Origin of the sequence: Parasutterella secunda, assembly GCF_024733725.1 — a bacterium.
GTDB classification, from domain to species: domain Bacteria; phylum Pseudomonadota; class Gammaproteobacteria; order Burkholderiales; family Burkholderiaceae_F; genus Aphodousia; species Aphodousia faecalis.
This window is the reverse complement of record NZ_JANRHP010000001.1, coordinates 287,471-402,813: the sequence shown is the minus strand read 5'-3', so window position 1 is coordinate 402,813 and position 115,343 is coordinate 287,471. Positions and strand designations below refer to the sequence as shown.

The following is a 115,343-nucleotide window of genomic DNA, read 5'->3' as shown; positions in this document are numbered from 1 at the left end:
TCTGTCGGCAGACCCCTACGATAGGCGATCAGATTTTTCGCCAGAACGTACACTGAAGCCAAAGCAACGGCAACGGGAATGATTTTGCTCGATTTGTATAAAACGGTATTAAAGAAAAAATTATTTTTCAACGGCCACCCTTGTCCGTCAAAAAATAAACCACTGATGGCTATATCCAAAGACTGGGGTGGGAATAAAATCAAAAGACTCAGGCACCACAGAGGTAAAAAAATCCCGATCCAGAGAGAAAAACTGTTTCTGTTTTCGCTTTGCAAAATATTCATCTCCAAGCAACATTTCTGATGCTTGCAGTATCCATTCCGGATAGCTAAAAGCGCGTCAAAGCGACGTGAAAGAAGTGTCAAAATACTTGATGGGTATCAAGATTGAGCGGTTTGAAATTGAAAGTCGTACGTCTAACGTGCAGACTGCACTGAAAATCGAAATCGTATGGAAGGGGTTGAGATGAACCCGATTGTTTTAGTAGTTGATGACAATACGGATATCCTTTGTAATGTTCGTGACTACCTTGAGATGAACGACATGTCGGTCGAAACGGCGGTCAATGGTAGGCAGGCTTTGGATAGGATGAGCCAAAAATCCTACGCCGTCTGTGTTCTTGATATTGGGTTGCCGGACATAGACGGCTTGTCTGTTTGTAAAACGTTGCGTGCGAACGGTGATAAAACACCGATCTTGATGTTAACGGCGCGTGACAGTATTGATGATCGGGTAAATGGTCTTGGAGTCGGAGCCGATGATTACCTGATTAAGCCTTTTTCGTTGCGTGAATTGAATGCCCGGGTTCAGGCGCTTATTCGCCGTGCCTATGGTGATAACACGATGAAACTTAAAGTCGGAGATCTGGTTTTTGATCTCTCAACAACACAAGTCTGCCGTGGTGGTAAACCGATTAAATTGAATCCGACCGGTTTAACCATCTTGAAAGAACTGATGCTAAGAAGCCCGGCTATCGTGAGCCGAAACCGCCTTGAAGCTCAAGTTTGGGGTGGGGGCGCGCCGGACTCAGATAGCTTGAGAGCCAACATCTATCTCCTACGCCAAGCAATTGACAAAGCCTATGATAAAAAATTGATTCACACGCATCCGGGCTTAGGTTGGTCCATTAATGAATGAGGCGCAAAATGCATAAATCGTTCGGGTTGGCACAGCGAATTTTCTTGGGATTTGCCCTTCAGCTTTTATTAATTGTGGGAATCTATTCGGTGGCGATGATGCAGTCGACCGAATTCATGGAAAATAATCTCGTGAGTGAAATGCTTCGCGAAGAGCTTGAAATGAGTGTGCAGGAGCTCAATTCCCACGAAGAGTTGCAATTGCCGCCGTCGATGAAAATATTCAGCGATGACCCACGGCTTGATCCCATCCCGGCAGCCTTCGCCCATGTCCCGGAAGGTTTTACGGAATTTGTCAATGACGAGTCTTCATTCGTTTATAGGCTGCAGCTCGGTCAGTATTCTTACATACTGATGCGAGATCAGTATGACTTCGAACGAAGTGAACAGATTTATAACGTTGTCATTTTAATATGCAGTACGTTGGTTTTAACCTTAGGGTCGTTTTTCGCTTGGTGGTGGGTGAGCCGTCGTGTGATCAAACCGGTACATGATCTGTCCGCGCAAGTGCGAACAATTGCGGCAACTCGTACATATCACCCGCTGCAAGCGGATTTTGCCGATGACGAAGTCGGGGAACTTGCCCGAATTTGTGATAATGCTTTAAAACGATTTCACGAAGCGCTGTTACGGGAACGACTTTTTACCGCAGATATCAGTCACGAGCTTCGCACACCGCTGACGATTATCCAAACCAGTGCAGAATTACTGCATATGAAGGGCGCCAACGTCGGTGAAGCAAAGCGCGATGAGTTATTAAAAAGAATTTTGGGATCTTGCCAGTCGCTTCAAGATCTCTTGAATATTTTCTTAAATCTTGCCCGTAACACCTCTTTCGAGATTCAGGAAAGTGATACGGTTCACGATACGTTAAATTCGATAGTCGAGTACTACCGCCCTAATGCAAAAGCCAAAGGGTTGGAATTGACTTTTGAAGTCAACGACAATTGCCCGGGATTTTATTCGCCGGTTGTGATCGGTGCCCTAGCCGGCAATTTAATTAAGAACGCCATTTTGTATACCTCAGAAGGGTGCGTGAAGGTGACGGAAACGGCCACAGGGTTTGAGGTGCAGGATACGGGCCCCGGCATCGATTCTGAAAATAAAGATCGTATCTTCAGTCCGCATACACGGGCAACCGATCAGCAGCAAGGTAGCGGCATGGGCTTATCCATTGTTAAGCGGTTGTGTGACCGCTTTGGCTGGACGGTTGAGTTAATGTCCCTTAGGTCACAAGGGTCGTGCTTCAAAATCGTGCTCTTGACCGGAAAGCAGGTGGAACGAGTCGATCAGGGTCGTTAACCGATGAGATGCCTGCGCATTAAAACGGTCAGTAGCAGAAGTGAAAGAAGCGCGAAAATGGCTCCGGCGGCAAAAGTGTAAGCCGGGCTATACAGTTCCCAAAGAAAGCCCGCAAGAAGTCCGGCCATTAAAGTCGCCAAGCCGGACAGAAAGTTAAAAACACCGAAGGCGGTCGCTTTGAATGCGTCCGGAGCAAGCTTAGCGACCATCATGGAGAAAATACCTTGTGATGCGCCCAAGTGTAATCCAAAAAGCGCGACGCCGACGGCAACCGCATAAGGTGTTTGCCACAGCGCGAAGACACAGTCTGAGGCGATCAGAAAGAGAAGACCTAAAGCCAGAAGTTTTGACGACGGGATGCGATCGGCCAGTTTGCCCAATGGATAGCTCGAGGCGGCAAACACAAGATTGCTTCCGACCAATATGAGCGGAACGAGAGCCGCGGGTACACCACTGTCAGCCGCTCTTAAAATCATAAAAGCGTTTGAAAAGCGAGCCAGGGAAAAAACGACTCCTATGACTAATAAGCACTTAAAAGCTAAGGAAGTCTGTAGAAAAAAGGCTTTAAATTTGAGTGGTTCTTTAACGTATTGCTTTTCTGTTTCAACGTTTTCTACACCGAACAGAATGAGCGCTAGGCAACAGAGTCCCGGAATTAAGGCAAGCCAGAAAACGGTTCGGTAATTTTCCGTGAAAAACATCAAAAGGATTGTAGCCAGAGCGGGACCGATAAAAGCACCGGCAGCATCCAAGGATTGACGTAGCCCGTAAGCTGCGCCTCTGACAGATTCCGCAGTGACTTCGGCCACTATAGCGTCTCGCGGCGCACCACGTATGCCTTTGCCGATTCGGTCAAAAAATCGTGCCGCAAATACGACTGGCATACAAGTCGCCAGTGCGAAGAAAGGCTTTGAGAGAACTCCCAAGGCGTAACCGGTAAATACCAACCATTTTTTCTTACCAAACGTGTCAGCAATGACACCGGAAAAAACTTTACTGATCAACGCCGCAGATTCACCGACCCCCTCGGTCAGACCGATCCATACGGCACTGGCTCCCAGTGTCGTGGACATAAAAAGCGGCAAAAGCGCATGGATCATTTCAGAAGAAATATCCATAAGCAGACTGACAAAGCCCAAAACCCAAACGGTTCGAGGAATGCCAGAGTCGGACTGTTTATTCAAACGGAAACGATGAAAAATAAACATTTTGATAACGCACTCCTTCTTGGATTGTAGCGCTGATCAACATATTGATTTAGTTGAAAAATGCGTCGAAATAATGAAGGCAAGGTTTCTGAAAATGGCGTAGCTGATGGAAGCGATGAGCCACATGAATAACCAGTCCTCGGTGGCGATGAACCAAAGATGGCTTTGAAGCATGTCACCATTAATAAGTAGGCTCAACACGACAAGAACGAGACTTGCAATGAAGTATTGAATAGACTTCTTTGGCCGTGTATCCCAAAAGAAAAAGAATAAAACAATCGGGAGGTAGACGGCATTGATGCCAAAACCGATCCATTTTGCCAATAATCCAACACTCATGGCAAGTAGCGCATAAATGGATCGAAATGTATCCGTGCAATTAACCTGAACAAAAGGAATGTCGCGTTCAGCATTGACAGAACACCAACAGGAAGCGCAGATATCAGCAAAAGCCAAAAGAAAGCCTGCCCACAAAATAACGCTGTCAATGCTTTCCGAAAAGAGGAAAATATTGTCGCAGTCGTCTATCCAATAACAGGCCATCCACAAAAAAAACGGGATCACCGTGAAACGCCAAAAAGGCCAATTTCCCCGGAAAAAAATAGGGAAGTTTTGAATAACAAAAGACATTAGGGATTGTTGCATCTTCTGACCTCTAGCCATCATTTTTATGCAAGCCATTATTTAACGGGTCAGGTAAAAATCGCGTTAAAAAGTCAGGAAATAATTGTTACGCAATGTTCTTCAAGGCTAGACCTCTTAATAGAAAATATAGTGAGGCGCTTTCAATAAGAGATCTAAAAGAACATGTCAACTAATTGAATTTAAGTGTTTTTTATCGTAAAAACCGGCGAGAAAGTTTCAGGTCCTTTTTGTTGCTCGGTACAGTTACTAGGGCTATTAACTTTGACACTAATGCTGTTTCTTAATCTTCAGTAAAAGCCTCTTGTCTTGTTTTTTGCCACTTTGGCAAAAGCGTGACGGCCAACAGAGCAAAAGCCATGATGAGTAAGAGAGCGGAAATGGGACTCGTGAAAAATACTGTCGCGTCTCCTCTGGAAAGAAGCATTGCGCGGCGTAAATTCTCTTCCATCATTGGTCCCAAAACAAAACCCAGGATCAACGGCGCGGGTTCACAGCGAAGCTGATAGAAGATGTATCCCAATAGGGCAAAAGCGGCCATGAGCACGATGTCGTAGTTGTTGTAGTTGATGGAATAGACGCCCACCGCGCAGATAGCCAAAATGGCAGGGAAAAGGAAGCGGTAGGGGACTTTTAAAATTTGTACCCAAAGGCCGGCAAGAGGCAGATTCAAAACCACTAAAAAGAGGTTGCCGATCCACATGGAAACGATCAGTCCCCAGAAGAGGTCGGGATTGGTGTGGATGACTTGGGGGCCCGGGGTGATGTTTTGAATGATAAGAGCTCCCATCAAGAGCGCCATCACAGCGTTGGATGGAATGCCCAAGGTGAGCATCGGAATGAAACTAGTCTGAGCGCCCGCGTTGTTGGCGGCCTCAGGTCCCGCAACGGCTCGGATATTGCCTTCGCCGACCGGTGTTTCGTTTTCAATTTTTATTCGTTTTTCTAGTGTGTAGGAGGCAAACGAAGAGAGCATGGCTCCGCCCCCCGGGAGCAATCCCATGATGCTGCCTAAAAAGGTGCCTCGCGCAATGGCTCCTTGACTTTGAGTAAAGTCCTTTTTCTGCGGCCACGGAGACTTAACCGCAATGGTGCTGTAAGAGCCAGATCCGACAATCGCCTGGAGGTTTTTAAGAATTTCCGCCACGCCGTAAAAGCCCATGGAAATGACGGCAAAATCGATGCCGTCTTGAAGCGTGAGGGTCTCGAGCGTAAAACGCAATTCACCCGTATTGATGTCCGTGCCGACCAATCCGAGCAACAGTCCGACAATGACCATGGCGATTGCTTTTAAAATGTCGCCGTTTGAAAGGGCAACGGCTCCGACAAGCCCCAAGACCATCAGACTGAAATACTCAGTGGCGCCGAAGTAAAGAGCCACTTCAGATAAAACGGGGCTGGCAAGAGCGATTAAAAGGGTGGCCACGGTGCCTGCGATGAAACTGGCGATGGCGGCTATTCCTAAAGCACTGCCGGCGCGACCTTTACGGGCGAGTTTATAACCGTCAATGCAGGTGACAAGCGATGCTGCCTCACCCGGTATGTTCATCAAAATAGCCGTGGTGGAGCCTCCATATTGGCTGCCGTAGTAGATGCCGGCAAGCATGATGACGGCCGCGGTCGGATCAAGCGCATAAGTTAGCGGAAGTAAAAGCGCGAGTGTGGCAACCGGTCCTAATCCCGGCAATACTCCTACGAGTGTGCCGATCAATACGCCCACGAAACAATAGCCGATATTGGCAATGGTGAGAGCGCTTTGAAAGCCTAAGGCAAGATTGGTAAAGAGATCGGTCATGATCACTCCCACGCTGGCAATAGGTTGATTTCAAGACCGATTGCACCAACAAAAACAGCCGTTACCAGAAGGTCAACAACGACAGTCAGAATCAGCGCCTCACGAATGCTTCTTTGCTCGGAAGCAAATGAAGAAATAAAAACCAAAACGGATAGGGCAATCCAAAGCCCCGCGGGTTCAAGCAAAAAGGCAAAAGCTAGAAGAGCTGTGCCAATTAAAAGAACTTTTTTCAGAGCAAAGCGATAAATGATTTCATGAGACTTTTTTTCAGAAAAAGTTCCTCGGATACTGATCACTAAGCCGATAAAAATGAGGCAATAACCTAAAAGGCGGGGGAAGTAACCGGACGCCATGCGGGCGGCCTCTCCCATGGGTAAATAGTTTGAACCCAATACGAAAGCCAGGCCAATAGCGGCAAAAAAAAGTCCACCCACTGTGTCGCGGGCCAATCGAGCATGAAGCATGAATAGTTAGATTTTCAACGCACTGAGAAACGAGCGATATTTTACCTGTTCGTTTTGAATCCATTCGTTAAATTCTTGCGGCCCCAAAAGCTTCGCTCCCCCCGATAGTCTTTCAAACGTATGCATAGTTTCGTTTGACTCAAGAGTTAAACAAATTTCTTTAAATAGGTTTTCTCGGATTTCGGTTGGCGTCCCTTTCGGAGCCATTAGGCCAAACCAAGTGGATATATCGCAGTCAATACCTAAAGAAGAAAGCGTGGGGGCTGGAATCCGTTTATCCGCCGTGCGGCTTGTTTGCGCAAGCACCCTGACTCGACCGTCTTCAATAGCGGGGCGAGCGCTTGCGAAATTATCAAACATGATGTCTGTTTCTGCCGACAGCAATGAAAGCTGCGCGGCCATGGCGCCGGCATAGGGCACATGAACGGTCTTAAGACCTCTGGTGTTTAATAGGGCATTGGCAATATGACCCGCCGATCCTGTACCGCCGGATGCGCAATTGAGCTGATTGGGGTGCTTTTTGACAAAATCGATAAAGTCTTCGGCTGAATTAATCCCCCGCTTTTTCATGGTTGCCGGGGTCATGATCAGGACATTGGGGGTATCGCTTAAAAGGCAAACCGTCTCAAAATCTTGAGGCCTATAGGGCAAGTCATTAAACATCAGCGGATTAACCACCAGTGTGGCCAGTGCCCCGACAACAAGCGACTGTCCGTTGGGTTGGGCATTTTTAACTTCCAACATGCCACGGGCGCCGGCGGCTCCCGGACGGTTTTCAACAATGATCCGACCTAATTTTGTTTTGAGTTTATCGGCTAGGAGCCTAGAGCAGGCGTCAAGAGGGCCTCCCGCAGGATAAGGTACAACAATCCTCATCTGCTTAGGTTTGGGCCAAGCAGGTAAGGCGGCAGCAGCTAGTGTCAGAGCAAATGAACGTCGACTGAGCATCTTTAAAAAGGATTTAATTAACGAAGTTTATCCCATTTGAAAACGAAGTTTTTCAATTATGGACTGTTAATGCTCGAAACTTTGTGTTTTAATTCTTTGTGTGATTAACGAGCTTATAAGCGATGTCGTCTTTTGCTGAATTTTTCTCCACTTCTGCCGGTATGTTACTCAGGCGCTGGGAATTAGCCCAGATGGATGCTCTTTTGGCAGAGTGCGCGGGCGAGACGGCACTTCAGCTCGGGGCACCCTACGGCAGCTTATTGAGAAATGCTTCCCATGACAGCAGGCTTTTAGGAGCGAGAAACTTTATGCAAACTTCGCAAGCCTGTGCCAATGTTCGTTTGGATTTTGACTCGTTGCCTTTTAGAGAGTCCACTTTTGACTTAGTGGTTAGCGTTCACGCGTTGGAGTGGTCTAAAAATCCCTCGCAATTTTTTAGCGAAGTTTTCCGCGTGCTTGCGCCGGAAGGCCGATTGATTGTGCTTTGCATAAATCCATGGGGCCCCTGGTGGGTGAGAAAGAAAGGAAAACTTTTTGAGTGTCCGACCGAGACATCGTTTTCTCCTTTAAGCGTTACCCAGGTTAAATCATTTTGTGAGCGCTACGGCGTTGTGGATCGAGGCCGTTTTGGTGTTTATTGCCCATCGTTAAGTGACAATCCTCAGCATTTGGCACGGTGGGGGTGGTGTGAGAAAGCTGGAGATCGTTGGTGGCCTGCGCTAGCCAATGCCTTCATGTTAAGTTGTGTGAAAAAAGTCGAGAAACCTGGTTTGATTGGAAAATTGATCCCGGAAGGTGGTCTTTTGAAAAAGAATTGGGCTGGTCAAACCATCGCAACGCGAAACCAGACCAAAAATTTTTAATGCCATTGATTTTTTCACGTAAAATTACGTGAAAAAATCAATCTATGTAATCATGCTCATTAATCGTAATCTTTATCTTCAGCGTTTGGTTTCTCGAATGCATAACGGCATGGTGAAAGTCATCACCGGTATTCGTCGGAGCGGAAAGTCATTTTTGCTTTTTGAAATTTTTAGACAATACCTTTTAGATCATGGTGTTAGTGCCGATCATATTTTAGGTCTTCAACTGGATCGTTTTGAAAATCGTCGTTACCGAGATCCGGAAGAATTGCTTGCTTTTATGAATGCTCAAATTGTTGATGATGGTCGGTATTACATTCTGCTTGATGAAGTTCAGATGTTGGATCATTTCTCGGAAGTTTTGAATTCATTCTTGTATAGAAAAAACGTTGATTTATACGTGACGGGAAGCAATTCAAAATTTCTATCTACCGATGTTTTAACGGAATTTAGGGGGAGGGGAGACGAAGTTCATATTTTCCCACTCTCATTTTCTGAGTTTATGCAGGTTTACCGTGGTGAGTCCGCTGATGCTTGGTTGGAATACGCGACTTATGGAGGATTGCCTCAAGTCGTTTTGATGTCTGAATATGAACAAAAATCGGGATTTCTCAAGCGACTTTTTGAAGAAACTTATATTAAAGACATTATTGAACGCAATGGAATTTTAAAGACTCAGGAAATAGAGGATGTGGTTAACATCGTGGCTTCATCTATAGGATCGCTCACCAATCCTACAAAAATAGCGGACACTTTTAAAAGCAAACTTAAATCATCGATTAGCCCAAACACGGTTCGTTCTTATATTAACTGCCTTAAAGAGGCTTTTTTAATTAGCGAGGCTCAGCGTTTTGATGTCAAGGGCAGAAGGTATATTGGCTCGCCGACGAAGTTGTACTTTGAGGATGTTGGCCTTAGAAATGCTCGGTTGAATTTCCGACAAATGGAAGAAACGCATTTGATGGAAAACATCATCTATAACGAGCTGAGAATGTGGGGATATTCTGTGGATGTTGGTTCAGTAAATAAAAGACAAATGCTCGAAGGGAGGAACTTAAGTCATCAGCTTGAGGTTGATTTCGTTGCGAATTTGGGCAATCGTCGGTGTTACATCCAATCGGCATTGAGTTTGCCCGATCAGCGCAAACGTGACCAGGAAAAGGCTTCGTTATTGGCTATTAAGGATGCGTTTAGAAAAATTATCATCATCAAGGACGGACTTGAACAAGGCTATGATGAGGACGGTATTCTGTACATCAATTTAAAAAAGTTTTTGTTGAATCCTGAAGCTCTTTTAGAATAGAGATTGATTTATTTGCGTAAATTTACGCAAATAAATCAAAGTGCTAAAAATGAATAAAAATCGAAAATTACAAATTTGGACCGACGGCGCTTGTAAAGGCAACCCGGGCCCCGGTGGTTGGGGAGCCTACCTCGTATGGGGAGAAAAAGCGTTGGAACTTTGCGGCGGAGAAGTTGAGACAACCAACAATCAAATGGAATTGACAGCGGTTATTGAAGCTCTTTCGGCCATTAAGCGTCCTGTGCCCATGGTGGTGAGTCTGGATAGCCAATACGTGAAAAACGGAATTTTGGAATGGATGCCCCAATGGAAAAAGCGTGGTTGGAAAACGGCGGCCGGTAAACCGGTGAAAAATATTGAGCTGTGGCAAAAGCTTGATCAATTGGTGAGCACTCACGACATTGAGTGGAAATGGGTCAAGGGACACGCGGGAGAACCCGGCAATGAAAAGGCCGATGAACTCGCCAATCGCGGTGTTCCTAAAAAAGCGTGAAGGATAGAAAACAAATGGCAAAAACTTACAACCGTCAGGTTGCGTTGGATACCGAAACGACCGGTATGGAAATTGAAGCGGGAAACCGTTTGATTTCTATTGGCTGCGTGGAGATTGTGGGGCGCTCGATCACAAAGCGCACGTTCTACAAACTCATTAATCCAGAGCGTGAAGTTGAGGAAGGCGCCGCAAAGGTTCACGGCTATACGTGGGACAAGTTAAAGGGCAAGCCGCTTTTTGTCGACATCGTGGACGATTTCCTTGCTTTCATCAAAGGCAGTCAGCTGATCATTCACAATGCGGCTTTTGACGTGGCGTATCTCAACATGGAATTGGAACGTCTGGGTAAAGGGCGGGTGACGGATTACTGCGAAAGCGTTCTCGATACTTTGCCGTTGGCCAAGTCGCTTCGTCCGGGGCAGCGCGTGAGTTTGGATGCTCTGTGTTCAGCCTATGGCATCAATAACACAGATCGTACGTTGCACGGCGCCTTAATTGACGCGAAACTGTTGGCTCAGGTGTATTTGGCCATGACTCGCGGTCAGGAGTCACTTGATATCACATCGGTGGATATGAAAAGTCTTCCGCCGATGCCGGATGTGACTAAGCTTCGGGTGGTCAAAGCCAGCGCTGAGGAGGAAGCTCTTCACGCGGAAACGCTTAAAGCGATTGAAAAGGAAAGTAAGGGTAATTTGGTTTGGAAGACCGAAGAGACTCCTGTTGCTTGACTTCCGACATATCTATTAGAGAGTTACAAAATGTCACTTTAGGGCCGTAGTGGCCCTAATGTGCTTTCAGGTTGCATTCGGTAACATTAATTTGTTAAATCATTGAGAGTTTTGCGGATAATGCAGTTAAAAACCGTTTTTGTTATTTCAGTTATAGCTGCCGCAGTGCTTGCCGGTTGCGGTGATAAAAAAGCATCGGTTGAGCGAGCCCCCATTGAAGTGGCGACCATGACGGCAACGCCCACGACGGCATTTCGTTGGGTGGATACTTTCGGGCAAACGGAAGGTGCAGAAGAAGTTGAGGTGCGTGCTCAGGTTTCCGGAGTCTTGCGTAAGCTCAATTTCAGAGAAGGCGAACGAGTCAAGGCCGGGCAAACGCTTTTTGAAATTGAAAAAGATCCCTATGAGGCCCAATTAAGACAGGCTCGAGCTCAAACACAACAAGCAAAAACGCAATTGATTAAAGCTCGTCGAGATGCCAAACGAGCTTCAGAACTCATCAAAGTCAACGCCGTGAGCCGTCAGGAGTATGACGATGCGCAAAGTACACTCGCGGTGGCTAAAAGCGCCTTAGCCTTAGCCCAGGCTCAGGAGCAGAATGCGGAAATTGATCTTTCCCATGCAATGGTTCCCGCGCCGGTTGACGGCATTGCCGGTAAAAGTGAAGTCAATATCGGTTCATTGATTTCAGCCGGTACAACACTTTTAACGTCTATCACACAACCCGATACGCTACGCGTTTCGTTTGCAATCGGTGATAAGTCGCTTGCCGGAGCAACACTGACCAAAGATAATCTGGTTCGAGTCTTTTTGCCCGACTCCAAAGAATTTTTACCGGCTAAGTTGGATTTCATCAGTCAACAAGTCGATGCAAATCGCGGCACGCTGAGACTGCGTGCGGTTTTGCCTCCCACGGATAAATTCCTTCCCGGCCAGTATGTTCAAGTTCGGCTTATGATGGGTGAGTATCAAAATGCCTATCTTGTGCCGCAGGGTATTGTGCGTCAGAAATCCGACGGCACTTATTCGGTCTACGTGATGGAAGAAGGCGTGGCGCGCGAGCGGGGTGTTTTACTTGGAAACTGGGAAGGCAAAGACTGGATTGTCACTGGTGGCTTAAAGCCGGGCGATAAAGTGATTACCAATCAGATTCTGCGGCTTAGAGAAGGAATCAAAGTGAAGGAGAAAAACGCTTCCGAGCCTCAGAACGCCGCCACCGGGGACACCAAGCAGTAGCCGGAGGACGAGATGCTGTCGCAATTTTGTATCCGCCGTCCGATTTTTGCATCCGTGATGTCCATATTGATTGTGCTCGCGGGCTTGGTCTGCGCGCGCATTTTACCTCTGTCTCAATATCCGGACATTTCTCCTCCAAGTGTATCCATTTCAACAAGCTACGAAGGGGCAGACGCTCAGACGCTTGCTCGCACCATTGCCGCTCCGATCGAAGATCAGCTCTCAGGTATTGAGGGGCTGCAGTATTACACCACTTCCTTGCGCTCTAACGGTGATGTACGCATTTCCTGTACGTTTGAAGTCGGAATCGATCCGAATGACGCCATGCTTGAAATCAATAACCGTGTGCGTACAGCCGAAAGACGGCTGCCCGAGACGGTTCGTCAAAACGGCGTGACGGTGAGAAAGCGCTCCGAAGAAACCCTTTTGATGATGGCGTTAACATCGCCCGACGGGTCGATGAATCCCACGCAAATGGCCGATTATGCGACGCTTAACATTGTCGATGACTTAAAGCGTATTCCGGGCGTGGGCGACGTAAGTATCTTCGGTAACGTTCAAGGGGCCATGCGTATTTGGCTCAATCCCGACAAAATGGCTCTGTTGGGTGTGACGGTGGGTGACGTTGAAAATGCCGTTGATATTCAAAACCAACAGTATGCGGCCGGCCGCGTGGGCGCAGCGCCGACGGCTCCCGATCAGCAGCTTTTTTACACGGTGACCACCGAAGGTCAGCTTTTAACTGAAGAGGAATTCGGAAACATTACGATTCGCTCCGATGGTCCCGATGGCATTATTCGCTTAAAGGATATCGCTCGGGTTGAAGTCGGTAAACGCAGCTACGATTCCTACAACCTTTTAAACAGTGCGCCGGCTATTACCGTGGCTGTGTACCTGCAAACGGGTGCCAACGCCATGAGTACGGCTGAGCTTGTGAAAGAGCGCGTGGCAGAACTGGCTCAGCACTATCCAAAAGGCCGCATTACCCACACCATCACGGACGATACGACGATCTTTGTGTCTGCCTCATTGCACGAGGTGGCAAAGACATTGGTTGAAGCCGGTCTTTTGGTGCTCCTTGTCGTTTACCTTTTCTTGCAAAGCTGGCGCGCAACCCTCATTCCGATGATCGCGGTCCCTGTCTCTTTGATTGGGACGATGGTGGGATTGTGGGCGTTTGATTTTTCACTCAATACGCTCACGCTTTTTGCCATGACGCTAGCCATTGGTATTGTGGTCGACGATGCCATTGTGGTGCTTGAAAACGTCGAGCGCATCATGGTCTCTGAGGGGGTCTCAGCGCGGGTGGCTGCCAAACGGGCTATGAAGGAAGTGGCCGCTGCCCTGGTGGCTATTGTGTTAGTGCTCTCGGCAGTGTTTGTGCCGGTTGCGTTTTTGGGCGGCATGGCCGGTGAACTTTATCGTCAGTTTGCAGTGACTATTACGATTTCCGTCGCCCTTTCAGGCTTTGTGGCCTTGACGCTCACACCTGCGCTTTGTGCCATTTTGCTTAAACCCCGAACCAAAGATCCGGCGAAATTCTTCCAACGCTTTAATTTGGGCTTGGGACGCTTTACGAAGTTATTCCAGCGCCTAGTGGGCTTGGCTCTTCATCATCGAGTGGCAAGCGGCGTGTTGCTTTTAGCGGTCATGGCAGCCTGCTGGCAGATGGTTCAGATTACACCGACCTCTTTTGTGCCTAGGGAAGACCAAGGGGTTGTTCGTTTGAGTCTTTCGTTACCGGAAGGTGCTTCACAAACCCGTACCGAGCGGGTTTCCGATGAACTGCAAAAGAAAATGGGGCAAATTGAGGGGGTGGAATCCGTTCTGACCTTGACGGGCTTTGATACGGTTGCCAATGACACACGACAAAACGCCGCCACTTTTGTGCTGAAGCTTAAGCTTTGGGATGAGCGTAAGAATACGGCCAATGACGTTGTTCAAATTCTCACGAAGATGGCCGAAGACATTACCGAGGGCAGAGCCACGGCTTCAACCCCGGCGCCAATCAGAGGTCTGGGGTCTTCGGGCGGTTTCTCAGGATTTTTGCAATCTCGAGAAAGCGATGATCCGGTTCAGTTGCAGCAAGTGGCCGATAACTTTATTGATGAGTTGAGCCGTTCGCCCCTTTTAACCGGTGTTCGTCACACGGCCATGGCCGAATCGCCCATGTTATTGGTCAATGTTGACGAAGCAAAGGCCTTGGCCATGGGCGTATCTATTTCAGACATCTACGATACGCTCTCAGCCTTTATGGGCAGTACCTATATCAATGACTTCACGCGTAACGGCAAAATTAATCGTGTAATTATGCAAGCGGACACCGACTACCGTATGAAGCCTGAGGATTTGGGGCGCTCATGGGTAAGAAACAACGTCGGTGAAATGATTCCGATGTCTACATTGGTGTCTTGGGAGAGAACATCAGGTGCTGAGACCATGTCGCGCATGAATGGCTATCTTGCCGCGCGCTTTATGGGTGAGGCGGTTCACGGGGTGAGTTCCGGTGAGGCCATCGCGGAAGTGGAACGCATCGGGGATGAGATGCTCCCGGAAGGTTACGCTATCGGTTGGACCGGTCAAGCCTTCCAAGAAAAGCGTTTAGGAGCTTCAGCTTCCACAGCTTTCATTTTCGGCATTATTGTGGTGTTTCTCATTTTGGCTGCCCAGTATGAGCGTTGGTCGTTGCCGATCGCCGTTGTGCTCGCGGTGCCATTTGCCGCGTTGGGGGCGTTGCTCGCAACATATTGCAGGGGACTCTCGAACGATATTTATTTCCAAATCGGTTTATTGGTATTGGTGGGCCTATCGGCCAAGAATGCCATTTTGATTGTGGAATTTGCCGCGCAGAAGTTAGAGCAGGGTAAGAGTGTCTTTGATGCGGCTCTTGAGGCAGCCTCTTTACGGTTGCGTCCGATTTTGATGACCTCTTTTGCTTTCATTCTTGGTGTGGTGCCTCTGGCTTTGGCTACCGGTCCCGGTGCGGCTGCTCGCCAATCCATGGGTACCGGTGTGTTAGGCGGAATGTTGGTTGCCACATTTATCGCCATTATCTTTGTGCCGGTCTACTTTACTTGGTTCGTCTCTAAGAATCCGGTACGGCGAGATGAAGACGATGAGGATGAACGTGCTTCACCTTTCTTGAGTCATCCGGAAAAGCCGGAAGAACCAAGCGACGGCAAATAAAGAGAGTAAGAGGCCCGTGCGAGTGTACGGGCCTTCTCTTGGGAAAATTCTATTTCAGAGGCTTCTCGGTCGACAGACTTGTTTTTTTCAGAAATTAACAAAGCTTCAAAACTATAACCAAATGGTTGGCAAAAAAACGCCAAGTAGTGCGTTAAAAAATTGCCAAATGGTTCGGAGAAAAATCGTCAAATAGTTCGTTGATTCTGAATGAATTGCAATAATGTTATTCCAATATGTATTAAATCATGTATTAGATCATGTATTAGACCATTTATTTTTTAATACATGTTGGAGTAAATAATAGACGTATAAACATAAGTTAAATTGCAAAATAAACGTTTAAAAACAAGTTGTTGGAACTTTCAATTAACATGTATTGTCCTGTATTGTTTGATGTATCAAATCATGTATTATTTCATAAAGGCTATAAAATGATACAAGTGGGTGTTGTTAAAGTCGGCTGTTGCCAGTGTGATCTCGATAAGAAATATCCTTCCAAGAGCGTTCATTAAACATTGAGCCTTCAACTTTCCGGTTTAGGCTATAAATTTGAATGTGAAATAACATGAAAAAAGGTCAAATGGTTTGTTAAAAAATTGCCAAATAGTTTGATTACTAAAATTATGAAATAAGAATATCGTCAAAGAGTTGTGGATAAACTCTTAAAAAGGAAACTCCAAGCAATGGGGGCTGTTTTAATAGAAGGACCTAAACTGTGCGGAAAATCAACAACGGCCGTACAGCAGGCAGAAAGTGTTTTAAATATGGAACCGGGTCCCACCTTGAGTCTAGCGGCAATTAACCCAAAATTATTGCTTCAGGGAACGACTCCTCGACTTATTGATGAGTGGCAACTTGCTCCGCAGCTTTGGGACGTCATTCGTAGGGAAATTGATTTACGAGGAGGAGAACCAGGGCAATTTATTCTTACGGAGTCAGCTGTTCCCGTTGATTGGAAGTCTTTTCCATTTTCGGGATAGAAATGGCCTTGAGTGTGATGCTGTTTTGCATCGTAGAAATGGAACCTATGGACTAATTGAGATTAAATTAGGTAGTGAGAAGGGAATTGAAGATGGAGTTGATACTTTAAAGACCTTGGCTTCAAAAATCGATACAACGAAAATGCAACCTCCGTCTTTTTTGATGGTTTTAATAGCAAGTGGAGAGTACGCCTATCGACGAGAAGATGGTGTATTGGTTGTCCCCATTGGATGCCTGAAAGATTAAAAAATCGTCGGTTTTGTCAAAGTACGTTATCTCTTTTGTTTTCAGTATTAAACCGTTAATCAAAAAGCCGCCGACAATGCTTTGAATTTTGTTTGTCGGCGGCATTACTTGTCAATGGGAAATATCCTTCCAAGAGCGCTCATCAAACATTGAGCCTTCAACTTTCCAGAACTTCTCCTCGCGGTACTGATTGGCGGTCAGCCCATCAGGGACAAACGTGTAACGAGTCGCTTTGTTGACGCGAATGTTTTGGTTATTGAGCGATGCAAAGATAAATTTCATCGTATCCACAATCCCGACGTAATCATCACTAATTTGCAGCGGAGCATTGGCGTTTGCTTTTTGCGGTTTAATCAGTAAAAGCGAGCTCGGACGTCCCACGGAACCTTTTTGGTTAACGGCGGCTAATTCCGGTACAACACCGGAGCTGTGGTCCGATACCACCACAATCGTAGTGTTATCAAAGATTTTTTCTTTTCTCATCCAATCAAACCAATCACCCAAGGCTTGAAGGGAACAGGTTTCAGCGGCCATTTGGCCTATCGGAATTCCATCCGGACGCGCCCCAGGTGTTTCGTAAGGCAAGAGTTTGCAGGTACCCGGTTCAGAAAACCATGGGTAGTGGCTTAATTCCGAGTCAATGAATTTGAACGTATTTTTTTGCGCGCGAGTATTGGATACCGTGGGCAGGAGCTTGAATAACGCCAGATCACGGTAGGTGTTGTAAACCAAAGCGGCAGTACTTTCACCCATCAGACGTTCAATCCAACGGCCGTCCTTGTAGATCATGTTTTTAAGTCCCCAAGGAACGGCATTAAAGAAACTCACAGCAATCAAGAAACTGTCGCTGTTGCCGCGGTCAATTTTGAGATTGTTTTCGGCCGCATAACGGCGAATGTAGCTGTCGCCGATGTTGCGGATTAATAATGGCTGATGGCTTGTGTATTTGGCCAAGCGGTTTCTTTCCGTCCAGTTTCTTTCGTAAAGCGAAACATCAAAAGACGGTCCGAAACGATTAAGCGTATTGGCAAAGCCACGATTGACCTTTTCAGCCAGTGTCAGGTTTTCGTCCTTATTTAATTCCCAAGGGGTACAAGCTTCTTCACAAATAATGGACGGAAGGCTTGAAATAGTGGAAGGACCGGTTGCCAACGCCTCGCGATACCAAGTAAAGCCTTTGTATTGGTTTTTTAATGCTGGCGTTTCTTGCATGATGCGATCTAAGTGACGTCCCGCGAAAGCATCAAGCATCACGACAACCACATTTTGCCCTTCTTTGCTAAAACCGAACAGTCGGTCGTTATAGTCCGGTAAATCGACTGTTTGCGTGTTTTCGGCGTCTCGAGACCAGGCTTCCTGTGTGGACCAGAGAATAAAGACAGAATTAAAGAGACTGCCCGCAATGCAGAGTATCAAAATATTTTTAATCCAGACGACTTTATTGCTGCGGATAAGCCAAACGAAAACAATGGAAAATAAAGTGATCACCGCGACATCAACCACAACATTGACATTGCGGAAAAGGGGCTCTGGGTTGGCGATGATAAACGCATTGATCGTTCCGACGTTCAAAGGCAGCAGGAACGCATAGACGGTCATTAAAAGCGAAATGAACGCAAAGGTGTAGCCAGCGAAATCCGCGTAACGGGTCAATTCAAAAAGCTTAGTCAGGCACCAGAAAATGACGCCTGCGACGCACACACAGGCTAAAAGCATGGCGAGCACTTCTTCAATACGCGAGAAGCCTTCCGGAGCCGTGCTGAAAGCTTGAATCGGCAGATAAAACGCTAAAAGAATAACAAGCCAGATAGCACCCGGTGTTAAGAGCGCAGCGGGCTTGGACTCACTCGGATAGAGCAGATTCTTTAAGCCGAACTTGAAATTCGTGAGCGTAAGCGAAATGATCAGGAAAGCAAAAGAGGCGCTCAGGGCGAAATAACGTCGATTGAGGCCAAGGAAGCTCCATTTGTACCAAGTGTTTAGCTCATAGTACAAAAGTAGGGCAATGAGAATCAGGGCAATGGGGTGCTTCCACATGCGCAGTCTGACGCACTCGATAACGGCGCATGCTGCGAGCAAAAGAAAAGCGTAGTCAGAATAGGCACTTAAAGAAAGCTTGAGACCATCGCTAAACCAAGTGATCTGATTACTGCTTAAAACGGCCAGAGCGACAGCTAAGCCCCAGAGGTAGACAAGATAACCGTTTACGATAGAGGGGCTGCTTTGAAAGGTTGTGACGCTATCGGTGAAGGCAAAAATCTTAAGCCAAGTGCTTTTAATAAGAAGACCCAACCCACGAAGTTTGTTGGCAAAGTGGCGCACCAGGTCATAAACAATATTCTTGCCAAGCGAGAAGATATTGTTGAAGGTCCAGTAAAGCACCAGGCCTGAGGCGGCGTTATATAAAAGCACCAAAAAGAGCGCGGCCATGCCGTAGAGCTGGTACTTGTCACGCTTGGAGAGATTTTTGGTGTAAATCAGGGCACTGGCGATATTGATGACCGTCATCAGTATCGGCATGAAGTTGATCGCAAAGTCTCCGATTTTGAAAAGTTCGTCAGGCTTTGAAAGATCGGTCAATCCTAAAAACGAAATGCCTTGTAACGGTTCAAAATGGCTTAGGAAATGGTAAGCCGCAAAGAAAAACGGAATCTGAAGGAAAAAGCCGATGCTCGATCGCAGGGTCAATAGCGGCGAGTAACCGGCCTGACGATGCATCGTCGTGATCATGGCAAAGCGCTCTTGGCCCTTATAGGCGCGCTTAATCATTTGCTCCTTAGCTTCAAAGCTTTTGCGAAGAGCTCTTTCTTCTTCCTGCCAGGCTTCTGCCTTCATGTAGATGGGCAGAATCACAAAGTTGACGATAAGACTCATCACGATGATGGCCCATCCCCACTGTTGGGTGATATCGAATCCCCAAAGCAGGGCCTTGTGCATCCAATATTCAAGCGGAGCGATGAAAAGGGTATATAAAAAGTCAATCATTTTTGTGAGTCTTCTGAGTGTGAACGGAGTTAGCCATATCAATCAAGGCTTGGGCGATCGGTTCTCCCGCGTGCCCGAAATTGACAACGTTTTCACGTCGAATGGCTTCAATGCGGCTTGCCATGTCTTCGTGACGCATCAAGAGATCTTTAACCAAAGCGGGAATATTCTCTTCATTTCCCGGCAAAACGCGTTTGCCGAGACTATCGAGCGCTTGCATTTCCCAGGCTTCGTGAGGAATTTCCCAGGCTTCAAAGCCATCCTTTAAGGGACCGTTGCCAACGGAGATAACCGGACGCAGGAAGATGAAAGCAAAATCAAAAATAACGCCCGAGACGTCAGAAATCATCAGTTGGGCGCGGCTCAAACTCTTAAAGCCATCGGGATTTCTATCCCACTCGATGTTGTCAAACGCTTTTAATTCCGACTGAAGTTTTTCCATAAGCTCTTTATCGGAAATAAAGCTTTGCGGGTGGGGACGCAAAATGACGTGATAGCCCGATTGAGCTAAAAGTTTTGGAATCATGGATCCTGTTCTGGTCAGTAAACCATTTTTGCCCCACGTCGGTGCAATAAGAATGGTATTGTCATCGGGCTTTAAATCGGCTGTTTTTCGGCTAAGCATTCCGTCAAAATAGGGGCAGCCCAAAAGGGGCAATTCTTTGGGTTTTGTATGCCTTAAGAATTCCAGCGCACGAAGGCTTTTGGCCTGTGCGGGGCCTGCGCAGAAAAAGGCATCATAGTAGTCGAAGCTATAGAACTTATAGGTGTGGATGTCGCCTGCGGCATGGACAATGTGGACGTACTTTTTAACGCCTGCTGAACGTCTGATTTGAAGAACGTCAACGCCCGGGGTTGTCAGAGCAAACACATCGGCTTCTAAAAAGCCCAAAGCGGTGTAGGCGGTTTGCCCTTTACCGATAAATTTCGCGTGAACCCATTTATCCAAGCCGCTTTTAAAAACGGGATCGTTTTCATCGCTGGTGAGATAGGTGCAGCGAACATTTTTAGCGGCAAGCGCTTCCAAAACCGGTTTAAAGGTTGACCAGTAGGCAGCCGACTCGGCGTAAAACACGATGGAATTATTCTTCAGATCGTCTTTTTTACCCGTGAATTTAAAAAAGACTGAACGCACCATACTCGGCAGTTTTCTCACCAGAAAGTAAGCGCTCGAAGTCAATCCGATCAATACAGACAAAAGCATGCTGCCCGTGCCAGGATCAAGATAGGCATAGGCATTAATCGGTAAGTAAACGAGCAAACCGATGGAGGCGAATTGAAGTGCTTTATCCAAATACATCATTTTGTTTGAGAGATTTGCAAAACAATTATTCTGACTGCCAGTGCGGAGACAAAAATCAAAGTTGACATGGCGGCTCCTTCGGAAATAAAACCGCTGTCAATCATTTGAATCGCTGCCACGGCAGCGGGCATTGTCTCCGGCGTATACAAAAACACCACCGCAGAAATCGTTGTCAGGGCGGAGGCGAAAAGATAACAGAATACCTCACCAAGCCCAGTTTTGCATAACGGCAAAATAACTAGCCTGATAGTCGAAAGGGGACTCACTCCTAAACTTTCTCCCACGGTTTCGTAACGGGGATCAATTTGGCTGAAAGTATTGCCGGCTGTGATATGGGCGACGGTGTAAAGGTGAATGAGGGTATTAAACACCAATAAAGTCATGGCACCTGTGGCACTTGCGAAAATCGAGCAGCCGGAAAAAGCTAAAGCGAACGCTAGGCCCAACACCGTACCCGGAATACAAAGGGGAAGAAGAGCGGTGGCCGAAAAAAGTTTTGTGAGGGCGGGCGGGATGTTTTTGACGCGTCGAGTCAAGTAAGCGCCGACAAAACTCACAATGGTGCCGATGGTCGCGACGCTGGTTGCCAATATGAAACTATTTATCCAGGGATCAATGCCATAGGTGGAATTTTTAAAGCTGTAATTGGCGAGAGTCATCTCGGGGACATAAGGCCAGAATGTCACAAACGAGCCATAGATGACAACAAGCACACACGAGGCTTCGAATATAAGAAAGAGCCAGGCAGTGATACTCCAGCCGATGGGATGCTCAGAGAAGGGACGGGCGGGGATATCACCCGGTTGAGCAACAGTCATCGGATACTTGGATGTGAAATAAAAAGCCAGGATGCAAGGCAGCATCAGCCATAAACTCAGAAAGCCCGCGGCGGCCCAGTCTTGATTGCCGATGGCTTGGTTATAAATTTCGGTGGCAAGCATGCTGAAGCTGCCGCCTAAGAGCTTTGGGACACCGAAGTCAGTGACCGTCAAAACAAAGGCAATTAAAAAGGCGTTAATGAGTCCTGCGCGGCAATGAGGAAGAATAATGGTTAAGAAGCCCTTTAGCGGCGAGGCTCCCAGTGAGCGGGCGGCCAATATCAGGCCGGCATCTAACCTTTCAAGACTTAAGAGCAATTGCAAAGTGGCATGAGGAAGTGTGAAAACAAGCGCTCCCAAAAAGACCCCGGTAGCACCGTAAAGGGGCGTTTGAATAATCAAGCCGTTGTTGCCGATCAAATAGATAAGACCGATGGCGGGCATGACCGATGGGGCAAAAAGCGCGATGGGGAAAATGGTTCTTGCGGTTTTGGATGCAAAACCTTTGGTGTTTACGATCGTGTAGGCGATTGTAAATCCTGCAACACAGGCTGAAAGGCCAACGGCAAGGCCCATGACCATCGTATTAAAAAAGGCCCTCAGATTAAAACCCGTTATAAATGAAGTCAGTGCCGGTCCATCGGACAAAGTTGAGAAAAGACTTATCGCGGCAGGCAAGAGCCCGGCAAGTAAAAATAAAATGCAAAGAGTCAGAAGGGATGCGGCGTGTTTGAGCATCAGTCCTGCTCCCAGGTGTGCCAACGTTCTTGAGGCAGTCTTATCGCATAAAGTTCGCCGATGGATAACGAGTCGGCTAACGGTGATGTGCGGGGAATACGGGCAGAAATTTTTGTTTTAAAGTCATTTAAAAGGAAATGCGCCAAGACGCTTTCCCCTGAAAATTCTTTGGCTAATAACTCCGCCGTAAAGGTCAATGCTTCACTTAAAGTTCTTTCAGTAGCCTCAAAGACTTCAACATCACTGTGGCGGATGCCGGTGAGTTTACCGTTATTGATTGCGGGTACACGAATGAGATTCATGCCGCCGGCAAAGGTCGCTACAAAAGGCGAGGCCGGATGATCAAATATCGCTTGAGGTGTGCCGGCTTGTTCTACTTTGCCGTTATGAATAATGACGATGAAATCCGAAAGCGAAAGGGCTTCATTTCGGTCATGCGTCACCATCACGGTTGTAATGCCGGCTTTTTGTTGGATTTCACGTAATTCGCGCCCGATGGTTAAGCGGTTTTGAGCGTCAAGCGCAGACAGCGGCTCATCCAAAAGCAAAAAACGAGGATTGATGGCCAAAGCACGTGCAATAGCCACACGTTGCTTTTGACCACCCGATAGCTCATGAGGATAACGGTTTTGAAGTTCTTCCAAATGAGTCAGTGACAAGAGGTGCGTGAGCTTTTCTTCCTTAACCGTTTCATCAACTTTACTGGAGACGCCATAAAGAATATTGTCCCTAACCGTAAGGTTGGGGAAAAGCGCATAGTGTTGAAAAACAATGCCGGCTTTACGGTTGGGCAAGGCAATATTGGTAATGTCTTCATCACCGAAGATGATTCTGCCTTTTGTCGCTTTTTCAATTCCGGCTAAAACCATAAGAAGCGTTGTTTTACCGCTTCCCGACGGTCCCAAAATGCTGGTAAAGGCACCTAATGGAATCGAGAGATTAATCTCGGAGAGCACGTGCGTGGAGCCGAATGATTTGCTTAAGTTTTCAATCAATAATTGGTTATCCATGGGCTCACCTTGATGCGATGCTTTGCCATTGATCGGTTATGGTCTTTTTTTCAATGGCCGCTTGTCTGAAATCCAAAGTCAAAAATCGGGAAACCAGTTTTTTGCCGGTTTCAGTTGAATAGCGGTCAATTGAGGAAATGCCGCTAAACGAAGCGGCAATGTCGGCGACGGGTTTGGATGCACAAAAGTCAAGAAAACGCTTGGCCAAAACCGGATGTGGACTGCCTTTGGGCAAGGCGCAGCCTTCAGCGTCCCAAGCGATGCCTTCTTGTGGCTCAACGGTGATCACCGGTATAGAAAAGCGCATAAAGGGTCTGACAAAAGCCTCTGAGGTAAGCGCAATTGGAATTTCACCTTGAGCGGCCATGGCGGCTGGCCTTGCGCCCGAAGCCGTATAAAAAAGAATATTTTCGTGAAGCTTTTCAATGTAGCGCCAACCGACTTTTTCACCCTTTGCCTGAAGCCACCCCATCAAAAACATAAAGCCAGTGCTTGACGCGACTGGGTTTGGCATGACAATTCGGCCTTTATAGATGGGATTAAGAAGATCGTCCCAAGTCTTTGGTACCGGAAGTTGGTACTTTTCCATTAGTTCAGTGTTAACGCAAATTGATCCGCCCCAAGCGTTAATGCCAAACCATGAAAAATCCCGGGCTCTCATTTTTGAATTGATGGCAGATGCGTTTTGGGGACTGTAGGAATCTAATAGCCCGGCCTGATTGAGCCTTTCCAGAGCAATGGCAGAAAGCCCTAAAATGACATCGGCTTTGGGATTGTCTTTTTCGGCCATAAGCCTAGCCGAAATGGGGCCTGCTGAGTCACGAATGTAGGTAATCTCAATATCGGGGTTTTCTTTTTCAAAGGCCTCTTTATAAAGAGGCAAAAACTCCGGTTCCACTGCTGTGTAGACAAGAAGTCTCTCTTTGGCCGAAACGCAGGATGCGTTTGCCAAAAATAAAAGGACAATGAAAGAAAGGAGAGCTTGAAGTACTCGGCTCATTCGAGTCGGAATTCCTTTTTGATGGACTCAATCAAGAAACGGGCGACTTTATCCGAGGCCTTGGAGGGCTTCGCATCTGTGTTCATTTCAATTAAACTATCCAAAACCCGCTCTCTGAGCGTAGAAGAACTTACGCCTTCTGTGCGTGGGAAAATCACGAGATTTTCCTCAGGAATATGGTTAGAGTTGTCTGCGCCGTGCACCAAAAGGTCGCAGTGGTGTTCTTTCATGTAGTCAAAAGAAATAAGCCAAGGACTGGGAACCACTTCTGAGACGTATTTGATGGACTCTAAAATTTCTTTTCGTTCTTCGAAATTTAATTCCGGGGTATAGCCTTTTTTCTGTTTAATTTCATCATCAGTGGTCAGGGCAACAACCACATCGCCAATTTCAGAGGCCTTCTTTAAAAGACGGATATGACCGTGATGGATGAGTGTGGCGGACATATCGACCATGACGCGCGGGCGTTTTTTCTCAGACATCGCAACTCCTTGGTTTTGTGCTCTTTGAGAATGCTACTCTCACTCGTTTGTTAAAAGAGAATAATTCTCGAAATATAGTCCTAAATTTTATTTTTGGCGTGAAAATAGTGTCAAAACAATTGCTCTACTAGCATCAAAGAAAGAATAAACGCCCTTGTACTATTTGATTCCTATTGTTTCCCATTAAAGCGAAAAACTATTTTTCATCAACATAGAAAAGCGCGTTTAGTTGTAGAAAATCAGTGGGGATGTCTTTGGCGTTTTTAAATCCTGTGATCAATAACAGTCCGCCTTCTTTACAGTACTTTTGCAGGTAAGGATCATTAGGATCGATGCCATCGTCCAAAACAAGAATCTTGATGCCGAGTTCTTCAATAATTTCCTTATCGTAACCATCAAAAGCCACATAGGGGAATCCTGCGGCGCGGGCTGCAATGTAACGGTAAGGTGTAGTTGTTTCAATAATCATTTGCTCAGGGCGAGGACATTCCTGAAGCATTTTTGAATAGTCTTCTCCCTTGTCAATATCAATCATCACATGAGGATATTTATCCAAAATTTCATCAATATCGGCTAGTAAAAGCGGGGTGTAGCGATTGAGAATTTTACGCTCACGAATTTGAGAAACCATTGGGGGAATTAACCATTGGTATGGATGACCGGTATTGTCGTTAAAGTCATCAATGTAGTGTGCACCAAAATAGTGACCGTCCAAAGAAAGTCTTAAATCAAATTCAATGAAACGATAGCCATCGTCAATGGCCTGAATGAAAGCTTCAGATGAGTTGGTATATCGAATGCCATCAATAGCGCCTCCGGCATGCGCGATGTATCTATTTTCACCGATATTCAAAATAGGCGCTGGTTTAAGATCAAGCAGACCTAAATGATAGGCAAGACCGTAGTGCCATTTGTAAGAGTGTGCGGTTGCCCAGAGCAAAATAATGGCAAAAATGACACCAACAAGAACAAAGGGGCGGATGACGAATCGCTTCATATCGGTTAAGGGAATGTTGCTTTAGAAAAATTGTACAGGGGAGGCTAAATTTTTCAGTAAAGCGACAACACTCCAAGCTGTTGAGGTACTGGATTTGGGGTTGGCGGGATCGGGCTTGCTCGCCACTGTCAACTCTGCTCGCATGAGATTATTTTTGAGACGGATACGGTGAATGTTTTCAGTGCTGTCCGGGTCGCCTGTAATTTGAACCGTGGCATCATAAAGAGTTCCGGAAGCCAAAGCGGCGGCAACCGCGACATTGACATTTTTAGGAAAGCCATTGATAGCGTCAGGTACGGACCCGGTAAAAATTACCTCTTTTTTGTCTGAAGCGAGAGTTTCACCGTTTAGATAGGGAGCGCCTTCCAAGCTTTTAGGTGCTTTTGTGTTACTGATCACCACTTCCACATTGCCCATTAAAGCAAACGTTTGCATTAAGTCCAAAGCACCGATTGCTCCATTGGGCAGATAGACCTTGCGGTGGCTTTCTTTTGCTGTTGCTTCAAGGTGTTTTCTAAAAGCATCATCAGCCAATGCTCCAATTGAAGCAATCACAAGATCGGAGCCATGTTCAAGAACACGTTGGGCGTATTCTTTCACGGCTTCCCTGCCGGCAAATTCAACAACAATGTCAGGAAAGCTTGAGAGGAGATCATCAAGCGTAGCACAGGCATCAGCATCCAAAGACTCAGCTAATTCGTTGGCATGCTCTTCATGACGGGCCATTACGGCGACAATGCGATAGTCGTCAGAAAGCAGTCTTTGCGTTTCTCTGCAGAAAATATGAGCCAGCGCCCCAGCGCCGATTACTGCCACTGTTTTCATATGAGAGGACTCCTTAAGAAGAATTAACCGAAATCGTGTTTGAGTTTAATTTTTTTGAGCCAATAACTGTAATAAGACGGTAAAAAAGTCTGGACATCAGTGCCGTAGGCATCGGCCAATACCTGGGCAATTTCAGGAGCGTTCCTGAAGTAATCCTGTGTTTGGGGCATGTCATCGACTGTGAGAATAAAAGATGATAACAGTCGTCCCAAATCTCGGATGATCCATTTTTGAGGTGTTTGACCGGAAAACACCATGGCGGAATCCAGGTCCCAAAAGCCCATGGAGTCACCTTGGACATAAAAATTGGCCAGTTTTATATCACCGTGGGTGATACCGGCATCGTGAAGGCGTCTTAATAAGCGGCCGGCATTTTGCAACAACTCATAGCTATTCGGTTGACTCCGTAAAACTTTATCAGCGGTATAGGCATCCTTAAGAGCTTCGGTAATAATGTAAGAGTCCGAAATAAGTTGTAGTGTTCGTCTCTCTCCCACAGCTAGAACTTTAGGAGTTCCAAGTCCGGCTTCTTCAAGTTTTTTTGCGACTACAGCAGTCCAAAAACTGCGGGAGGGTTGTAAAAAATAACGGAAACGGAGTCCAAAAGCTTTTTGGTGAAAACGAACATGTTTGCCGAACACAAGCGTTTCACCAGCCTTAAATAGACTGGCGGTTGATTTCTTAGAGTGCTTTTGGACATTTCCTTCTTCAATTAAGCTATCAAGCTTGGGGGCTACCTCTAGTAATGCGGCTTGCTCATCAGAAGGCAAAACATGGTACTCAAGATTGCCAATCCTGAGAGACTTCGTTCCGTAAGAAGGCTTAAGAAGCGAGGTTAGTTCTGAACTCCAACGTGTATACATAGCTCTTCCATAAACAGATATCAACTTCAATTATCTGCTTCTTTTAAATTTCAATCCAATAGGGAGTGTGATCACTGGGTTTTGGCCATTTGCGGGGGGCTTTATCAATGTCCGCGGCTTTGACTTTGGACTTTAACGCATTGGAAACCAAAATATGGTCAATTCGCAAGCCATGATTTTTCTGGAAACCCAGCATCCGATAATCCCACCATGTGTAGCGCTTTTCGGGTTGATCGAAAAGTCGGAAAGAATCAGAAAGCCCGAGAGACAGGAGGTTATTGAAAGCTTGACGTTCTTGAGGAGAAACCAAAATATTGCCTTCCCACCCCTTGGGATCCCAGACATCACGGTCATCGGGGGCAATATTAAAGTCGCCCAAAAGCGCCAATTGGGAGTATTCACTCAATTGATTATTTAACCAATGATTAAGAGCGGCCAGCCATGCGAGTTTATAGGTAAATTTGTCCGATCCCACCTCTGAGCCATTGGGGAAATACCCACAGACAATCCGAATGTCTCCTGATTCTGTTTTAAAAGTGCAGGCAATCAGGCGCTTTTGCTCATCAGGAAACGTGGGAATATTTTTTTGAATGGATTCCGGCTCTCCCAATTTATCTTTTCGGTAGACAATCGCCACGCCGTTATACGTTTTTTGTCCTGACCAGACTGCGCCGAATCCGTTATCTTCAAGAGCCTGGATCGGAAAGAGATCGTCGGTCATTTTGAGTTCCTGCAAACATAAAATGTCCGTTTTGGACTGGTCAAGCCAGTCCAAAACATGAGGAAGTCTCATTTTGAGAGAATTGACGTTCCAGGTGGCAATTTTCATACGGCCTCCTTACTTGGCAATAGGTTTAATGCCACTGTGTCGGAGCAGGGCGTCAATTTTAGGAGCGCGTCCTCGGAAAGCAATAAACGAATCCATTGCAGGACGGGAACTGCCCACGGCCAGTACTTCATTTAACCATTTTTTGCCGGTTTCGGGATTTAATACCCCGGTTTCTTCAAATAAGGAGAAAGCATCACTGCTTAACACTTCAGCCCACTTGTAGCTGTAGTAGCCTGCCGCGTAGCCGCCCGCGAAAATGTGGCTGAAAGAATTGGGAAAGCGGTTGTAGTCGGGCTGTTGAGTAACGGCGACTTCCTCACGAACTTGGGCCAAAAGATCAAGAATGTTGTCTTTCTGACTATCAAACTCAGTGTGAAGCAGCATATCGAAGAGCCCAAACTCAAGCTGGCGCACCATGGCCATGGCACTTTGGAAATTCTTGGCGGCAAGCATCTTGTCGTATAGCGACCGTGGAAGCTTCTCACCGGTTTGTACGTGGCTTGTAAGGCTTTCAAGCACAGTCCAATCCCAGGCGAAATTTTCCATAAATTGACTCGGGCACTCCACAGCATCCCATTCCACACCGTTGATACCGCTGGCGGATGGCTCTTCAATGCGGCTTAACATATGGTGTAAGCCGTGTCCAAATTCATGGAAAAGTGTGAGCACATCATCGTGCGTGAGAAGCGCAGGCTTGTCGCCAACAGGTTTGGCAAAGTTGCAGACCAGATATGCAACGGGTGTTTGTAATGATCCGTACAAACGGTTTCTTGTTCGGTCGTTATCCATCCAAGCGCCGCCTCTCTTATTGGGGCGAGCATAGAGGTCGACATAAAACTGCGCAATCTTTTCACCCTGATCGTTTTCAATCCGGAAGAATTGAACATCAGGGTGCCAGACCGGAGCGTTGTCTTTAACAATGCGGATGTTAAAGAGCGTTTGCACCAGCCCAAATAGACCGTTAAAGACAGCGGGAAGTGTGAAGTATTGCTTAACCTCTTGGTCTGAATAGGCGTAACGAGCTTCTCGAAGCTTTTCGCTTGCATAGGGAAGATCCCAACTTTGAGGATCGGCAATACCAAGGTTGTCTTTAGCAAAAGCTTTAACCTCAGCCATGTCCGCCTTGGCTTGAGGCAAGCTTTTTTGAGCAAGATCTCGTAAAAAGGCTACAACTTCTTGTGGCGTTTTCGCCATCTTGGTTGCCAAAGACACTTCGCCGTAATTTTTGTAACCTAAAAGTCTGGCTTCCTGAGCGCGCAATTCTACAATGCGGCGCATCACATCGTTGTTGTTGAATTTGCCATCAAAGTCCAATTCAGAAGCCCGAATGACATAAGCGTGATAAAGCGTTTCGCGCAATTTTCTATTTTGGGCGTACTGTAAAACAGCTAAATAATGGGGGATTTGTAGCGTGATTCGGTAGCCTTCTTGATTGGCCGCTTGAGCTGTTTCTTTAAAGGCAGCAATGTCATCGGCAGGGATGCCGGCCAACTCTTTTTCATCGTCAACCAAAAGACCGTAAGCATTGGTGGCATCCAATAAGTTTTCGGAGAACTTCTGGCTTTCTTGAGCTAACGTTTCTTTAACTGTTTTAAGTTCAGCCTTTCTATCTTCTGGTAAGAAAGCACCGGCTAACTTAAAGTCAATCAATTCTTCATTGATGATGCGTTGGCGAACGGCAGAGAGATTTTTAAAACCGTCACTTTCTTTAATCGCTTTGTATTTTTGAGAAAGCGAACTTTGTGATAAGCCAATCCAAAATTGAGTGACAATCGGTAAAGCTTCGTTATAGGCTTTACGAAGTTCCGATTCATCACACACGCTCATTAGGTGACTGACCGCGCCCCAGGCGCGAGACAGGGCAAGTGTCTTTTTTTCTAATGGGGTGATGACATCATCCCATGTGGCAGGGGTCAAATCCTGAGTAACGATGCTTAAAGTCTCTTGAGCGTCGGCAATCAAAGATTTCATTGCGGGGACGACGTGCTCAGGTTTGATAGCTGGAAAATCAATTAAATCGTTGATGGATAAAAGAGGGTTGTTGCTCATGATGTAAACCTATAAATAAAACAGGTCAATATTACAGTTCCTGATGTGATTTTGTTTTCATTTGAATGGAATTTGTGTTGATTTGTATAACAAACTGGGTAAACTTCGGTTCAGTTTCGTATTAGCTGTATTTTTAGAGATGGTTTTTTCCTCTACAACTTTTCTTTTTTTCTTTTTGCCAGTTTTTCTTCTTGCTGATTTAATCAGTAATAAGTCCTACTTTCGCAATGCGTTATTAATTTTTACGAGTCTGTTGTTTTATGTGTGGGGCGAAGCAACGGGTGTTTTTTTATTGGTCATACTGGCTTTTATTAATCTTCTTTTCGGAAGACGGATTGCAAATGTTTCTTCTGCAAAAATTAAGAAGATTTATCTAGTTGCGGGTATTTTTACTAATCTGACAGTTCTTTTTTATTTCAAATATTTATTTTGGGTTCTTAGTCAATTTTTAGTTTTCTGTGACTTACTTGGTTTAGGTTGGGGGGCAGTACTTCCCAATCTAGACAGCCCACACTTACCTCTAGGGATTAGTTTTTTCGTATTTCATGGGATCAGCTATCTTATTGATTTGTACAATAGAAAGGTCGGCGACTACAAAACAACGGATTTCTTAACTTATTTCTTCATGTTCCCTCACCTTGTCGCTGGTCCCATTGTTCGTTTCGAGTCAGTCAGACAAGATATCCAAAACAGAAAACGCGATTGGGATTTATTCACGTGGGGAGTCTTTCGATTTATTTTAGGAATCAATAAAAAAGTATTAATTGCAAATTCAGTAGCCCCAATTGCAGATATTTGTTTTTATTCTAACGGTCAGTTGACAATGGCCGATGCTTGGTTGGGGGCTCTTGCCTATACGGTTCAAATTTATTTTGATTTTTCTGGATATTCTGACATGGCTATTGGCTTGGCAGCGATGATGGGTATTCGTTTTCAGGAAAACTTTCTCGCACCTTACAGAAGCCAAAGTATTAAAGAATTTTGGAGACGTTGGCACGTTTCGCTTTCTACGTGGTTCAGGGACTACTTGTATTTCCCACTTGGGGGTAGTCGCTGCTCGAAGTTATTGACCTATAGAAATTTAGTCATTGTATTTGTCTTATGCGGACTTTGGCATGGAGCCCAGTGGACGTTTTTAATCTGGGGCCTTTTTCATGGTTGTCTTTTAATATTGGAAAGAACTTCGTTTGCAACTTTTTTAACTTCACTGCCTGTGTTAGCCCAAAGATGCTACTGCATGTTAATGGTTGTGTTCGGATGGGTATTTTTTAGAGCCAATGATTTGTCTCAGGCAACCAGTTATTTCCAATCTATGTTTGGCTTCAATGGATTTGAATATCAAAATTCTTTCGGTACTGTGAACCTTGCTGTTTTATTTGTTGGATTGGCTATTTCATTGTGCTCAAAACAGTTATTTAATAACAGTGAGATTGAGGTTAAATCGTTTAATGCTTGCCTTTTTGGTGTAAATGTCGCTTTAGTATTGTTGTCTATGGCTATCCTCTATACAGGAGCGAGGAATCCGTTTATTTATTTCAATTTCTAAGACATCATGAAAAGAATTCTTGCTATTTTTACTGTCATTCTTTTTGTAGTACCGTTTTTTGGTAGCCTGCTCATTTTTGGAGAACAAAGCGGGGTATTTTTGCCTTCAGAGAATAGACAAGTAGTATCAATGACTGGAATAGATCGTTTTACATCTCATGGACTAAAGCGCTTTTTTGGTAATAAAAATCAATATATAGATGATCGTCTGATGGGCAAGGAAGAGTTAGTTCCCGTGTTAAACGAGCTACTTTTAGATCCTGAAAAGGTCTCTCGATTCGATTTAAGCAAGGGGCTTATCGGCAAGAATGAATGGATCTTTTTGGGAAATGACTATTCAAGAGTGATTGATAAACATTGCCAGGAAAACTTTCCCTTAGATAATTATGAATTCCAATCTTCAATTAATAAAATTGACTTACTAAAAAACACAACAGAGGGGTTGGGAGGCACTTATGTACTATTCATCGCTCCCGATAAGCACAATATCTATTGCGATGAATTGCCTCAGTGGCTTGGTGATACTTGTAAGAATTCAGAAATTTATACAAGAAAATTAATTAGCAAAATTGAAGATGAAACCTCTGTGAATGTCGTATATCCAGCGGTAGAACTAAAGTCGCAGATTTCAAAGGGACAATTGTTTCATAAGTCGGATACGCACTGGAATTTGTTGGGTGGAAAAGTTGGTTTTGTTGCTCTCATGAGAAACATGGAACGTCTCGGACTTATTCGAGATTTTCAAGAAATACCATTAATGGATTTAAAACAGATCCGGAATGAGAAGCTCGGAGATTTGGCACATATACTCGCTTTACCGAGTGGTTACAAGATCTCAAAAGATTTTGATTACCTTTTCCAACGTCCCGATCAGTTATTGGTTAGATGGAAAGAAGTGAATAAGAAAGAGGAACTGAAGCCTTTTACAGTTTCTTCAGGAAGTGCTCCCTCTAAGTTTTATGCTTACATGAAAAATGAATCGGCAATGTACAGAACAAAACTCTTGGTACTTTGTGATTCATTCAATAATGCCATGAGTCCGTATTTCAACCTATATTTTTCTGATGTTATGTACGTATCTAGACGTAGCTCAATGGATGAAAAGATCCGAGCGATTCAGAAATTTAAACCAACGATTGTGATTAATGAAATTGTTGAGAGAGATCTAGATAACTTTTAGGTTTATTTTACTTTTTAACAAAAAAATCATTAGTGGAATTTATTGAAAAATGAGCATTACAACCTCCCCCCAATCCTTTTCTCGTCCCAGGTATCGCCCTGATATAGATGGTATGAGAGCCTTGGCAATTTTGTCAGTTCTTATTTTTCACGCTTATCCAAACACTCTTCTAGGTGGTTTTGTAGGTGTTGATATTTTCTTCGTAATTTCAGGATATTTAATTTCAAACATTATTTTTCGTGGGTTGGCGTTAGGGTCATTTAGTTTTTTTGATTTTTATGCTAGGCGTGTTAGAAGAATTTTTCCTGCCGTAACCATCGTTTTATTAGGTAGCTTTCTACTTGGTTTTTTCTTTTTGAGACCAGAAGAATTTAAGGATTTAATTGCAGAGTCTCCCTATGCTGCTTTTTTTGTTGAAAATTGGCGATTGTATGTTACAACAGGGGGTTATTGGGAAGTCGCAACTGAACTTCAGCCTTTTATGCACTTTTGGTCCTTAGGTGTTGAGGAACAGTATTACATCTTTTACCCATTAATTTGCTTTTTGTTATGGAGAGTTAGTGCTAGAAAATTTTTAGCTAGTTTGGTTTTAATGTTTGTAATCTCTTGGGGGCTATGTCTTTACGATACCTCTTATGAGTCAGTTAGAGCCTTTTATTCTTTACATACGAGATTTTGGGAGTTACTTATTGGGGGAATTCTGGCCTATGTTGAGTTGATATGGCCGGACTATAAAAATTATTTATTGATGCCAACCAATGAAGGGGGCTCATACATAATCGACAATTTTTTGTCTTGTATTGGCTTTAGTCTTATCGTTTTTTCAATTTTTTTTATCGAGGAGGTGGACAGTTTCCCTGGTTGGAAAGCCTGTCTGCCAACCATTGGTGCAGTTCTGATTATTGCAGCAGGTTCAGAAGCTTTTCTTAATAAATATATTTTTGCCAATAAACTAGCTGTTTTTATAGGTTTAATAAGTTATCCACTATATTTGTGGCACTGGCCAATCATTTGTATTTTTAGAAATAATCTTGCAGGAGAAATTCCGAGCGGTTGGCTGATGTGCTTGTTGATTCTGTCTAGTTTTCTCCTAGCATACTTAACATACAATTTCGTCGAACGGCCCATGAGAAGTAAAAAAGCAACATGGAGTTTAGTGTTGGTACTTTTTGTTGTACTTCTTATCGTTTCACTGGGGTCAAAACAATTAATTCGACACAGCCAATCAATTGAAAAGGTTATTGATAACGGTATCCCCGACTCATTGCTTCAATTAAGAGAAGACTTAGATGAAAAGGAAAAGTCGGACGCTGTTTGTAAAGCTAAATTTGGAGAGGGTTTTGATGTTTGCCGTGCCACATCCCATAATCCATCAGTACTAATTTTGGGTGATTCCCACACTCATGTAATGTGGAAATATCTGAAAACGGTGAATGAGTTACCTGACTTTTATCTTCTAGGTAAAGATGCTTTTTTTACGTTTAAGGATGCCTATCTTATTAAAAGACAGGGCAAGAATAATGATTTAGCACGTCATTTTTGGAGTGTAATTGAAAATAGTCCAGAAATCGATAGTATCGTTTTACGTAGCTATTGGGGAAATTATCTGGCTCAATCACTTCATTCTGATCTTAACTCCGCCTGGAATTCTGAAGAGATTTTCCAATATCATTGGCGTGAAACTTTTAAGACATTGAAAGCCTTGAATAAAAAAGTTTTTGTGGTACTAGATAACCCTGTCTTACCGCCTACTTTGTTAAAGCGTTGCATTAGAACACAAAGGGTAAGCTTGTTGCCCGATAATGTGGAATGCAACGTAAACATCAATGAGATGAGATACACCTATAAATTTACACGGGAATTCTTAATTAAAGAAGCTGCCCATTGGGATAACGTTACTTTAATTGATCTGGAGAAAGAACTGTGTCAAAACGGAAAATGCCCAGTCTGGTTAAATGGTGAACTTTTATATGTTGATGATAACCATCTGTCGTTTTATGGCAACAAAAAAATATGGCCCTTAATTCAGAAGGCCGTTTGGGGTAAGTAAATAAAAAACTTCTAGTGGCACAGAGATTTTAAGTATTTGCCATATCTTGTTTTAATCAGCTCACTTGCTAACCGATCAAGCTCGTTTGAGGAAATCCATTGATTTTCAAATGCGATTTCCTCAGGGCTTCCGATTAAGATGCCTTGACGATTTTGAATTGTTGCAATGTAGCCTCCTGCATCCATTAAACTATCGTGTGTCCCGGTATCGAGCCAAGTGAAACCCCTGTGCATAATCTCAACCGTTAATTTTCCTTGTTTTAAGTAAGTTTCATTAACTGTTGTGATTTCAAGTTCTCCTCGGGCACTTGGTTTCACTTCCTTCGCAATATCGCAGACCGTGTTGTCATAAAAATAAAGGCCGGTCACAGCATATTGGGACTTGGGTTTTTGAGGTTTTTCTTCAATGGATATTGCTTTGAAATTCTTATCAAATTCAACAACACCATAGCGCTCAGGATCATTGACTTGATAGGCAAACACCGTTGCTCCGTCTTGTCGTTGATTGGCCCGAGATAGTAATTGATTTAAATACGCTCCGTGGAAAATATTGTCTCCAAGAATAAGAGCAGATGGATCATTTCCGATAAAGTCTTTCCCTAAAATAAAAGCTTGAGCAAGACCATCTGGACTGGGCTGAACGCAATATGAAATATTGATACCCCATTGGGAACCGTCTTTTAATAATTCTTCAAATCGGCCGATATCCCTCGGAGTGCTGATCACTAAAATATCTCGAATCTTGGCTTGCATTAAAGTGCTCAGCGGATAATAGATCATCGGTTTATCATAAATTGGCAACAACTGCTTACTGACCGTCAACGTAACCGGATAAAGTCTCGTTCCCGATCCACCGGCCAAAATAATGCCCTTACGACTCATTGTGTTACTCCTTTAAACTCCCGCTAGTTCTGTCAACACTCGTTTAGCATAAGTATTCCATGAATGAATACTTTGTTTTGGGAAAAGCCCCTTCAGTTTATTGTTATCTAAACGAGAGTTAAGCGGTCTTTTAGCAGGTGTCGGGTATTCTTCGCTAGGAATACCTTTAATATTTTGCACTGACAGAGTCAGTGGATAATTAAGTGCTCTAGCGTTAGAAATAATCCATTTGGCAAAATCGCACCAATTCGTTTCTCCATTGGGGACTAAATGATAGGTTCCCAATAGTGATTTTTCTCCACTTAAAACTCGCATGGCCAAAGCTGTGGAAACGTCAGCAATGAATTCAGCTGAGGTTGGCGTTCCAACCTGATCATTAACAACATTGAGTGATTCTTTTGTTTGACCTAATCTTAAAATGGTCTTTATGAAATTTTTCCCGTGAACCCCGTACACCCAACTTGTCCGAAAAATTAGAGAAGAGCAACCGGAATCCCGAATAACCTTTTCTCCTGCCAGTTTAGAGGCTCCGTAAACATTAACTGGAGATGGTATCGCATCTTCTGTTCGAGGAGTTAGCCCCGATCCATCAAATACGTAATCAGTACTGTAATGAATCAACAGAGCACCGACTTTTTTACAAGCACACGCCACAGGTTGGAGTGCTTGGGCATTAATTAAGTACGCTTCTTCGTTGTCCGTTTCAGCTTTGTCGACAGCCGTATAAGCAGCTGCATTGAAAACAGCATCGGGAGAGAAGTTTGATATAGCGATGGCTACTTTCTCTGGGCATGACAGATCTCCTCCCTCATCATGGCGTCCAAGGCAGAGAACCTCACCGTGAAGAGCGAGCGCTCTTTGCAATTCCCAACCTACTTGTCCGTTTTTTCCTAAGATGAGAAATCTTGCCATCGTATCTCTACCAGTTACCGTATTGTTTAGCTGTCCACTCGCGATATGCACCGCTTTGGACATTTTTGACCCAGTCTTGATGATCCAAGTACCACTGCACCGTTTTGTGAATGCCTGTCTCAAAACACTCTTTAGGTTTCCAACCCAACTGTGTTTGAAGTTTGGTTGAGTCAATTGCATAACGTCTGTCATGCCCCGGGCGGTCTTTCACATAAGTGATCAAGTTTGCGTAAGAACCATCCCGATGCGGTCTCATTTCATCCAAAATAGCGCAAATGGTCTTAACGATCGTGATGTTGTTTCTTTCGTTATGGCCACCTACATTATAGGTTTCGCCTATCTTTCCATTTTCAAGTACACAGCGAATAGCGGAACAATGGTCGCCAACGTATAGCCAGTCTCTAATATTGAGCCCATCTCCGTAGATCGGCAGCGGTTTACGAGCTAAGGCATTTGAAATAACTAAGGGGATTAACTTTTCCGGGAATTGGTATGGTCCGTAATTATTGGAACAATTGGTAGTTAAAACCGGAAAGCCGTAGGTATGAAACCAGGCGCGTACCGCATGATCACTGGAAGCTTTAGACGCAGAGTAAGGAGAATTTGGACGATAGGGAGTCTCTTCAGTAAAGGCCGGCTCGTCAAATGTAAGGCTTCCATAAACTTCGTCCGTACTAACATGTAAAAATCTGAAAGCTGAGCGCTCATTTTCAGAAAGCTCTTGATCGTAATAGGCCTTGGCACATTCTAAAAGGTTTAGCGTCCCCATCACATTCGTTTCAAAGAAAAGATCGGGACCAAAGATTGAGCGATCCACGTGGCTTTCAGCTGCAAAGTGAACGATTGCACGAGGTTTATATTTCGTAAGCAATGACGAAACCAATTCCTTATCACAGATATTGCCTTTCACAAAGATATGACGGGGATCATCTGTTAAGGATTGAAGATTTTCGAGGTTGCCAGCGTAAGTCAAGGCATCTAAATTAACAACAGGTTCATTGCTTTCTTTGAGCCAATCTAATACAAAGTTAGAACCAATAAATCCAGCTCCACCGGTAACAAGAATCATCTTGGTGTCCCCAATTAATCGAAAAGAATAGCATCCTTAAAGAAAGGAGCGGCTGCATCTTTTTCAGAAAGGCAAGGATTAACATCTAATGGCCATTGGATATTGAGCGTCGGATCGTCCCAACGAATAGAACCTTCAGACTCTTTATGCCAGTACTCGTTGGTTTTGTAGAAAACTTCTGCATAATCCGTCAGGGCTACAAAACCATGGGCAAAGCCCTCGGGTATCCAAAGTTGTTTTTTATTTTCTGCGCTTAGTTCAACTCCAACCCATTGACCAAATGTTGGAGAGGAGCGTCGAATGTCAACAGCGACGTCGAAAATGCTACCAACGATACAACGAACGAGTTTTGCTTGTGCATGGGGAGGAAGCTGAAAATGAAGTCCTCTCACCACTCCTTTTTTGCTTCTTGATTGATTGTCTTGAACAAAGATGATATCCGTTATTTGAGAGAAATCTCTTTTATTCCAAGACTCCATGAAAAAACCTCGAGCATCACCAAAGACTTTCGGTTCAATAATTTTTATCTCGTTTAATTTTGTCTCAGAGATTGAAATTGCCATAAAACTAATCCTTTAAACAAGGGCTATATGTAATCTTTTCGATTGTACCCTGATCAACCTTTTCGAAATTATCCCACAAACTGTATTTATCGCTATTTACAATCCGAGGGAGTTCATTCCAAGAGATAATTTGCGTGTATGCTATATTTGGTATAAAGGCTATGCCAGAGCATAGAATAGGATGATCAATATGTTGGCTAAGAAAGTATTTGGATAGCTGCTTCAAATACTCTTTTGAGCACTTTCCGTCAAAATCCACTGTTAGATAAGGTAAATCATTTTGTTTTGCTAGTAGACAAAGAAATTTTGTATTCAACTCGTTTTCTATCCACTTTGAGTGGTGACGCAATGTGCAGAAGGTAAAGTTTTCAGTAAAGTTAATTTGTTTCTCATTTCGTATCGATACATAACCTTCTTTGGGAGGGGGCAGGCATTTGGTTATCCATGTTTTACAGAAAGTATCAAACGAAATATATCCCAATGCGAGAAGCATTCTTGAGAAACCGAACCCAAAACGATCAAATTGTTTTTCTAGTTGGTCCCGGATAAAGATTCTTTGAGTTTTGTAGTTGTCATTGCTCAACCTTTCAGAAATCTTTGACCTTAGTTGGTCGTAATTGTTGGATTTCACAAAATCCACGAAGTCCGATAAATAATCGTATTCATTTTGATCATTCCCGTCCTCAGAAACGATGACAGCTCCAGCAGACAAACATTCAAAAATGCGAGTTGACTCCAACAAGGCGTTGTCGTAATTGTGCAAATTAACAATAACTTTAGAGTTGTGAATAGCCTCAATTGTTTGTTCACCGCAAATACTTTTAGCAATGTGGACATTGAAGTCTTTCCCTAATTTGGACAGAAATTCTTGTCGGTGTTCACTACTTGTAGAACCGTAAAACAAAACATCATGAAGTGGTTCTTGATTAGGCAAATGTTGTACTTTTGAAAAAATCGGAACGTAGAAGCAATTCTTTATTCCATAAGATTGAAGATACTCAAAATTTTTTTGTGAGTATTCCATAACAGCAATGGCATTTTTTAATAGTGATAGATAAGACTCTCTTCTAAAACGGTCACTGATTGCCAGTTGTTCCAGTTGAAAGACAAGGTAATATGGAGGTAACACTTTAAAATGCTGAGGAAAAAGAACAATATAGACTTGGTTATTTGAAAAGCCAGTTTTTGGCTCACTTCCGATGATGTTAGAGAGAATTCCCAATTCAGATAAATGATTTTGAATAAGTTTGCCATGGAACTGGAGGTACCTGGGACAAAGAATAGTAAATCTCTGAACGTAAAAATTGTTTGTTGTCTGGGCTTTTCCTGTTTTAAAAAAAACGTTTATCATGAGCCTGATTAGCTCAGCACTATACTTTCGGCTAAAAATATAATTAGACAAATTTTCAAATGTTGATGAACTGATGAGAGCGCGAGAATGCAAGTTCTTTCTTATGGATTTCATGGAAAAATTATTCATTTTTGTTTCCGATTCATCAGGTAAACTTATTTCCACTCATTTTACAAGTATAGATTTTAACTAATGAACTGATTTATAAAATTGAGGTACTCATGGGATTTCTGAATAAATTTAAAAAAATCTATTTTTGGGTCTTCTTCGTTTGGCCGATCCTTAAATATTTCTTTCCTAAAATTACAGTTTTGAGCTCTATTGATACGCTTGAAAAGATACAGAGGACTCACTGCTCTTGCGTAAGACTAGGAGATGGGGAATTTGGAATCTTGAGAGGAATAGCTGGTCCAGGATTTCAAAAAACATCGGATACCCTTAGGAGAGGTCTATATGACGTGTTAACAAATGGGAATGAGAAAATATTGTTGTGTGTTCCTGAAGCATTTCAATATAACAAGCTTCATTCTTATACCAAAAGGGCTAGATATCACTGGATAGCGATTATGTGTAAATTCTTTCCTTACTTAAGAGATAATCTTAGGAAGGACTATTCATATGGAAATGCATTGGTAACCCGTCCATATGTTGATCAGAAAGATAAGGGCGTCGCTATAGAAGTTTTTCATGGATTTAAAAAAATTTTTAGCGATAGGGATCTAATTATTGTAGAGGGTGAGAAAACTCGTTTTGGCGTAGGCAATGATTTACTTAGTGGAGCCAAGTCTGTTCGTAGGATTATTGCTCCTGCAAAAAATGCTTTTGATAAATATAAGGAGATATATGCTGAAGCAATACGACAACCAAGGGACTCACTAATCTTGGTTGCACTAGGACCTACGGCTAAACTGCTAGCAGCTGATCTAACGCAAGATGGATTCCAAGTTTTAGATGTTGGTCACTTGGACATTGAGTATGAATGGTATTTACAAAAATCAACAAAGAAAATTCCAATCCAGGGGAAATATGTTAATGAGGTAAAGAAAGGTCGAAACGTTAAAGATGATATTGATCTATCTCAATACAATAAGGAAATAATTGTAAAAATAGAATGATTCTATGAGGGAATATAAAGGTGACGTTTCCACAATTCGTACATTTACGCATGCATTCCGAGTATTCCGTCACAGATAGTACGGTAAGAATTGACTCAGCCATTAAGAAAATTAAAGAACAGGGTGTTGGCGCTTTAGGTTTGACAGATCTAAATAATATTTTTGGAGGTCTTATTTTTTACACCCATGCGCGTAAAGGAGGAGTGAAAGCGCTGATGGGTTGCGATTTAGTCATCCAGAATGAGACAGATCGTGACAAGCCGTTTAGGATGGCGGTTTTTTGTCAAAATCATGATGGGTACAAAAATCTCTGTGAAATCCTTACGCACGCTTGGCTAAAAAATCAGTACATGGGGCGTGGAGAAACAAAACTGGAGTGGCTTTTTAAGCATCATGAAGGTCTGATTTTTCTCTCCGGCGGCCCGGAAGGACAAATTGCTCAACTCTGTTTGTCTGGAAAGAAAGCTGAGGCTATTGTTTTAGCAAAGAAAATGAAGTCTCTTTGGGGAGATCGTTTTTTTCTGGAATTGCAAAGAGCTGGGCGTCCTTCTGATGAGGCTGTTGTTCGCTATCACTTAAGTATTGCTGACGAGTGCGACATTCCGGTCGTGGCTACGCATCCTATCCAATTTTTGGAGCCTGAAGATTTTGATGCTCATGATATCCGTGTTTGTATTGCCAGAGGGGACGTTTTAGCCGATAAATCTCGTCCCAAACTCTACTCAAAGGAGCAGTACTTAAAGACACCGGAAGAGATGATCAGCCTTTTCGCTGATGTGCCTTCAGCAATCGCCAATACTGTAGAAATTGCCAAGCGCTGTAACTTAGAAGGGGTTTTAAGTAAACCGCAGCTACCGCTTTTCCCGACACCGGACGGCATGAGTTTGGATGACTACATTGATCAGCTGTCTCATGAGGGCCTTGAACAACGTTTGGAATTCTTGTATCCCGAAAAGGAAAAGCGTGAAAAAGAACGTCCTCGTTATGAAGAACGTTTGCAGTTTGAATTGGGAATCATTAAGAAAATGGGATTCCCAGGCTACTTCCTTATTGTGCAGGACTTCATTAATTGGTCTAAGCAAAATGGGGTGGCAGTAGGCCCGGGCCGTGGATCCGGTGCCGGTTCGCTCGTAGCTTATTCTTTGCGCATCACCGATATGGATCCGTTGCGCTACGACTTGCTCTTTGAACGTTTCTTAAATCCGGAACGTGTGTCGATGCCTGACTTTGACGTGGACTTCTGCCAGTACAATCGTCAACGCACGATTAATTACGTTAAATCTCGCTACGGTGAAGACGCTGTTAGCCAAATCGCCACTTTCGGCACGATGGGTGCTAAGGGTGTGATTCGTGATGTTGGCCGGGTGTTGGGCATTAGTTACAGCCTTTGTGACAAGGTCTCTCGCCTTATTCCGGCTCAACCGGGAAAAAACGTGACGTTGGCAGAAGCCATCAAGACAGTGCCGGATTTAAAAGACCTGATTGAAAAAGATGAATCTGTTGCACAACTTGTTGATAAAGCGCTTCCTTTAGAAGGTTTGGTGCGTAACTTAGGTATGCACGCCGGGGGCGTGCTGATTGCACCGGGAAAACTGACTGATTTCTGCCCGTTATATTCTCAGGATGAAAACCCGGATAACGTAATCAGTCAATTTGACAAAAAAGACGTTGAAAACGTCGGGTTGGTGAAGTTCGACTTTTTAGGTTTAACAACGCTGACGATTTTGGAATTTGCGATGCGTTTTATCCGTCAGTTGGATCCCAATACAACGTTGCGTTTGGAAGCGATCCCAATTGACGATCCGGAAACATACCACCTTTTCCAAGTGGGCAATACCAGTGCCGTGTTTCAATTTGAAAGTGACGGCATGAGAAAGCTTTTGCGCGATGCAAGGCCAGATTGTCTTGAAGATTTGATCGCTTTAAATGCCCTTTATCGTCCGGGTCCGATGGATCTTATTCCTGAGTATATCGCTTGTAAGCACGGCGAAAAAGAAGTTCATTACCCGGATCCACGTTTAGAGCCTGTGCTGAAAGAAACTTACGGCATCATGGTGTACCAGGAACAGGTGATGCGTGTGGCGCAGATTATCGGCGGGTACTCACTGGGCGGCGCAGACCTTTTGCGTCGTGCCATGGGTAAAAAGCAAGTCGATGAAATGAAACGCCAACGCGCGGTGTTTGTAAAGGGTGCGGTTGAGCGTGGAATGGCTGAGGATAAAGCAGGTGACCTTTTCGACTTGATGGAAAAATTTGCGGGATACGGTTTTAATAAATCCCACGCTTGCGCTTACTCTTACGTTGCCTATCAGACTGCTTACCTGAAAGTACACTATCCTGCGCCATTCATGGCTGCAAACATGTGCTTAGTGATGGACTCGGGAGAAAAACTGAAGCATTTGATCGATGATTGCTTTGCTAACGAAATTTCCGTCTTGCCACCCGATATTAATAAGAGTGAATGGGAATTTGTGCCGACATCGATGCACGAAATTCGTTACGGTTTGGGAGGCATTAAAGGGATTCCTAAAGATACGGCAGAAGCAATTGCTAGGGAGCGTGAGCAAAACGGCCCATATAAAGACCTCTTTGATTTGGTGAGCCGTGTTGATCGGACAAATTTCTCTAGGCGAACATTGTTGTCTTTTATTCAGGCCGGTGTATTTGACAGCCTAGAGCCTAATCGAGCAAAGCTTGCGGCCAATATTGATAATGCGATTGCATTGAGCGAAAGTGAATCTTCCAACGCAGGACAGGAAAGTTTGTTCGCCGATGTGATGGATGAGGTGCAGCCTGAATACATTGATGCAAAACCGTGGAGTGCATACAAAGAACTGATGGGAGAGCGCGATGTGATGGGATGCGTTTTCCGAGGGCATTTCTACGGAGCTGTTCAGGAAGAGGCAGCCCAATTGCACCCTACGCCGATCATCAATGTCAAGCCCGCTCAACGAAGTGCTAATCGTCGATCGCCCTCAATACAAGTGGCGGGTATTGCCTCCAACATTAAACAGAGTTTCAACAAAGAAGGACGTTTGATGGGTAGTTTTGTCTTAGATGACGGAACCTCAACGATCTCTGTGACGTGCTTCGGCGATGATTGGATGATTTATCGCAATATTGTTAAAAGCGATGAATTGGTGTTTGTTCGAGGTAATGCCCGAGAAGATAAATTCTCAGCAACAGGAGTCAGTATCACGGCGCGTTCTGTTGAAGTGCCGGCAACGCTTCGAGCAAAAAATAGCACTGTTTTACAAATCGAGTTAAAGGATCCTAATTTTGACTTTGATCTTTTAAAGACATTTTTAGAAGATCACCGCCCCGACGTAGATGATGCGGGTTGCAGAGTTTCCGTCAAGGTAATGGATCATGGAAAAGAAGCTTCTTTCATTTTTTCAAAAGACTGGGAAGTTTATTTAAATCAAACATTGCTCGATGAGTTGGAAGAAATTCCGGGTCTGAATTATCATCTCGCCTCCAAAGGTGAGGCCTAGTTAAAAAAGAGCTAAAAAATGATTGAATTACCTAAAGATCATTCGAATCCATTGGTTGTTGGTGTTGGCAGACATAGAGCATGCTACATCCATCCGGAAGATGCCAGTAAGTGTATTAAAGTTGTTCACAATCCCGGAGAACACGCTTTCCAGGAAATTAAGCGCGAGCTTGCCTATTACAAACATCTTGAAAGTTATCTAAAGGACTGGAGTGGATTACCGAGATTTTACGGTGAAGTTGAAACAAACCTTGGGAGAGGCTTTGTATACGACCGTATCGTTGACTTTGATGGAAGACCCTCACAAAGTATTGAACAACGTTATAACGAGAATAATTTAGATCAATTGCACGATGAACTTTCGGCGCTCATTGATAGACTTCGGCGTTATCTATGGGATAACCGCATTGTAACTATGTCTATCAAACCTTATAACGTGCTCTGTCACCGAATTAGTGAATCAGAAATTAATCCAGTGGTTTGTGACAATATTGGAAGCGCCTCCTTTTTGCCTATTGAGTATTATTGCCCTTGGCTTTGTCATCAAAAACAAAAGCGATTATTTAGTAGATTTATGCAGTTGCCGTTATTAAAACAATTAAGAGAATATAAGAATTAACGATTCAATATTTAATTTGAGTTAAAATAGAGAAAATTATTACAATTAGGAAATCGTTACTTTTGTTGAAAAGTCTCGAATTCACTCAATGATTCATTAAGACGTTAGGATTTTTAAAATGATTCAACTATCAGAAGATCATTCCGATATTTCAGTGATTGGTGTTGGTGCACACAGGGCTTGTTATATTCATCCCGATGATCCTCAGAAATGTATCAAAATTATTTATAACCCTTCAGATATTGCATTAAAAGAAATAAAAAGAGAATTATCTTATTACAGACACCTAAACACGTACTTGAAAGATTGGCGTGGCATATCTAGATTTTATGGTGTCGTACAAACAAATTTAGGTAACGGTTACGTGTATGACCGTATCATGGACTTCGATGGTCAGAGTTCCAAGACTTTAGGGGACTATTATAAAAACGGCGAGTTGAGTGACCAAGAGTTATCGCTCTTGATTGAAAAACTCAAAAAGTATATATGGGATAACCTCATTGTTACTATGGCACTGAAACCCCATAACATACTTTGTCACCGGGTAAGCCAAACAGAAATTTTCCCGGTTGTTTGTGACAACATTGGTTTTGCCCAACGTATTCCTTTGGTTCTTTATTGGCCTTGGTTTTGCCATCAGAAGCAAAAGCGTTTATTTCAACGCTTTGACCGCTATATGGAAAAATATTTGGCTAATTTGAAAAAAACACAGTAACTACGTCCAGGAACGTTTCGTTTGCTCTGTTAGCTCTAATTGCGGCGCTGGATTACCAGACAGTTCTGCGTTTCTATGTATGAGATCATAAGTGTAATCACGGGCTTTTTCCGGCAAGTAATGTCGAAGGGCTTCCAAGACTGTCCCGTTATTCGTTAGCAGTGAGTTATCAGGATTGATAGCTTCATATTCGATAGTTCTGACAGTCACCTTATTGGAAAGCTTAATTTGTTTGCCAATGACTTCGTAGAATGTGTCAAAGGATATGATATCGAGCGCTAATAAGGCTCGATAAAAATACAAGGCGAACCAATCAGGTTGCCTATTAAGACCCTGTTTGATATTTTCGATGTGTTCCTCAAGCCTACCGTTATTGAGTAGGCTATTTAATAGTTGTTTTAATTCAAGATAGTTTCCTGTTGTGAAAAAATCAACAATTCCATTTAAATGTTGGTACGTCACTTGATCCAAAGATTCTTCAGAAACAACAACCTTTCCCATTTCCAAGCATTCAAACAGTCGGGTGGACTCTAGTAATGCGTTTTCATAAAAATGTAAGTTAACAATTACCTTTGCTTTTTTTAATTCTTCAAGTTTTTGTTCACCCCAAACTTTAAAGGCAATTTTCAAATTAAAGTCGTTTTTAAGTTTATTTAATAAATTTTGTCTTCTCTCGCTGTGGATATCACCATAAAACAGGACATCGTAGACAAGATTTTGGTTGAAATTGTCTCGAACCTTAGAAAAGATAGGTAAATAAAAGACTCGTTCTTTAGGGACACCATGTTTGATCATATGTTCGATATTCATTAAAGAATAATCAAACACAGCCAATGCATTGCATAAAATATCTAAGTATCTTTTATTGCGATAGCGGTCAGAAATAGCCAGCTGTTCCATTTGAAAAGCAATATAGTTCCTTGGCAAAGCTCGGAATGCTTGAGGGCAAAGGACAATGTGGACAGCATCACTGAAGCCACCTTCTGGCGGCTTATCAATGACTTCTGAACTGATACCGACAAGTTTTAACTTTTCCTGGATTAAACGTATAACGATAGCCACGTGCTCATGCCCCATAATGACAATATGTCGCTGATGAAGGTTGAGCATCCTTTGAACATATTCCTCATGATTTTGATTCAAAGGCAAGCGATTTTTAGCCTGAAGAGAAAAAAGGACGTTGCAGATAGTTCTGAAAAATGAAGCCCCAAATGCATAACTACGAAGGTAATTCTCCACTTGCTGTGTGGCTTGTGGGTGCTGATAAGACAGGAGCTTTAGTTTTTTTCTTGTTTTCTTAAACATGATGAAAAATATACTGAACGACAATGAAACTAACCGTGTTGTTTTTCATTGTAGTAATAACGACAAAATTTTTTCCACTGTCTTTCAATCTTCTTTTTTCCAAAATAAGGGCAGTAGATTGGTAAAGGGATAAATTCCGGGGATCCGAAACCATCTAAAAAAACAATACGTTTAAGACCCTCATTAGATTTTTCCAGAACCATCATATTGGCAGGACGAATATCCGAAATGATGATGTTTTTTTGAATCATTTCGTTTTTGATTTCTTTTAGTTTTAGCTCAAGTTGAGCAATTTCTGCCTCAGAAGCTTGTTTTACATAATCTCCTAATAGCATCGCACGCGTTGAGTCATCAGAGACAAAAAGCTCTTGTTCAATAATCAAGAATTCATTCGTTTTTTTGAAGCCATAATAGGTAGGTAAGAAATCGGCAGAAATGTTTCTTTTTTTCAGAAAATTAAAATAATGAATCTCTCTTCTGCTTTGAACATCATGCCCTAATCGGCTCACTTTAAAGCAAGTTTTAGGATTATTAGGGTTGGCATAACATATCCGTTCCATACCTCTGCCAATAACTTTCCCAAACGAGAACTCAGACATGTTTATAACCCTTTTCTAACAGAACGCTCTTTAATTTTTTCAGCTCGTTTTTGAGCTTGTGAAATAAGATCAACCTCTTCTTTAAAAATACTTTTTAAGGGTTTTTGAAAATATATTTTGAGAAACCGTAAGTAATCTCTGTTGCTTAATCCAATACCCATGCAAGAATAGTAAAGACCAATTAAATCTTTGTTCCTCCAGCGAATTGGGACTGCCTTCCTAAATTGAGCCCGATGGAGATCAATGATTGAAATTTTTAGGTCATTACTATTTCCGTTAAACGGTAGATGCAGAAGAAAATGGCATATATAGCAGTCGCGATGATTAATGCCGATAGAGTGCATATTTCTAACCATCTCTGCCACTCTGGTAACTAGCATCCTCTTTACTGAATAGGATGGAGGATTATTGATCCAGTTCTTGCAATAATCTTCCAAGCTAATTGTTGGGGCTAAATCTTCCGTAATAATGAAGGATGTTCTTTTAACTGGATTCCATCCTTTTTGACCAAATGCAACTCCCTTCATAGTATCTACGCCAATTGCCGATAATTCGTGTATGGCTCTCCATTCACGATCTGCTCCAAGGACAGGGAGACGAGCAGTCAAGAGGTTTTTTAAAACTTCGCCATAAGTTGTTCCATGGTGTAATTTAAGGTAATAACTCTTACCTGCGAAGTCAAAACGCAGTGTTCGTCTGGTTTTTACACTGCGGGAGATATCTCCTGAAATTTTTTCGACCTCTTCAAAAGGATCTTTTCCTTTCCAAGCTTCAAGAAAGGGCGGTTTTAAAATGAACATAGTTATTGCAAAATAATATCGGCAGCACGTTTGGCTAAACCGTAAAGATCGTGTGTATCGGCGAAGTGTTTAGCATTGGCATGCCACGTTTGGCGTAATGCGCTATTTTCAAGCACTTTTTCAAGAGTTTGATTGTAGCTATTTTGATCAAAAGGTTCTGCTAAAACAACTCCGGCACTAGCAGTATTTACATATGAAGAATAACCGCAATTACCACTGACAATAATAGGTAAGCAGGACACAATGGACTCAAGGATAACTATACCTGCAGCCTCTTGTCGAGCAGGGTGTAGCATGAGGTCAGCTCCAAGCATGAAACGACTAATGTCGTTTCTTCCCCGGAAAAAACGTACATGATCTGAGATATTTAAGCTTTGCGCCAAAGTCGACATTTTCTCCGGATTATCTTCACCAACAACGAAAAGGAAGGTGTTTTCTCTCTTGCTTGCGGGAAGAGAGGCTAAGGCTTTAATACTTCGATCAACTCCTTTTAATTCATAATTTGAACATACCTGCAATAAAAGTTTTTGCTCGTTACTCAAAGCAAATTCTTCGCGAAATTTTTCTCGACAGTCTTGAGGTTGCTTATCGTATTTTCGATCAATATCTATGCCTGGGGGCAGTAAATAAAAGCGACCATCTTCCGTGTGGTAGTGTTCTTGGATTTCTAATTTGCGGTTTTCTGTAAGAAGTAGAATCTTGGTCGGAAGACCTCTATTAAAAACAGCTTGTTCAAAATGGATGAAATGGCGATAACGGGAAGTTAATTTGTAAAAGAAATTCTTATGTTTTGTTTTTTCTGCGTAACAGACGTCACCGGTGAAATACACGTCCAAGCCCGGCATCCGATTAAAACCAACAACTCTATCTACTGGATGACTGTCTAAGTGATTACTGACCCAGTTAAAGTATTCAGAATTTTTTCCGTGGTTGCTCATCGAATGAGTGGGAACTTCAATAATTTCAAAGTCAGTAGGTCTTTCGCCAACCCACTCCCTGACATAAACCCGAACGGTGTGTCCCCGGAGGACAACTTCTTTGGCTATACGGAAGAAATCTCGTTGCAATCCTCCGAAAGGGAAGTATTTGTAAATGCAAAAGGCTATCCGCATAGCAATTCCTTTTCTGTGTTATTCCCAATATTGTAATGATTGATTTTTTCTTTCAGCTTTTTTAATTCTTTTTTGTGAATATCTTTTCGCTATGGAGACACCAAAAAGATAAGGTAACGCTAACCTTAAGGAGACGTCTCTTCTACTGAGTAAAATTCGTTTGAATAAAGAAAATGCTCCAGTATAGTTGTTCCTTAGAGATACCTGCATTAACTTAATAAGAGTAATTAAACGAGCTCTATCAATTATTCTGTACTGTTCACTATCTTTTACGCATCTTTTCAAAATTGCTCTTCTACAAGAGTAAAGATTAAACAATCTCTTCGTTCGCCTAGAGTGCACTAAACTGGATTTCCTCTGCCGGTACAGATAAAGCACATCATCGATGTAGAAAAGTTTCTCATTTCCTTCTAATTTCAAAATGAGACGAGATGTAAAATCCTCATCTTCGTATAAAAGTCTATTTGAATCAAAATAGAAATCTTGAATGACTTCCCTTTTGTAAAGTCTCGCCCAAGCATAGCCTCCATTGCAATATTTAGACGGGAAAGAGTCATCAAAAGCTAGCCGAAAATAGTCAGAGGTAGACAATGGGACAGCTTTAAAGTCTTTATCTACCTTTTTGCTTATCTTCGTATTTTCATAAAATTTTTCAAAACCGAAAGCAACAATATCAGCGGACTTATCAATTGCACATTTCATTAAAGTTGAAATGGCATTAGAGATGAGCAAATCGTCTGAATCAACGAATAAAATAAAATCTCCACTACAGTGTTTAAGACCGTAATTTCTTGCAGAAGCCAGGCCACCGTTACATTTGGATAAAACTTTAATACGTGAATCTCCTTCGGCCATACGTTCTAAAATCTCGAGGCTTGAGTCGGTAGAACCATCGTTTATAGCGATAATCTCTAATTCCCTGTAATCTTGATTAATAACAGATAAAAGTGACTCTTCAAGATAAAGTTTAACGTTATAGACAGGGAGGATTACGGAGACAATAGGCTTTTTCATAGCTAGTTTCTGTTTTTCGTGAAGAAAGGTATAGCATTAACCACAAGGTAACAAATGGAAAGAAGGTAATCCAATGTGCCCAATATCTATCTGCTAGACCCATTGCAGCAATAGAGGCAAGTAAAGCTAACCGAGTAGAATCTTTCCAAGAATCTTTTAAAAGCAAAACCAACGAAATGAGCCATCCTATTATCCCTACAAGTCCTCCAGTTGCGAGTGTTTGGAAAAAATCGCTATGAAAATGGGGCAAAAAGACTCCAAAGGAGGGAACATTGAATGCATATCCAGAGCTGGAGATCGCAGCAAATGGTTTATCACCCCAGCCAAACAGTGGTTGCTCAATAAAACCGTAGATAGCAAATTTCCAAAGTTCTAAGCGGATACCCCAAGAAGTAGAAGAATTACCTTCCTGGTAACTTTGAAGATCTTCAATACCTTGTTGCATCCGTCCAGATAAAAAGAAGCAGAAAACTAATGCAATGAATATCAGAGTTGTAATAATAGCAAACTTTTTATCTTCTTTTCGATTGGATAATAAACAAGTAATAGCCAAAGCAGGAAAGGCAAGCAAGGCTGTACGAGCTTCCAACAATACAATAGAAACAAGGGAGACAACTATACAGAATGCAATATATATCCGTTGGTTAGTTGGGTAAAGTTTTCTATCAAAGTGAAAACTTGCTAAACAAGATATGGTCAAAAAAGTAATAACTCCTGCAACTTTATTTTTATTAACTGAAAATACACCACTATCTATGAATCCTAGGTATAGAACGTGAGCAATAATCGCAATTGACATACATACTAAAAAGCTAGCCAGTATGCATATTAATCCATTTCTGGTAAATGTTATTTTCTGAATTCCTAGGAATACGAGGGTCATAATGAGCATAGCGTTGTACGCATAAGAAAAACCATCTATTCCATGGACTAGAATCAGAATTATTACGCTGATAAACCACGGGACAAAGGGGAACAAGAAAGACAATAATGGCCTTGAGACTTTGAGGTAATCTGAATTTTGATAAGTTAAGACGATAGATAGTATTGCGAATAAAAAAATTAAATATTTTGCCGCATGTATTCCCATTAAAAAAAATAAACATGCACTTGAAACAGTTATATAAAAAGTGATCCAAGGAGAAAAGTTTCTTATACCGTTCAAAAAAGAAGATATCATTTTTATTTCTCAGTCAGCAGAGTAACAATTTTCTCAATGACCTGATCCCTAGTTGGCCAATGATTTTCTTCACCTAACACAATAGCATTAGGATTCCATGGACCAGTGCGCTTCGGGTCTGTTACGCCAATCAAAGTAATTTGTCGAGCCCCAACGGCTGCAGCTACGTGGCTGATGCCGGAATCATTGGCGATAACCAATTGTGCTTCCTTACACAAGGCAGCATAGGTTCCTAGATTCGTAGGCGGCAAGTGCGTGGCGTCAGGGCAAGCAACTTTAGCGTCAGCAGCTTCGTCAGGCGAAGGCAGCACGATCGGTTCAATTCCCAGTTCACGCAAGGGTTTAACAACACAATTTATGTGGGTCCAATGCTTAACTTTTCCATGATGAACGCCTCGTGCAATCGGGGCGATCAAAGCAAATTTTTCAGGAATATGGAATTTTTCAATGAGGTTCTTAGCACCTGCGGTGTGACGGGTAATCAATTTAAGGCCGAGGTCTTTTGTGGGCTCAGTCCATGCCGGCTCTTTTCCCCAAGCTTTAATAGCACCGAGTGCTGCGGCAAAGAAGCGTTCCACTTCATGGATATTCTTCTCAGGTTCAGGCACCTTCTGATCCAAAAGTAAGAATCGGCCGTCAGTGGGAAAACCCGCGGCTCTGATGCCGGCTAAGCGGAATTGAAGAGCGGAGCCGAAAGAATTTGGGAAAAGCAGTCCCAAAGGCTTATTTAATTGTTCCGAGAGGTAATGAAGTCTTTGCAAGTCTTCGCTTACATGACCTTCAATCGGGTCGAAGCGCCATCCCATTCCCAACATCAGGTCTTCGGCAAAGCGTTTACCGACCAAATAGGGGGTAAAGCCACTGGCTTCTAATAAACGCAATGATGGCAGGGTCATACAGCAGTCGCCGACATGGTTCGGTAAGCGGCAAACAACAATCGGATTCATAACAGTCTCGTTTTAAAAAGCTGATACAGAAAAGAAAATAATGTCACATTTTACTCGAGTTAAACTCCTAAAATAAAACCAACCGATCAATTTTATTTATGGAGATAAATAGATGAATAAAATCCTCCAAGTGGCCGCAACGGGTGCTTTAATGGCGACAATAGGTGTAGCTATCGCTTCAGACTCTATGAATGGTATTCAGTTGTCAGAAAAAGGACTGACCTTAAGTATTAATGGGACTGCCTCTTTAACCGTTCCTAATGATGAAGCGTTGATGAATTGGTCGGCTATGGCTCAGGCCTCGACTCTTCAAGAAGCAACGTCTCAGGCCGTCAAGGCGATGAATAAGGGCTTATCACAAATTAAAACAGTAAGCGATCAATTACAGTTTGAAACGCAATACATCAATTCTTATCCGGTTTACGGTGAGACAAAAGGCAATCAAACGCCAAAAATTGTTGCTTGGCGTGTGACGCAGTCTTTACAAGTAATTGCCCCTGACGTGACGTTAGTGCCTAAGGTTATTGAAAGCGTCAATGGTCAGTTGGCTTTAGACGGTTTAAATTTCAGAGTATCGGATACGGCTAAAGCAAAATACGATGAATCACTTCATAAATTGGCCGTAACCGATGCTACGCAGAGAGCTGTTTGGATTGCTCAGTCTGTCGGAAGTGAAGCCTCTAAGGTGCAGCTGCAGTCTTTGCGCTTTAGCGGCAGCGCTAATCCAAGGCCCTTAAATGTGATGATGACAGCCTCGGCTAAGTCAGCCAGAGACGCTGCGGTGATTGCACCGCAATTGGAGGCCGGAACCAGCGACTTGAATTTAACGGTCAGTGCAGAGGTTCTCATTAAGCGCTAGGCTAAATGGGGTTTGGGTAATGTGGCTCGTTTGTATTAGACAGACGGGCCATTTTTTCAGACAATGGAAAAGTGTTACATTCCTTTAACAATGCGCCAATAAAAATCATTTGCGGTTAACATGAGCAAAAAGCAGAAACTCTTTGCCAATAGCGTACAATTGGCAGTTTGAATTTAGTCACGGAGATCAGACTCATGAATCAAAAGTACCCACACCCCATTTTGGCCCGTGAAGGTTGGCCTTACATCGGTGGTACTTTTCTTTTAGCTCTTTTGTGGACGGCACTGGCCGGATTTGGTTTTGTAGCTGCGCTGTTGTGGATATTTTTCATTATTGTCACGCAGTTTTTCCGTGATCCGCCCCGCACCGTTCCGGCTATGCCTGAAGCTGTTTTATCTCCCGCAGACGGGCAAATTGTGAAGGTTGAAAAAACGATTGATCCGTTTACCAATGAAGAAGCCATTTTGATCAGCGTCTTCATGAATATCTTTAACGTTCACTGTCAACGTTTCCCCGTTAATGGGACGGTGGAAGATGTACAGTACTATCCGGGCAAATTCTTAAATGCCGATTTAGATAAGGCCAGTACTGAAAATGAACGCAACGCGGTGATCGTTCGTGTCAATGACGGTAACCGTATCACAGTGGTTCAAGTGGCTGGTCTTGTGGCACGCCGTATTCTTTGTTATATCCAAAAGGGTGATCAATTATCTAAGGGTGAACGTTACGGCTTTATCCGTTTCGGCAGCCGCCTGGATGTGTATCTGCCCACGGATGCAACGCCTTGCGTCACCATCGGTGAAAAGGTACTTGGCACCGAAACCATTTTGGCCAAATTGGCTCCAAAAGCTTAATTGAGCGAGTAAAGAGAGAAAGGTTTTATCATGCGAAAAATTCGTCGTTCTCCTCGAGCAAATATTAAGGAACGTATTAAAGAGGCCCGTGCCCGCAGTATTTATCTTTTGCCTAACTCCTTTACGATGGCATCCATGATTTGTGCTTTCTGGGGTGTTACTCAGGCAATGGCTGGAGAATTTGGTATTGCAGCGGCCACCATTTTCCTTTCCATGCTTTTAGACGGTATGGACGGACGTGTTGCTCGTTTAACGCACACACAAAGTAGCTTTGGTGAACAGTTTGACTCCATCGCGGACATGACCGCTTTCGGTGTTTGCCCGGCTTTGATTGCCTTTGAATTCGCGCTCAAGGATTTCGGTGGATTGGGTTGGGCAGCGGCCTTTATTTTCTGTGCCGGAGCCGGTGTTCGTTTGGCTCGTTTTAATGCCAACATCGGTTTTATTGATAAGGGCTTTTTCCAAGGTTTGGCGAGCCCTGCCGGTGCAGCCTTGGTGATGGGTTTTGTCTGGCTTGCGGTTTCCGGTCACTTGACGCCTACTTTGACACAGTATATTCCCCATATTACGGCCGTTCTCTGTATCTACGCCGGTGTGACAATGGTTTCTAATGCACCGTTTTTCAGCGGTAAAAATATGGGTTTTGTTCGCACGATCCCGTTCTGGGTTGTGCTTGTGGCGGCCATTGCATTTATTTGCTTCTCAAGCAACCCGTCGTTATCAGCCTTTATCGTTTTTTGCTGCTACGCGGTAAGCGGTTACGTCTATCAGTTCTATCTCTGGGTTCGTGGGTTACCCAATCCGGTGCGTCCGGTCAGAGACGAAAACTAATCGTTTTGTGCTAAACAGGGGATGGCTTTTATTAATGAGCTGTCCCCTTTTTCAATAGGGTATTGAAAATGTCTTTTTTATTTGCTCCTACTCCTATGCCGGTTTTGCCAATTGACGGCGAAACAAACCTCTACTTCCCTATTCATCGCATCTACGGTGTGGCTCGTAACTATGCAGCGGCTGATAAAACACTGGAATTGGATTTCCCCGCGGCCACAGAAGACCTTCAGCATGAAATTGAATTAGTGGTCGCTATCGGCAAGACCGGTCGCAATATTCCTGTTGAAAATGCCATGGAATATGTATGGGGCTATGCGGCGGGTCTTGATATGACGCGCCGAGACCTCCAGAGAAAAAGTAGCGCCAAAGGGCAACCGTGGGATACCGCAAAGGCCTTTGATGAATCGGCTCCGATGACGGCTGTAAAGCCTGCTTCCCGAACCCCCGATAATGAACCGATGAAAGTATGGCTTTATGTCAATAACGAAAAGCGCCAAGAGGGAACGACCGCAGAGATGATTTTGACAGTCCCTGAAATCATCAGCTATTTGTCTACTCTTTATGAATTAAAACCTGGCGACTTGATCATGACGGGGACGCCTGCCGGCATTGGTACGGTTCATCCCGGTGATGTTTTAGAGGGCGGCGTGCAGGGCGTCGGCGTTTTGAAAGTGAAATTTAAAGGGGAGTAACCGGTATGGCCATCACGGCTCAAGAAGGCAAAAAGATGATGCAAGAATTGGGCGATAAGCTCCTCATTCTTGATGTCAGACACGCTCACGAATACGAGTGGGGGCATATCCCCGGAGCGGTATTGCTTGATAACGATGATATTGAAGAAGGAGTGAGACCGGAATCTTTACCGGAGGATTTGGATCACCCAATTATCATCTATTGTCGATCCGGCGTTCGCAGTCACTATGCCATGCTTAAACTTCAGGCGGCTGGCTACACCCACGTTTATGATATGGGCGGCATCATTGACTGGCCTTACGAAATTGAAAAGTGATCGGTAAGAGAAGATCGTTCTCGAAAAATTCTTGCAGATACAAAAACGGGGTTGTCTAAGAAGTCAACCCCGTTGGTGTTTTAAGCTTCTAAACTTAAAGAATTAAGCCATTGCCTTGATAGCAGCGGCCAAGCGGCTCTTATGACGAGCAGCGGCGTTCTTGTGCAAAACGTTCTTACCGGCCATCGTGTCGATGATCTTTTGAGCCTTCACGAAAGCTTCAGAAGCGGCGGCCTTGTCGCCAGCCACAACCAATTTACGCACGGCCTTGATGGCGGTGCGGTATTGAGAACGTTGAGCAGAAAGGTGCTGGTTGCGCGCAACAGCTTGACGGGCGCGCTTACGAGCTTGTTTGGTATTAGCCATTGTTAGTTCCTTGCCTTATATAAAAAGTTACGGCTGTTAATTACAGCCGCTTTCAAAGGCATTGAGCATTGAAATACGCTTGCAGCACAGAGTCGGAAGCGGCTGATGAATCAGTTCATTTCCAACGGATTTTTACGGTTCTTTCGGGCATGCGCACACGTCCACGAAGAACACTCCCTTGGAAAAGTCCCAAAGTTTAGCAAAAACTTTTAAACCTCTCAAGCGGTTAATGAAGTTTTTGCTCAAGATCGAATACAATGCACAGGATATTTTGGGAATTTGAACAATGAGTTTAATCAAAGCAGCCGCCACCGTCTCCTCTTTGACGCTTTTATCTCGTATAACAGGTGTTGTACGCGATATGCTGATTGCACGTTATTTTGGTTCAAGTGCCGCTACTGACGCCTTTTATGTGGCTTTCCGCCTGCCCAATATGCTTAGGCGTTTGTTTGCTGAAGGCGCATTTCAGCAAGCCTTTGTCCCGATGCTCTCCGATGTTAAGGCAACAAAAACCGAGACGGAAGTCAGAAGTTTTATCGATAAGGTTTTTAGCCTTCTTGCGAGTGTCCTTGTTCTCACCAGTATCCTTGGTGTTCTAATCGCTCCGGTTTTGGTTTGGTTAATTGCAGGTGGCTTGGCAGAAAATCCCCAAGGCTTTGATCTTGCCACCCAAATGACCCGGTGGATGTTCCCCTATATCTTCTTTATGAGCCTGGTGGCGATGAGCGCGGGTGTGCTCAATACCTGGAAGCACTTTGCCATTCCAGCCTTCACCCCGGTTTTGCTGAACCTTTCTTTCATTGTCTTTACGTTGCTTTTGACGCCGCACTTGGATGAGCCGATTTTTGCGCTAGCCGCGGCAGTGATTGTAGGGGGCGTGCTGCAGTTGGGAATTCAGATTCCGTCTTTAATGAAACTGGGAGTTTTGCCTCGCCCCGTCAATCCGTTTAAGGCAGCTAAGGATGCTTCCGTCATCCGTGTGATGAAGTTAATGATTCCTGCGCTTTTTGGCGTTGGCGTTGCCCAGCTTTCTCTTTTGATTAACACCAATATTGCTTCTCGCTTGGGGACGGGCTCTGTGACATGGCTTTCCTTTGCGGACCGTCTGATGGAATTTCCGACCGCGCTTCTCGGAGTCGCATTAGGATCAGTGCTGCTGCCGAGTCTTTCGGCCGCGTTTGCCAAAAATGATCTCACTCGCTACAACGCCTTGCTTGATAATGGCTTAAGACTCGTTGTCCTTTTGGCCATTCCCGCGGCTGTTGGTTTAGGTTTGATGGCCGAAGCGTTGGTTGCCTTTTTGTATCAAGGGAAAAATTTCTTAGTCTTTGATGTACACCAAACAAGCCTTGCCGTGATGGGTTACTCGTTTGGTTTATTGGGGCTTATTGCTATCAAAATTTTGGCTCCTGCCTTTTACGCTCGAAAAGACATCCGCACGCCCGTTAAGGTGGCGGCGCTGAGTCTTGTGTGTGTGCAGCTTTGCAACGTCGCGTTTGTTCCCATTTTCGCTCATGCGGGACTGGCGCTTTCTGTCGGTGTGGGCAGCTGCATCAACGCGTTGACTCTTTTAGTTATCCTGATTCGCCGAGGACAATACCAACCTATTTCAGGGTGGCTGATGTGGTGCGTGAGAATTGTTGTGGCAACCGTGGCAATGGGTGCCACTATTGCGTTTTTGCAACAGGGAGTGGATTGGGCCGGTATGCAAAGTGAATGGTTAAAACGTGCCGGTCTCGTCTTCCTTTACATAGCCGCGGCCCTTGTTGTTTATTTCGGATTACTTATTGTGATGGGCTTACGCCCTCGTCACTTAAAGCCCCGCTATGACATTTGAGGAGAGTCTTCGTCTCTATCAAAGGGCATGCATTCGGGCCACTGAATAAGCTCATCGTGGTCCGTTGTATCAATGGCGGCGGGGCCGGTTTCTGCAGTGTTGACGGCAAAATTAAGCCTGGCGTAGACATTAGCCAAATCATCAAGGAGGATCTCTTCTGGATCCAGTCTTTCATCTTCCAAACGTTCTACCGTTTCAGACAACGCTTCGAGCGCGTCACTTAAGGCATCAATGAGCCATTGGCGATCAACAGACATTTTTTTGTTCCCAGTCGTTAAAAATCCCCAAAAAACAATGGGATCTCTTTAAAATGCGACAAGTATACGTGAATCATTATTGACAATGATTCCAGATAGTGATGGTTTTATATATCAGGCCCATTGTGATTGACTCAAAAGACTTCAAACAATGGGTTTAGGAGCCGGCAAATGAAGAGTTTTTCTAAAAAAGCATTGGTGTTAGGTGTGATGCTTGCAGTGGGTGCCACAGCTCAGGCGGCCTATTTGGGACAATTGCAAGTAACAAGCCAAGCCAGTCAGAATTTTCAGGCTACTTTTTTAGTTCATGATGTATCGCCTACAGGATCGTCGCTTACGGCTCGATTGGCTCCTGCGGAAACTTATTCTAAGTACGGCATTACGATGCCTGAAACCGCCAAGGGTCTTAACTTGGCTTTAATCAATAAGTCTCCTTTAACGCTACGAATTTCTTCGAGCCGTCCGGCTGTGGAACGTGCTTTCCCGCTTTTGGTGGAATTAAACGAAGGGGGCCACGTTACAGTTCGCCAATACAATATTCACGTCGGAGCGACTGGCAGTGTTGAACCGGTTGAAGTGGTGTCGATGGCGGCCGCGCCCATTACCGCTGCCGCCCCTGTGGCAAAGAGCGCTTCTGAGTCTAAACCCGCAGTAAAAACCGCTTCTGCGGCTAAGGCTTCTGTTCCGGCTCCTGCGACCAAGACTGAAATGACGCCACTTGAGCGCATGCAGGCGAAAAATTATGACTTAAGTAAACCCGTTCTTGTAGAAGCCGGTTACACTCCGTGGTCGTTGGGGGTTCTCTATCAAAAGCGCTACCCCAACGCAAGTGTTAATCAAGTGTTGGTTGCTTTGGCCATTCACAATCCGGAAGCCTTCCCTGCCGGCAATGTCAGGCAATTAAAGGCGGGCGCTAAAGTGACGGCACCGTCAGCGTCTTTGGTTGAATCCATTAATGCTCAGACGGCTCGAGAAATCGTTCAAAAGGGTTTGAGTATTGAAGAAGTCGCCCAACGTCCGGCTCCCATTAAAAAGGTCAAACAAGAGGCTCCAAAACACAAGAAACCGTTGCCCTCTATCCAAACAGCACCGGTTAAGCATTTGCCGGTGACCAAAGAAGAGATTCAAAGTGATGTGAAGGCGGCCGAACCCGCACCGGCAACGCCTGCTCCTCAAAATGGTGATTTGACGGCTACGGATAAGGCTCAGCAGCCGGCGGAAAATGTCTCTGCTACTTCTGAGGCTCCTGTAGAGGCTATCCCTGAAAATCCGCCTTCCGTTTCAGAATCGGTTGAAGCTCAAGAAAGCACTTCGCCTCAAGAAGCAATGCCGACATTAGAAATCATGACCGAAGAAGAGGTGCCGGTTGAAGAAGAGTCGACTTCTTGGTTCTGGTATCTCTTGATTGTCTTGATGTTGGGTGCTGCGGGCTTTATTTATTGGCGCACGAAGCAAGGCCGTTATGTGGATTTCCAATCCTTTAAACGAGTGATGAATAAGGGTAAGGCTCCGGTTCATGAAGAGCCGACGATTCGTCAGGCTCCTCAGGCACCGCGTGCCGCTCAGCCGTCTGCGCCCACAAGTTCCTTTGAAAGTGTAAGCCACGCTCCTCACGAAGAACCTCGTGTCGAACCGCGTCCAGCTGTGCAGCCTGCTTCAGTAGCGCCGACAGCAACAGTTGCCGCCGCACAAAAGCCAGCAAGCCAACAAGCTGCAAGCGCTAATGTGTTTGATTTGGTCGCCGATGACGAACCGGTGCAAGTTCAGCCGACGCCGGCTCAAGCAGAGCAGAAGGCAGCCGCTGCTGATGATCACGGCATGAAGGATTCGCTTGACATGGCTCGTTCATTTATCTCCATTGGAGCGAAGAATGAAGCCATCGCCTTGTTGCAAGAAGTGCTTCAAAAAGGCAGTCCTGCCGATAAGGCACAAGCCGAAGCCCTTTTAAAGCAAGTTCATGAGCGCGTCTGATGCGAATTGCTTTAGGCGTTCAATATAACGGTTCGGCATTTTGCGGTTGGCAAACCCAACCCGATATGCCGAACGTTCAAGACACATTGGAATCGGCACTGAAAGCTTTTGCGACAGTGCCGATTTCTACTATCTGCGCGGGGCGCACTGATGCCGGTGTGCATGCCACGCATCAAGTGGTGGATTTCAAAGCCCCGGTTTCAAGACCCATTACCGCATGGGTGCGCGGAGTGAACACCTTTTTGCCTCCAACTGTAGCTGTGCGCTGGGCTTGCGAAGTTTGCGATGATTTTTCTGCCCGCTTCAGTGCTACTGAGCGCACGTATGAGTATTGGCTTTTAAATGATCCTGTGAGATCCCCTTTGATGGAGGGGTTCGTCGGTTGGGTCTTTAGACCTTGTGACGAAACGAAAATGCAGGAGGCGGCTCAGTGTCTTTTAGGCGAGCACGATTTCACGAGTTTTAGAGCATCAGAGTGTCAGGCAAAAAGCCCCATCAGAACAATCCACGAAGTAACAGTTAAGCGTTGCGGCAACATGATCGGCATTCGACTGCGAGCCAATGCTTTTTTGCACCATATGGTTCGAAATATCGTTGGCAGTTTGGTTTATGTTGGTACGGGAAAGCAAAGCGTACAGTGGTTCAACGATGTTTTAGAAGCCTGTGACCGTACGGTCGCCGCCCCTACGTTTGCCGCTGGAGGCCTTTATCTTGTTGGGGTGAAATATCCTAATGCCCCTCAGCTGCCCAGTTATAGTCCGACACTTTGGTCACAGCTGATGAAATAATAAAAATCATTTAAAATCAATGTGATAGTATAGATAGTAGACAAAAAAATAGATAATTAAATAAGCCAAATATTCATAGTGCAATAGACAAAATCAAATTGCTCCTGAAATAGATCTGCATTGAGGATGGCCTTTGTATCATTGGCGTAATCAGGAAAATCAAAAAATTGACTTTTTAATTGAAAATGAAAAAGAGTGACTTGTCGTGAAATCGGTTGACAGTTCTGAACGATTTCCTGGTTTAGTTGACAGTTTTTAGATTCTTGCCTAATTCTCTTGACAGCTAAAGCTGTGTGGAGTTAATTGATAGACAGGGGCAAGGTGCACGTTGTTGGTCTTGAGAAAATAACCAAAATATGGCATTCGTTAACAGCTTTAGATTTGATAAAATCCCAAATCGTATTATTTGTACAGAATTGTATTGAAGGACTTCTTCTATGAGTTGGATTGATCGGCTATTGCCTCGCATTCATAAGTCGGATTCAGAACACCCCGAAAAGAAGGAAAGTGTTATTCCTGAAGGGCTTTGGACAAAATGCCCGAGTTGCGAGCAAGTGCTTTATACCGAAGAGTTGAGAGATTCTTTGATGGTTTGCCCGAAGTGTGGCCATCATATGCGCATTAGAGCTCGTGAGCGCGTAGAAAACTTTTTGGATGCGCAAAATCAGGTGGAAATCACTCAAGAAGTGCAACCGACAGACCCCTTAAAGTTTGTGGACAGCAAACCCTATCCTGCACGTTTAGCGCAAGCTCAGCAAAAAACAGGTGAAACGGACGCTTTGGTTGTTAAGCGCGGTACGCTTCGTGGTTTACCCGTTGTTGTGGCCGCCTTTGAATTTAACTTTATGGGTGGCTCAATGGGTTCGGTTGTCGGTGAACGTTTTGTGCGCGGTGTGGCAGAAGCCACACGCATGAAGTGCCCCTTCATCTGTTTTGCGGCTTCGGGCGGCGCTCGTATGCAAGAAGGGTTGATGTCCTTGATGCAAATGGCTAAAACGACGGCTGCTATTGCCGGTCTTGCACGTGAAAAATTACCCTTTATTTCGGTTTTAACCGATCCAACGATGGGTGGTGTTTCCGCTAGCTTTGCCTTTATGGGCGATGTGGTGATTGCAGAACCCCGTGCTTTGATTGGTTTTGCCGGTCCCCGTGTGATTGAGCAAACGGTTCGTGAAAAGTTGCCCGATGGCTTCCAACGCTCGGAATTCTTGCTCAAGAAGGGCGCTATTGATATGATCGTGGATCGTCGTGAAATGCGTGCTAACATTGCTGAAATCATGGCGATGCTCATGAGAAAGCGTATTACGGACGCCGAATGATTCGATTGAGAACGATCTAAAATTTAAAGACGCACTTGAGACCACGCTTGCGGCGTGGTCGCGTTGTTTTTGGACACGGAAATGTCTCAAGGTAAAGATACTTTAAATGAATGGTTGGACTACATTCTTTCGTCACATCCTGAAAATGTGATTGAGTTGGGTCTTACGCGCATGAAAAAGATGCTTGATCGCCTGGATATCCATTTTGATTGTCCGGTGATCACTGTTGCCGGAACCAATGGTAAAGGCAGCACTTGCGCCATGCTTGAGGCTATTTATCGCGCGGCTGGCTACAAAACCGCCATGCACACTTCTCCGCATATGCTCTCTTTTAACGAGCGGGCTCAAATTAACGGCGCGATTGTTGAAGATGGCCCGTTGGTTCAAGCTTTTGAAGAAGTGGAAGCAGCTCGAGCGGGGATGCCTCTGACTTATTTTGAATTCACGGCCTTAGGTATTCTCCGAGTCTTTCAAAAAGCCAAACCCGATGTGGTGATTTTGGAAATCGGTTTGGGCGGAAGGCTTGATGCGATTAATGCTCTTCAATCAACGGCAAGCATTGTCACGACCATCGGCATTGATCATGAGGCCTATTTGGGCAATACGCGAGATGCCATCGGTTGGGAAAAGGCTCATATTTATCGTCAAGGACACCCGGCTGTTTGCGCGGATAAAAATCCCCCGGTCAAACTTTTACAGTACGCAAAGGCTTTAAAGACAAATCTTGTCATCGCATGTAAAGATTTTTCCGTTACCGAAGAAGACTGCGGTCGTATGCGTTTTAAGATGGGCGTCAATGACTGGGATTTACCCCGACCGGCCCTTTGCGGTCGTAATCAAATGGACAACGCTGCTGGCGTCCTTGCTCTGATTGCTTCCTTGATGGATAAATTGCCGGTTACGATAGCTGCTATTGAAAAGGGTTTGACAACGGTTCGCATAACCGCACGATTTGAAAAGGTTCAGTCGGATCCGACCGTTATTTTGGATGTCGGTCATAATCCCCATGCGGCAAACGTTTTGGCTCAAAATATTCGAGATGTTAAAACGCAGGGCAAAGTTATAGCTGTTTTTGGAATGCTTGCGGATAAGGACATGATCGATGTGGTGAAAATCATGTCTGAAGTGATTGGTGAATGGTTTATCACCGGTTTGCCGGGACCCCGTGGAGCAAATGCGGACGTGTTGCATAAAGTCATGCTTGAAGCGGGTGTTGAAGACGGAAAAATCACGCAATGCGAAGGCGTTGAAGAGGCGTTTAACCTTGCAAAGCGTCAGGCATCGATCATTGATACAATCATTATCTTCGGTTCCTTTGTGACAGTAACCGCGGCCCTGCCGCTTGTTCAAACAAATGCAAGAGTCCAATAAACCAACCAACGAAGAAGCGTTCTGGAAGTCACCTCAAGAAGGCGTTGAGGTGGGTCTTGAGCACCTTGCCGAAGATAAGGAGCTTGAGGTGAGCCAAGTGAAGGCAAAGTTTCGCCATCGCTTGGTGGGAGCTGTCGTGTTGGTTGCCGCCTTGGCAACAGTGTTACCAATTTTCTTTGAAGAGCCTGCTATTCAAAGTGACCGGCACGCTGAGACAAAGATTCCTCCCATTTCTAAAGAGCCTTTCTACAAAATGGAACTTCCGGTTAATAATCGGCCGGCAGTGTCCATGCCGGCTGATCAAAGCGCATTGAAGGATCTTTCAAAACCCAATGTTGTTAAGGATGCCCCGGAGGCTCGTCCCACGCCGGAATTGGATCAAAAACAAAATGAGGCGCAAACATACGCCCCCTCAACGGAAGGCTCGCTTTACATTCAGGTGTTAGCCACCTCAAGTGAAGCCGGAGCGATGCGCGAGATGGCGCGCTATCAGGCAATGGGCTTACCGGTCTATTCCGTGAAGGTTCAAAAGAAGTCAGCAACACTGTGGCGAGTGCGCTTGGGCCTTTTTAAGACAAAAGAAGAAGCCGAACGGGTTGCCAAGATTTTGGATAGCCGAAAAATTTCACACATGCCTGTTCAGGTGGAAGAAAGCGCCAAGCGTGATATGAACCGTATTGCGCCCACGCGAACGCTAAAGAGTGCGGCGCAGGAAGCCCACAGTCGCTCTCAAGAGCAAAAAGCAAAGACGCCTGCAGTGCAGCCAGCAAAGGCTAAATCGCAGCCGGTAAAAAACTCCACGCCGGCTCAGCCGAAGGCTGTCAAACCTGCCACGGCAGCAAAAGCTACCCAGCCGGTAAAGAAAGAAACTGCGCCGAAGGCTACTCAAAAGGTTTCACCTAAGAAGAGTGCCAGTGACGATCCCTTGGCGGATTTGTTGAAATCAACCCGTGAAGACGTGATAGCGCAAAAGCTTCGCGAAAGCGGACACAAGTGATAAGGACTGTTAATCGTGAATGAATTGGATTGGGCAATCATTATTGTGTTGGTTCTCTCCACGGTTGTTGGGGTGACACGGGGTGTTGTGCGTGAAATTTTATCGATTGTGGGCTGGGTGATCGGGATTGTTTTTGCGATCCGATTCTCGCCTGAGTTGGCGGGGCTCATTCCGTTTGAAAGCTTAGGCCCTGCCATTCGGACAATTATTGCTGCGGTCTTAATCTGCGTGGCCTGCGTCTTTGCTATCGGACTCTTAGGAACGATTTTGCGCAAAATGCTTGAAGTGGCTCGTATTAGCGCCGAGGATCGCGTGCTCGGAAGTGTGTTCGGATTTTTGCGCGGTGTGGTTTTTGTCTGTGCGGTGGTGTTTTTGGCCGGCATGACGAGCGCAACCTCCACTCAAATGTGGAGACACTCTGTTTGTATTCCTTTGGCTGAAAATGTGATTGACTGGATGATGCCGATGATGCCGGATTCCATCGCCAAGCTTCGCAAATAAAGCTATTGAGAAGGGACTATTTTTAAATTTTTAACCGATGAGGCTATCAAATGTGTGGGATTGTAGGTCTTTTTTCTCATGAGCCGGTCAACCAACGGCTTTATGACTCGTTGCTTTTGTTGCAACACCGCGGTCAGGATGCGGCTGGTATTGCCACGCTTGACGGATTGACCTTTCACATTCATAAAGCAATGGGCTTGGTGCGGGATGTCTTCAGAACGCGCAACATGCGAGATTTGTTAGGCAATAGCGGCTTGGGTCAAGTTCGCTATCCCACACAGGGTAATGCTGACAGCAATGAAGAAAGCCAACCGTTTTATGTCAACGCCCCTTACGGCATCATGTTTGTGCACAACGGCAACCTCACCAATGCCGAAGCCCTCAAGCAAGAGCTCTACGACTCTGACCGCCGCCATATCAATACAACGAGTGACTCGGAAGTGCTGCTTAATGTTTTGGCGGATGAATTATCCCGCCTGACGCTCAATAGCAAGATTTCCCCAGAAATCGTTTTTGAAGCCGTTAAAGGTGTTCATAAACGCGTCAAAGGTTCATACGCTTGTATCGCTTTAATTGCCGGCAAAGGCATGCTTGCCTTCCGTGATCCCTTCGGTATCCGTCCGCTTTGCTACGGTACAAAAGAAACGTCGACGGGAAGAGATGTTATTTTTGCTTCCGAGTCTGATGTTCTTGAGGCTCAAGAATACGAAACACTTCAAAACGTTGCACCGGGCGAAGCCATTTGGGTTGACATGAAGGGTGACATCCATCAGGCCCAATGTGCAGAACACGCCCAACTTGTTCCCTGTGCATTTGAATACGTTTATCTCGCCCGTCCCGATAGCGTCATTGATGGTATCTCGGTTTACGGTGCCCGTTTGCGTTTGGGTGAATACTTGGCTCACGAAGTGGCCCGCAGGATTCCTGTGGATGAAATTGATGTTGTGATGCCGATTCCCGATAGCTCGCGCCCCGCGGCCCAGCAGCTTGCCCAACGTTTGCGCTTACCTTATCGCGAAGGTTTCATTAAAAACCGCTATGTGGGTCGTACCTTCATCATGCCGGGCCAGGCCATTCGTAAAAAGACCGTTCGTCAGAAATTAAATGCCATGGCCGTGGAATTTAAGGACAAGAACGTGCTCTTGGTGGATGACTCCATCGTCCGCGGCACGACGATGCATGAAATTGTTCGTATGACAAAACAAGCCGGTGCGAAGAAAGTGTTTGTGGCGAGCGCCGCCCCTCGTGTCTGCTTCCCGAATGTTTACGGTATCGATATGCCGACTCGCTCGGAACTCATTTGCGGAGACGGCAAGACCGATGATGAAGTCTGCAAGATTCTTGAAGCTGACGCCGTGGTTTACCAACGCTTGGAAGACTTAAAGTCTGCCCTTCATGATATGAATCCCGCCATCGAGCGCTTTGAATGTTCATGCTTTGACGGTGAGTACATTACCGGCGACATTACGGAAGAGTACTTGGCTAAACTTGAAGCACAAGCAAAAGCCGCTAAAGCTCAACCGAAAAAAGTTGACGAAGACTGAATTTAGCTAACGTGTAAGTCGTTAGTTTGGGGAGTCCTTTCAGCGGGGGGACTCCCCATTTTAAATCTGAGAAGAAGCTATAAATTCGAAAAACGTAACATTTGAACGCTTAAAAAATTTAAAAAACGTTACAAAACCAGTCGAAAAAAATCCAAAAAAGGTTACAGCAGATAATTAGGTGCTAATTATCGAACGATATCTTCTCGTTCCAATACCTTTAAAACAGTCAGTGCCATGATCTTTAAATCAAACCAAACGGATTGTTTATGAAGGTATTCAGTATCCAAAGCCACCTTTTCTTCATCTGTGATTGTTGTTCTGCCATTAACTTGAGCCCAACCTGAAATACCGGGTTTTAATCGATCAACGCCGGCAGCCTTTCTCATTTCAAGAACAGAAGTCACAATGGGCAGAACCGGACGGGGACCGATTAAAGACATATCGCCTTTCAAGACACACCACAGTTGGGGAAGTTCATCCAAACTTGTTTTTCTGATAAAAGCGCCAACCTTTGTGATATAGCTTTGTGTTTCTGGATTTTTTTCAGCTTCGCATACAGGAGCACCGACAGCCATCGATCGGAATTTGGGCATTTGAAAAGGTTTACCGTATTGCCCGACACGGGTGGACCAATAAACAACAGGCCCGGGAGAATCGAGCTTAATGGCAATGGCGACAAAAATGGATAAGAAAATAGCTAGAGGCGCAACCAATAAGACAATAACAATGTCGAGCAGGCGTTTCATTTGCGAATTAATAAATAAAACAACTTGGCTCTAAATTCTAAAGTAAAGATTGCGGCTTTTCGAGAGGGGTTGGTGAGATAACCAAAATCTGTTCGATATATCGAACGAAAAGGCAAAAAAATAGAAATTTTGTTCGGTATATCGAACAAATCGAGCGAAAAATACGATTTTGTTCGATATAGATTGACGAATTAATTATGGCTAACGGTTAAAATCAAAGAAAAAACAAGGATTATTTGTGTCAACAGGTCTATTTACCCACGAATCATGTTATCGCCACATCACAGGATTCTCGAGTCCGGATTCGCCTGAGCGAATTCGAGCGATAGAGGAACGGTTGGTTGCTTCAGGTTTGGAAAGCGCTTTTTGTCGGAAACAGACGGAGCGCCAGGCTTCTTTTGAGGATCTTTTACGAGCCCATGATCAACAATACATCGAACATGTTCGTTCTTTGGTTCCCCAAAAAGAAGGTGAATTGGTTCATATCAGTGAAGATACGATTGTGAGCCGTGATTCGTGGACGGCCGCATTAGAAAGCGCGGGTTGTGTACTTGAAGCGCTTGATGAAGTCCACTCTGGCAAACTCACCAATGCGTTTTGTTGTGTGCGCCCACCGGGTCATCATGCTCATCGAGATAAAGCGGAAGGTTTTTGTATTTTCAACAATGTGGCGATTGCGGCGCTTTACGCAAGAGAGGTTTTGGGCATTGAGCGAATGGCAGTCTTAGATATTGACGCGCACCATGGAGATGGGACTGAGGATATTTTGGTTGGGCTTGAGGGTATTCATTTCTTCTCTTTTTTTGAAAAAGAGATTTTTCCGTATCCGAAGCTTGAGAGTTTGGCGCCTAATGTTCACAAGTTTGCGCTTGCGGCCGGTGACAGAGGAGAGGCTGCTTGTGAGGTGATTCGTTCCAAGTGGGAGCCTTTGATTCGTGAGTGTCATCCGCAGCTTATCTTAATTTCGGCTGGTTTTGACGCTCATATGGCCGATACCATGTCGGGATTGGATTTCTCTGATTTGGACTATGCCCATATCACACGAATCATTGATGATATCGCGCGTAGCGTTTGTGATGAAAAAATCGTCAGCGTGCTCGAAGGCGGCTATGAGCCTCGGAGTCTTTCAAGAGCGGTTGTTGCCCACATCAGAACATTAGCCCATGTGTAAAGGATCCAAGAGTGTCGCTATTTTCACTTAAGCATTTAAAAGAAGGCGTTTCAGGCCGTGAGGTGCTCTCTTGGGCGGCCTTTGATTTTGCGAATTCCGGCTATACAACCGTTGTTCTCACAGCGGTTTTTAATGCTTATTTTGTCAGTGTGATTTGTGAAGAGGCTTCTTGGGCGACACTTCTTTGGACAACGGTCATTGCGGCAAGCAATATTTTGGCTATTGTTTCCATGCCTCTTATTGGTGCGGCCACTGACCTTAAAGCCAATAAAAAGTTTTGGACGGTGCTGATGAGTTTGATTTGTATCGCGGGCACCGTCGGTTTGGCTTTTACCGGCACCGGTACGATTGTCTGGGCCGTTCTTATGGTCATTGTCAGTAATTTCGCCTATAACGTCGGAGAGACGCTTAATTCTGCTTTCTTGCCCGAAATCGCCGACGACCGCTCCATTGGGAAAGTCTCCGGTTGGGGATGGAGTTTTGGGTATTGTGGTGGTCTTTTGACTTTGGGGTTAAGCTTGGCTGTCGTTTTGGCTATGCAGTCAAAGGGATTTACCGCTGAGGATTATGTCCCCTACACTATGCTCATCACGGCGGTTATCTTTTTTATCGCAGCCCTGCCTCTTGCTTTATGGTTAAAAGAAAGAGCCGTGCCCAGAACCCAATCATCATTTTGGTCTTTGGTTAAAGAATCTCAAGCCAGTCTTATTAAAACATTCAAAAGCTTGCCCGCTCACCGCAATTTCGCGTGGTTGGTAGCTAGCGGTCTCTTCTTCCAAGGCGGAATCGCCGTTGTGGTGACACTGGCTGCGGTCTACGCCGATCAAGCCATGGGGTTTACGCCGGATGAAACGATTCTCCTTGTGTTACTCGTTAACATCACCGCGGCAATCGGAGCCTTTGCTTTTGGCTATGTGGAGGATCGTATTGGTCACAAAAATGCCTTGATCGTGACGCTTTTTATTTGGATAGCCATGGTGGGCGTGGCTTATTTTGCTCAAACCAAAGCGCTTTTTTGGGTCGCTGCAAACTTGGCTGGTATTGCGATGGGATCAAGCCAGTCAGCAGGTCGCGCTTTGGTTGGTGTTCTTGCTCCTGAAAAAGACCGCGCGGCATTTTATTCATTTTGGAATATGGCGCTGTGGGTAGCCAATATCATTGGTCCGATGACTTATGGACTGATTACTTGGGTGACAAGTAACGATCAACGCTTGGCTCTTTTGTGTACGGGGATGTTCTTTGTTGTGGGTTTGATTTTTCTGTTTCCGATGAAGTTATCAAAAACGAAAGAAAATTTTCATAAAATCTGAAAAATATTTTTAGAAAATATATAAAATATATTCAGAAATTTAAAGAAAATGAAATATCTGCACAGAACAATAGAAAACGTTTTACCTAAACAGTCTGCTTTCTATAAAGGTGTAATGCTTTCAGGCATGCGCCAAGTGGGTAAAAGTACATTGCTCAAACAAATTGGTGAGCAGAGACGTAACTTGACACTTAATAATTCTCGTCTCTTAAGAATGGCCAAAGAAGCACCGGAAGAATTTTTAGTCCTTAATCCTCCTCCTGTTACCATTGATGAAGTGCAGTGGGCACCGGAGCTTTTTCCGGCATTAAAGGCTGCGTTTGATGAAACCGAAGACAGAGGATTGGTCTGGTTATCAGGATCGCAACGTCTGTCACTTTGGTCTCAGGTGGCAGATAAACTGCCTGGCCGAATGGCATCCTTTGACTTGATGCCCTTTTCTATCTATGAGAGACAAGGTTTAGGCTTGTCTCAAAAACCCTATATCCCGAGTTTAAATCTGCCAAGGTTGCTAAAACCAAAGACTGTTTCTGAGACATGGGACATTATTTTTCAGGGAGCCTGACCTGATGTTTTACGGGCGGACAACGATAACCGAGAAATCTTTTATGACCAACTCATTAACCTTTATATAGCTAACGATGTTGTCCAACTCAATAGCATTGAAAAACGGCTGGAATTCCAAAAGTTTTTGGCAGTGTTAGCAAATCGTTCAGGACAAGAACTCAATTATTCAGATCTATCGAAGGATTGCGGCATCAATTTGCCTACAGTAAAGGCCTGGTTATCCATCGTTGAAGCGAGTGGTCTGGTTTTCTTGTTGCCGCCTTTTTACGAAAACATCGAAAAACGTCTGGTTAAATCCCCAAAAATCTATTTTATTGATACCGGATTGGTCTGTTTCTTGCTTGACATTCAGTCATCTGAAGAATTGTCCCGTTACTATAACCGTGGTGCAATTTTTGAGACATTTGTCATATCGGAAATACTAAAAAGTTGGGTTCATAACGCGAAGAGCCCCTCTTTTTATTTTTATCGCGACTTTGAAAAAGCTGAAGTCGATCTATTGATCCATGATTCGGGTGTTTATTATCCAATCGAGATAAAAAGTTCAATCACTGTTTCTTCTAAGAAACTAACAGGTCTTGAGGCGTTCAAGAAAAATGTTAAAAATTCTGCTATGGCTTCTGTCATTTCAATGACGCCGGAACCCTATGTGATGGAAGGGCAGGTCGTCAATTCCATTTGGGATATTTGAAATCAGCCAATTACGTAAGTTATTTAAGAAAAAATGACCGGTGAGTCTTATCTTTGACTCACCAGTTCAATGTCTCTAAACAATGGTTAGTGCAAGGGCAATCAAAGGAATCAGGCTGGGAACGAAAGTTCGTTTTGATACTTCTAACGGATTGACCATTGCGATGCCGGAAACGACAACCATGGCGCCTGAAATAGGTGATGCAGTGTGATGTTGAAAACGCTTAATAAAAAATTTTTGCTTTGCTAAAAAACGGTCATCAGATCTCACACAAACTCGCAGTCTGGTGGCTACTATTGAAAATAGATGATCAAGGGAAAATGGGGAAAATAAACAGCCTGAGGGTTTGGCATGGAGTCAAGCCCAATATAAAGAACGTGTTCTCCGTCAATGATCTTTTCTAAATTCATGACAGGTCGTGTGTCATGAGGGTCGGAGATGGAGGGCGAAAGACTTTCAGCTAATTTCCCTGTTGTCAGCATGGAAAGTATGGGTAAAAGAGAGGCCGTGATTTTTGAGTAGTGTTCGCGGTTATGGCGAAAAACCTCAATTAACCCGTCGATTGCGGAATCCGGAGCTTTTTGGTGAATCTCGGTTTCATACAGTGCGACAAGCACTATCAATCTTTCCGAAATCGTGGGTAGGGGCGGGCGTCCCGCCTTTTCTTTGAGCTCCCAATAGCGTTTTTGCCAATCAGTTTCCGCATGTTCCCTGGCATGTTTTTCCAACAGAGGTTCTAATAGGTCGTAAATGCCAAGTTTCACGTATTTAGCGATTAACGGAAGTGTCGGTCGAATTTCCAAAGCGATAAGACCTTGAGCAATGGCGTTTACTGTCATCCAGGCGAAATTGGCGAAACTTTCATCCATGTTGGGTGGAAAGGCTTGACGAATCCGGGAGGCAATTTCTGTGGCATTGGTGAAACTGTGCATTGGGTCAAGACGAATCCCGCTGTCGGGGAAAGCAGGGTGGAAGGTGAGCGGATCATCTCGCCCACAGGCCCGGCAAGCATGAAGAATATTGTCTTTTAAGCGTGAGGAATGTTTCGGATCAATCACAATCACAACATCGCCTCTGGCGATTGCCTGGGCAACTAAGTGGCTTAAATAAACCCCCTTTCCTGCTTGCGTTGTTCCGCAAAGACACAATCCGCCTTTAAAATTTTTCAAAGGCCTAAATAATGACTCATCGCTGTCACCAACTCCATGAATAATCGGCAGTCCCGCGGCCTCATCAGGTAGAACGGAGTTATGGGTTAATAGCTTTGTCAGGCACGGAGAGAGTTGAAGCTTCGTCCAATCCAATTTCATAAGCTCGTAGAGCTTTTGGGAGTGCTCAGGCCACCACCGAAAACCATGTCCCAACCATAGATCATGCTTGTGACCTTTCATGATTTTGGCAAGCTCTTCAAAGGTCATTAAACTGATTCGAGAACCTGATAGGTAGGCTCTTGCGGTTAACACTTTTAGAGTTTCCAAGGCGCGTCGGATTAAGAAAATGAGACATAGTCCCCATAAGATCACGCACCACGAGAAGGGCAGACGTTCAGAGAAATAAAGGGAAGTGACCCAGCCAAAACCGAAAGCCCAGCCGAGCAGTGCCCATCCTTCGTAAGCCGGGCGCCAACAGTCGTAGCGCTCAAAAGTCTGAGAGGTTTTGCGCGCATTATTCATCGCCCGCCTCCTCACCAAAATTTAAACTTAGCTGGTCAGCCTGTTTGTTGTCGGACTGAAAGCACTTGAAGTTTGGACCGGGAGATCGATGGTAAATAAGCTCAAAAACATCCTTAAAACTTAGTGTTTGACCGTTATAAGTCACTTGAATGTTTCCCGGCTTTAATATCACACCTCTTTGAGCGCTTCCGGTCTTGCCGCTGTGAGTAACCCAGAGCGGTTCATTCTTTTCAGTTTGATAGATGACGTTGGCGGCTAAAAGGGTAATAAAAAGTCGTTCGAAAGAAATATCGTCCGATAACGGAAAATCTTCTCCTATGAAAATGCCTTCATCAATTAAGACTTCAGTGATGATAGAGGGAGTCTGAGTTAATGTTTCGGCAACGCTCTCTAATGGTGGATCAATAGCCGTTTCTTTATTTTTAAAGTGGAAATGCCAAAAGAGTTCTATACCTTTGCTTTTTTCACTCGGTAGTTTTTGAGTGAATGACATGTCACTGGCTTCAAGAATCTCGCGAGTGAGTTTAGATAGAGCCATGGACTGTTCTGAATTAAGATCCGTCTCAAAGTCGCGCTTGATGGTTTTCGCTTGAAGAACAAGACCGCTAGAAAAAAAGTAGGTGTCTGAGAGTTTTACCGCCGCTCTGGGTTTTGCGTTTGGGGTGACGGCGATCCAACAGGTTGAGTTTCCTTTTTTTGATGGCAGAGTGATACCGCTTTTTAAAAGGCAGCCGACCCAAATATCAGGATCTGTCGGAAGATCCGTTAAGCCGAAATTTTTAATATCCTCAACAAGAATCGGACAGACGTCAGGCCAAAATAAAAAGAGACCGTCAGCGCCTTTTCTTAAAGGACTGTCTTTGGCGTTAATTTCCCAATCGTTAAAAATGCGTGCTCGGAGGATACGGATAAGGGTTTCCTGCCATCCTTCAGGTTCGAGAATTTCTCCCAATTTTACTCCGATTCTTTCCCGCTCTAAAAGGCAAGCTCTGTAGACACCTAGGTCTCTGGCTTTGACGACTGATGAGGGGAAGTGTTCGACATCCGTGTCGACAGTCAAGCATTTCATGAGTTCAAAAAGGGGGAGTCGCCCGGCGTTACTTAGCCAGGATAATGTTTCTTCCTTCAGGATGTGTCTGGCGTAGAAAAGGCGTGAATATTGGCGCTTCTCGTTAATAGCGGGTGCTTGTGTATTCCAGTTAAGCTGAAGTTCAACTTGGGGATTTTTTTTTAAGTTTTTTCTTTACCCAAGTGACGTATGGCATGGCGAGGGGTTCATAAGACAGATGGCTGACGTGACTGACTTCACTAATTTGAAAAAATGAAGATTGTTGATTTATGTCTTTTTCTGTGATGGCGAGTTTTTTGTCAAAAACGTCCAAAAAAGCGCATAGAGCGGCCAAGGTAGCGGCGGCCTTAAGCCTGCCTTGAAGAATATGTTGAGCCATGATGTTTTTCTCAAGCTGCACTGTGCTTTCCATGATTTCTATCGCATAGGTCGCGGCACTGACGCTAGCTCGGAAAAGTCCGTTCTCGTTACTAAAAATTGTGTTGGAGGTGTAGGGAAGGCGTCCACACATTAAGGCGAGCGCCTTAAGGCATGGCAGGATATGACTTTCCCAACTGCTTGTATCGGAATAGGCGACTTTGAGTCTTTTGATTAAAGTGTTTTGCTCTTGCAAAAAAGTATCACAATCAATAGGCCGAAGGTAAGACGGCAAATGCTCACCTTTTGATGTCTCCGGGCGTTTTGCTGAGAAAAAGGGAATCATTGAAAGGCTCCTTCATAGTATTGATGAAGGACTTTTTGTCATTAGAAAACCCCCAGCTAGGCTGGGGAGTTCAAAAAAGCTTAAAGCTTTGCGTACTTGTCCTCAATAAAAAAACTCCTCTCAATTTGATAAAACAAGTATGCGGTCTGTCAAACGCAACTTGTTAAACAATTGAGAGGAGTTATCACATGAGTAGTGATCTCAAAAGCTTAGCGCACACCAAATGGAATTGTAAATATCACATAGTGTTTGCCCCGAAGTATCGTCGTAAGGTCTTTTACGGAGAGAAAAGACGAGCGATAGGAGAAATTTAAAGGAAATTGTGTGAATGGAAAGGAATCAAAATTGTAGAAGCGGAGTGTTGTCCGGATCACATTCATATGTTGTTGGAAATTCCGCCGAAAATGTCAGCGGCAGCGGTGATAGGGTATTTGAAAGGCAAAAGCAGTTTAATGATCTACGACCAGTTTGGGAATCTGAAATTCAAATATCGGAACAGGCAATTTTGGTGCCGAGGGTACTACGTTGATACCACAGGAAAAAATACACAGAAGATAGCAACCTATATCAGGCAACAGCTAGAAGAAGATAAATTGGGAGAGCAGCTGAGTCTGTCGTATGAGGGAGACCCGTTTACGGGTGGCAGGTAATGGAATGCGAATGACAGACCGATATGCGCCTAGTTGGGCGCGGCTGGTACCCAAGCCTTTCAGGCGCATATGAAGAACCACCGGCTACGCCGGTGGGTTACTTTTAAGCATGATCGTGTCTGAATTGCCGAATTGATGGCAATGAGCAGTCTTTTATGTTCCGGATCCAATGACGTGGGAATAGGGAAAATTCCCATTTCCCGGATGACGGGGATGGGATTTCGACAGCGAAAATCGAAAAGGAAACTGAAATTTTCTGGAAAAAACTCCGGCGTTGCCACTTTATGTATTTCAGTATTGATTTCCGGGAAATGGCCGTGAGCGACTAACCAATGGTAAAGGTTTAGCGGTAAGTGACAGTCATCGGATTTGTTCGCATTAATCGTTGGCGAGTGTTCAATCGCCTCAACAGTGTTTAGGAAAGCCTCCAGTGGTGTCTGACCGTTATGAAGCAAAATTTCATAAATGCAAACGGCGATGAAAAGAGCGTATCGATTAAACGCGTGTCGCGTCAGTACACGCTTTTGAACAAGTGTTTTGGCTAACACATTGGGTTGAAAGGGGAGCTTATGTCGAAGGTGTTTGATTACTTTGTCCTCGATGCCTGTCAGAGCTGACACAATGGCGTGAGGAAGTCTTGTCTTTAAAATTCGATCAAAGCTTGAAGGTAAGGCTTCGTGTCGGGGGGGGGCAAATTGTTTGAATTATCAGCCCTTCCGATTTTTTTGAGTGAAAATAAAATCGTCGAGATTGTGTCCGGATGCTTACTTTCAAGAATGGACCAATAATTGTTTGTGAGAATAAACGACTCATGAATATCGCTCATCTCTTTAGTTTTTAAATTCAAAGTCAGAGCATGAGAATGATCCAATAAATGGATGCCTCGCCAAATGTTGCGAATAGCGCTGATTTCCTCAGATTTTTGAATGGAATGACTGGCTTTGAGTGAAAAGAACGGAATCGGATATAGACCGATTACTTTGGTGACGTCTTCGATTTCAAGATCATCGAGCACATGAAACGGCACGTCATAAAGAGAAGAAAGGTTATGATTTTTGTGAGCCAGGAACTTCGCTCGCGCGCAGTTAAGTATTGTTATTAGGTTATAGGCGTAGATGCTTTGCATTTTTCTAAACGACGAAAAGTGTAAAAAACTACGTGGGTGCTGCGTGTGAGGGCAAGATTTTAATGACGGAGATGAAAATTTAAAGGCTTATTTATACAAAAGAGGTCTTTATCATTGTGATGTCTTACAATTAGGATTGCCATTTTTTGAATCAAATCAAGGAAATCAAGTGTCGGTTAACAGTATGACGGGCTTTGCCCATCTTCAGATAGAAACGCTTTTGGGATTATTGGCGATTGATGTGAAAAGCGTTAATTCGCGCTATCAGGAAATCGCCATGCGTTTGCCTGAAGAAATTCGTTTTATGGAAGGCGATATCCGCGTGGTGATTGCCAAAAATGTGGCACGAGGAAAGATTGAATGCCGAATGCAATGGGTGGGCGAAGCTGTCTGTGAGCAGACCTTGAATCAAACCGCTGTGACTAACTTGCTTTCCCTTCAAGCCGAGGTTCAGAAAATCCAACCGGATGTCAGAGCCTTGACAGTTTCTCAAATTTTAAGTTTCCCGGGAATTCTGGCGCCTAAAAGTATTGATTTTGATGTATTGAAAACTCAGGTATTGAACGGTCTTAATAAAACATTAGAAGTTTTTTTAGAAGCCAGGAAGCGTGAGGGTGAAGCATTGGCGGTGGTTTTAAATAGCTATTGTGATCGAATTGTTGAGACGGTTGATGAACTGGCGCCAAAGATTCCGCAAATCATTGAAAACATCCAGAAGAGGTTAGAAGAGCGTTTAGAAGAAGCGTTATCTAAAACGCTGGTGGAGCGCTCTACGTTGACACGTGAAGAAGTGAGCGACCGCATTCGCCAGGAAGTGATTCTTTATGCCATTAAGCTTGATGTGGATGAAGAAATGAAGCGGTTGCTTACGCATGTGAAAGAAGTCAGACGCTTATTGAGTGCAGGTGGCGAAGTGGGCAAGAAGCTTGACTTCATGATGCAGGAACTTAATCGTGAGGCGAACACCTTGGGCAGTAAGGCAGCGGCTATTGAAATGACGCAGACATCTTTGGCTTTGAAGGTTAACATCGAAAAGATGCGAGAGCAGGTTCAAAATTTGGAATAATATTGAGTGTCATCAGCATTAACAAAGAGAAAAACTTATTTTTTATCAAGAAGCCTTATGACTGAGCAATCAATAGAAAGTTTACCTCTCCGAATTGAATTACTAGTATCATGCATGAATCAAGGAGCGGTGAAGACTCTGCAGTTCTGCAAGGCCAAAACCGATGTATTAATTGTTAACCAAACATCATTTGAACAGGTTTCAACGTTTAAATTTAAAGACGAAAAAAATATCGAACACAATTGTAGATACATATGTACGGAAGAGTCTGGACTTTCAAATAGTCGTAATAAGGCTATTGCCGAATCGACAGGTGATGTTTTACTTTTTGTTGATGATGACGAGGAAATGGTCACAGGTTATGCAGAAATAATTTCAGAAGCCTTTAAGATGCATCCAGATGCAGACATTATTACATTTGCGTTGAACTACTCAGAAAAAAAATTTCCAACTAAAGAAAAAAGAATTGGTTATTTGGGTGCCCTGAAAAGTTGTAGCCCTCAAATTGCTGTAAAACGAACCTCAATAGTCGATCAGAATATACGGTTCGATCCAACAATGGGATCTGGTACTGGTAACGGAGGAGGTGAAGAAAATAAATTTTTGTTTGACTGTTTGAAAAAAAAATTAAAGATCTACTATGTTCCAAACATAATAGCTACCATACATAAAGGTGAGTCGAAGTGGTTTTCAAGTTTTAATAAAAATTTTTTTTTAAATCGGGGATATAGTACCTCTAAAATTCTAGGTCGACCATTAGCATGGCTGTATGCTTTTGAATTTTGCATAGCAAAGTGGCCTCTTTACAAACATGAAATGTCCTTTTGGTATGCCCTCTATTATCATATTAAAGGCACTTTTTCACTAAATCGGCAAAGAGTGGATTGACATATGAAGAATGAACACCCTAATATCGGAGACGATTTAGTCTCTATAGTGATGCCGATGTATAACTCTGAAAAATTCCTGAGTGATGCGATTGAATCAGTTCTTGCTCAAACTTATAAGAGATGGGAATTATTGATAACAGATGATTGTTCTACTGATAAGAGTCGTGATATTGCAAGTAGTTATGTGAAAAGGGATAAGAGAATACATTTATTTAATTTGGAAAGGAATTCAGGTGCCGCAATAGCGAGAAATAATTCGATTAATAAAGCTAGAGGACGCTTTCTAGCTTTTATTGACTCTGATGATTGGTGGTATCCAGACAAGTTAGAGAGCCAAATTGATTTCATGCTACGTAATAATGTGGAGTTCTGCTTTTCTGCCTTTGAATATGCGGATCAGAATTTGAATGTTACAGGAGTAAGCTTTAAACCGATAAAAATTTCATATTCAAGTATGAAAGTAGATTGTAATGTTGGCACTCCGGGTGTAGTTATTGATATCAAGAGTTTAGGAAAGGTATATATGCCTTCAATCGAAGTGTCGGAGGACTGGGCTACCTGGATTAATGTGACTAAGAAAACTGGCTATGCCTATGCAATTAATAGACCACTTTGGAAGTATAGATCAGTTCAGGGATCGCTATCTTCGAATAAGTTGAAATTAGTAAAAGGGAATATTCATATGTACAGAAGTATTTTAGGTTATTCCCAAATTAAGTCTTTCTTTATTTTGATATTTTTATTCTTTCCTCATTACTTTTGTAAAAGGATTAGAAATAAAATTGATGCTCTTAGATACAATAAAGAGCATACTCGACATCGTTGAAGGTTTTAGACACTGTTAGAAATGCGATTTTCTTTGGAGTCCTCCTGCACCTGTAGTTTGAACTAGTTGGCTACTGTAAAGCTGTTTTTTCTGTTTCGAAGTCTTTTTCCAAAGCCTAACTTTCGACTAAAGAATTGAACTGAAATTTGAAATGATTTAAACTGAATAAGTCTCAGAAGCAGAATTTTTTATTTGTTAAATAATGGTAGAAGTTTCACGAACAGTCCGGGTTATTCAGAATGCGAAGGTGGCCTTGTTCTTTTATTGTATAAATCTTGTCTTACAATTTTTTTCTAGAAAAATTTTTCTGGATAACCTTGGTACGGAACTTCTTGGCCTCAATACGACAGCACAGAACCTTCTCCAATTCTTGAATCTAGCAGAGTCAGGTATTGGCGCGGCGGTTGCTTTTGCACTTTATAAACCACTTAGTCAAGGCAATAGACAGGAGATTATCGAAATTGTTTCGCTACAGGGATGGTTTTATCGTAGGGTAGGTTTTTTTGTTATCGCTGGATCTGTGGTTCTAATGGGATGTTTCCCATGGATTTTTGCCAAAGCTCAAGTCCCTCTAATCTACGCTTATGGAACATTTATTGCGTTCTTAATAGGCGCTCTTTTAGGGTACTTCGTAAATTATAAGATGGTTGTTTTATCAGCCAATCAGCAAGAATACAAAATTACGTTACGAACTCAAGGTATCAAAGTTTTAAAAATTTTTGTTCAGATGTTAGCCATTCTGAAGTTGCCGTATGGCTATATATGGTGGATGGCAATAGAAACTTTAGCAGCTGTTATAACTTGTGTTTGTCTAAATCGCTGTATAAAAAATGAGTTCCCTTGGTTGAGGTCTGATATATCTAATGGTCGAATATTAAAAGAAAAATACAATTTTATTTTGATTAAGACTATGCAGGTCTTTTTCCATAGGATCGGTGGGTATGTGTTAAATCAGGCAACCCCGCTGATCATATACGCTACAAGTTCATTAACTCTTGTCGCAATTTATGGGAATTACTTAATTATTTTATTTGGCTCATTGCTTTTAGTAGATGCACTGTTTCGAGGTTTTAATTCTAGCGTTGGGAATTTAGTGGCCGAAGGTAATAAATTTAAGATTAAACAGATTTTCTGGAAGGTATGTACTTTACGGTTGTATATAGCATCTGTAATTTGTATTGGTCTTTTTTATTTATCAAATTCGTTTATAACATTATGGTTAGGCAAAGAGTACCTTCTTTCTGAGCTATCCTTTTTAATTCTTGTTGCTATTTATTTTATACAGATGAGTAGAACAGCAGATATTTTCTTAGTAGCGTATGGTCTATTTCGAGATATTTGGTCTCCTTTGCTAGAATCGTTTTTAAATATAAGCCTTTCACTTTTATTGGCTAATTTTTGGGGAATTTCTGGGATCTTTTTGGGAGTCTTAGTTAGCCAATTAATAGTGGTTAGCAGTTGGAAGCCTTACTTTTTATTTAAGGATGGTTTTAAACAGAGTTTCAAGGAATATATAGTCATTTATACGCAGAAAGTTTTTCTCATACTGCTGGCGGTATTTTGTCATGCTTCGATTTTTATAAATCATTCATTACTCATAATAAAGTCTGATTATGACTGGGTAATTGCGGCATTTATCATTGTCTCTTCTTATGCTATGATCAGCTTTGCGTTGTTTTATGTTTTTGATAGTTCCTTTAGATCGATTGCACGACAAATTTTGTCTATGTTTGGGCGTAAATATAAAAAATGATTTTCAAACTACGCCTGTATCCAAAGGAAAAAATCATTCAATGTTTCAATAGTGCGAGCTCTTAGCGTAATAAAATATTGCTAATAATATGCAAAGCCTTTTTACGTCATCATTACAAATTATTTTTTGAGATCTAACGTGAAAAAAATAAACATTCATTATGTGAAGCAACTATTGGGAAAAAATAAAACCATAGTAAATTTGTTTTATCCCATATATCAGAGAGCTAGAGACTACGCAATCTTACGTTCTTTGTACCATTCTCTATTTGTAGATAAATTTTCACATCAGAACCTTGATAGTGAATCTTTTCTTTCTCATCTTAGGGCAAAATACTATAGAAATTTAAATGAATTTTCCTCTATTTCTGAGGTGAAAAACATAATTGAAACCTCCGCAAAAGAAGTAATTTCATTTGACTTTTTTGATACCTTATTTGAACGGCCATTCGCAAATCCTTCAGATTTATTTCTTTATATGGAGGAACATTACCACTGTAATGATTTTGCAATAGCCCGCATTGAAGCTGAAAGAAAAGCAAGGCAGCACATAGCCGGGGACAGGGAAGTTACATTAGATGAGATTTACCAAAGTTTAGATCAAAAGTATTTTTTTCTTAAAGAGATTGAATTGAATCTCGAACTGAAATTCATTCGCCCCGTTCAAGAAAAAATTGAATTACTTGATTTGGCAATTAAGAAAAATAAGAGGGTAATCATAATTTCTGATATGTATTTACCCATAGATTTCTTTCATGCAGTCTTATCCAGATACTCTATTCCTGTTCACAAAGTTTTTTTGAGCTGTGATTACAAAAAAAATAAACGAAATGGAGCCTTATTTCGTGAAGTACTTAGACAGCTTAATGTTGATTCAACCCAAATTATTCATATTGGTGATAATTACGAATCTGATTTTCGGATCCCGAAACTATTAGGAATCCAAGCACTGAGATTACCATCAACTATGGATATGTTCAAAAAGGAAAAATTTTCAGTTTGGTTATATGCAAATTATGAATTAAATCGTTCCCTCTTTAGTTCAGTGCTCCTTTATTTAGTTGCAAACTTTTTGCGAACAGGGAAACGTAGCGCTTTAGAGCTTTTAGGATTTAGCTTAGCTGGGCCCTTGATTTTAGCCTATTTAACTCATATAGAGAAATTCAGTAAGGAAATGGGATATGACCACTTGATATTTGTTTCAAGGGACGGGTATTTACTGAAAAAAATTTATTCACTTTTATGGAACAACATTCCCAGTACTTATGTATATAGTAGCAGGAGGATCTATCTTGGATGTACTATGGACTTTTCAGACGGTCCTGAACGATTGAAAACACTATTGACAGATTTTTCTAATGCAACAAATGCATCCTTAAGCATTTCATCAAAGTCTTACAAAAAAAATTTAGATTTGTTAAATACTTTCAAGCCGCAAATAAGGACTTGGTCTAAAGAAAATACGGAAAATTATTGTAATTACATAAAATCCTTACAAATACATGGTAGAAAAATTGCATCGGTAGATTTAACCACGGATCGTTGTACATCTAGCAAATTATTTAAGAAAATTTTGAAAGATAATTACTCTGCGGGGTTCTACACCTGCAAATTAGGAGTAAGTGCTCCATTGACTGGGACAAATTATTTTTGGCCACAGGAACAGCCGATTACTCCACGAGAAATACCAGCGATTAGTTTTTCGGAATTCTTACTTTCTTCTCCGGAAGCAACAGTAATTGCGATTAACAAGGCAGGAGAGCCCATTTTTTTCGGTCCAAAACAGCACTACTTTGATTTAATAGAGAAGGGAGCTACTGCTTTTTGTAAAGAATCTCACGATATCTTTGACCTTAATATTTATTTGGCGGATTTTAAGGACTGGGTATCATTGGTCCAATTGTTTTTTAAGTTTGTAGATGAAAGTACGGTTACTGATCTGGAAAAATATGAGTTGGAAGATTTTAGTCAAAAAAATAAAATTTCTTCATATATTCGTTATTGGAGGGAGAGGGATCTTTAGTTCCGACAACTGATTTATTTGCTGAAGGGGATGTCTAATGAATTCATATGAAAACTATATAGTGGATTTAAAAAAATTTGACTCAAAACGTCTCTCAGGAGTTAGTGGAGTATTACGTTTAAAAAATGATGAAGAGTTTTTAGAATCTTGTATAAATTCTTGTATTCACTGTTTAGATGAACTAGTCGTTGTATACGAAGAAACCTCAGAGAAAAGTCTCCAAATATTAAGAAAGTTACAAAAACAGCATCCAAAAAAAATCAGGAGTTATCACTATGAACCAAAGTTATATGCTGGGGAATTAAGTGAAAGTGAATATAAATCAGTGACTAAAGAACCCAAAGACTCGGTACATTTTTTAGCGAATTATTGTAATTTTGCATTTTCTAAGATCAAATATCGCTACGCATTGAAAATTGATGCAGATCAAATATATCTAGAGACCAAGTTAAAAGAAATATGTAATGCTTATAGAACTGAAGCTAAATTTAGGATGTTTAGTCTATTTGATTTATTGGGTTTTTTGATAGTTGCGTTTTTTATTCTTACAACTCAAAAATTAAGATGGAGGATACCGTTTTTTCTGAGTGAAGGAGTATTTAATCATTATTTTTCTTTTCTATTATTGCTAATCCAATGGAAAAAAATACCAGTGTCATTATCTGGAATAAATTTGGTAATAGATAAAAATAATATTCTTATACCACTAGGAAGATGTAACAGTGATGGTATTAATATTCTTCCTCCTTTTAACGGTGTTGGTGATACTTCTATTTTTCAATTAACAAGCCACACCTATTTTGTTCCATGGGAACCAATAAATAATAGTAGGAAAGCCAGAAAAAAACATTTGATTATTGAGCGGCTAGAGAATGTGCGCAATCTTTTGCCTGTTGGTGTATGCTGGGCTCATTTTAATGCTATTCGAAAGAATGTAAGAAAACAACAGGAGTGGAATATTCAAAATTATCCAAACTATTTTTGGTTATTAGACTGTAAGCAATTTTCAAAACGAAAGTTATTTAGTTTTGAAAAGAATTGGAACCCATATGAAAGGTTGTGTTTTAGATTATTGCCTAGCTCCATAAATCACGAGATTTTAATTTGGCTAAAAGGGTTTAAATTAAATGACGGTTATGTAACAAGAAGTGACTCTAGCGAGTGAGTTGCGCATATCTCCGGGCAGTGGAAGAGTGTGTAATAAGATCTAAATTTGAAGGATTTTTAGTTTGAATTATTAAAATCTTAGAATTGCATAATCTTAATGGGTTAAAGTTCAAAAAATGAGCAGCGTTAATCCTTTCGATTTGGATGGTACTGACAAAAAGTATTATTTTTACTTGTTATTTTAAGTGTTCTGATAAGAACCATAAAAGGTCTTGTAGTATGAATGAGCGTTACTCACGATTTATAGAAGCATTTATCCCAGGGGATGCTTGTAATTTACATTGCCAGTATTGTTATGTGGCTCAGGGCAATAAAAGAAAAAACGAGATATGTAGATTTCTTCATTCCCCACAAGTAATAGGAGAAGCCCTAAGTAAAGAAAGAGTTGGAGGTACGGCCTATATAAACATTTGTGGGGCTGGTGAAACACTAATGCCAAAAGAGGCTCCAGAGATAATCATGGAGTTACTGAAACAAGGGCATTTTGTTAACGTGTACACAAATGGTACCTTATCAACAAAATTTGACGAATTGCTGTCTTTAGTTCCTATAAATTTGCGGGCATACCTTTCCATATCCTTCTCTTTTCATTATCTGGAATTGCAGAGAAAGAATTTGCTACAGACTTTCTTCAATAATTTTACGAAAATGAAAAAAGCAGGATGTACTGTCGTTGTAAATATGGTACTAGATGATTCTTATTTACCCCATATTGAAGAAATCAAACGGCTTTCCATTGCTAATTTCGGCGCATTACCTCAGATAAGCTATCCTAAAAAATTACAAAAAAACAAAAATTGGGAATCTCTGACAAAAGCTCCGATGCATACCTCTGAGATCGCTGAAACTTTCGACTCCGCTTATTGGAGATTTACAGAACAGTATTTTAATTACGATCGTAAGAAATTTTGTTATGCAGGAGCTTGGAGTTTTACTATTAATTTGGCTACTGGTTGGATCTGTCGTTGTTACAATCACAGACCCCATCAAAATATATTTGAAGATTTAAGTTCTCCTATTCAGTATAAGGCTGTAGGAAATATGTGTTTCTCCTCTAGTTGTGGAGGAGGACTTTTTTTGCCACAGGGGGTTGTTCCAGACCTCAAGGTGCCAAGTTATTTTGATTTAAAAAATCGCCCAGAAGCTCATTGGTATAACGAGAATTTTAAGAACTTTTTATCTCAGCAACTTCACGAAAATAATCGGCAATACACTAAAGCAGAGAAAATAAAAACGAATCTAATTTCGGTTCTTTTTGAAAGTAGAAATGTTGTTCTTACTGCGTTAAGAAAATTCAAAGATCAATTATGTAACGGAAAAGTTGATTAAAATGGAACTGACTTCTAGTAACCTAAATGAGCTTAGGAAATTGATTTCTCTTCGATTAGACCCGCTAATAGATGGAGAGGTGGTTTTGACGGATTTGCCTTATCATAAAAATATAGGGGATATACTCATTTGGGGGGGGGAGATCGAATATTTGAAGCACAGAAAAATAAAGTGTCTATCCCAGACTAGTTTTAATACTTTTAATTTTCCAGTTCTGCCTGATAATGTAACCATTTTGTTACATGGCGGCGGAAACTTTGGAGATCTTTATAGGGTATGTCAAGATTTTAGATTGAAAGTAATTCAAACATACCCAAAAAACAAGATAGTAATGTTTCCTCAATCGTCTTACTATAGAGACATGACACTGATGAGGAAAGACGCACAAATTTTTGCGCAGCATAAAAATTTGTATTTGTGTGCCAGAGATCGTAATACATTTTCAATGATGAAGGAAACATTTTCTAACCATATATTATTAGTACCGGATATGGCGTTTTTTTTGGATTGTTCAATGCTCAGAACTCTCGCCTCATCAGATAATATTGAGTTTCAGAGTAAAAAAGTATGTTGGATTAAGCGGAAGGATACTGAGTATAGATCGGAGAATGAACCAATTTTAAATACTAATTTGGTGGTATCTGATTGGCCGACATTTGAACGAACTAATGCATCTTTTTGGGTACTTGAAAAATTATTAGGGATACACCGAAGAATAAAATTTAAATGCATTCACAGGGTGTTAGGCGAATTAATAGACTATTATGCAGGCAACTATATTAGGCCTTATGCAATAAAATTGGGTTGCCAATTCATTAACCAATTTTCTGAAGTGATCAGTTCCCGCTTGCATGGTATGATTTTGGCACTACTACTCTCAAAATCTGTAATATACCAGGATAATATATCTTGTAAGTTATCTTCGTTTTGCAATACTTGGTTTACTTATGATTCAGATATTATTAAGTAGATGGGAGTTATTTTGAGTAAAAACGAATTAATATCGGTATTAGTTCCTGTTTATAACGTAGAACGCTTTATTGGTAAGTGTGCTGAGTCTCTCTTTTCTCAGACATATAGGAATTTGCAATTTATTTTCGTCAATGATGCCTCCACCGATCAAAGTCTTCAAGTACTGCGTTCTCGAATAGATAAGTATCCTGATCGATCTGAGTCGGTAATGGTAATAACTAATGAGTGTAATCGCGGTCTTAGTGAAGCTAGAAACATTGCCTTGTCTCATGCATTAGGAGAATATATTATCCATGTTGATGGTGATGATTTTTTAGAGCCCTATGCAATTCAGAAACTATATGAACTGGCGCTAAACACAAATGCCGACGTGGTTATTGGCGATTTTGTCTTCGATTTTAAGACATACAGTAAACCATATATTCATATTAATTATTCTAATAAAAGAGATTATCTCTTAGGACTAATTCGACGAAAAGTTCCTTGTTGTATTTGGGGAAAATTGATAAGGAAAAGCCTTATTGTTGAAAATAATATAACCAGCATTAAAGGCGTTAGTTTCGGTGAGGATTTTGTTGTTATTGTTCGCCTCATTGATCAGGCTAGGAAAATTAGTTTTCTAAACGAGGTTATTTATCATTATGTTAAAACAAATCAGAATTCGATAACGGCGACTATTGATGAAACAAGTATCAGAGATCTTCTTGTTGTAAATAAAGTACTTTGTTCTTATTTTGGAAAGAATCAATTCATAAATAACCAGATTAAATTGTATACAAAGCTACTGCTTTTAAAGCAGGTTTCAAGTAAGAAACTTCTTAAAACAACAGCAAAACTTTACCCAGAGATTAAAGATTCCAGCCTTATCCCCATACGAGATAAAATCATCATGAAGCTGGCAGAAACTTCATCGTTTTCTTTAATAATACTTTTAAATTCTACTTATAAAATATTAGTTAAAATTCTATGGCGTTTAGACTTCAGGAATTAATTAAACCCGAATTTTCCATTAGACCTGAAGGGGACTATTGAAGTATCATTTTTCTAATGGGATTCCATTAGAAATAAAAGTTGTAATTCATTGATATTGCGATAGAAATTTTTGTTAAAAGTGCCTACGGAGGCTGACTATGACCAAGCCGGGCTACTAAATTAGCTTTTCCAACGCCGACAACGTTTCGGCATGGGGTGGTTTGGCTCTTTGGGCACAATTTTTGAAAGCGCTTCGCTTTAGAAGTCAGCTGGCTCGATGGTCCTTGCCTCACCCTCAATCCAATCGCGGCTACGATCCCTGTTTGCTTGTCGAACAATTTGTCACCAACGTTCTTTGTGGTGCCAATCGATTCTGTCACATGAATACTTTACGCACTGATAAGGCGATCCCTCAGATTTGCGATTGGTCTAAGATGCCGGAGCAAAAGGCTTTCAGTCGTTTTTTTTCAACGGTTTACTACATCCAATCAAAGTGCCGTATTGATGACTGAGGTTTACAGTTGGTGTGCTGACCAAGCCCGAGTCTCAGACTGTGTCACGCTGGATGTGGACTCCACAGCCATAACCTGCTTTGGCCATCAGCAAGGCGCAGAGGTCGGTTATAACCCACGTTATCATGGTCGAAAAAGCCACCATCCCTTATTGGCCTTTCTCACCGAACCTAATTTGATCGTCAACTTTTGGCTACGTCCGGGAAACTCTCACACAGCCAATAATATCGAAGGCTTCCTGGAGCAAACAAAGTCACATTTGGGTGCCAGACGTATTGGCCTATTGCGTGCTGATAGTGGTTTTCTCTCACCTAAAGTCATTGACTGGTGTTAGAAACAGCAAGCCGATTTCATCATTGCCGCCAAAATGACTCAGGTGATACAACGCACGATTGGTCAAGTTCATGACTGGTGTGACGTGACCGATGGCATTGCGATTTCGGAAGCGAGCTACAAGGCGTCGTCTTGGGATAAAAGTTATCGGGTGATTTTTATTCGTCAAGACAAAGATATCCGAGAACAAGCCATCGGAAAAAGTTTGAGCCTGTTTGAAGATGACTGGGATTTTGAGCATTATCGTTATAGCGCTTTAGTCACCAACATGAAATACGATGCGGCAACGATTTGGCGCGTCTATCGATTAAGAGCCAATTGCGAAAATCAGATTAAGGCACTAAAGGAAGATTTCGGATTAAACAGCTTTATGATGAAGGATTATTGGGCCACGGAAGTGGCATTAACCTTGGCGATGTTGACAGCAAACCTGGCAAGCTTGTTTCGCAGAAGCTGTTTACATTTGAGGAAAAACCACCGCATGCAATACATTTTGCAGCATGTTTTAGTGGTGCCTTCAAGATACTTATCGAATAAAAATGAAGAGCCGGATAGGTTGATTCTCTACGTCAAAGGTAGAAAGCGAAAATGGCTTTCTGAGCTCTTTGATCCTAACAAAATTATTGTCCAATCCGGCTAATGGAAAATCTGGGTTGAAAATTGATGATAACTTGTCAATTACAAAGATGATTAAAAATAGACTTCCAATTAAGTTAGAACTAAAGCAATCTCCTTGGCATCACTTAGCAAAAATAATAAGAGGCATAATCGGTCAGATACCAGTAATAGGGCCGATAGCCATAGAATATATTTCGATTCAAAAACATGATGAAGCTATAGAAGTGAAGGAAGGAGGCTTTAAATATGCAGAAGAATGGTACTCTGAAGATGAAGCGCTAGATTTTACCGTAAGAGAGAATGGTCTTTGCGAACAACATGGACAACTTGAGTTACGATCGTTCGTTTCTTTTATTACTTTTCCTAAAGAGTTTAGAGATACAAAATATTCATTTGTTTACGATCCCCAGGAAACCAAATTGAAAATATTAAGAAAGGAAAGTTATGGATTGGAGTTGGAAATATTTGATTTTTCGAAGGTAAAACATATTAGATGGTTTGCTCGAGGTTTTATTTAAATAACAATCAACTTAATGAAAGATTCACAGCATTGTTAAAAAGCAGTACCATCAGGCTAATACTTTTGTGATGGTACAACATGTCACTCACTGGAAGAATCCGCGCGATCGAAGCTGAACTTCGATCAATCGAACAGAGAAAGAACCGTCTCTTACAGCAACTCTACGAATTGAGGGCCGCAGAGTCTCAAAGTGAAGTGCCGAGTTCCTTTTCCACACTTGAAAAGCTTCAACTTTTTAATGATTTTTTGTTGGCAGGCGTGATGTCTACGCCAGGGGTTTTCAATCAAAAAAATACAACAGAATTGGCTATACGCCGGCTTGCGCCAACGCAGACAACAGCGATTTGTGTCAGAGGGGAAGAATTCGCTGTTTAGATTGCCCCAATCGAGTCTTCGCCAAATTGGATCTGAAAGCCATCAAAATGCATCTGCAAGGCCAAGATGAGAAGGGCAGACACTTTATCGCCGGACTCTATCCTTTAATGGTTGATGACACCTGTAAGCTCCTCGTGGTGGATTTTGATTCAGACAATTACCAAACAGAGTCACTAAATTTTTTGTCGGTTTGTGATCGTTATCATGTTCCGGCCTATTTGGAACGAAGCCGATCGGGTAATGGCGCCCATGTTTGGTTCTTTTTTAAAGATTTTGTGAAAGCCTCAGTTGCCAGAAAAATGGCCACGCTGTTGCTTGAAGCCACGATGGCGGAAAATTCTGGCATTACCTTGGCTTCGTTTGATCACTTGATTCCGAATCAGGATACGTTGCCCGAGGGAGGATTCGGGAATCTAATTGCGTTGCCCCTGCAAAGGCAACCTCGTTATCAAGGCAATAGTGTTTTTGTGGACCGTCAGTTTCGCCCCTTTGATGATCAGTGGCAGTATTTGGCTTCGATTCAGAAACTTTCAGCCTCAGACATTCATCGAGTGATTGACGAATTGACGCAGACCGAAAGCCATTCGATTACCCCAACATTGCCCATTGATGATTTAGATGGAAGTCAGCCCTTTGAAATAAAGCCGTGGGAGCCAGAAACCGCCAATGATCAGTTCAAGCGCGTTGCCGAGTCTCAAAAGCAGGCTTTGAAGATTGTTTTAGCCAATGGCCTTTATTTTGATAAGCGAGAGCTCTCACCAAAGCTTAAGTCCGTACTAACCCGATTTGCCTCTTTTCCCAACCCGGTCTTTTTTGAGCGTCAGGCTAAACGTTTTTCAACACGCAATATCCCACGGTTTATCACCTGTTATGAAGAAAAGGGAAACTACCTTTTTATTCCTAGGGGGCTCACAGAGAAAATAATCGGTCTCTTAGATGATCATTGCATCGCCTATGAACTTCTTGATAAACGCAGTCTCGGCACCCATTTAAACGTGAGTTTTCAAGGAACACTAAGGCCAAAGCAACGGTTGGTTGCCAATCAACTGTTAAAAAATGAGACGGGCGTGTTATGCGCCTCCACGGGTTTCGGTAAGACCATAATCGGTCTTTATGCTTTGGCCCAAAGAGGTGTGTCGACTTTAATTATCACCAATCGCAAAGAGCTGGCTAATCAGTGGCGTGTGAGCTCTGAAATATTTTTGGATTTACCCCGTGACTCCATCGGCACCATTTCTGCTGGCAGAATAAAACCGACCGGTATTGTCGATATTGCCATGGTTCAAACACTAGCCAATCAAAAAGATAGGCAAAAAGAGGTCGGTCGCTACGGGATGATCATTGTCGATGAGTGTCATCACGCCGCAGCCAGACAGTTTGAATCTGTCTTAAAGCGATACTCAGCTCGATTTGTTTTGGGGCTGTCCGCAACGCCCAGACGCCGAGACGGGCATCAACCGATTGTCTATATGCAATGTGGAGCGGTGCGTTATCGGGTAAATAACAAAAAAGAGAATCAAAGCCAACCGCTTATGCATAGGCTTTGTGTTAGGCCAACAACTTTTAAATCTGCTTTGGTTTCTAGTGAGCAAAGAAAAACAAGAATTCAAAACGTTTTTAAAGAATTAATCCTGGATCAAAACCGAAACGCATTCATTATTGATGATGTCTTGGAAGCTTATCGTGAGGGACGCTTTTGCGTGGTCATTACCGAGCGTCGTGAGCATTTGGAAATACTTCGACAGGGCCTTTCGGAAATAAAGCAATTAGCCGTTTTGCACGGATCGATGAAAGCCAAGGAACGAGTAAGCGAAATGGCAAAGTTCAAAGCCTTTCCCAAAGATCTTGGTGGAGCGGTTTTATTGGCAACGGGGAAATTAATCGGAGAAGGGTTCGACGAAGCGAAATTGGATACGCTCTTTTTAACAATGCCCGTTTCTGACCGTTCCGTTCTGATCCAATATGTGGGGCGTTTGCACCGTTTATGTGATCAAAAAACAGAGGCTCGCGTGGTGGATTATCGTGATAGAGAGGATCCAAGGTTGGAAAAAATGTTTTTAAAGCGTGAAAAAGTTTATAGGGCGATTGGTTATCAGTCCCTTAAAGAGGATGGGAGTCGATTAATTTAACTTTTATACGTTATCGGATAGCTCCCTTTGATCACATAAAAAATATAGAAAAGTGTGATAGATATCACATTAATTTGATTAATTATGTGATTTGAGCCGAAATGAAGCTATACCCAAAGAGCTGAAAATGGCACTGCGTAAAGTCGAGAGCCAAAACTCAAAATGTCTTTCCCTGCGTAAAGAACGATTCCTCTAAAGTCATCAACTTGTTTGGAAAACCACTTAAGATGTTTAAAGTCGTCCGTGTTGATGGATTCGGCGGCTTTGATTTCAATTCCTAATTTTCTGTTTTTCTCGTCGGTAATCATAAAGTCGACTTTCTGATTATTCTTATTTCGGAAGTGATGCATTTTCCACAATGGATGAAGTTCAACTTCAGGGATCAATTGGGTATACGCCCATGTTTCAACCAGTTTTCCCCCTTCATTGGCCATTTTTTCTTGACTGCTTAATAAGTCATCCGTTGTGTGGATGTTGAGCAAATGAGCCATCAGCGCGCTGTCGGTTAGGAAAATTTCAGGCGTTTTACTGCCAATTTTGTAGTCTTTAGATTCCCAAGCCGGCAGTTCATCAATGAGATACATAGCTTCAAGTGCATTCAGATACGAGGAAACCGTTAATGCATTTCCGGATATTTTTCTGCAGATTTCTTGAATGTTTAGAGGCTTGCTCGAATAGACGGCAAAGATTTGTAAGAGGCTGGCTAAATCTTTGTAGCGTCTCAGATCCCATTGACGTGTTAAGTCATAGAGTAGCTGTGATTGAATATAACTTTGGAAATATAAAGCGCGTTGTTCACAATCGAGCAGAATCGTTTGTGGGTATCCTCCACGGATTGCGAGATCGTAGACGCGTTCTCGGCTGCATGGTTCAATATCTTGGTTTATGGGAAATTCTTCATTAAAGGCCTTTTCTAAGAAATGGGGCTTTTTACCCAATATTTCCCCTTGAGTCATAGTGCGAAGGCGCAAAACGAAAATCCTTCCGGTTAAAGAGTCAGCTTGATCACCGGAAGGTAATTTTCTGTAATCGGCCGAACCTGTCAAAATAAATTGTCCCGGTTGATTATTGCCATCGACTCGGCGTTTGACCTCGGCTATTAAAGTCGGAGCTTTCTGAATTTCGTCAATGATTAAACAATTTTCTTGTGCTTGCCGAAGGAAAAAGTGAGGATCAGCTTTAGCTGCAGAAAGCGTTGCTTCGTCATCCAATGTTGTGTACCTAGCTTCAATAGGGCAGAGGTCTCGAACGAGAGTTGTTTTACCACTTTGCCTTGCGCCAACAACAAGCGCGGCACGTTGAAAAGACAAACCTTTGAGCAATAACGTGGAAGACCAGCGAGGAATAGATTGCATATTGATTTAAAATTAGAAAATATTCATACTGGAATTGAGAAAAATTATATATTAATAATTAGAAAATATTTATATTAATAATAGGGAAATTTTGATATTTTTAGGATTGATGACGTTTAGTCACAAGTCAATAGTTAAGTGACGGCCTCCTGTCAAGTATTTGATAGGAGGCCGTTGCAAAAAGATTATTTATCAATACTAAATTGTTGAATGGTTCATCACCATTTTGGCGATGTAACCTGATCGTGTATCGCCAGAATTCTTCGCCAAAAAGTCAAGTCGTCTCAATACTCTAGTCGATAAAGTGATATTTACCCGTTGAGCCTTGTCAGATAAGAGTTCTTCAGGGACATCTACAATACCAAAAATCCAACCTTTAAATTCCGCCTGTTTTGCTATGTCTTCAATTTTTGATGGTAACGGGATAGGATGGCCTTCGTCGAGTTCCATTTCAACCCAACCTGCAATGGCTTCTTTTGCATTTTCATATGCCAGTTCTATAGTATCGCCTGCAGAAAAACATCCGGGTAAATCAGGTACGACGACGCCGTAAGCGTAGGACTTGTCACCAGGTTCAATAGCAATCGGGTATTTCATTATTCGTTCCGTTTATTGTCCATAAGCTCAATTGTACACATTAATACACACTCGCAAAATGGAAGTAATGGAAACTAGTTCGTGAGTTAACGATTATCGATACAAAAATGCTTTGCCTATACTCGTTAGGAAACTGGTTGTTAACCGCTTTGGGCGTAAAATCCTTTATGTTAATCGGTGTGTTGTAGGCTCTTTCTAAGGGCCTCAATACCTATTTCCTGAAACGCTTAACTGGCACAGTTCGTACTTTATGAGCGCCACTAGAAAAATCAACATGCTTGAAGGCAGTTTATGGGACAAGCTGATTGTCTTTGCCTTGCCTTTGGCTTTTACCGGTTTGCTGCAGCAACTCTATAACGCAGCAGACGTGGCTGTCTTAGGGCGTTTTGTTTCTGACCTTGCTGTGGCGGCAGTTGGTAACAACGTGCCGGTTTTTGGCCTCATCATCAGTTTTTGCATGGGCTTGTCCATTGGCGTCAATGTGGTTGTTGCCCGTGCTTTAGGGATGAAAAATGATCAAAAAGCTAGTGACGCGGTCAGAACATCTTTCATGACTGCGATTGTTTTTGGTATTTTTGCGTTACTGATTGGTCAAGCCTTTGCGAACTCAGCCATGGATTGGCTTGATGTGCCCGAAGAAGTGCGAGACTATGCGCTCATTTACTTGCGTGTCTATTTGTTGGGCATGCCTTTCATCGCCATTTATAACTTTTTGGCTGCTGTCTTTCGCAGTCAGGGTGATACTCAGACACCACTTTGGGCATTACTCATTGCAAGCCTTTTTAATATCGGCGGAAACTTATTCGCTGTTCTTGTCCTCGATTGGGGTGTCGCGGGGGTGGCCTTGGCAACGGCATTAGCCAATTTACTGTCTGCTGTGATTTTGTTTGTGAAGCTCACCCATTTGGATGGTCCGCTGAAGCTCGACGTGTCACAGTTATTGAAGGTGGACGGTGCATCACTAAAAAGCATTGTGCGAATTGGACTGCCCGCTGGTGTTCAGGGAGCCGTGTACGCTCTTTCTAATTTAGTCATTCAATCGGCAATAAACAGTTTGGGACCTGAGGCTATGGCAGGTTCTGTGGCAGCTTTTACGATAGAAAATAGCGTTTATTGCTTTATCAATGCTTTTGCCCTGTCGGCGACAACCTTTGTGAGCCAAAACTATGGCGCAAGAAATTTAGAGCGCTGTTCACGCGTCATGTGGGTGACGATGGGACTGAACATGTGCGCGACTGTTTTGTTGACGGCAGGGGTTTTACTCTTTTGTCGGGATTTGCTGGGGATATTCTCGAGTAATGAAGAAGTTCTTGCTCTCGGCATGATTCGTATCTTATGGGTGCTGGTGCCGCAACCGTTGAGTGTTGTGATGGATACACTTTCAGGCAGCATGCGCGGTTACGGTTATTCAATGCCGCCCGCCATGGTCACTTTGGTGGTGGTTTGTTCTGTGCGCTTGATTTGGGTGTACACCGTTTTTCCATTGACTCCGACCTATGAAACCCTCATGATGGTTTATCCCTTAAGTTGGGTGATCACCATGGCTGGCCTTATTATTCTTTACGTCCGTCTGCTGCGCAGAATCCGCAATCGCAGGCAGATGGTGGAGGAAGCGATTTAGGTGATTGTTAAACGATTGAGTTTTTTGAAAATACTACAAATGAATTAATTTTTTGACGGTTGTAGGTTTCTATTTTGCTAAATACTCGGAAGTCTCTAAATTTAATGCGGCAATCGCATTCCTAGCCCAAAAGGTTGCACATGAAAATCGCGGTTATTGGTATTGGATACGTTGGCTTAAGTAACGCAATCGTTTTAGCGCAACACAATGAAGTGGTGCTGGTTGATGTTATTGAAGAAAAAGTTAACAAGCTTAATTTAAAAAAGAGCCCCATTGCTGAACCACTGATAGCGGACTATCTCGAGCACCATGAGCTCAATCTTTCTGCGACTTTAAATCTCCCTTCAGCTTGTATAGAGGCAGACTTTGTTTTGGTTGCAACGCCCACGGATTACAACGATCAAACGAATAGTTTTGATACATCGTCAGTAGAGGATGTTGTCAAAAAAGTTTCAGTTATCGCTCCTCAAGCGACCATTATTATCAAATCCACCATTCCCTTAGGCTTTACAGAAAAGTTAATTGCCCAAGGTTATAAAAACATTGTTTTTGTACCGGAATTTCTAAGAGAAGGCAGTGCACTATATGACAGCTTGTACCCCTCAAGACTCGTCATTGGGGATTTGTCTGAAAAAGGTCGGGCCTTTGCTCAATTAATGATGCAAGGAGCTATTAAAAAGGATATTCCGGTTTTGTATACCCAACCGACAGAAGCCGAAGCGATTAAATTATTTGCCAATACTTATTTAGCGATGCGAGTAGCCTTTTTTAATGAATTGGATAGTTACGCATGGGAAAATGGGTTAGATAGCCAAAAGATTATCGAAGGGGTTGGACTTGATCCCCGCATTGGCAGTTATTACTGTAATCCGTCCTTTGGTTATGGAGGTTATTGTTTACCAAAAGACACCAAGCAACTGCTCGCTAATTACGAGAATATTCCGCAAGAGTTGATTTCTGCCATTGTTCAGTCCAATAAGACCAGAAAGCATTTCGTTGTCACGGAGATTTTGAAGTTCTCCCCGAAAACTGTTGGCGTGTTCAAATTAGCCATGAAGCGTGGGTCTGATAATTGTCGTTCGTCAGCGATTTTTGACATCATTGGTGAACTTCAATCAGCCGGTATAAAAGTCATTGTGTATGACCCTAACTACAGTAATAACACGACTTTGTATTATTTAGATTTTCAAAATAGCCTTGAGAAATTTAAAGCTCAATGTGACCTTATTATTGCCAACCGATTTGCTCCAGAGCTAAAGGATGTTATGTCCAAGGTGCTGACTCGGGATCTTTCCGCTAATGTTTAACTTTTTGTGTTTAGTATTAAAACGATCATGGATAACGAACAATCTCGGCCAGTCATTTTATCGGTTGTTTCGCCGGTTTATAACGGGGCAAAGTATTTAGAGCCGTTTCTACAATCGGTCTTACAGCAGTCATTCCCGCATTTTGAATTGATCATGGTCGATGATGGATCAACTGATTCATCTGTTGAAATTATTAAGAGCTATCAAAAGAAAGATTCACGAATACATTTGATTGGACAAAATCACAAAGGGGCGGGGAGCGCTCGAAATTTTGGTTTATCGCAGGCAAAAGGGCAGTACATAATTTTTTTAGATTGTGATGATTGGTTCAATGATGACTTTTTCAAAACGATGATTGATCGTATCGAAGTAGATCAATCTGACATCGCTGTTTGTGAATTTTTTATCTATAACCAACAAACCGGAGAAACAGAGAAGTTTGTGATTCCTGAAACAAGGAATCAGAAAATTGAAAGGACAAATCTCGTTTTTGATATCTTTGCGCCTAATCCCTGGACGAAGCTTTATAGGTTTTCTTTTTTGAAGAAAAATGAACTCTTATTTCAAGAGATCCCGTCCTGCAATGATTGGAGCTTCGCATACACGTCATTAGCTTGTGCGGAAAAGATATCCGTTATTCGGGAGCCTTTGGTTTACTACCGCACCAAAACGAATACTTCGATTTCTTCTCAACGATATAAACGTACAAAGGACATTGTAAGAGCTGTGCAGGACTTAAAAAGGCAGTTGCAGCTCAGGGGACTTTATGGGTGCTTTAAGAATGGATTTGCCAGAAGAAGTGTGAGCCATCTAGTGTGGGAGGCATTTTCAAAAAAAGGGGTAAAGGTTTTTTATGTCCTTTTTCGTAATTTATTAATGGTTAATGATTTTGCTGTCTATAAGGCGTTTGTTCAAAAAGTCATTCAGTTTTTAGGGAAGCGATTGAATAAATTAATAGCACGGTAATTTATATTTCGAGCTCTTCTAAAATGAAGTAGCTCTCAACAAAAATTATGCACATTAGCGTATCGATTTGTATCACAATAAAGGCATTTTAAAAACTCATATATTTCAAATAGATAGACCATCTGCTGATAGATTTGTTAAAAGTCTACTATATGATTTGTGCAAATCCTACTATGTAATTTGTTAAAGCCAATATTTATGAAACGCTTGAAAAAAGAGAGATGAAATTGGTTGCTGAACTAAAGATGAGTGAGCTAACTATTTTTGACTAAATGCATTTTCTTATTATGAAAGTAATTTTCTCTTGATAACTCTAGAACGATCGAATCTTTGTCGCTAAAATCCACCTGTTCAAAACAAAAGGAGCCTCGCAAATGGCCAGCATTGATAAAGTCCTGCAAATGATTCAGGACAATGATGTTAAATTCGTCGATCTTCGCTTTACGGACATGAAAGGTAAGGAGCAGCACGTGAGTATTCCTGCTCGCGCGGTGGATGAAGACTGGTTCGAAGAAGGCCAGCCCTTTGACGGCTCCTCCATGGCAGGCTGGAAAGGTATTGAAGCAAGCGACATGATTTTGATCGCTGATCCTGATAGCGCCCGCTTGGATCCCTTCCGTGAAGAAAGCACCTTGATTTTGACGTGTGACGCAACCGATCCGGCTACGGGTAAAGGTTATAACCGCGACCCGCGCTCGATTGCCAAACGCGCAGAAGCCTACTTGAAGTCAACCGGCATCGGTGACATGGCTTTCTTCGGTCCGGAACCGGAATTTCATATTTTTGATTCCATCGTTTGGGGCACTGATCCCGAACATGCCTTCTTTAAGATCGGTTCGGATGAAGCCGGCTGGGCCTCAAAGATCGATTACGAACAGGGTAATCTCGGTCACCGTCCGGGGCATCAAGGCGGCTACTTCCCGGTGCCTCCGATTGACTCTTTCCAAGACATGCGCTCTGAGATGTGCCTTTTGATAGAACAACAAGGGGTTCCCATTGAAGTGCAGCATCACGAAGTGGGCGCCGGTCAGTGCGAAATCGGTACTCGTTTTAACACGCTCGTGAAGCGCGCTGACTGGACTCAAATCGTGAAGTACACGATTTGGAATGTGGCTGCCGCTTACGGCAAGACCGCAACCTTTATGCCCAAGCCCGTTGTGGGCAGCGCCGGTTCCGGCATGCACGTCCACCAATCTATTTGGAAAGACGGCAAGAACCTTTTTGCCGGCAATGGCTATGCGGGGTTAAGTGACATAGCGCTTTACTACATCGGCGGCGTTATCAAGCACGCGAAGGCCTTAAACGCCATTACCAACCCGTCAACCAACTCCTACAAGCGTCTGGTTCCGGGTTTTGAAGCTCCGGTGAAACTGGCCTATTCCGCCCGCAACCGTTCGGCTTCGATCCGTATTCCTCACACGGCAAGCGACAAGGCACGCCGTATCGAAGTGCGTTTCCCGGATCCGATGGCTAATCCCTACTTGTGCTTTGCCGCGCTTCTTATGGCAGGCCTTGACGGCATTATGAATAAGATTCATCCGGGTGAAGCCGCCGATAAGAATCTCTACGATTTGCCGCCTGAAGAAAATGCCAAGATCCCGACCGTTTGCGCTTCGCTTGATGAAGCTTTGAACGCGCTCGCTAACGATCACGAGTTCTTAACCCGTGGCGGTGTCTTCTCCGAAGACATGATTGAGGCTTATATCGGGCTCAAAGCGAAGGAAGTGGAACGTTTCCGCTTGGCCACCGCTCCGATTGAATTTGAAATGTACTACAAGCTCTAATTTCTGAAGCTTGCGGCAATTCCTATAAAATGGGCGTTGAAATAATTCAACGCCCATTTTTCACATGACGCTAGAGACGCTGCATCAAGAGCTTATAGGGCTCGGTGCCAAACCTGTTCATTACGGACATCTTTACCGCGCCCTTTTCGGTGTGGTGCCTTGGCCTGCCGGGGAGGATCCGAAGTTTCCTAAAGAATTGCGTAAAGCATTGCCGGCAATCAGATCCAAGTTAGACAGTATTCTCACGGTTGTTGAAAGCCATCAGGCCCAAGAAGAGCAATCGCTGAAACTTCTTTTCCGTCTTCAGGATGGGCAGACGATTGAAAGTGTTCTTTTACCCAGAGAAGGGCTTTGCGTTTCTTCTCAAGTAGGCTGCGCTGTGGGGTGCGTGTTTTGCATGACAGGGCAGTCAGGCCTTATCCGGCAACTTTCAGACTTGGAAATTGTTGCTCAGGTGATGGTTGCCAGACGGATGCGTCCTGATTTGCGCAAAGTGGTTTTTATGGGAATGGGTGAGCCTTCACACAATTTAAAAAATGTGCTCTCTGCCATTTACTTCTTGGGAACGTACAGTCAAATTCCACATAAAAATTTGGTGCTTTCCACTGTTGGTGATCAGCGTGTGTTTGACGCGTTAAAGGATTTTCCGGTTAAACCCGCTTTGGCTATTTCGCTGCACACGACTTTTGAGGATAAACGCAAAAAGTTGTTGCCGCGCGCAGGAAAAATTACGATTGAAGCGCTTGTTAATCAGGCAGAAGATTATGCGCGTGCAACGGGCTATCCCATTCAGTATCAATGGACTTTAATGAAAGGCGTCAATGATGGGGACGATGAGCTGGAGAATATCGCAAGGCTTTTGCAGGGAAAATACGCGCTGATGAATTTCATTCCGGTCAATGCCGTCAAAAACAGTCCTTTTCAAAGACCCGAATGGTCTCGTTGCCAAGAGATGGCTCGGTATCTGAAAACGTCCCGTATTCTTGCGAAATTCAGGCACTCAGCCGCGCAAGACGTTGAAGGGGGATGTGGGCAGTTGCGAAGCCGGTACTTGAAAGGCGAGGAATTGCGCCATGAATAAGTTTATTGAATTGGGGTTGTCGGTTCCTTTAGCTAAAAAGGCCCACATACACGGTTGGCACGAGCCGACGATGATTCAGCAGAAAACGCTGCCGGCAATACTTCAAGGCCGAGATCTTCTGGCCATTGCCCAAACCGGAAGCGGGAAAACCGGAGCTTTTTTACTGCCTATTTTGGATTCGATCGGGAAAAAGCCTGCTTTGCAAAGTCCTGCCGCCTTAATTTTGGCGCCGACGCGAGAGCTGGCCTTGCAGCTATTCCAAAATGTTGAGATTTTCGCCCCGGGCCTTTCTTTATCTGGCGCGCTTTTAATCGGTGGCGTCAGTATCCTCAAGCAAAAAGAAAAACTCATGCATCGGCAGGAAATCATCGTGGCTACGCCGGGCAGGCTTTTGGATCACGTCAGACAAAAGTCCATTGACTTGTCGGGCATTCGTTATCTCGTGTTGGATGAAGCAGATCGAATGCTTGACATGGGATTTTTACCCGATATCAAGAAGATTCTCTCATTATGTCCCACAAACCGTCAGTCTTTACTGTTTTCCGCAACGCTTTCTGACGAGATTCATCTTCTTGCGCAGAAACTTTTATCAAAACCGGTGCTGGTGGAAATTAATGCCAACCGGGATGTGGCCAGTATCCGTCAAGTTGTCTACCGGGTGCCGGAGTCTGAAAAACCGCGCTTTCTTCGTGATCTGATTGTTGATAATGCGCTTGAACAAGTGCTTGTCTTTACCCGTCAAAAGCGAACGGCGGCTTTTTTAGCCGATAGTCTGAAAAAGGATGGATTTACGGTTGATGCGCTGCACGGCGATAAAACACAAGCGGCCAGGCTTAAAATTTTCCACTCCTTTAAAGACAGGCGATTAAGAGTGTTGGTGGCGACGGATTTGGCTTCCCGCGGGCTTGATATAAAGGAGTTGCCTGTGGTGGTGAATTATGATCTGCCGCTTGATCCCCATGACTATATTCACCGCATTGGCCGCACGGGACGAGCGGGAGCCGATGGTTTAGCCTATTCGTTTGCAAGTGAAAAAGACGGCTACCGGTTAGGCGCCATCGAAAAACTTTTAAAAAAGAAATTGGAAGTGGTAACGCCTGAGACGTTTGAAGTTTTTTTTGAATCAATGGATGAAAAGAAAAAGTTAAAAGAGCGTTCCGCGCAACCGTTAAAAGTTAAAAAGCCTGCTTTGAAGTCAAGACGCGCGCCTATTAAACCTTTCGACAAAACCCACGATAAAGTTAAAGAAAAAAGGGGTGCCAAGAAGTCAACGGACATGGATTCGTTTGATTACATATTGCCTGAGTTTTAATGATTAAAAACTCTTTACAATAATCACGTTATTGAATTGAGTCTTTTTATGCGTAAAACACTTTCCATCATTGCATTATCACTGGCGTTAACCGGTTGCACAAACGGTCCTTCGGATCCGCTTTTGGATGCTCCCCTCGGAAATCGCACAGTCTGCACGGCGGTCAACCCTGTGCAGGGCAGTGATGTATTAAGTGTTGTTCCTTTTAACTGTCCCGATCTTGAGATCTCAGCCACGCTCAATGAACTGCGTGATGCGGGTTGGCGCCTGGAAAGTGTCCACATGGGTGAAGAGGTGAGAATTAACGATATGTTTGCCTCTGAGGTATCCATCACCGTCCGAAAGGCTTACTGATGTCTGAAATCAAAACTCGATTGTTATCGCTGCGCTCGGCTATAAAAGCGATGGGGGCGGATGCTTTTTATTGCGCGCTCTCTGACGCGCATCTGTCCGAATACATTCAAAAAGCCGATCAGCTTTTGTCTTTTCTGTCCGGTTTTACGGGTTCGAATGCCGAGTTTCTCGTTACCGCCGATAAAGCTTTTTTGTGGACGGATTCTCGTTATTGGGAGCAGGCCGAGCGTCAGCTTTTAAATTCCGGTATCGCCTTAATGCGAGACGGAGAAAAAGATGTTCCAAGCGTTGCCGAGTGGCTTTCTGAAGTTAATGCTAAAAAGTCCACGGTATTGGCATTGCCCCTTGAGACATTGCCTTTGGAGCGCTATAAAAAAATACGGGAAAGTGTCTCCAAGGTGATTGATTTTCCCGATGAAGCGATCACAAAAGAGTGGCCGGACAGACCTAAGCGCGAAATATCCTCGCTTTACATACATCGCGCGAGTTCTGTTTCTGCCGCCGACAAGCTCAAACGGCTTCAAAAGTATATCGAGTCAATAAATACTCAAGCTTCGCCTTCTGCCCTTCTTTTAACCAAGCTCGATGACATCGCCTGGTTAACCAACTTACGGGGGGCGGATATCGCCTTTAATCCTGTGTTTTTAAGTTGGGCTTGGGTTTTGCCCGACAGCGCAACACTCTTTTTGCATGATGAGATCCTTGATGACCAAGTAGCCCAATACTTAAAAGAAGCCGGTTGGATGATCGCGCCTTATGCGTTGCTCGAAAAAACGATTGAGGGTTTTATCGGTCAAGGCGGTAAGGTTCTTGCCCGGGAAAGCGATCTTAATGCCAAACTCTATAGCCAAATTAAGAACGCATGGGTGCCTGTTAAACATCCCGTTTCGTTATGGAAGTCGGTAAAGACAAAAGAAGAAATAGCGGGGCTAAAGGAAGTCATGAAAGCTGACGGAGAGGCTCTTCAAGCTTTTATTGATGAACTTAAGGTGCGGTTGGCTAATGGGGAAAAACTTACCGAAAATGATGCCGTGGACATTTTGCATCAAAAGCGCTCGGCCATCGAGGGCTTTATCGGTGAGAGTTTTGGAACGATCGCCGCGGTCGATGCCAATGCGGCGCTTCCTCACTATGAACCCGAAGAGGGCAAAGGAGCGCAGATCGTACCGCCTTGCATACTGTTGGTGGATTCCGGAGCACACTACGATCGCGGGACAACGGATACGACGCGTGTTTGGTTTTTAGGCGATCCTAAAGACTACCCCCAAGAAAAACTGCAACGCTTAAAGAGAGACTACACCGCCGTCTTTTTAGCGATGAAAACCCTTTCAGAAGCAACGTTCAAACCCGGAACAAACGGCGTTGAATTGGATCGAGTAGCTCGTGCTCCGATACAGGCAATCGGTGCTGATTTCGGTCATGGAACAGGCCACGGTATTGGGTTGACTTTGAATGTTCATGAAACACCTCCCAGCATTTCACCCAGAGAGCGGGAAGGAACACTGACGCCTTTTGAACCCGGTATGGTCACTAGCGATGAACCCGGTATTTATCGTCCCGGTGAGTGGGGCATTCGTATCGAAAACATGCTCGTTTGCGTAGAAAAAGAAGACGGTATGCTGGGTTTTGAAACGTTAACGCAGTGCGAGATTGATCGGACGCTTTTAATGGAAAATAGCCTGGTTGGTTTGTGATTTTTAGTGTAATTCGAATTTGTTTTCTCACTCAGTCGGACTGAGTCGCTTTTTTGCCGGTAAGTTAGCAAATTACTTTCTATCTTATTATTAATCAAGGGGAAATTTAATCCTAACAGTGCTAACAGTGTTAGGATTATGTTAACACTGTGTTAATAACGATATTGCCATGTTTGTGCTAAAAATCTAATAATCTAATATCAGATTATTAGATTTCGTTGTTTTTTTATTAGATTTTTTATTAGATTTTTTTTGTTGATTTGGTTTCAAACCGTTTCGGTTCGATTCTGATTTTTCTTAAAAGGTTAAGATAACAATAAGTGCTTAACTGCATGAACCGAGATGTCAATATTTTGAAATTTCAAGACTGTGGTCAAAGAAGTACCAGCTCCCACAACCAATGATGCTAATCGTACCTATCGGAAAATGACCGAAGAGGCGGTGGCGCCATTGGTTTTGAAGTTGGGTGTTCCAACGATGCTATCAATGCTCGTGACAGCACTCTACATGACGGCTTCCACTTACTATGTTGCTTATTTAGGAACGTCTGCCGTGGGGGCCATGGGGGTTATTTTTGCCCTTCAGACGATTATTCAAGCCATTGGTATCATGATCGGTCAAGGGTGTGCGGCGCAAACTTCTCGCCTTTTGGGCGCTAAGGCTTACGTTCATGCCAATACGCTTGCCTCTTCCGGTCTTTTTCTCTCCCTTCTTTTTTCTTCGCTTTTTGCGTTGACCGCTTGGGCGGTATTGGAGTGGCTTTTATCCTGGATGGGGGCGACCGCCACCATTTTGCCTTACGCGAGCACCTACGCTCAGATCATTTTGTTGGCCTGCCCCTTTATGGCCGCTTCCTACACACTCAATAACCTCTTGCGCTCTGAAGGCTTGGCTATCGTTGGCATGATGGGGTTGGGTGCCGGGGGAGTGCTCAATATCGGTGTTGCCCCCATTTTCATTTTTGTTTTGGATTGGGGGATTGCAGGCGCCGCCTGGGCCAATGCTTTGTGTCAAATCATTTCGTTTACGATCCTTCTGTCGCATTACCTGAGGGGAAAAGGGTCGCTTCAGATTCATTGCTCTTTTATTTCTAAAGAGGCGGCTATTTACTTTTCTATTTTTAAAAACGGTTTGCCCTCTCTTACTCGAAACTCGTTGGGAGCCGTGGCTGCTTCCGTTTTAAATCTGATGGCCGGCCGCTATGGAGATGCCGGGGTTGCCGCAATGAGTATTGTGGGTCAGGTCATGATGATGACGAACGCCTTTTTGATTGGATTAGGGCAAGGGTTTCAGCCTGTATTGGGTTACAACTGGGGAGCAAAGCTTTTTGACCGCGTGAAAACGGCGTTGGATGTCACCATTGCGATGGGAACGGTGCTGATGGTGGCGCTTGGCCTTTTGGGTTGCATTTTTGCCGAAGAGGTGGTTGGCTTTTTTGAGGTCAACGACCCGGATGTGATGAATGTGGGGGTCTTGGCTTTGCGACTTCAGTGTTCGGTGGCGATTATTGTTCCGGTGAATGTGATCGGCAACATGGCTTTTCAGGTGATAGGCCGAACAGCCGTTGGCACACTATTGGCAGCCACCAGACAAGGTCTTTTTTTCCTGCCGCTTATTTTGATATTGCCCGGTCAGATCGGTTTGCTGGGTGTTCAATCAGCGCAACCCATTGCTGAAGTATTGTCCTTCTTTGTGTGCGGGTATTTCCTTTGGCATTTCAGAACGGAAGTGCAAAATCGGATAAAAATTCAAAAAGGCGGAGAGTTGAATTGAAAATAGCAGGTCTGTTTCGCTTTGAAATCAAGATCGTTAACCGTTAAAATATTAGTAGTAAACTATGATAACTAACGTTAACTACTAAAATGAGCTTAGTTAATAATCTCATTTCTCCTCTTGATATTCGTCTCGGTATTGCAGATAGACTAAAAAGAATTCGTCTGGACCAGAATGTGTCCCAAGAACAATTGGCAGAGCGCTCAGGCGTTTCCTTGGGGTCACTCCGGCGTTTTGAGTCCAAAGGAGAAATTTCCTTAAAGAGTCTAGTGCGTTTAGCCATTAGTTTGAATCGTGCACAGGATTTTGATTTGTTGTTTCAGATTGAAGAAGAAATAGATCTTTTTAAACCAGAATCCAAGCCCAGACAAAGAGCGAGCAGGGGTACAAAATGAGAGAGAACGTATTCCTTAATTTGGAAGGAAATCGACAACTGACAGCTCCTAACGGCGTGAAAGAAATTTAACAAGCTTAGGAAGAAAAAATCTGTATTTAAGATATTTATTGATTATCTCTTTTTGCGATAATGTTAAAATATCGCAAATGGAGATATTTTTTCAATGCTAGAAACTCGGATCTATCTCACGAATCAATTAGGAAGTCTTTTAAAGGATTACCGGAAATCTCAAAACATTTCCCAGAAAGAGCTGGCTGAACGAACTCAAATTTGTCAGTCTAGGATTTCGTTTTTGGAAAACCATCCGGAAAATATCAGTATCGGACAGCTGATGCGTTGGCTCAGTGTTTTGGGTTTGGAAATCAAAATAGCAGTTAAAAAAGATGAGCCAATGACAACAGAGTGGTGATCTGAACAGAAGATTGTCCACGCCTCATCAGGATTTCTTCTAAGAGAAAGAATAATCAACGCTTAAGCCCGTTATACTTAGAAATTGATATTTCTTTTTCACCCCCGGAGGATCTCCATTATGCAAACCGCTGTTAAAGCCATGTTTGTCGCGGGCGCTTGCCTTATCGCAGCAAGTTTTTCCGCACAAGCTGCTCAAACCATTCGCCTGGCGCATACAGCTGCCACCAGTCACGCCCACCATGCAGCCGCTCTTCAGTTTGCGCAAAATGTGGAAAGCCGCACAAAGGGGGAATTAAAGGTTGAGGTTTATCCTTCCGGGGAACTGGGTGATCAACCGGCTCTTGCCGAGCAGGTGACAATGAGCGCCTTGGATATGGCAGTAGTTTCGTTGGGTAACATGGCTATGTACGATAAAAAGCTCAACGCTATGACGGCTCCTTTCTTATTTAAGAGCTACGATCAGGCTCATCAGGTCATTGACAATTTTGTGATGCCCTGGATGAATAAAGGTTTGGCTTCCTACGATGCCATGGGTTTATCCATGTTTGATTATGGGTTCCGTCAGACAACCACCCAGAACGTTGTTGTCAATAAAGCCGAAGACCTTAAAGGTGTGAAGATTCGCGTGCCGCCTGCCACCGGTCTATTGGCCGCCTTTGACGCGATCGGCGCCAACACGCAAAGCATCGCCTACTCAGAACTCTACACGTCGCTCAAGCAAGGCGTGGTGGTCGGAGAAGAAAACCCGGTTTTCACCATTTTGGCCGACAGCCTTTATGAGACACAAAACCAATTAGCCATGACCAATCACTACTTTGACTGCCAAGTGCTTTTAATTAACAAGACGGTCTATGATGGCTTGTCCGGCGAGCAACAAGCCATTTTGAAGGAAGAAGCGGTCAATGCCCAAAACCTCACGCGCAAGATGATTAGCGAAGGGGAAAGCGCCGTGGTTGAAGAGCTGAAGAAAAAAGGGATGAATGTCACCTATCCTGATCGCCAATCGTTTATTGAAAAGATGGCTCCCGCGTATGAAAAAGTGGCAGAACTGGCTGGTAAAGACGCTATGCGGGAAGTCTTAAACGCCGTTAAAGCGACGGAATAAGAAGGGTGTTTAGACCATGGTGATGTTTGCGATTTTTGCGGGCGTGCTGGTTCTTCTTTTACTGGGGGTGACAACAGCCGTCACAATGGGTTTTGCTTCCATTGCTACCTTTTTAATGGCAGGAGGCGACATGGCTAGGCTCTTTCTTGTGCCTCAGCGCATGTTCTCCCAAGTCTCGGGCATCACCTTAATGTCTATTCCGTTTTTCTTGCTCATGGGCAACCTCATGAGCGTGGGCGGTATCTCCAAAAGCCTTTTCGGTTTCGGTCGTGTCTGCTTGGGGCATAGGGCGGGTGGTTTATCCAATGCCGCCATTGTGGCCTGCATTGTGATGGCGGCGATGTCAGGCTCTGCCGCTGCTTGCGCGGCCGGCATCGGCATGATCGCCATCGCCGAAATGACTAAATCAGGTTACGACCGCGCCTTTAGCTGCGCCACCATTGCCGCTGGCGGTGCCCTGGGTCCGATTATTCCGCCTTCCATTACGCTCATCTTGTTTGCGGGACTCACGCAAACCAGTGTCAACGCTCTTTTTGCCGCGGGCGCTGTTCCGGGCGTTCTCTTAGGGTTGGCTTTTATGCTCTGGTCTTCCTATGTGTGTAAAAAGGAAGGCTATACGGTAACGCCCAAAGCATCGTGGCCTGAGCGTTGGCAAGGCTTTAAAGATGCCTTCTGGTCGCTTTTAACGCCCGTGATTGTGATCGGTGGTATGTTTGCCGGGCTTTTTACCGCCACCGAAGCTGCCGCGGTCGCATCGTTTTACGTCTTTATTCTTGGCCTTTTTGTCTTTAAGACGTTAAAGCTTTCGGACATTCCTTCTATTCTCTGGAATACGGTTGAACAAACCGCGAAGGTGATGTTTGTGATTGCCACGGCGGGCTTTTTCCAATACGTTCTTTTGTACACCCGCATTCCTCAGCAAACGATTGCTTTTGTCTCATCCACGTTTTCCTCATTTGCCCTTATCCTTTTGATCATTATTCTGATTTTGGTGATCATGGGCTGCTTTATGGAAGGCACGGCCATTTTGCTCATCACGGTGCCAATTTTTGTGCCGATTGCCAAGAGCTTTAACTACGATTTGATTCAATTGGGCATTGTGATGTGCATTGCGTTAGCCGTTGGAGTGCTCACGCCACCCGTGGGACTTAATTTATACGTCATGGCCTCGATTACCGGTGAGAAGGTCATGGAGATTGCCAAGAAGTCTGTGGGCTATGTGGTGATCATGATTTTGATGGCGATGGCTGTGGCCTTTATTCCGGGATTGTCTTTAGGCTTGGCCGGTATTGTGGGGTGATGAGATGCTGAGAATTTTAAAAACCATTGATCATTGGGTAAGCCGTATCACGCGTCTCATTTGCGTCGTTGCCCTGGGGGCAATCGTTGTCATGTTCTTGGCAAACGTTTTTGTGCGCTTTGTCCCCATCTACAACTTTACTCAGACAGATGATTGGATTCAGATTTGCCTGATTTGGATGATTTTTTTGGGTGCCCAGGAATTGGTGCGCACGAGAAACCACTTTGTGGTCGAAGTGATGACAGAGCGTCTGGAAGGCAAAGTCGGAAAAATCTGCAGAGCCATTGTCTGTGTGATTGAACTTCTTACGTACGTTCTGATTTGTTACTACGGTTGGGTATGGGTAATGCGTGCTCATGCTTACATGCAGTCCATTCCCTGGATGCAGGTGAAAGTGGCTTACGCCGCCATTCCCATCAGCGCGTTTTTCATGTCGTGCTATGCGTTAAGAGACTTCATTTTGGCTATTCAGGGGCGTTACGACGATTTTGAATCAATTTGATTTGCAGAGGCTATCAATCGCTAATATTGATCGTGCTGCTTTTAAAACGAGTCAGCATACTCAACGCTACATCCGTGTAACGAAATTTATGTCGATAAAGTTGCTTAGATTTATTGTCTTGCATAGTTTGATTCTAAGAGTTTCCTTGCACGCTTTGAATTTCTTAACCGTTAGAAAAAATCAAGGGATGGGTTCAAAAGCGACTGCTCTTAATTTTTCTTTTAGCTCAATAAGTTGCGTACAATAACTCCGTGGATGTCTAAAAGGTAGTAGTGACATGTCGGAGAGTTATTCCTTGATTTCGGCTCGAGAGCATTATTTGATGCAGCCCGTTGTGGATGCCTTTACAGATTATTTGGCGGAGTATATTGCCGGCCGCGTTTTTGACCCGCCTTACCTTACTCAAACCTATCGCCCAAAGGCTCAATACTGTTTTACGAGTCTGGAGGATGCATGGGAGCAGTATATTCAGGAAGCGCCAAACCGAGAATTTCAAAATCGGCTTATTCACTATGAAAAGCCGCTCAAAGAGGTCATTGATAAACGTAATGACTCGGCTTTTATTCAAATCGTGATTGACATGTTCGGTAAGGACAGTCTGGTTTTAAAAAGTTATCTTGAAGCATTACTGACATCAAAAAATCTATGTGAGTGCACGGCCTATGCGTGCAGTCAGTTAGCGGACGATTCTCCTGAATACACCGTATTCGGAAAAGATTTCGGTCCGCGCATGTCCTCATTTCATTCGCGCATTTATGCGACGCTTTTGCCTGACTTTATAACGTATGAGAGCCGTGTTTGCGCAGCCCTTTGCTATTTTATCCGTCAGTATTGCATCAGCCGCGACATAAAGCTTCCCAAAGAGCTTCAATTGGGCAGTCTTCAGGGATGGGGAAAAACAAAAAAGGACAAAGGCCGTGATGCTTCCTGGAATGGCAATGTGTTTCAAAGACTCGATACGATGAAAAAGCGTCCTATGCGTGAGAGGACCTTTGCCAACAGCAATGTGCTTGCCTCATGGGCGGTGGCCGAGGCAATCAGAAAGGCCAAAGCGAACAAAAAAGGGAGTGCCTGGCTGGAAGGTCCCTATCCCATCCGTAAGGTTGAGGCCGCGCTTTTCATGTTGGGGGCTGAGTTGCCGCCAATAGAGTAAGGTTTTGATTTTGTCTCAAATAAAAAAAGTGAAACCGGACGAGTTTTTGCTCGTCCGGTTTGTCTTGGAAGGTCTAATGAACTAGAACATTAGAAACTAGCGATTTGACCATCGGTGCGCTTTTCAGTACCGGCGCAGAGAATACCGGTCTTTTCATCGCGCAAAATCACTTGGCCGCGCCCCATGTGATAGGGGTCAGGTTGGACAACAATGTCGTGGCCCATGCGTTGTAACAAACGAACCAAGTGGTTGGGCATATCATGTTCCACTTCAACCTTCTTGCCGCCGATCCATTGCCAACGCGGAGCGTCCAAGGCTTGTTGCGGGTTCAGGTGGAAGTCAATCATATTCATGATCACTTGCAAGTGGGCTTGGGGTTGCATCCAGCCGCCCATGATGCCCATGGCTGAGATCGGTTGATCACCCTTGGAGATGAAGGCCGGAATAATCGTGTGATACGGACGCTTGCCGCCTTCGTAAGCATTCGGGTGCTTTTCATCGAAGCGGAAGTTTTGAGCGCGGTCGTTTAACGAAATACCCGTACCCGGAACCACGATACCGGAGCCGAAACCTCTGAAGTTACTTTGAATCATGCTCACCATGTTGCCTTCGGCGTCAGCCGTGGCAAAGTACACCGTGGAGCTGTAGCGGGGATCGCCCACTTCAGGCATCAAAGCGGAATCCGGTTTAATCAGTTTTTTGCGGTCATCAGCGTACTTTTGGCTCAAGAGCTGTTCAGAGGTCACGATCATGTGAGAGGGTTCTGCCACATATTCCATCGTATCCACGAAGGCAAGCTTCATGGCTTCGATTTGCTTGTGCAACGTATCGATCGTGTCGCGTTCGCCGAACGTGAAGCCTTTCAGGATGTTAAGAGCCATCAAAACCGTGATGCCGTGACTGTTGGGCGGAATTTCCCAAACATCATAGCCGCGGTAGTCGGTCTTTAAGGGTTCAACCCATTCGGGATGGTAGGCGGCCAAGTCTTCGGCCGATAAGAAGCCATTATGTTCCTTCATAAAGGCATCGATCTTTTGAGCCAAAGCGCCGCGGTAGAAAGATTCACCCTTGGTGCGGGCGATTTCGCGAAGCGTTTCGGCCATATCATGGCTCTTAAACACATCGCCCGGGCGCAACCATGTGTCGTTCGGCGCAAAGGTGTCAAACCAGCCCTTAAATTCCGGACGATCACGATACTTGCTGTAATTCTTATAGGCTTCTTCCCACAAGCGGCTGATGTTGGGAGAAACGGGGTAACCGTTTTCAGCATAATCAATAGCAGGTTGCATCACTTCTTCCAAGGGCAGACGGCCGAAACGCTCGTGCATGGCCATCCAACCGCCGACAGCGCCCGGGACATCGATCGGCTCGACCCCATAGGGCGGAATGCTTTCAAAGCCGCGTTCTTTCAGTTTGGCAATGGAGGCGGCTTTGGGCAAAGGACCTGAACCATTGATACCGTAGAGTTTGCCCTTGTACCAGATAAGGGCAAAGCAGTCTGCACCCAAACCGTTACCGGTGGGTTCTACAACAGGCTGAGCAGCGGCTACGGCCACGGCCGCGTCAATGGCATTACCGCCTTTGAGCAAAACCTTAAGGCCGGCTGCGGCGCCCGATGGGTTGCCCACGCAGGACATGCCGTTTTTAGCGTAGACCACGTGGCGCTTGGAGGCGTAAGGATAGTCTTGAGCGTCAAATTTAAACATGATACTTTCCTTTCTCTTGGTTCAGAATTCGTTACGCAGCAATAAAGGTTTCGAAGATGCCCGCAATGATGACGGAAACCGAGGTCACGGTTGTGAAACCGGCCACAAGGTACTTCGACATGATGGCATCCAAAACAACTTGTTTTTCTTCTTCGTTTTCAGCCGCAGCCGTTGCCACTTCGTTGGCAATCAGGTAGGTAGCCGGGAAGCCCAAAAGCTGAGCGGCGGCCACACCCAAGGCGACGTTTTTGTGACCTTGAACTTTCCAAAGCGGCAGGATACCGAAGCAGACATAAAGCAGAGCAAAGACAACGATAAAGACAATGACCGTGCTATAGCCCAAGACGATGAGATCGCCCAATTCAATCTTGGCCAAACTCGGGATGATGGAAGCGAACACGGCAACGTTAAAGATACCGCCCGACTTGGCTTGAGCAAGAATGTTTTTCGGCACAAGACCCGTCGTTGCCATGATGGCGCCCAAAATCAAGCACCAAATTGTGTAGCTTAAACCGGTGAATTGACCGATGCACCAAGCTACCCAAGAGAAGAAGGCCGTGATGCCCAAGCAGACAAACTGACCGTAGTACTTCTTGTGCTTATCAAAGAAAGTGAGCTTGGGTTCTTCGCCGGCTTTGGGTTGAGCCTTATTGGGGTTCACGCCGGTTTGACGGTACACGGCCAACACTTCGCGGGCTTCGCGCAAACCGAAGTAAGAGGCAAAGGGTGTGCCGAAGAATTTTTGCACAGCGTAGAGAATGGTACCCAAAGCGGCAGCCATTTCGAGGCCATTTTCCATGGCAGCAGAGGTCATGATCTGCGTGGCCACGATACCGCCATTGATAATCGGAATAGCAACGATGGTTTCGTTGTAGCCGATCAAGGGAACGAGCACAATCATGCCGATCCAAATGACAGCCATGGATAAGCAGGCGGTTGCCACCGTGCGCCATTCAGCCATCAATTCACGCATATTGATCGTGGTACCCATGCCAAAGACCACAAAGCCCACGGCCCATTTTCCGATCTGCGTTAAACCGGCCTGATTAATGACGTCATCCGGAATCCAGTCGGCCATAAAGAAGATTAAGAACAAAAGCAGACTCACGAACACAGAGGAGACTTTTGCCTTGGTGGCCACCCCTAAGAAGTCGCCGATGGCGAAAAACGCCAAGCAGACGAATATGTAAAAAAGCATGCCCTCAAACATGGGTATTTCCTTTCACGTTCAGTTAATTAATTTTTTGGGATACAAACCCATATTTTGCCCATCGTATAGAGGCGTAACACAATCGAAAATAGGGAGTTCACCTAGGCATAAGCGTATTGCTTTAAGGGTATCTACTAATCTTGAAAAAATTGTAAAGCGTGAAAAAAAAATAACCCACCGTCAGATGCGACGATGGGTTGGCGGAAAAATAGTTTAAATAAACCGTTTATTGATTAGTAGTTTCAGGCGGTTGGGGTGTTGCAACCGGAGCCTGAGAGGTCAGAGCAGGAGCGGCTTTTGCTTTAGGCTTTCTGGGCCTACGCGCTGTCGTTTTGGTCGGGCTTTTGGTTTTTTCAGCCGTGCGGTTGGTTTTTCTCGGCGCACGCGGTTTTCTCGGTTTTTTGACTTCTTTTGTTGCCGTTGTGTTATCTGCGACCGTAGCACTCACAGTGGCAGCAGGTTCTTTTTCTGTTTGAGCGGGTGATTCCTGTGAGACTTGTGTTTTAGTATCAGGCGCGCTCTTTGAAGTCTGTACTTTGCGAGTGCGGGTTGTGCGTTTTGTTTTCTTGGGCTTGCTGCTTTGAGTTGCAGTGGGTTTGGCTGCTTCTTGAGCCTCAGAGGCTACCGCCTCAGTTGTCTCTGCAGGACGAGAGATGGGGGCACTTTGACGCGTACGTGGTTTGCGTGTGCCGGATGCCCGTTGAGCTTTCGCGGCTTCGCGGCGTTTGTGCGCTTCTTTCTGAGCCGGCGTGCGATTGTCTGTTAAAAGCAATACTTGCTCTTCAACCGCTTCGGTACTGCGGGCAAAATAGATGATGACAGCCGCCGCAATGGCCACCAACAAAATCCAAGCCGAATCCGTCGGGATAAGAAAACCCAACATGAAAAATAAAAGCGCTCCCCACAGAGCCCATTGCCAGGGGATGCGCTTTTTATCACGGCGGCCCTTTTTGTCATGCCAGGCTTTTAGCCCAAAAATGTCATCAAACAGGGAAGACCATTGGGTGCCGCCGGCGGCTTTCTTTGTTTGGGATTTTTTCATTTTCAGTCCTTTTTTCAGGAAAATCCAACCTTTTCACTATATCACAGAGCAGTAAGAATGGATCGTGGGAAGAGTTTGTTAATGGAAATATCGCTACAAT

At 43.6% G+C, this 115,343-nt stretch carries 104 protein-coding genes and 4 pseudogenes (1 of these 108 cut by a window edge); 65 read left to right on the top strand and 43 right to left on the bottom strand.

Annotation, left to right across the window (positions count from 1 at the left end; genetic code table 11):
* A protein-coding gene (locus tag NW199_RS01845; protein ID WP_258333461.1) for a sulfatase-like hydrolase/transferase crosses the window boundary here: on the bottom strand, positions 1–131 show its 5' portion. The gene continues 2,047 nt to the left of window position 1, outside the view; only the first 131 of its 2,178 coding nucleotides appear in the window; its start codon is at positions 129–131; the stop codon falls past the left edge of the window.
* A 334-nt stretch (positions 132–465) separates the two neighbouring features.
* Between NW199_RS01845 and NW199_RS01840 the strand changes: the two genes are divergently transcribed.
* Entirely contained in the window at positions 466–1,137 is a 672-nt protein-coding gene (locus tag NW199_RS01840; RefSeq protein WP_249091981.1) for a response regulator transcription factor, read from the top strand.
* An 8-nt stretch (positions 1,138–1,145) separates the two neighbouring features.
* Positions 1,146–2,438: a sensor histidine kinase gene (locus NW199_RS01835; protein WP_249091980.1), complete on the top strand. Its 1,293-nt coding sequence runs from the start codon at positions 1,146–1,148 to the stop codon at positions 2,436–2,438.
* Here the strand turns inward: NW199_RS01835 and NW199_RS01830 are convergent.
* The 5 genes from NW199_RS01830 to NW199_RS01810 form a co-directional block, all read right to left on the bottom strand.
* Positions 2,435–3,646 carry an MFS transporter gene (locus NW199_RS01830; protein ID WP_258333460.1) on the bottom strand — a complete coding sequence of 404 codons (1,212 nt, stop codon included), beginning with the start codon at positions 3,644–3,646 and terminating at the stop codon, positions 2,435–2,437. The two genes, NW199_RS01835 and NW199_RS01830, sit on opposite strands and share 4 nt — an antisense overlap.
* 36 nt (positions 3,647–3,682) lie before the next feature.
* The gene (locus NW199_RS01825) at positions 3,683–4,210 is read right to left on the bottom strand and encodes a hypothetical protein (RefSeq protein ID WP_258333459.1); all 528 of its coding nucleotides are present in this window, start codon (positions 4,208–4,210) and stop codon (positions 3,683–3,685) included.
* 361 nt (positions 4,211–4,571) lie between these two features.
* The gene (locus NW199_RS01820; protein ID WP_258333458.1) at positions 4,572–6,083 is read right to left on the bottom strand and encodes a tripartite tricarboxylate transporter permease; all 1,512 of its coding nucleotides are present in this window, start codon (positions 6,081–6,083) and stop codon (positions 4,572–4,574) included.
* Positions 6,084–6,085: 2 nt separating this feature from the next.
* Entirely contained in the window at positions 6,086–6,547 is a 462-nt protein-coding gene (locus NW199_RS01815) for a tripartite tricarboxylate transporter TctB family protein (protein WP_258333457.1), read from the bottom strand.
* Between the two features lie 6 nt (positions 6,548–6,553).
* The gene (locus NW199_RS01810) at positions 6,554–7,495 is read right to left on the bottom strand and encodes a Bug family tripartite tricarboxylate transporter substrate binding protein (RefSeq protein ID WP_258333456.1); all 942 of its coding nucleotides are present in this window, start codon (positions 7,493–7,495) and stop codon (positions 6,554–6,556) included.
* Between the two features lie 122 nt (positions 7,496–7,617).
* On the opposite strand from NW199_RS01810, the gene NW199_RS01805 reads away from it, so the two are divergent.
* From NW199_RS01805 to NW199_RS01770, 8 genes are all read left to right on the top strand, one after another.
* On the top strand, positions 7,618–8,358 hold the full coding sequence (locus NW199_RS01805) for a class I SAM-dependent methyltransferase (protein ID WP_258333455.1): 741 nt from the start codon (positions 7,618–7,620) through the stop codon (positions 8,356–8,358).
* A gap of 109 nt (positions 8,359–8,467) precedes the next feature.
* Positions 8,468–9,661: an ATP-binding protein gene (locus NW199_RS01800; protein WP_258333454.1), complete on the top strand. Its 1,194-nt coding sequence runs from the start codon at positions 8,468–8,470 to the stop codon at positions 9,659–9,661.
* A gap of 49 nt (positions 9,662–9,710) precedes the next feature.
* Positions 9,711–10,154 carry a ribonuclease HI gene (gene rnhA, locus NW199_RS01795; RefSeq protein ID WP_022473770.1) on the top strand — a complete coding sequence of 148 codons (444 nt, stop codon included), beginning with the start codon at positions 9,711–9,713 and terminating at the stop codon, positions 10,152–10,154.
* Between the two features lie 14 nt (positions 10,155–10,168).
* Complete coding sequence (gene dnaQ, locus NW199_RS01790) at positions 10,169–10,882, top strand: DNA polymerase III subunit epsilon (RefSeq protein ID WP_249091971.1); 714 nt, start codon at positions 10,169–10,171, stop codon at positions 10,880–10,882.
* 120 nt (positions 10,883–11,002) lie between these two features.
* Positions 11,003–12,118, top strand: a complete 1,116-nt coding sequence (locus tag NW199_RS01785) for an efflux RND transporter periplasmic adaptor subunit (RefSeq protein WP_258333453.1) — start codon at positions 11,003–11,005, stop codon at positions 12,116–12,118.
* 12 nt (positions 12,119–12,130) lie between these two features.
* Positions 12,131–15,304 (top strand): efflux RND transporter permease subunit, encoded by a 3,174-nt coding sequence (locus NW199_RS01780; RefSeq protein ID WP_258333452.1) that lies wholly within the window; start codon positions 12,131–12,133, stop codon positions 15,302–15,304.
* Positions 15,305–15,987: 683 nt separating this feature from the next.
* A complete protein-coding gene (locus NW199_RS01775; protein WP_258333451.1) occupies positions 15,988–16,284 on the top strand; it encodes an AAA family ATPase in 297 nt (98 codons plus the stop codon).
* A 25-nt stretch (positions 16,285–16,309) separates the two neighbouring features.
* Positions 16,310–16,531 carry a hypothetical protein gene (locus NW199_RS01770; protein ID WP_258333450.1) on the top strand — a complete coding sequence of 74 codons (222 nt, stop codon included), beginning with the start codon at positions 16,310–16,312 and terminating at the stop codon, positions 16,529–16,531.
* A gap of 111 nt (positions 16,532–16,642) precedes the next feature.
* Here the strand turns inward: NW199_RS01770 and NW199_RS01765 are convergent, their stop codons facing one another.
* From NW199_RS01765 to NW199_RS01715, 11 genes are all read right to left on the bottom strand, one after another.
* Positions 16,643–19,516, bottom strand: coding sequence for a YidC/Oxa1 family membrane protein insertase (locus NW199_RS01765; RefSeq protein ID WP_258333449.1), 2,874 nt, complete (start codon positions 19,514–19,516; stop codon positions 16,643–16,645).
* Positions 19,509–20,810: a CDP-glycerol glycerophosphotransferase family protein gene (locus NW199_RS01760; protein ID WP_258333448.1), complete on the bottom strand. Its 1,302-nt coding sequence runs from the start codon at positions 20,808–20,810 to the stop codon at positions 19,509–19,511. Before NW199_RS01760 ends, NW199_RS01765 begins: the two co-directional genes overlap by 8 nt.
* Positions 20,811–20,815: 5 nt before the next feature.
* Positions 20,816–22,375: an ABC transporter permease subunit gene (locus NW199_RS01755; protein WP_258333447.1), complete on the bottom strand. Its 1,560-nt coding sequence runs from the start codon at positions 22,373–22,375 to the stop codon at positions 20,816–20,818.
* Positions 22,375–23,385, bottom strand: coding sequence for an ABC transporter ATP-binding protein (locus tag NW199_RS01750; RefSeq protein WP_258333446.1), 1,011 nt, complete (start codon positions 23,383–23,385; stop codon positions 22,375–22,377). The genes NW199_RS01755 and NW199_RS01750 overlap by 1 nt, the downstream gene beginning before the upstream one ends.
* A gap of 4 nt (positions 23,386–23,389) precedes the next feature.
* Positions 23,390–24,385: an extracellular solute-binding protein gene (locus NW199_RS01745; RefSeq protein WP_258333445.1), complete on the bottom strand. Its 996-nt coding sequence runs from the start codon at positions 24,383–24,385 to the stop codon at positions 23,390–23,392.
* Positions 24,382–24,867: an adenylyltransferase/cytidyltransferase family protein gene (locus NW199_RS01740; RefSeq protein WP_022473761.1), complete on the bottom strand. Its 486-nt coding sequence runs from the start codon at positions 24,865–24,867 to the stop codon at positions 24,382–24,384. The genes NW199_RS01745 and NW199_RS01740 overlap by 4 nt, the downstream gene beginning before the upstream one ends.
* 196 nt (positions 24,868–25,063) lie before the next feature.
* Entirely contained in the window at positions 25,064–25,864 is an 801-nt protein-coding gene (locus tag NW199_RS01735) for a PI-PLC domain-containing protein (RefSeq protein ID WP_258333444.1), read from the bottom strand.
* Positions 25,865–25,885: 21 nt separating this feature from the next.
* The gene (gene nadX, locus NW199_RS01730) at positions 25,886–26,689 is read right to left on the bottom strand and encodes an aspartate dehydrogenase (protein ID WP_258333443.1); all 804 of its coding nucleotides are present in this window, start codon (positions 26,687–26,689) and stop codon (positions 25,886–25,888) included.
* Positions 26,690–26,712: 23 nt separating this feature from the next.
* Positions 26,713–27,552 carry a lipopolysaccharide kinase InaA family protein gene (locus NW199_RS01725; RefSeq protein WP_022473758.1) on the bottom strand — a complete coding sequence of 280 codons (840 nt, stop codon included), beginning with the start codon at positions 27,550–27,552 and terminating at the stop codon, positions 26,713–26,715.
* A gap of 43 nt (positions 27,553–27,595) precedes the next feature.
* A complete protein-coding gene (gene xth / locus NW199_RS01720) occupies positions 27,596–28,381 on the bottom strand; it encodes an exodeoxyribonuclease III (RefSeq protein WP_258333442.1) in 786 nt (261 codons plus the stop codon).
* A 9-nt stretch (positions 28,382–28,390) separates the two neighbouring features.
* A complete protein-coding gene (locus tag NW199_RS01715; protein WP_258333441.1) occupies positions 28,391–30,430 on the bottom strand; it encodes a M3 family metallopeptidase in 2,040 nt (679 codons plus the stop codon).
* Between the two features lie 82 nt (positions 30,431–30,512).
* Here NW199_RS01715 and NW199_RS01710 point away from each other — a divergent pair, with 82 nt between their 5' ends.
* From NW199_RS01710 to NW199_RS01700, 3 genes are read left to right on the top strand one after another with little or no spacing between them, the layout of a single operon-like run.
* Entirely contained in the window at positions 30,513–31,976 is a 1,464-nt protein-coding gene (locus NW199_RS01710; protein ID WP_258333440.1) for an MBOAT family O-acyltransferase, read from the top strand.
* Positions 31,977–31,982: 6 nt separating this feature from the next.
* Complete coding sequence (locus NW199_RS01705) at positions 31,983–33,155, top strand: alginate O-acetyltransferase AlgX-related protein (RefSeq protein ID WP_258333439.1); 1,173 nt, start codon at positions 31,983–31,985, stop codon at positions 33,153–33,155.
* A 49-nt stretch (positions 33,156–33,204) separates the two neighbouring features.
* Positions 33,205–35,205, top strand: a complete 2,001-nt coding sequence (locus NW199_RS01700) for an acyltransferase family protein (RefSeq protein WP_249091956.1) — start codon at positions 33,205–33,207, stop codon at positions 35,203–35,205.
* 11 nt (positions 35,206–35,216) lie between these two features.
* On the opposite strand, the gene rfbA is transcribed toward NW199_RS01700, so the two are convergent.
* The 5 genes from rfbA to NW199_RS01675 are packed head-to-tail and all read right to left on the bottom strand — an operon-like array spanning position 35,217 to position 40,110.
* Complete coding sequence (rfbA, locus tag NW199_RS01695) at positions 35,217–36,086, bottom strand: glucose-1-phosphate thymidylyltransferase RfbA (protein WP_249091955.1); 870 nt, start codon at positions 36,084–36,086, stop codon at positions 35,217–35,219.
* A gap of 12 nt (positions 36,087–36,098) precedes the next feature.
* Positions 36,099–36,998, bottom strand: coding sequence for a dTDP-4-dehydrorhamnose reductase (rfbD, locus tag NW199_RS01690; protein ID WP_258333438.1), 900 nt, complete (start codon positions 36,996–36,998; stop codon positions 36,099–36,101).
* A gap of 7 nt (positions 36,999–37,005) precedes the next feature.
* A complete protein-coding gene (gene rfbB, locus NW199_RS01685) occupies positions 37,006–38,067 on the bottom strand; it encodes a dTDP-glucose 4,6-dehydratase (protein ID WP_258333437.1) in 1,062 nt (353 codons plus the stop codon).
* 14 nt (positions 38,068–38,081) lie between these two features.
* The gene (rfbC, locus tag NW199_RS01680) at positions 38,082–38,630 is read right to left on the bottom strand and encodes a dTDP-4-dehydrorhamnose 3,5-epimerase (protein WP_258333436.1); all 549 of its coding nucleotides are present in this window, start codon (positions 38,628–38,630) and stop codon (positions 38,082–38,084) included.
* Positions 38,631–38,634: 4 nt separating this feature from the next.
* Entirely contained in the window at positions 38,635–40,110 is a 1,476-nt protein-coding gene (locus NW199_RS01675) for a CgeB family protein (RefSeq protein WP_258333435.1), read from the bottom strand.
* 92 nt (positions 40,111–40,202) lie between these two features.
* Here NW199_RS01675 and NW199_RS01670 point away from each other — a divergent pair, with 92 nt between their 5' ends.
* From NW199_RS01670 to yrbL (NW199_RS01655), 4 genes are all read left to right on the top strand, one after another.
* Positions 40,203–41,096 carry a GT-D fold domain-containing glycosyltransferase gene (locus NW199_RS01670; protein ID WP_258333434.1) on the top strand — a complete coding sequence of 298 codons (894 nt, stop codon included), beginning with the start codon at positions 40,203–40,205 and terminating at the stop codon, positions 41,094–41,096.
* Positions 41,097–41,116: 20 nt separating this feature from the next.
* Positions 41,117–44,590, top strand: coding sequence for a DNA polymerase III subunit alpha (dnaE, locus tag NW199_RS01665; protein ID WP_258333433.1), 3,474 nt, complete (start codon positions 41,117–41,119; stop codon positions 44,588–44,590).
* Positions 44,591–44,608: 18 nt separating this feature from the next.
* Complete coding sequence (gene yrbL / locus NW199_RS01660) at positions 44,609–45,208, top strand: PhoP regulatory network protein YrbL (RefSeq protein ID WP_258333432.1); 600 nt, start codon at positions 44,609–44,611, stop codon at positions 45,206–45,208.
* 118 nt (positions 45,209–45,326) lie between these two features.
* Positions 45,327–45,923: a PhoP regulatory network protein YrbL gene (gene yrbL / locus NW199_RS01655; protein WP_258333431.1), complete on the top strand. Its 597-nt coding sequence runs from the start codon at positions 45,327–45,329 to the stop codon at positions 45,921–45,923.
* Here yrbL (NW199_RS01655) and NW199_RS01650 read toward each other — a convergent pair whose 3' ends face one another.
* Genes NW199_RS01650 through NW199_RS01620 form a run of 7 tightly spaced genes read right to left on the bottom strand, consistent with a single transcriptional unit; the run spans position 45,924 to position 52,880 of the window.
* The gene (locus tag NW199_RS01650) at positions 45,924–47,228 is read right to left on the bottom strand and encodes a hypothetical protein (protein ID WP_258333430.1); all 1,305 of its coding nucleotides are present in this window, start codon (positions 47,226–47,228) and stop codon (positions 45,924–45,926) included.
* Positions 47,229–47,257: 29 nt separating this feature from the next.
* Positions 47,258–47,827 (bottom strand): YrbL family protein, encoded by a 570-nt coding sequence (locus NW199_RS01645; RefSeq protein ID WP_258333429.1) that lies wholly within the window; start codon positions 47,825–47,827, stop codon positions 47,258–47,260.
* 2 nt (positions 47,828–47,829) lie between these two features.
* Complete coding sequence (gene rfaP, locus NW199_RS01640) at positions 47,830–48,627, bottom strand: lipopolysaccharide core heptose(I) kinase RfaP (RefSeq protein WP_258333428.1); 798 nt, start codon at positions 48,625–48,627, stop codon at positions 47,830–47,832.
* A gap of 2 nt (positions 48,628–48,629) precedes the next feature.
* Positions 48,630–49,739, bottom strand: coding sequence for a glycosyltransferase family 4 protein (locus NW199_RS01635; protein ID WP_258333427.1), 1,110 nt, complete (start codon positions 49,737–49,739; stop codon positions 48,630–48,632).
* Between the two features lie 18 nt (positions 49,740–49,757).
* Complete coding sequence (locus NW199_RS01630; protein ID WP_258333426.1) at positions 49,758–50,753, bottom strand: glycosyltransferase family 2 protein; 996 nt, start codon at positions 50,751–50,753, stop codon at positions 49,758–49,760.
* Positions 50,713–51,933, bottom strand: a complete 1,221-nt coding sequence (locus tag NW199_RS01625; RefSeq protein WP_258333425.1) for an O-antigen ligase family protein — start codon at positions 51,931–51,933, stop codon at positions 50,713–50,715. The genes NW199_RS01630 and NW199_RS01625 overlap by 41 nt, the downstream gene beginning before the upstream one ends.
* A gap of 2 nt (positions 51,934–51,935) precedes the next feature.
* Complete coding sequence (locus tag NW199_RS01620; RefSeq protein ID WP_258333424.1) at positions 51,936–52,880, bottom strand: glycosyltransferase family 9 protein; 945 nt, start codon at positions 52,878–52,880, stop codon at positions 51,936–51,938.
* A gap of 112 nt (positions 52,881–52,992) precedes the next feature.
* Here NW199_RS01620 and NW199_RS01615 point away from each other — a divergent pair, with 112 nt between their 5' ends.
* The 5 genes from NW199_RS01615 (at position 52,993) to NW199_RS01595 (ending at position 56,433) form a co-directional block, all read left to right on the top strand.
* On the top strand, positions 52,993–53,739 hold the full coding sequence (locus NW199_RS01615) for an SIMPL domain-containing protein (protein WP_258333423.1): 747 nt from the start codon (positions 52,993–52,995) through the stop codon (positions 53,737–53,739).
* 194 nt (positions 53,740–53,933) lie between these two features.
* Positions 53,934–54,593, top strand: a complete 660-nt coding sequence (locus NW199_RS01610) for a phosphatidylserine decarboxylase (protein WP_022473734.1) — start codon at positions 53,934–53,936, stop codon at positions 54,591–54,593.
* A 30-nt stretch (positions 54,594–54,623) separates the two neighbouring features.
* Positions 54,624–55,424, top strand: a complete 801-nt coding sequence (locus tag NW199_RS01605) for a CDP-alcohol phosphatidyltransferase family protein (RefSeq protein WP_022473733.1) — start codon at positions 54,624–54,626, stop codon at positions 55,422–55,424.
* Between the two features lie 68 nt (positions 55,425–55,492).
* Positions 55,493–56,116: a fumarylacetoacetate hydrolase family protein gene (locus tag NW199_RS01600; RefSeq protein ID WP_258333422.1), complete on the top strand. Its 624-nt coding sequence runs from the start codon at positions 55,493–55,495 to the stop codon at positions 56,114–56,116.
* A 5-nt stretch (positions 56,117–56,121) separates the two neighbouring features.
* A complete protein-coding gene (locus NW199_RS01595) occupies positions 56,122–56,433 on the top strand; it encodes a rhodanese-like domain-containing protein (protein ID WP_249091939.1) in 312 nt (103 codons plus the stop codon).
* A gap of 102 nt (positions 56,434–56,535) precedes the next feature.
* Here the strand turns inward: NW199_RS01595 and rpsT are convergent, their stop codons facing one another.
* Positions 56,536–56,799: a 30S ribosomal protein S20 gene (rpsT, locus tag NW199_RS01590; protein ID WP_022473730.1), complete on the bottom strand. Its 264-nt coding sequence runs from the start codon at positions 56,797–56,799 to the stop codon at positions 56,536–56,538.
* A 286-nt stretch (positions 56,800–57,085) separates the two neighbouring features.
* Here rpsT and murJ point away from each other — a divergent pair, with 286 nt between their 5' ends.
* Positions 57,086–58,636 (top strand): murein biosynthesis integral membrane protein MurJ, encoded by a 1,551-nt coding sequence (gene murJ / locus NW199_RS01585; RefSeq protein WP_258333421.1) that lies wholly within the window; start codon positions 57,086–57,088, stop codon positions 58,634–58,636.
* Here the strand turns inward: murJ and NW199_RS01580 are convergent.
* Positions 58,624–58,893 (bottom strand): hypothetical protein, encoded by a 270-nt coding sequence (locus NW199_RS01580; protein WP_258333420.1) that lies wholly within the window; start codon positions 58,891–58,893, stop codon positions 58,624–58,626. The genes murJ and NW199_RS01580 overlap by 13 nt on opposite strands.
* Positions 58,894–59,064: 171 nt before the next feature.
* On the opposite strand from NW199_RS01580, the gene NW199_RS01575 reads away from it, so the two are divergent.
* The 7 genes from NW199_RS01575 to purF all read left to right on the top strand — a co-directional run bounded on the left by NW199_RS01575 (position 59,065) and on the right by purF (position 67,384).
* Positions 59,065–60,864 carry a FimV/HubP family polar landmark protein gene (locus NW199_RS01575; RefSeq protein WP_258333419.1) on the top strand — a complete coding sequence of 600 codons (1,800 nt, stop codon included), beginning with the start codon at positions 59,065–59,067 and terminating at the stop codon, positions 60,862–60,864.
* Positions 60,864–61,652: a tRNA pseudouridine(38-40) synthase TruA gene (gene truA, locus NW199_RS01570; protein ID WP_258333418.1), complete on the top strand. Its 789-nt coding sequence runs from the start codon at positions 60,864–60,866 to the stop codon at positions 61,650–61,652. Before NW199_RS01575 ends, truA begins: the two co-directional genes overlap by 1 nt.
* A 437-nt stretch (positions 61,653–62,089) precedes the next feature.
* Positions 62,090–62,971, top strand: coding sequence for an acetyl-CoA carboxylase, carboxyltransferase subunit beta (accD, locus tag NW199_RS01565; protein WP_249091934.1), 882 nt, complete (start codon positions 62,090–62,092; stop codon positions 62,969–62,971).
* Positions 62,972–63,052: 81 nt separating this feature from the next.
* Complete coding sequence (locus NW199_RS01560) at positions 63,053–64,342, top strand: bifunctional folylpolyglutamate synthase/dihydrofolate synthase (RefSeq protein ID WP_258333417.1); 1,290 nt, start codon at positions 63,053–63,055, stop codon at positions 64,340–64,342.
* Positions 64,326–65,339, top strand: coding sequence for an SPOR domain-containing protein (locus tag NW199_RS01555; protein ID WP_258333416.1), 1,014 nt, complete (start codon positions 64,326–64,328; stop codon positions 65,337–65,339). The genes NW199_RS01560 and NW199_RS01555 overlap by 17 nt, the downstream gene beginning before the upstream one ends.
* 15 nt (positions 65,340–65,354) lie before the next feature.
* Positions 65,355–65,840: a CvpA family protein gene (locus NW199_RS01550; protein WP_258333415.1), complete on the top strand. Its 486-nt coding sequence runs from the start codon at positions 65,355–65,357 to the stop codon at positions 65,838–65,840.
* Between the two features lie 50 nt (positions 65,841–65,890).
* Positions 65,891–67,384: an amidophosphoribosyltransferase gene (gene purF / locus NW199_RS01545; protein WP_022473721.1), complete on the top strand. Its 1,494-nt coding sequence runs from the start codon at positions 65,891–65,893 to the stop codon at positions 67,382–67,384.
* A gap of 185 nt (positions 67,385–67,569) precedes the next feature.
* On the opposite strand, the gene NW199_RS01540 is transcribed toward purF, so the two are convergent.
* Positions 67,570–68,130 carry a sugar transferase gene (locus NW199_RS01540; RefSeq protein WP_258333414.1) on the bottom strand — a complete coding sequence of 187 codons (561 nt, stop codon included), beginning with the start codon at positions 68,128–68,130 and terminating at the stop codon, positions 67,570–67,572.
* Positions 68,131–68,368: 238 nt separating this feature from the next.
* Here NW199_RS01540 and NW199_RS01535 point away from each other — a divergent pair, with 238 nt between their 5' ends.
* The 5 genes and pseudogenes from NW199_RS01535 (at position 68,369) to NW199_RS08845 (ending at position 71,868) form a co-directional block, all read left to right on the top strand.
* Positions 68,369–69,301: a histone deacetylase family protein gene (locus tag NW199_RS01535; RefSeq protein WP_258333413.1), complete on the top strand. Its 933-nt coding sequence runs from the start codon at positions 68,369–68,371 to the stop codon at positions 69,299–69,301.
* 11 nt (positions 69,302–69,312) lie between these two features.
* A complete protein-coding gene (locus NW199_RS01530; RefSeq protein WP_258333412.1) occupies positions 69,313–70,611 on the top strand; it encodes an MFS transporter in 1,299 nt (432 codons plus the stop codon).
* Between the two features lie 48 nt (positions 70,612–70,659).
* Positions 70,660–71,175 carry an AAA family ATPase gene (locus NW199_RS01525; protein WP_258333411.1) on the top strand — a complete coding sequence of 172 codons (516 nt, stop codon included), beginning with the start codon at positions 70,660–70,662 and terminating at the stop codon, positions 71,173–71,175.
* A gap of 12 nt (positions 71,176–71,187) precedes the next feature.
* Positions 71,188–71,523 (top strand): annotated as a pseudogene (locus NW199_RS08850) (DUF8612 domain-containing protein); the annotation flags it as partial.
* A complete protein-coding gene (locus NW199_RS08845) occupies positions 71,503–71,868 on the top strand; it encodes a DUF4143 domain-containing protein (RefSeq protein WP_507237022.1) in 366 nt (121 codons plus the stop codon). The pseudogene NW199_RS08850 and the gene NW199_RS08845, both read left to right, overlap by 21 nt.
* Positions 71,869–71,943: 75 nt before the next feature.
* Here the strand turns inward: NW199_RS08845 and NW199_RS01515 are convergent, their stop codons facing one another.
* The 4 genes from NW199_RS01515 to NW199_RS01500 form a co-directional block, all read right to left on the bottom strand.
* Positions 71,944–72,138, bottom strand: coding sequence for a hypothetical protein (locus tag NW199_RS01515; RefSeq protein WP_258333410.1), 195 nt, complete (start codon positions 72,136–72,138; stop codon positions 71,944–71,946).
* Between the two features lie 23 nt (positions 72,139–72,161).
* Positions 72,162–73,541, bottom strand: coding sequence for a conjugative transfer system coupling protein TraD (gene traD, locus NW199_RS01510; protein ID WP_258333409.1), 1,380 nt, complete (start codon positions 73,539–73,541; stop codon positions 72,162–72,164).
* Positions 73,534–74,610: a hypothetical protein gene (locus tag NW199_RS01505; RefSeq protein ID WP_258333408.1), complete on the bottom strand. Its 1,077-nt coding sequence runs from the start codon at positions 74,608–74,610 to the stop codon at positions 73,534–73,536. Before NW199_RS01505 ends, traD begins: the two co-directional genes overlap by 8 nt.
* A gap of 142 nt (positions 74,611–74,752) precedes the next feature.
* Entirely contained in the window at positions 74,753–75,313 is a 561-nt protein-coding gene (locus tag NW199_RS01500) for a hypothetical protein (protein WP_258333407.1), read from the bottom strand.
* A gap of 188 nt (positions 75,314–75,501) precedes the next feature.
* On the opposite strand from NW199_RS01500, the pseudogene tnpA reads away from it, so the two are divergent.
* Positions 75,502–75,963, top strand: a pseudogene (tnpA, locus tag NW199_RS01495) (IS200/IS605 family transposase).
* A 59-nt stretch (positions 75,964–76,022) separates the two neighbouring features.
* Here tnpA and NW199_RS01490 read toward each other — a convergent pair.
* Both NW199_RS01490 and NW199_RS01485 read right to left on the bottom strand, forming a co-directional pair.
* The gene (locus tag NW199_RS01490) at positions 76,023–76,511 is read right to left on the bottom strand and encodes a hypothetical protein (RefSeq protein WP_258333406.1); all 489 of its coding nucleotides are present in this window, start codon (positions 76,509–76,511) and stop codon (positions 76,023–76,025) included.
* Between the two features lie 95 nt (positions 76,512–76,606).
* Positions 76,607–77,089, bottom strand: a complete 483-nt coding sequence (locus NW199_RS01485) for a hypothetical protein (protein WP_258333405.1) — start codon at positions 77,087–77,089, stop codon at positions 76,607–76,609.
* Between the two features lie 169 nt (positions 77,090–77,258).
* Between NW199_RS01485 and NW199_RS01480 the strand changes: the two genes are divergently transcribed.
* The 14 genes and pseudogenes from NW199_RS01480 (at position 77,259) to NW199_RS08775 (ending at position 92,573) form a co-directional block, all read left to right on the top strand.
* Entirely contained in the window at positions 77,259–78,155 is an 897-nt protein-coding gene (locus NW199_RS01480; RefSeq protein ID WP_258333404.1) for a YicC/YloC family endoribonuclease, read from the top strand.
* 57 nt (positions 78,156–78,212) lie between these two features.
* Complete coding sequence (locus tag NW199_RS01475) at positions 78,213–79,043, top strand: glycosyltransferase family A protein (protein WP_258333403.1); 831 nt, start codon at positions 78,213–78,215, stop codon at positions 79,041–79,043.
* Positions 79,044–79,046: 3 nt separating this feature from the next.
* Positions 79,047–79,871 (top strand): glycosyltransferase family 2 protein, encoded by an 825-nt coding sequence (locus NW199_RS01470; protein WP_258333402.1) that lies wholly within the window; start codon positions 79,047–79,049, stop codon positions 79,869–79,871.
* Positions 79,872–80,118: 247 nt separating this feature from the next.
* Complete coding sequence (locus NW199_RS01465) at positions 80,119–81,624, top strand: lipopolysaccharide biosynthesis protein (RefSeq protein WP_258333401.1); 1,506 nt, start codon at positions 80,119–80,121, stop codon at positions 81,622–81,624.
* A 138-nt stretch (positions 81,625–81,762) separates the two neighbouring features.
* The gene (locus tag NW199_RS01460; RefSeq protein WP_258333400.1) at positions 81,763–83,646 is read left to right on the top strand and encodes an HAD family hydrolase; all 1,884 of its coding nucleotides are present in this window, start codon (positions 81,763–81,765) and stop codon (positions 83,644–83,646) included.
* 37 nt (positions 83,647–83,683) lie between these two features.
* Complete coding sequence (locus tag NW199_RS01455) at positions 83,684–84,811, top strand: glycosyltransferase family protein (RefSeq protein ID WP_258333399.1); 1,128 nt, start codon at positions 83,684–83,686, stop codon at positions 84,809–84,811.
* Positions 84,812–85,032: 221 nt separating this feature from the next.
* Positions 85,033–86,142 carry a radical SAM protein gene (locus NW199_RS01450; protein ID WP_258333398.1) on the top strand — a complete coding sequence of 370 codons (1,110 nt, stop codon included), beginning with the start codon at positions 85,033–85,035 and terminating at the stop codon, positions 86,140–86,142.
* A gap of 1 nt (position 86,143) precedes the next feature.
* Positions 86,144–87,112, top strand: a complete 969-nt coding sequence (locus tag NW199_RS01445; RefSeq protein ID WP_258333397.1) for a polysaccharide pyruvyl transferase family protein — start codon at positions 86,144–86,146, stop codon at positions 87,110–87,112.
* Positions 87,113–87,124: 12 nt separating this feature from the next.
* Entirely contained in the window at positions 87,125–88,105 is a 981-nt protein-coding gene (locus NW199_RS01440) for a glycosyltransferase family 2 protein (protein WP_258333396.1), read from the top strand.
* Positions 88,106–88,307: 202 nt separating this feature from the next.
* Positions 88,308–88,598, top strand: a complete 291-nt coding sequence (locus tag NW199_RS01435) for a hypothetical protein (RefSeq protein WP_258333395.1) — start codon at positions 88,308–88,310, stop codon at positions 88,596–88,598.
* Positions 88,591–89,571, top strand: a pseudogene (locus tag NW199_RS01430) (IS1380 family transposase). The gene NW199_RS01435 and the pseudogene NW199_RS01430 overlap by 8 nt, the downstream one beginning before the upstream one ends.
* Before the next feature lie 13 nt (positions 89,572–89,584).
* Positions 89,585–90,067, top strand: a complete 483-nt coding sequence (locus tag NW199_RS01425; RefSeq protein ID WP_258333394.1) for a hypothetical protein — start codon at positions 89,585–89,587, stop codon at positions 90,065–90,067.
* Positions 90,068–90,326: 259 nt separating this feature from the next.
* Positions 90,327–91,874: pseudogene (locus tag NW199_RS08780) on the top strand (TOTE conflict system archaeo-eukaryotic primase domain-containing protein); the annotation flags it as partial.
* 39 nt (positions 91,875–91,913) lie between these two features.
* Complete coding sequence (locus tag NW199_RS08775) at positions 91,914–92,573, top strand: DEAD/DEAH box helicase (RefSeq protein ID WP_373691790.1); 660 nt, start codon at positions 91,914–91,916, stop codon at positions 92,571–92,573.
* Between the two features lie 107 nt (positions 92,574–92,680).
* On the opposite strand, the gene NW199_RS01415 is transcribed toward NW199_RS08775, so the two are convergent.
* Positions 92,681–93,928, bottom strand: a complete 1,248-nt coding sequence (locus NW199_RS01415; RefSeq protein WP_258333392.1) for an ATP-binding protein — start codon at positions 93,926–93,928, stop codon at positions 92,681–92,683.
* Between the two features lie 198 nt (positions 93,929–94,126).
* Positions 94,127–94,525: a type II toxin-antitoxin system HicB family antitoxin gene (locus NW199_RS01410; protein ID WP_258333391.1), complete on the bottom strand. Its 399-nt coding sequence runs from the start codon at positions 94,523–94,525 to the stop codon at positions 94,127–94,129.
* Between the two features lie 250 nt (positions 94,526–94,775).
* On the opposite strand from NW199_RS01410, the gene NW199_RS01405 reads away from it, so the two are divergent.
* The 15 genes from NW199_RS01405 to NW199_RS01340 all read left to right on the top strand — a co-directional run bounded on the left by NW199_RS01405 (position 94,776) and on the right by NW199_RS01340 (position 111,285).
* A complete protein-coding gene (locus NW199_RS01405; RefSeq protein ID WP_258333390.1) occupies positions 94,776–96,146 on the top strand; it encodes an MATE family efflux transporter in 1,371 nt (456 codons plus the stop codon).
* A gap of 140 nt (positions 96,147–96,286) precedes the next feature.
* Complete coding sequence (locus NW199_RS01400; RefSeq protein ID WP_258333389.1) at positions 96,287–97,453, top strand: nucleotide sugar dehydrogenase; 1,167 nt, start codon at positions 96,287–96,289, stop codon at positions 97,451–97,453.
* A gap of 27 nt (positions 97,454–97,480) precedes the next feature.
* Positions 97,481–98,419 carry a glycosyltransferase family 2 protein gene (locus NW199_RS01395; RefSeq protein ID WP_258333388.1) on the top strand — a complete coding sequence of 313 codons (939 nt, stop codon included), beginning with the start codon at positions 97,481–97,483 and terminating at the stop codon, positions 98,417–98,419.
* A gap of 374 nt (positions 98,420–98,793) precedes the next feature.
* The gene (gene glnA, locus NW199_RS01390; protein WP_258333387.1) at positions 98,794–100,203 is read left to right on the top strand and encodes a type I glutamate--ammonia ligase; all 1,410 of its coding nucleotides are present in this window, start codon (positions 98,794–98,796) and stop codon (positions 100,201–100,203) included.
* A gap of 64 nt (positions 100,204–100,267) precedes the next feature.
* Positions 100,268–101,284 carry an RNA methyltransferase gene (locus NW199_RS01385; RefSeq protein ID WP_258333386.1) on the top strand — a complete coding sequence of 339 codons (1,017 nt, stop codon included), beginning with the start codon at positions 100,268–100,270 and terminating at the stop codon, positions 101,282–101,284.
* A complete protein-coding gene (locus NW199_RS01380) occupies positions 101,277–102,596 on the top strand; it encodes a DEAD/DEAH box helicase (protein ID WP_258333385.1) in 1,320 nt (439 codons plus the stop codon). Before NW199_RS01385 ends, NW199_RS01380 begins: the two co-directional genes overlap by 8 nt.
* Before the next feature lie 48 nt (positions 102,597–102,644).
* Positions 102,645–102,950, top strand: a complete 306-nt coding sequence (locus tag NW199_RS01375; RefSeq protein WP_249091881.1) for a hypothetical protein — start codon at positions 102,645–102,647, stop codon at positions 102,948–102,950.
* Positions 102,950–104,644: a M24 family metallopeptidase gene (locus NW199_RS01370; protein ID WP_258333384.1), complete on the top strand. Its 1,695-nt coding sequence runs from the start codon at positions 102,950–102,952 to the stop codon at positions 104,642–104,644. The genes NW199_RS01375 and NW199_RS01370 overlap by 1 nt, the downstream gene beginning before the upstream one ends.
* A 369-nt stretch (positions 104,645–105,013) precedes the next feature.
* Positions 105,014–106,417, top strand: a complete 1,404-nt coding sequence (locus NW199_RS01365; protein ID WP_258333383.1) for an MATE family efflux transporter — start codon at positions 105,014–105,016, stop codon at positions 106,415–106,417.
* A gap of 89 nt (positions 106,418–106,506) precedes the next feature.
* Positions 106,507–106,812 carry a helix-turn-helix domain-containing protein gene (locus tag NW199_RS01360; protein WP_258333382.1) on the top strand — a complete coding sequence of 102 codons (306 nt, stop codon included), beginning with the start codon at positions 106,507–106,509 and terminating at the stop codon, positions 106,810–106,812.
* A 165-nt stretch (positions 106,813–106,977) separates the two neighbouring features.
* Positions 106,978–107,223 (top strand): helix-turn-helix domain-containing protein, encoded by a 246-nt coding sequence (locus NW199_RS08770; protein ID WP_022473640.1) that lies wholly within the window; start codon positions 106,978–106,980, stop codon positions 107,221–107,223.
* Between the two features lie 120 nt (positions 107,224–107,343).
* Positions 107,344–108,330 (top strand): TRAP transporter substrate-binding protein, encoded by a 987-nt coding sequence (locus NW199_RS01355; protein ID WP_022473639.1) that lies wholly within the window; start codon positions 107,344–107,346, stop codon positions 108,328–108,330.
* A 22-nt stretch (positions 108,331–108,352) separates the two neighbouring features.
* On the top strand, positions 108,353–109,630 hold the full coding sequence (locus NW199_RS01350; RefSeq protein WP_258333381.1) for a TRAP transporter large permease: 1,278 nt from the start codon (positions 108,353–108,355) through the stop codon (positions 109,628–109,630).
* A 4-nt stretch (positions 109,631–109,634) separates the two neighbouring features.
* The gene (locus tag NW199_RS01345) at positions 109,635–110,132 is read left to right on the top strand and encodes a TRAP transporter small permease (RefSeq protein ID WP_249091875.1); all 498 of its coding nucleotides are present in this window, start codon (positions 109,635–109,637) and stop codon (positions 110,130–110,132) included.
* Positions 110,133–110,409: 277 nt separating this feature from the next.
* On the top strand, positions 110,410–111,285 hold the full coding sequence (locus tag NW199_RS01340; RefSeq protein ID WP_258333379.1) for a hypothetical protein: 876 nt from the start codon (positions 110,410–110,412) through the stop codon (positions 111,283–111,285).
* 89 nt (positions 111,286–111,374) lie between these two features.
* Here the strand turns inward: NW199_RS01340 and NW199_RS01335 are convergent, their stop codons facing one another.
* The 3 genes from NW199_RS01335 to NW199_RS01325 form a co-directional block, all read right to left on the bottom strand.
* Positions 111,375–112,991: a gamma-glutamyltransferase family protein gene (locus NW199_RS01335; protein ID WP_258333378.1), complete on the bottom strand. Its 1,617-nt coding sequence runs from the start codon at positions 112,989–112,991 to the stop codon at positions 111,375–111,377.
* A gap of 31 nt (positions 112,992–113,022) precedes the next feature.
* The gene (locus NW199_RS01330; RefSeq protein ID WP_258333377.1) at positions 113,023–114,201 is read right to left on the bottom strand and encodes a hypothetical protein; all 1,179 of its coding nucleotides are present in this window, start codon (positions 114,199–114,201) and stop codon (positions 113,023–113,025) included.
* Positions 114,202–114,427: 226 nt separating this feature from the next.
* Positions 114,428–115,243: a hypothetical protein gene (locus NW199_RS01325; protein ID WP_258333376.1), complete on the bottom strand. Its 816-nt coding sequence runs from the start codon at positions 115,241–115,243 to the stop codon at positions 114,428–114,430.
* Positions 115,244–115,343: the final 100 nt, after the last annotated feature.

Excerpts from the sequence above, each read along its gene's own strand:
- NW199_RS01840 (WP_249091981.1), top strand. The coding sequence starts at position 466 with ATGAACCCGATTGTTTTAGTAGTTGATGACAATACGGATATCCTTTGT.
- NW199_RS01835 (WP_249091980.1), top strand. The coding sequence starts at position 1,146 with ATGCATAAATCGTTCGGGTTGGCACAGCGAATTTTCTTGGGATTTGCC.
- NW199_RS01830 (WP_258333460.1), bottom strand. The coding sequence starts at position 3,646 with ATGTTTATTTTTCATCGTTTCCGTTTGAATAAACAGTCCGACTCTGGC.
- NW199_RS01820 (WP_258333458.1), bottom strand. The coding sequence starts at position 6,083 with ATGACCGATCTCTTTACCAATCTTGCCTTAGGCTTTCAAAGCGCTCTC.
- NW199_RS01815 (WP_258333457.1), bottom strand. The coding sequence starts at position 6,547 with ATGCTTCATGCTCGATTGGCCCGCGACACAGTGGGTGGACTTTTTTTT.
- NW199_RS01810 (WP_258333456.1), bottom strand. The coding sequence starts at position 7,495 with ATGCTCAGTCGACGTTCATTTGCTCTGACACTAGCTGCTGCCGCCTTA.
- NW199_RS01805 (WP_258333455.1), top strand. The coding sequence starts at position 7,618 with ATGTCGTCTTTTGCTGAATTTTTCTCCACTTCTGCCGGTATGTTACTC.
- NW199_RS01800 (WP_258333454.1), top strand. The coding sequence starts at position 8,468 with ATGGTGAAAGTCATCACCGGTATTCGTCGGAGCGGAAAGTCATTTTTG.
- rnhA (WP_022473770.1), top strand. The coding sequence starts at position 9,711 with ATGAATAAAAATCGAAAATTACAAATTTGGACCGACGGCGCTTGTAAA.
- dnaQ (WP_249091971.1), top strand. The coding sequence starts at position 10,169 with ATGGCAAAAACTTACAACCGTCAGGTTGCGTTGGATACCGAAACGACC.
- NW199_RS01785 (WP_258333453.1), top strand. The coding sequence starts at position 11,003 with ATGCAGTTAAAAACCGTTTTTGTTATTTCAGTTATAGCTGCCGCAGTG.
- NW199_RS01780 (WP_258333452.1), top strand. The coding sequence starts at position 12,131 with ATGCTGTCGCAATTTTGTATCCGCCGTCCGATTTTTGCATCCGTGATG.
- NW199_RS01775 (WP_258333451.1), top strand. The coding sequence starts at position 15,988 with ATGGGGGCTGTTTTAATAGAAGGACCTAAACTGTGCGGAAAATCAACA.
- NW199_RS01765 (WP_258333449.1), bottom strand. The coding sequence starts at position 19,516 with ATGATTGACTTTTTATATACCCTTTTCATCGCTCCGCTTGAATATTGG.
- NW199_RS01755 (WP_258333447.1), bottom strand. The coding sequence starts at position 22,375 with ATGCTCAAACACGCCGCATCCCTTCTGACTCTTTGCATTTTATTTTTA.
- NW199_RS01750 (WP_258333446.1), bottom strand. The coding sequence starts at position 23,385 with ATGGATAACCAATTATTGATTGAAAACTTAAGCAAATCATTCGGCTCC.
- NW199_RS01745 (WP_258333445.1), bottom strand. The coding sequence starts at position 24,385 with ATGAGCCGAGTACTTCAAGCTCTCCTTTCTTTCATTGTCCTTTTATTT.
- NW199_RS01740 (WP_022473761.1), bottom strand. The coding sequence starts at position 24,867 with ATGTCTGAGAAAAAACGCCCGCGCGTCATGGTCGATATGTCCGCCACA.
- NW199_RS01735 (WP_258333444.1), bottom strand. The coding sequence starts at position 25,864 with ATGAAGCGATTCGTCATCCGCCCCTTTGTTCTTGTTGGTGTCATTTTT.
- nadX (WP_258333443.1), bottom strand. The coding sequence starts at position 26,689 with ATGAAAACAGTGGCAGTAATCGGCGCTGGGGCGCTGGCTCATATTTTC.
- NW199_RS01725 (WP_022473758.1), bottom strand. The coding sequence starts at position 27,552 with ATGTATACACGTTGGAGTTCAGAACTAACCTCGCTTCTTAAGCCTTCT.
- xth (WP_258333442.1), bottom strand. The coding sequence starts at position 28,381 with ATGAAAATTGCCACCTGGAACGTCAATTCTCTCAAAATGAGACTTCCT.
- NW199_RS01715 (WP_258333441.1), bottom strand. The coding sequence starts at position 30,430 with ATGAGCAACAACCCTCTTTTATCCATCAACGATTTAATTGATTTTCCA.
- NW199_RS01705 (WP_258333439.1), top strand. The coding sequence starts at position 31,983 with ATGAAAAGAATTCTTGCTATTTTTACTGTCATTCTTTTTGTAGTACCG.
- NW199_RS01700 (WP_249091956.1), top strand. The coding sequence starts at position 33,205 with ATGAGCATTACAACCTCCCCCCAATCCTTTTCTCGTCCCAGGTATCGC.
- rfbA (WP_249091955.1), bottom strand. The coding sequence starts at position 36,086 with ATGAGTCGTAAGGGCATTATTTTGGCCGGTGGATCGGGAACGAGACTT.
- rfbD (WP_258333438.1), bottom strand. The coding sequence starts at position 36,998 with ATGGCAAGATTTCTCATCTTAGGAAAAAACGGACAAGTAGGTTGGGAA.
- rfbB (WP_258333437.1), bottom strand. The coding sequence starts at position 38,067 with ATGATTCTTGTTACCGGTGGAGCTGGATTTATTGGTTCTAACTTTGTA.
- rfbC (WP_258333436.1), bottom strand. The coding sequence starts at position 38,630 with ATGGCAATTTCAATCTCTGAGACAAAATTAAACGAGATAAAAATTATT.
- NW199_RS01675 (WP_258333435.1), bottom strand. The coding sequence starts at position 40,110 with ATGAATAATTTTTCCATGAAATCCATAAGAAAGAACTTGCATTCTCGC.
- NW199_RS01670 (WP_258333434.1), top strand. The coding sequence starts at position 40,203 with ATGGGATTTCTGAATAAATTTAAAAAAATCTATTTTTGGGTCTTCTTC.
- yrbL (WP_258333432.1), top strand. The coding sequence starts at position 44,609 with ATGATTGAATTACCTAAAGATCATTCGAATCCATTGGTTGTTGGTGTT.
- yrbL (WP_258333431.1), top strand. The coding sequence starts at position 45,327 with ATGATTCAACTATCAGAAGATCATTCCGATATTTCAGTGATTGGTGTT.
- NW199_RS01650 (WP_258333430.1), bottom strand. The coding sequence starts at position 47,228 with ATGTTTAAGAAAACAAGAAAAAAACTAAAGCTCCTGTCTTATCAGCAC.
- NW199_RS01645 (WP_258333429.1), bottom strand. The coding sequence starts at position 47,827 with ATGTCTGAGTTCTCGTTTGGGAAAGTTATTGGCAGAGGTATGGAACGG.
- rfaP (WP_258333428.1), bottom strand. The coding sequence starts at position 48,627 with ATGTTCATTTTAAAACCGCCCTTTCTTGAAGCTTGGAAAGGAAAAGAT.
- NW199_RS01635 (WP_258333427.1), bottom strand. The coding sequence starts at position 49,739 with ATGCGGATAGCCTTTTGCATTTACAAATACTTCCCTTTCGGAGGATTG.
- NW199_RS01630 (WP_258333426.1), bottom strand. The coding sequence starts at position 50,753 with ATGAAAAAGCCTATTGTCTCCGTAATCCTCCCTGTCTATAACGTTAAA.
- NW199_RS01625 (WP_258333425.1), bottom strand. The coding sequence starts at position 51,933 with ATGATATCTTCTTTTTTGAACGGTATAAGAAACTTTTCTCCTTGGATC.
- NW199_RS01620 (WP_258333424.1), bottom strand. The coding sequence starts at position 52,880 with ATGAATCCGATTGTTGTTTGCCGCTTACCGAACCATGTCGGCGACTGC.
- NW199_RS01615 (WP_258333423.1), top strand. The coding sequence starts at position 52,993 with ATGAATAAAATCCTCCAAGTGGCCGCAACGGGTGCTTTAATGGCGACA.
- NW199_RS01610 (WP_022473734.1), top strand. The coding sequence starts at position 53,934 with ATGAATCAAAAGTACCCACACCCCATTTTGGCCCGTGAAGGTTGGCCT.
- NW199_RS01605 (WP_022473733.1), top strand. The coding sequence starts at position 54,624 with ATGCGAAAAATTCGTCGTTCTCCTCGAGCAAATATTAAGGAACGTATT.
- NW199_RS01600 (WP_258333422.1), top strand. The coding sequence starts at position 55,493 with ATGTCTTTTTTATTTGCTCCTACTCCTATGCCGGTTTTGCCAATTGAC.
- NW199_RS01595 (WP_249091939.1), top strand. The coding sequence starts at position 56,122 with ATGGCCATCACGGCTCAAGAAGGCAAAAAGATGATGCAAGAATTGGGC.
- rpsT (WP_022473730.1), bottom strand. The coding sequence starts at position 56,799 with ATGGCTAATACCAAACAAGCTCGTAAGCGCGCCCGTCAAGCTGTTGCG.
- murJ (WP_258333421.1), top strand. The coding sequence starts at position 57,086 with ATGAGTTTAATCAAAGCAGCCGCCACCGTCTCCTCTTTGACGCTTTTA.
- NW199_RS01580 (WP_258333420.1), bottom strand. The coding sequence starts at position 58,893 with ATGTCTGTTGATCGCCAATGGCTCATTGATGCCTTAAGTGACGCGCTC.
- NW199_RS01575 (WP_258333419.1), top strand. The coding sequence starts at position 59,065 with ATGAAGAGTTTTTCTAAAAAAGCATTGGTGTTAGGTGTGATGCTTGCA.
- truA (WP_258333418.1), top strand. The coding sequence starts at position 60,864 with ATGCGAATTGCTTTAGGCGTTCAATATAACGGTTCGGCATTTTGCGGT.
- accD (WP_249091934.1), top strand. The coding sequence starts at position 62,090 with ATGAGTTGGATTGATCGGCTATTGCCTCGCATTCATAAGTCGGATTCA.
- NW199_RS01560 (WP_258333417.1), top strand. The coding sequence starts at position 63,053 with ATGTCTCAAGGTAAAGATACTTTAAATGAATGGTTGGACTACATTCTT.
- NW199_RS01555 (WP_258333416.1), top strand. The coding sequence starts at position 64,326 with ATGCAAGAGTCCAATAAACCAACCAACGAAGAAGCGTTCTGGAAGTCA.
- purF (WP_022473721.1), top strand. The coding sequence starts at position 65,891 with ATGTGTGGGATTGTAGGTCTTTTTTCTCATGAGCCGGTCAACCAACGG.
- NW199_RS01540 (WP_258333414.1), bottom strand. The coding sequence starts at position 68,130 with ATGAAACGCCTGCTCGACATTGTTATTGTCTTATTGGTTGCGCCTCTA.
- NW199_RS01525 (WP_258333411.1), top strand. The coding sequence starts at position 70,660 with ATGAAATATCTGCACAGAACAATAGAAAACGTTTTACCTAAACAGTCT.
- traD (WP_258333409.1), bottom strand. The coding sequence starts at position 73,541 with ATGAATAATGCGCGCAAAACCTCTCAGACTTTTGAGCGCTACGACTGT.
- NW199_RS01505 (WP_258333408.1), bottom strand. The coding sequence starts at position 74,610 with ATGAAATGCTTGACTGTCGACACGGATGTCGAACACTTCCCCTCATCA.
- NW199_RS01500 (WP_258333407.1), bottom strand. The coding sequence starts at position 75,313 with ATGATTCCCTTTTTCTCAGCAAAACGCCCGGAGACATCAAAAGGTGAG.
- NW199_RS01485 (WP_258333405.1), bottom strand. The coding sequence starts at position 77,089 with ATGCAAAGCATCTACGCCTATAACCTAATAACAATACTTAACTGCGCG.
- NW199_RS01475 (WP_258333403.1), top strand. The coding sequence starts at position 78,213 with ATGACTGAGCAATCAATAGAAAGTTTACCTCTCCGAATTGAATTACTA.
- NW199_RS01470 (WP_258333402.1), top strand. The coding sequence starts at position 79,047 with ATGAAGAATGAACACCCTAATATCGGAGACGATTTAGTCTCTATAGTG.
- NW199_RS01455 (WP_258333399.1), top strand. The coding sequence starts at position 83,684 with ATGAATTCATATGAAAACTATATAGTGGATTTAAAAAAATTTGACTCA.
- NW199_RS01450 (WP_258333398.1), top strand. The coding sequence starts at position 85,033 with ATGAATGAGCGTTACTCACGATTTATAGAAGCATTTATCCCAGGGGAT.
- NW199_RS01445 (WP_258333397.1), top strand. The coding sequence starts at position 86,144 with ATGGAACTGACTTCTAGTAACCTAAATGAGCTTAGGAAATTGATTTCT.
- NW199_RS08775 (WP_373691790.1), top strand. The coding sequence starts at position 91,914 with ATGCAATGTGGAGCGGTGCGTTATCGGGTAAATAACAAAAAAGAGAAT.
- NW199_RS01415 (WP_258333392.1), bottom strand. The coding sequence starts at position 93,928 with ATGCAATCTATTCCTCGCTGGTCTTCCACGTTATTGCTCAAAGGTTTG.
- NW199_RS01410 (WP_258333391.1), bottom strand. The coding sequence starts at position 94,525 with ATGAAATACCCGATTGCTATTGAACCTGGTGACAAGTCCTACGCTTAC.
- NW199_RS01405 (WP_258333390.1), top strand. The coding sequence starts at position 94,776 with ATGAGCGCCACTAGAAAAATCAACATGCTTGAAGGCAGTTTATGGGAC.
- NW199_RS01400 (WP_258333389.1), top strand. The coding sequence starts at position 96,287 with ATGAAAATCGCGGTTATTGGTATTGGATACGTTGGCTTAAGTAACGCA.
- NW199_RS01395 (WP_258333388.1), top strand. The coding sequence starts at position 97,481 with ATGGATAACGAACAATCTCGGCCAGTCATTTTATCGGTTGTTTCGCCG.
- glnA (WP_258333387.1), top strand. The coding sequence starts at position 98,794 with ATGGCCAGCATTGATAAAGTCCTGCAAATGATTCAGGACAATGATGTT.
- NW199_RS01385 (WP_258333386.1), top strand. The coding sequence starts at position 100,268 with ATGACGCTAGAGACGCTGCATCAAGAGCTTATAGGGCTCGGTGCCAAA.
- NW199_RS01380 (WP_258333385.1), top strand. The coding sequence starts at position 101,277 with ATGAATAAGTTTATTGAATTGGGGTTGTCGGTTCCTTTAGCTAAAAAG.
- NW199_RS01375 (WP_249091881.1), top strand. The coding sequence starts at position 102,645 with ATGCGTAAAACACTTTCCATCATTGCATTATCACTGGCGTTAACCGGT.
- NW199_RS01370 (WP_258333384.1), top strand. The coding sequence starts at position 102,950 with ATGTCTGAAATCAAAACTCGATTGTTATCGCTGCGCTCGGCTATAAAA.
- NW199_RS01360 (WP_258333382.1), top strand. The coding sequence starts at position 106,507 with ATGAGCTTAGTTAATAATCTCATTTCTCCTCTTGATATTCGTCTCGGT.
- NW199_RS08770 (WP_022473640.1), top strand. The coding sequence starts at position 106,978 with ATGCTAGAAACTCGGATCTATCTCACGAATCAATTAGGAAGTCTTTTA.
- NW199_RS01355 (WP_022473639.1), top strand. The coding sequence starts at position 107,344 with ATGCAAACCGCTGTTAAAGCCATGTTTGTCGCGGGCGCTTGCCTTATC.
- NW199_RS01350 (WP_258333381.1), top strand. The coding sequence starts at position 108,353 with ATGTTTGCGATTTTTGCGGGCGTGCTGGTTCTTCTTTTACTGGGGGTG.
- NW199_RS01345 (WP_249091875.1), top strand. The coding sequence starts at position 109,635 with ATGCTGAGAATTTTAAAAACCATTGATCATTGGGTAAGCCGTATCACG.
- NW199_RS01340 (WP_258333379.1), top strand. The coding sequence starts at position 110,410 with ATGTCGGAGAGTTATTCCTTGATTTCGGCTCGAGAGCATTATTTGATG.
- NW199_RS01335 (WP_258333378.1), bottom strand. The coding sequence starts at position 112,991 with ATGTTTAAATTTGACGCTCAAGACTATCCTTACGCCTCCAAGCGCCAC.
- NW199_RS01330 (WP_258333377.1), bottom strand. The coding sequence starts at position 114,201 with ATGTTTGAGGGCATGCTTTTTTACATATTCGTCTGCTTGGCGTTTTTC.
- NW199_RS01325 (WP_258333376.1), bottom strand. The coding sequence starts at position 115,243 with ATGAAAAAATCCCAAACAAAGAAAGCCGCCGGCGGCACCCAATGGTCT.